Origin of the sequence: Candidatus Brevundimonas phytovorans (assembly GCA_029203145.1) — a bacterium.
Taxonomy (GTDB): Bacteria; Pseudomonadota; Alphaproteobacteria; order Caulobacterales; family Caulobacteraceae; genus Brevundimonas; species Brevundimonas phytovorans.
This window is the reverse complement of record CP119309.1, coordinates 2,551,918-2,664,654: the sequence shown is the minus strand read 5'-3', so window position 1 is coordinate 2,664,654 and position 112,737 is coordinate 2,551,918. Positions and strand designations below refer to the sequence as shown.

Below are 112,737 nucleotides of genomic sequence, written 5' to 3'. Positions count from 1 at the left end.
CCGGGCGCCGCTGCGGCCCCGGCGGCTGACGGCGCGGCTCCGGCTGACGCCGCCGCCGCTCCGGCGGAAGGCGCAGCTGCGGCTGAAGCGCCTGCGGCGGCCCCCGCCGCCTAAGGGCGACGACCGTCGACTGATTGGGAAAAGGCGGCCTTCGGGTCGCCTTTTCTGCGTTTGGGAACCTCTGATCCTCCCCCGTGAAACGGGGGAGGGGGACCGCGTAGCGGTGGAGGGGGCGGCCACAACTGCAACCTTGGACACCTTGGAAGCGCCCCGCGTTCACCGTGATCCGGCGCGCTTTGCTCTCGCCCCCTCCACCATACTGCGTATGGTCCCCCTCCCCCCGCTGCGCAGGGGAGGATTGAGAACTTAGATCCGCCGGAAGACGGCCGATGCGAAGCCCTCGCCGGTCAGCCGGGTCTCGACCTCGGCCAGGGCTTCGATGACCACGCCGCCGCGCACGCCGGTCGCGTGGATGACCTGATCGGCGTCGACCATGATGGCCGAATGGCCGGTCCAGTCGTGGTCGCGGTTCGGCGCCATCCAGACGACGAGGTCGCCGCGCTGGGCGGCGTCTCGCGCGATGGGACGCCCCAGATCGGCCTGGGCGTCGGAGCGGCGCGGGCCGGGCAGACCGCAGGCCAGCAGGGCCTGTTGCACCAGGCCCGAACAATCGGTCTCGAACGAGGAGCGGGCGCCCAGGGCGTGCGGGCGGCCCAGCAGGCGTTCGGCCACGGCGACCGGCTCGCGCTCGAAATCGCCGACGGGTTGAAGATCAGCCTCGCTCAGTCCTTCGGCAGCCTCGCCCACCAGGGCGTTCAGCGGCAGGGCGGCGGTGACGGAGGCCACGCGGCGGCGGGCCAGGGGCGCGCCGGGGGACAGGGCGTCGAGGGCCACCCAGCCGACCACGCCGTCGCGACGCGCGCGGCCCCAGACGCGGTCGCCTTGACGATGCAGAACGTCAAAGGCCTCGCCGTACAACAGTTGATCCGTGCGCTGCTCGGTGTCCGACACGATGTCCGCGACCGGAACCCGGCAATGCATGGCCTCGGTCCGGCGATAGGCCTCGGCCCGCATCAGACCTTCCAGCGCCTGTTCAGCCAGCACGACGCGATCCCCGTCCCGAAGGATCAGGGGCGCGCCGGGCGGGATCAGGTCGAGGGCGTCGGACAAACAGGAACTCGGCGGGTGTTCACACGGGTGAACCGCTGTTTGTAAACGCCGAAGCCAAATCGGGCGTTAACAGCCTTGGCTATTTGGCGAATCGGTCGCGCAGATAGCGATAGCAGGCGCGCAGGGCCTGAGCCTCGCCGCCTTCAGGATGGCCGGGACGGGCGCGCGGGTTCCAGGCGAAGATGTCCATGTGGGCCCACGACCCCGTGGTCGGCGCGAACTTTTGCAGGAAGAGGGCCGCCGTCACCGATCCGGCCTGGGCCCAGGCCGCGGAATCATTTCTGACATCGGCGATCTCGCTCTCCAGCGAGGCGCGATAGCCGGCCCACAAAGGCATCCGCCACAGGGGATCGCCCACCGCCCGCCCGGCGCTGAGGATGCCCTCGGCCAGGGCCTCGTCGTCGGTATAGAGGGGCGGAAGTTCGGGGCCGAGCGCCATGCGCGCCGCCCCGGTCAGGGTGGCGAAGTCCAGCGTCAGATCGGGGTTGTGCTCGCTGGCCCGCGTCAGGACATCAGCCAGGATCAGGCGGCCCTCCGCGTCGGTGTTGCCGATCTCGATGGTCAGGCCCTTGCGGCTCGACAGAATATCGCCGGGACGGAAGGCGTCGGCGGACACCGCATTTTCGACGGCGGCGACCAGCACCACCAGTCGCACGGGCAGATCGGCCTGCATGATCAGACGGCCCAGCGCGAGCGCATGGGCCGAACCGCCCATGTCCTTCTTCATGTTGCGCATCCCGGCGGCGGGCTTGAGGTCCAGACCGCCGGTGTCGAACACCACCCCCTTGCCGACCAGAGCCACCAGCGGCAGGTCCGTCTGATCCAGCTTCCAGCCGATCTCCAGCACGCGCGGCGCGCGGTGCGGGGCGGCGGCGCGACCGACGGCGTGAACGGCGGGGTAGTTATCCTCCAGCAGGGCGTCGCCGGTGGTGACGGTCAGGGTCGCGCCCGAGCCTTGCGCGATCTCGCGGGCGATGGTCTCGATCTGCAGCGGCCCCATGTCGGCGGCGGGGGTGTCGACCATCTCGCGGGCCAGGGCGGCGGCGGCGGCGATGTTCAGGGTCTCGGTCAGGTCGAGGCCCGCCGGCCCCACCAGCCGGGCGCGCCCCCGCTCGGGTCGGGCCTTGTAGCGGTCGAACAGATAGCCGCCGAGGGCGAAGGCCAATGCCGCCTGCTGGGCCGCCTCGCCCTCGACGCCGTCGAGACGCCAGTCGCCGGCGGGCAGACGGGTCGGCAGCGACCGCGCGCTCATCGGCTCAAAGGTCTCGCCCGCGCCGAACAGGACCTCAGACGCCGCGCCGTCGTCGCCGGGGACGATCAGCAGCTGGCCCGCCTTGCCGCTGAAGCCGTTGGCCTCGGCCCAGGCCGCCGACTTGCCGGTCAGGGTCTGCCCCTGCGGGACCACGCGCACCGGGCGGGCGCTGTCGGAAGCGGCGATCAGCAGGTCGGAGTGTGCGACGGACATGGGGCGAGCCTTTCCGGCCCTTAAAGGCCGATTAACCAAACCTTGACCCGGAGGCGCGACGCTGTGGCCGCAGGAAACCGTCCGGACCCTCTCCATGTCGCGCACCGCCGCCGCCGCCGCAACCATGACGCTGGCTCTTATGAGCCTGTCGGGCGCCGTTCAGGCCCAGACCGCCGCCCCCGCAGCGGCGTCGGCCCCTGCGCGCCAGGCCGCCGACGCCGCGACGCGCGCCAGCTATGACCGCGCCGACGCCCTCAGCCGCTCGGTCTTCTGGTCGCAGCAGCAACAGATCAATCCGATGGACCCGGTCGCCGGGGTCAAGACGGCCCAGGCCCTGCGTGAACTCGGCCAGTTCGATCAGGCCGCCGAGACGGCGCAAGCCGTGCTGACCATTCAGCCCGCCAATGTCGAGGCCATGCTGGAAGTCGGCCGCGCCCACATTGCGCGCGGTCAGGCCTTCTACGGCATCGCCGCGCTGGAGCAGGCCAAGGCCGCCGCGCCGCGCGACTGGCGCCCCCTGTCGCTGCTGGGCGTGGCCTATCAGCAGGTGCGGCGTCCCGACGACGCCAAGACCGCGTGGACCGAGGCCCTGCGCCTGTCTCCCGACAACCCCGATGTCCTGACCAACGCCGCCATCGCCCGCATGGGGGAGGGCGACGCGCCTTCGGCCGAAATCCTGTTGCGTCGCGCCGCCGCCCAGCCGGGCGCCACGATGAAGGTGCGCCAGAACCTGGCCCTGTCGCTGGGCCTGCAAGGCAAGACCGCCGAGGCCGAACAGATCCTGCGCCGCGACCTGCCGCCCGAGGTGGCCGACGCCAACCTGCGCTGGCTGGCCGAGCGCACGGCGGCGGCATCGGCTTCGGCTTCGGCTTCGGCAGGGGTGGTGGTCCCGGTCGCCGACACGGGCACGGCTCGCACCTGGTCGTCGCTCCAGGGCGGCTGAGGAAGGGCTTACGCCGCCTCGTTGGCCCAGGTCTCCAGCAACCGCCGGGCAATGGCGAACGGCGGCGGCGCATGGATCGTCCCATGCGTGCCCGCCAACACCGCCCGGCACTCGGCCCGCGTCAGCCAGGCCACGGCTTCCAGCTCGGTCTGATCGGGGGCGGCGTCCTCGGTCGTGACCTCGGCGATCAGGCCGATCATCAGTTGCGCCGGGAAGGGCCAGGGCTGGCTGGAGTGATAGGCCACGCTCGACACCGTCAGCCCCGCCTCCTCCATCACCTCGCGGGCGCAGGCCTCCTCGATGGATTCGCCGGGCTCCATGAAGCCGGCCAGGGCCGACATCCGGCCCTCGGGCCAGGCGGCCTGACGCCCCAGCAGGCAGCGCGGTTCGGCGCCGCCCTTATAGACCGGCAGCATGATGACGACCGGATCGACGCGCGGGAAATGCTCGACCCCGCAGGCTGCGCAGACCCGCCGCCAGCCGCCCGAGGCCTGATCCGTGGCCTTGCCGCAGGCGGCGCAGAAGCCGTGACGGCGACGCCAGTCGAACAGGCTCTTGGCCGTGCCGGCGATGGCGACATCGGCTTCCGGCAGGGCGGCGGCGGCCGCGCGCATCTCGAGAAACTGACCCAGGCCGCCGGCGGGACCGCTGGTCGGGTCGATCGAACCCTCGAACTCGATGGCGAAGACCGGCGCCCCCTTCCAAAGGCCCAGGAAGATGTCGCGGTCGGGGACCAGATCACGGCCGTGGCCCAGCGACAGCCAGACCAGCCGCTGCCCGCCCTCATGATCCTCGACCAGGGGCCGCCCCTCCCACAGCACCATGGCCAGGGCCTCGGGATTGGCTTCCTGCTCGCCCAGCCAGGCGGCGTCGTTGCGAAGGTCGCCCGAGCGGTCGAGCGGATTGCCGGAGAAGACGTTGGTATGGGGCATGGCGCTTCATACCCCCGACAAGACGACGCGGGGAGGGGTCTTGCTTAGACCTCTTGATTCCGACGCCGCCACCCGTCATATCCCTCCTCGGAGATCGCGGGCGAAGGCTTCGCCAACCTGGTCAGGGCCGGAAGGCAGCAGCCACAACGAATTCACCTTTGGGTCGCGGTCTCCACCTTTTCCCTCCCAAGTCGATATCCCCAGCCGGCTTAAAGAGCCGGTCGAATTGCGCCGAGGACCAGGCCGGCCATGTCGTCCTGTGCGATGATGTAGAGAGCGTAGAGCTTTCGTTTTCGAACCGCCTCGACTAGGTTGTTGTCCTCGATATCGATGAGGGCGGCTTCAGACACGAAGGCGCCGGACCGGCGCGAAAACAGCCAAAAAGTCATGTCGTCGCGGGTGATGGGCGAAAAACCCAGGCGGGTCGTCATGTCCCGATTGAGCGTTTGGCTGTCGGCCTCCGGCGAAATCAGTCCGCAGAAATCGAGTCTGAGTCCATCGATCTCCATGATGGCCTTTCCGTCGCCCCAGCCGGTCATCAGCACTTCGATCGGCCCGATGGGGGCGCCGGCCTTCAACTTGTTCGGGTCGAAGTTGATGTAGGCGGCCGGGTCCCGAAAATCCTCGCCCATGTCGTCGGCGACCTCGGCAGGCATCTTGAACCATCCGCCAGTCTCGGCGGCGGCCGCGACGGCCGGGGGCTCGCCATTGGTGCTCAGGCAGACGTCGACAAACGACTGGATCGGCTCGGCCGTCGCCGGGCCGGCGATCAGCGAGGCCGCGGCGATAAGGCTTGTGATGGTTTTGTTCTTCACGGTCGTCCCCCCGGTTAGCGATCGATGTGATCGTAGCAGGGACGCTTCACTGAACAATGGTCGTTTAACGGCTTCGCGGTTCTTGGCGGCGTCTCGCAAGCGTCGCGGAACCGGAATCGCCCTGACCCGCTGAAAGGTCTTCACTTTCAGGAGCAGGCGAATGAGCGTTCTCGGGTCCATCCTCGGCGGCATCTTCAAGAAGAAGAAGGAAGAGGCGGCTCCCGCCGCCCCAGCGGCGCCCGCGCCGACCGCGACGCCTGTCCAGCCCCAGGTCACGGCGGCCGCCGCCACCGCGCCCCAACCCGCGCCCGAGGTCGATGTCGCCGGCATCCTCGACTTCATGAACGACCAGAAGGCGCAGAAGCTGAACTGGCGCACCTCCATCGTCGATCTGATGAAGCTGGTCGGGCTGGAATCCTCGCTGGCCGAGCGCAAGGAACTGGCCGACGAGCTGGGCTATACCGGCGACAAGTCCGACAGCGCCTCGATGAACATCTGGCTGCACGCCCAGGTGATTCAGAAGATCCGTGACAACGGCGGCCGTCTGCCCACCGATCTCTGAGCTCCGTCTCTCGCGAGGGGGTGCGCGACCGCGCCCTCTCGCGCTAAGACAGGATCATGAGCGACGTCGATCCGAGTCTTGATGGCCCTCCCTGGGAGGAGGACGTTCCCGAGCGGGACGAGAACACCGACGACATGTTCGGCGCGCCTGCTGCTGCGCCTGAACCTGTAGCGGCGCCCGTCGCCGCGCCCGCTCCGACGCCTGCCACCGCGCCCGCCAAGGCCGAGCCCTTTGCGGACGAGCCCGCCGACGACGGCGCCTACAAGGTTCTGGCGCGCAAATACCGCCCGCGCACCTTCGAGGACCTGATCGGCCAGGAGGCCATGGTCAGGACCCTGACCAACGCCTTCGCTACGGGCCGCATCGCCCACGCCTTCATGCTGACCGGGGTGCGGGGCGTCGGCAAGACGACGACCGCCCGCCTGCTGGCCCGCGCCCTGAACAACGAAACCGACGTCATCGACAAGCCGTCGCTGAGCCTGACGGCGCACGGTCGTCACGACGCCTCGATCATGGCCGGCCAGCACATGGACGTCATGGAGATGGACGCCGCCTCGCACACGGGCGTCAACGATATCCGCGACATCCTCGAGAGCGTCCGCTACGCCCCGGTCGAGGCTCGCTACAAGGTCTATGTCCTCGACGAGGTCCATATGCTGTCGACGCAGGCGTTCAACGCCCTGCTGAAGACGCTGGAAGAACCGCCGCCCCACGCCAAATTCATCTTCGCCACCACCGAGATCCGCAAGGTTCCGGTGACGATCCTCAGCCGCTGCCAGCGCTTCGACCTGCGTCGCGTCGAGCCCGAGGTCCTGGTCGGCCATCTGGGCCGCATCGCCGAACGCGAGGGCATGAAGATCGAGCAGGAGGCGCTGGCGCTGATTTCGCGCGCGGCCGAAGGCTCGGTCCGCGACGGCCTCAGCCTGCTGGACCAGGCCCTGGTTCAGGCCGAGAGCGGCGCGACGGTGCAGACCGCGACCGTGCGCGACATGCTGGGCCTGGCCGACCGGACCCAGACCATCGCCCTGTTCGAATCCGTCATGGCTGGGCGCACGGCCGAGGCGTTGGAGAATTTCCGCACCCTTTACGGCTATGGCGCCGATCCGGTGCAGGTGACGAACGACCTGCTGGAGCATTGCCACGCGGCCTCGGTCGCCAAGATGCTGGGCCCGAACGCCACCCGCCTGCCCAATGATCAGGCGCAGAAACTCGCCGCCATGGGCGCGGCGATTTCCGCCGGGACCCTGTCGCGCACCTGGCAGATGCTGCTCAAGGCGCTGGATGAGGTGCGGCGGGCGCCGAACCCGGCGGATGCGGTGGAAATGGCCCTCGTGCGTCTGGCCTACGCCGCTGACCTGCCGGGACCGGAAGAGGCGCTGAAGGCCATCCAGTCGGGCGGAACCCTGCCGGGCGGCGGCGCGGGCGGTCCGCGCGGCGGCGGCTCTGGAGGCGGCGGGGGCGCCTCGGCCATGCTGGCGCCGCGGCCCATGGCCCAGCCGGCCTTGCCTGATCCCCAGACCTTCGAGGCCGTGGTCGCCCTGATCGGGGAAAAGCGTGAAATCACGCTGCAGATGGACGTCGAACGCTATGTCCGGCCGGTGTCGTTCAAGCCGGGCGCCATCGTCTATGAGCCCGCCCAGGGCTCGCCGGTCGATCTGGCGCGGCGTCTGGCCTCGCGGCTCAAGGAATGGACCGGCCGCACCTGGCTGATCGCCGCCAACGGCCAGGGCGGCGGCGAGACCCTGATCGAGGTCGAGAAAAAGGCCCGCTCCGCCCGCCGTGCGGCGGTCGAGGCGGACCCCTTCGTGGTGTCCATCATGCAGGCCTTCCCCGGCGCCGAGATCAAGGACATCAAGACCCTGGCGCCGGCGGTGGAAATGCCCGCCATCCCTGAGGATGACGAGGCGGGCGAGGACGACTGATCGCCCTCGCCGCTGCGCTTACAGAATCTGCGCGGCTTCCTCGAAGTCGAGGCGGGGCGAGCGCGGGAACAGGTTTTCGTCCGTGCCGTAGCCCAGGTTCATGATGAAGTTCGGCTCGACCTTGCTGTCGGGGAAGAACTCCGCCTTCACGCCGGCGGCGTCAAAGCCCGACATCGGACCGACGTCCAGACCCAGGGCGCGCGCGGCGATGGTCAGATAGCCGCCTTGCAGCGAGGCGTTGCGGAAGGCGGCTTCGCGGCGACCGGCCTCGTCCAGGAACCAGTCGCGGGCGCCCGGCGCGTGCGGGAACAGCTTGCCCAGCGTCTCATGGAAATCGATGTCCTGAGCGATGATCAGGTTGACCGGGGCCGCCAGTGTCTTGGCGCGGTTGCCCTCGCTCATGTGGATCGACAGGCGGGCCTTGGCTTCGGGCGAGGTGATGAAGACGAAACGGGCGGGCGTGGCGTTGACCGCGGTCGGGCCGAACTTGGTCAGGTCGTAGAGTTTGCGGATCAGGTCTTCGGACACGGGCCGGTCGCTCCAGCCGTTGCGCGTGCGCGCCTCGGTGAACAGCTGGGCCAGAACGGTGTCGGACACCGGCAGGTCGCGGGCGGAAAGAGCGTCGTAAGCCATGGGCGGAACCTCCTGAACAATAATTAGCAACTTCTATGGTTGCTATTTGGCCTTTCCGACGGTCAGGTCAAGCCTGGCCGGCGCAAAAAATCTCGCCTCCGAGGACGGGGCTTGTTTCTCGGGGGTCTGTCGCGGCGTGGCGGATCACCCTATCTAGGGCTTATGAAAGACCTCAACGCCCTGATGCAACAGGCCCAGGCCATGCAGCAAAAGCTGCAGGACGCCCAGGCCAAGATGGCCGAAACCACCGCCGAGGGCACCTCGGGCGGCGGCCTTGTCACCATCGCCCTGAAAGGCCCCGGCGAGATCACCGCGGTGAAGATCGACGACAGCCTGATGGCCCCCGGCGAGGGTGAAATCCTGGCCGACCTGATCGTCGCCGCCCACGCCGACGCCAAGCGCAAGCTGGACGAGGTCAACAGCGCCCTGATGCGCGAGGCCGCCGGCCCCATGGCCGGGATGAACATTCCGGGGATGCCGAAACTCTTCTGATGGCCGCCTCCGCCGGACCGGAAATCGAACGCCTGATCAGTCTGCTGGCCAAGCTGCCGGGCATGGGGCCGCGCTCGGCCCGGCGCGCGGCCCTGGCCCTGCTGAAGCGGCGCGAGCAACTGCTGGTCCCGCTGGCGGCGTCACTGGCTGAAACCGCCGAGAAGGTGGTCAACTGCTCGGTCTGCGCCGCGCCCGACACCCGCAATCCCTGTTCCATCTGCTCCGACAACGCCCGCGGCAACGCCCTGATCTGCGTCGTCGAGGAGGCCGGCGCCCTGTGGGCCATGGAGCGGTCCGGCGCCTTTCGCGGCAAGTATCATGTGCTGGGCGGCCTGCTGTCGGCCCTGGACGGCGTCGGCCCCGAACAGTTGCGCATCGCCGAACTGATCGGCCGGGCAAAAGGCGGCGAAGCGCGCGAGGTCGTGCTGGCCCTGCCCGCCACCGTCGACGGCCAGACCACGGCGCATTACCTGGCCGAACGCCTGTCGGCGGCAGGCGTCGAAGTCACCAGTCTGGCGCGCGGCGTCCCCGTCGGCGGCGAACTGGACTGGCTGGATGACGGCACCATCATCCAGGCCCTGCGAGCGCGACGCCCCGCTTAACATTTCCCTCTCCCGATGGGAGAGGGCTTGAGCCTCGGAGAGCCGAAGGCGATCCGCCAGGCGAAAGGGTGAGGGCCCACCCTGTCAGTCGGCGTAAGCCGTCGCGTAGCGACCTTCGGTCAACTTCACCCGCGAACCCTCACCCTTTGGCGCAAGCACGATCGCTGCCGCTCTCGTGCGCTCAAGCCCTCTCCCATCGGGAGAGGGGCGACTTTCAACCGCCCGCGACTCCGGCTAGGAACGGAGCATGAACACGCTCGAACTCATCCTGCTGATCGTCGCCGTGGCCGCTGTCGCCGGCTTCTTCTGGGCCTTCATGGGCTGGCAGAAGGCCAAGGGGGCGCTCGACGCCGCCGACGCCCGACTGGAGCTGATGGAGGAGAGCCGTGATTCCATGGCCGAGTTCCTCAAGGCCCAGGCCTCGCAGTCGGCCGAGGCCGTGGCGAGCAAGCTGGTGGCCCGCGCCACCGAGACCTTCCAGGCCCAGGACCGCGTCGCCCGCGAACGCATGGAGGCCCAGCTCAAGCCGGTCTCCGATACCCTGGCCAAGTTCCAGGAACACGTCGCCGCCCTGGAGAAGACCCGCGCCGAGGACACGGGCGGGCTGAAGGAGCAACTGGCCGCCCTGATGACCGCCTCGACCGCCACCCGCGACGAAGCGCGCCGTCTGACCGAGGCCCTGAAGGGCAACACCGGCCGTCGCGGCCGCTGGGGCGAGCAGACCTGCCGCAACGTGCTGGAGGCCGCCGGCATGGCCGGGCGCTTCGACTTCGAGGAGCAGAACTCCTCGGCCAATGACGAGGGCCGTCAGCAGCGCCCGGACTTCATCGTCAAACTGCCCGGCGGCGGCATGTTCGTCATCGACGCCAAGGTGTCGCTGGCCTTCGCCGACGAGGCGGACGGCGACGAGGAAGCGCAAGGGCGCGCCATGTCGGCCCGCACCGCCGCCAGCATGAAGACCCACGTGCGCCAGCTGTCGTCCAAGGCCTATCAGGACCAGTTCAAGCCCAGCCCCGACTTCGTCGCCATGTTCGTGCCCGGCGACGCCTTCCTGTCCGCCGCCCTGGACCACGAGCCCAACCTGATGACGGACGCCATGGCCTCGCGCGTGGTCATCGTCACGCCCACCACCCTGTTCGCCCTGTGCAAGGCGGTCGCCTATGGCTGGCGCGCCGAGGAGCAGGCCAAGAACGCCGAGGACGTCGCCAAGCTGGGCAAGGAGCTCTACAAGCGCCTGTCGGTCATGGGCGGCCACGCCGCCTCGGTCGGTCGGGCGCTGGAAACCGCCGTCGGCAAGTACAACCAGTTCGTCGGCTCGCTGGAGAGCCAGGTCATGGTCTCGGCCCGCCGCTTCGAGGACCTGCAGGTCGATCACGAGGGCAAGGACCTGCCCGAACTTCCCGCCGTCGAACAGTCGCCGCGCACCCTCAGCCGCCCCGAACTGCTGAACGCCCCGGCGGATTAAGCCGCCGCTGGTCTGACAACCACGCTTGACGATCGCTGCCTGTAATGTAAAACGTCCTTGTCAGATCGGGAGGGCGTCGTGGCCGGCAAGCGTAAACTCATTCTCCAGTCAGCGGTCGCGCTGGCTCTGTTCCTTGTGGCGATCTTTGTCACTGGCGGGGTCATCGGCTATCTGAGCGCCAGCGACCAGGACGTGCTGGCCAGTCCGGTCGCCCTGACGGTGATCTGCATCTTCGCCGGTTTCAGCATGCTGATCGCCATGTGGATCAGCTTGAAGTGGATGCGCTCGATCGATGAGGCGGCTCAGGAGGCGCACAAATGGGCCTGGTTCTGGGGCGGGTCCAGCGGCATGGCCGTGGGCGGCGTCTTCGTCATTCTCGCCTCCCTGCCCCAGGCGGCGACCCTCAATATTCCCGCCTGGTATTCCGATCGCGCCGACCCGGCCGCCTATGCCGCCACCGGCGCCTTCGCCATGCTGACGCTGATGCTGATCGGTTACGGCGTCGCCTGGGTCTGGTGGTGGTGGGCGCGTCGATGAGGGGGGCGGCATGAACAACCGTCTCAAGGTCCTGCGCGCCGAACGCGACTGGAGCCAGGCTCACCTGGCGACCGAGCTCGGCGTCTCGCGCCAGACCGTCAATGCGCTCGAGACGGGGCGCTACGACCCCTCCCTGCCCTTGGCCTTCAAGATCGCCCGCCTGTTCGCCCTGCCGATCGAAGCCATCTTCTCGGACGAGGAATAGCCCTCGCCGCTGTTCGCTTGATCCGCCGCCTGAAAGGATGTCCGCCATGCCCATCGCCCGACTGACCGCCTGCGTCCGCGCGACCTTGACCCTCGGCTGCGCCCTGTCGGCCTTGCTGCTGGCGCCGTCCACGATGGCCCAGACGCCGGAGGCGGCGCCTGTCGCCGTCACAGCGGCGCCCAGCGGTTCCGGCCCCGCCCTCTGGGTGATCCGGGACGCGGATTCCACCCTCTACCTGTTCGGCACGGTTCATGTGCTGAAGCCCGAGACGCCCTGGGGCACGGCCCGCGTGGATCGAGCCTTCGCCAGCGCCGATGAATACTGGTTCGAGATTGCGGACCTGAACAATCAGGACGGCGTCATTCCCCTGATCCAGGCCAAGGGGATTTCGCCTGACCGCCCCCTGTCCAGCCTCCTGACCGCCGACGAACTGGCCGACCTGGACGCCGCCGCCCGCACCGTCGGCGCCACGGCGGCGCAACTGGACCCGCTGCGCCCCTGGCTGGCCAGCCTGCAACTGGCGCTCGCCTCGATCCAGAAAGCCGGCTATGTCGCGACCAACGGCGGCGACCAGATCCTGCATGCCCGCGCCGCCGCCGCCGGCAAGCCGATCAGGGGCTTCGAGACGGCGCCCCAGCAGATCGGCTTCATCGCCGACATGTCCGAAGACGCCCAACTGGCCATGCTGCGTTCGAGCCTGAAGGAGTTCGATCAGGCCGAGGCCATGCTGGGGCGGATGGTGAGCGCCTGGTCCACCGGCGACGTGGAAGGGATCGACGCCCTGATCGGCCAGGAGATGAAGGCGGAATCGCCGGAAATGTACGCCGTCATGCTGACACGCCGGAACGAGGCCTGGGCCAATCAGATCCAGACCCTTCTCGCCGGCTCAGGCACAGCCTTCATCTCGGTCGGCGCCGGCCATCTGGCGGGCGCCGACAGCCTGCAGGCGAAGCTGGCGCAGCGCGGTATCACCGCCGCCCGCGTCGTCGACTAGGCCTGTTGGTTCGAGGGTAGGGCGCCATGGCCTCGAATTCGATTTCCTGGGCGGTTTCAACCCAGACCGTGCCTGACGCCTTCGAACGCTACGTCTATGGCATGGCCGACTTTTACGAGGTCTCCGGCGTCAGCGACCATGACCGGCTGAACTTCTACAACGAGACCCGCACCACCGTGGTCGACGCCGGCGCCATCGGCTATGGGCGGTCCGTTTGTCAGACCCTGTCGCGAAGCCCCGCGACCCTGCGCCGCTCGGACGTGGACGGCCTCAACCTGTCGGTGCATCAGGCGGCGGTGGTCGGCGACGCCGACGGCCGGTCGGTCCGCGCCGCGCCTGGCGCCGTTCAGCTGCGCGATCTGTCGCTTCCGGGAAACTCCCGGCTTGAGAGGGTCGACGTCATCGCCCTGATCGCGCCGCGCGCGGCTGTGCCGGCCTGTCTGCTGGGGCGACAGGCCCACGGCGCGGTCATCGCGCCGGATGCGCCGGGCGCGCGCCTGCTGACCGCCCACCTGACCAGTCTGGACGCCCTGGCCGCCACCCTGACGGACGACGAGGTCGAGGCCGCGATCCAGGCCCTGCTGCTGGTCGCGGCGCGGATGACGGGGTTTGCCGTAACGCTGGCGCCGTCCGAGGTCACAGCCCTGCAACGCTCGGTCCGGCGTCAGGCCAAGGGCTTCATCGAAACCCGTCTGACGGCGGGAGACGCCGCAATCACCAGCGACGCCGTGGCCAAGGCGGCGGGCGTGTCGCGCGCCTCCCTCTATCGCGCCTTTGACGAGGACGGCGGGGTCACGCGCTATATTCAGGACCGGCGGCTGCATCACGCCCGGCGCGCCCTGCGACAGAGAAGCGGCCCCGCGCCCACCATCGCCGACATCGCCTACGCCTACGGCTTCGCCTCGGCCTCGCATTTCAGCCGCCAGTTCCGGGCGCGCTTTGGCTATTCCCCCTCAGACGTCGAGCCGCTGTCGCCGCCGCGCGACGTCTCCCTGTCGGACGGACCCATTCGCCACGAAGTGCTGGTGCAGTGGCTCAAGTCCCTGCCGGACGGGCCTGATGTGGCCTAGGTTCAGCTCAGCCCGCTGATGAAGGCGATCAGCGCCGCATTGACCGCGTCCGCCCGCTCCTGTTGCAGCCAGTGGCCGGCGCCGGGCAGGATCACCTGGCCGCGTAGGCTCGTCAGCCAGTCCTTCTGCCCCGCCTCGTGCGGACCGGCGTAGTGGCGGACGGGGTCTCGGTCGCCGACCATGAAGAGGGCGGGCTGGGCAATCTTCTGGCCTTGCAGGAAGGCGGTCAGGCGCCAGTTGCGGTCGAGACAACGATACCAGTCCAGCGGTCCCTTGAAGCCTGACCCGCTGAAGGCGGCGACGTATTCCTCGAAGTGCGCCGCGCTCATCCACGGCGGCAGGGCCGCGTCGTCGGCGATGCTGTCCAGCAGGGACACGCCCTCGGGCATGAAGCCGGTCGACTGGTCGGCCGGTGCGGTGGCGCCGTCATAGGCCCAGAACATCTTCCTCAGCGCCGTCGCTGGATCGGCGTCCAGCGCCACATGGGCCTCCGGCGACTGGAAGCGGTTGATGTAGAGGTCGCCCAGCCCCGCCCGTTTGGTGATGGCCGCCATCGCCGCGGTCGGCGGTCCCTTGGGCCGGCGCGGCTGGAAGGGCACCGACAGGCCGGCCACGGCGCGGAACACATCCGGCCGCATCAGGGCGCAGTGCCAGGCGACCGCCGACCCCCAGTCGTGACCGACGACTACGGCCTGATCCTCCCCCAGCGCCGGCACCAGATCGACCATGTCCCCGACCAGATGCAGGATCGTGTGTTCCTCTGCATCGGCGGGTTTGTCGGTCCCGCCATAGCCGCGCATGTCGGGGGCTACGGCGTGGAAACCGGCTTCGGCCAGGGCCTGAACCTGCGCCCGCCAGCTGATCCCCAGTTCGGGAAAGCCGTGCAGCAGCAGGACCAGCGGGCCTGTTCCGGCCTCCAGCACCTGTTGCGTCAGGCCGTCGGTGGCGATGCGGCGGGTCTGCATGGGCGGTCCTCCCTTTGAACCGAGCCTATCGCGTTTTCGGCCTCTGGCGAGAGGGGCGAACGTTCCCGTTCCGTTTCGCGGCGCAGAGCGCTATGGATCGGGCGTGACCGACGTCTCCGCTCCCTCCACCGTCCAGCCCGCGACTCAGCCTTGGGCCGAGCTGCCGCCTGCCCTGGCCACCCCGCCGGGCGCGGGCGCCGTGTGCGACGCGACGGGCGCGAGGAAGATCGGGCGCGGCGCGGCCGAGGGCGTCTTCACCGGCGGCCCCGTCATGGTCGCCCACGCCAGCCTGACCGCCCGTCGCCTGGGCCTCAGTCCGCCGCCGCGCTCGACCGACATGCTGGACGTGCTGGAGCTCTACGCCTTCGTGCGCCCCGCCAGGTTCTGCGCGCCCTCGCCGTCGGGCCTGGCCCTCGCCCTGGGCCGCTCCGAGCCCAAGGGGGCCGAGGCTCAGGCCCAGGCCCTGCGCGACGCCGCCGCCGACCTGCTGAATGAACTGACCGACCCGGCCTATCCGGGCCGCGAGGACGCCTTCACCCTGGCCGGGACGCTGGACCGGGCAGGCTGGTCCTGGGGCGCGCGCGTGCTGGCCGCGCTTCAGGCGGGTCCCTTGCGCGACCGGCGCGAGCGCGGCGCCGGTCTGGACGTCTGGTCCCGCCTCGCCGAGTGGGAGGACGAGGCCCCGCGCGGCGAGGCCGGCTCCGCCCCCGTCGATTCTGAAAGCGCCCGCATCCGTCTGGACAAGCTGCTGCAGGCCTCGGGTCTGGACGAAACCCGGCCCGCCCAGTCCGACTACGCCGCCGAGGCCGCCTACGCCTTTTCCCCCCGCAACGAGGAGGGCCGTCCGCGCGTCCTGCTGGCCGAGGCCGGCACCGGCACCGGCAAGACCCTGGGCTATCTGGCCCCCGCCAGCCTGTGGGCCGAGCGCAACTCGGGGGCGGCCTGGGTCTCGACCTATACCCGCGCCCTGCAACGCCAGATCGACCGCGAAAGCCGCGCCCTGTGGCCGGACGAGGCCGAGCGCCGCAAGAAGACGGTGGTGCGCAAGGGCCGCGAAAACTACCTCTGCCTGCTGAACCTGCAGGACATGATGCAGGCCGCCCAACTGGGCAACGGCGACCTGATCGGCATGGGGCTGGCCAGCCGCTGGGCCGCGCACAGCCGCGACGGCGACATGACCGGCGGCGACTATCCCGGCTGGCTGCCCGGCCTGTTCGCCGCCGCCCCCAGCCATCAGGCCAGCCCGGCCAATCTGGTCGACCGGCGCGGCGAATGCGTCCACGCGGCCTGTCCGCATTACCGTCTGTGCTTCGTCGAGAAGACCATCCGCGCCAGTCGCCGCGCCGATCTGGTCGTGGCCAACCACGCCCTGGTCATGACCCAGGCCGCCTTCGACGGCGCCCGCTCGGCGCGCGGCCAGAAGCAGGACGGCGAGACGGCGGCGCTGAAACGCATCGTCTTCGACGAGGGCCACCACCTGTTCGACGCCGCCGACAGCGCCTTTTCCGCCGCCCTCTCGGGTCAGGAAGCCGCCGAGTTGCGCCGCTGGATCCGCGGCCCCGAGGGACGCGGCCGTCGCGGGCGCGGGCTGGAACAGCGTCTGGGCGACCTGTGCGCCGACAACGAGGCCGCGGCCAAGGCCCTGAAGGACGCCATGATCGCCGCCGCCGCCCTGCCCGGCGAGGGGGTGTCGGGCCGCATCGCGCCGGCGTCCGGCGAGATCAATCCCATCGGCCCGATCGAGGCCTTCCTCGTCGCCGCCCTGGAGCAACTTCGCGCCCGCAGTCAGGAAACCGGCGGGACCGAGTTCGGCATGGAGTGCGCCCTGCGCCCGGCCACCGAGCCGGTGCTGGAGGCCGCCCGCGCCGCCGCCCGCGCCATCGCCGCCGTCGAGGCGCCCCTGCTGGCCCTGTCGCGCCACCTTGAGGACATTCTGGATGAGGAGGCCGCCGAGTTGGACGGCGCCGCCCGCGCCCGCATCGAGGGCGCCTTGCGCGGCATGGACCGGCGCGCGCGCATGACCTTGCCGGGCTGGCGCTCCATGCTGGCGGCGCTCGAAGAAGGCGGCGACGAACCCGATCCCGATTTCGTGGACTGGCTCAGCGCCGAGGCCGCCTTTGGCCGCATCCACGACGTGGCCCTGCGCCGCCACTGGATCGACCCGACCGTGCCGCTGGAAGCCGCCGTCATTATGCCGGCCCACGGCGTGCTGATCACCTCCGCTACCCTGTCGGACCCGGCGGCCGAGGACCCGTTTTCTCTGGCCCGGATGCGCAGCGGCGCGGCCCGCCTGATCGAACCGGCGCGGACGCTGAAGGTGGACAGCCCCTTCGACTATGCCGCCAACAGCCGCATCATCGTCGTCAACGACCTGATGAAGGACGACCCGCGCCAGATCGCGGCGGCCATGCGCGAACTCTTCCTGGCGGCGGGCGGCGGGGGGCTCGGCCTCTTCACCGCCATCCGCCGGCTGAAGACCGTCTATGAGCGGCTGGGGCCGGATCTCGCCAAGGCGGGCGTCCCTCTCTACGCCCAGCACGTCGATCCGCTGGAGGTTGGAGCCCTGGTCGACGTCTTCCGCGCCGAACAGGACTCCTGCCTGCTGGGCACGGACGCCGTGCGCGACGGGGTGGACGTGCCGGGGCGGTCCTTGCGCGTGCTCGCCTTTGACCGTGTGCCCTGGCCGCGTCCTGACTTGCTGCACAAGGCGCGGCGTGAGCGCTTCGGCGGCAAGACTTATGACGACGCCCTGGCGCGCGGCCGCATCGCCCAGGCCTTTGGCCGCCTGATCCGCCGCGCCGACGACAAGGGCGTCTTCCTGATGCTGGACGCCGCCTGTCCGACCCGCCTGTTCGCCGGCCTGCCGCCCGGAACCGAGGTCCAGCGCATGGGCCTGGCCGAGGCGGTGGAGCTGACGAAGAGCTTCCTGAACCCCGAAGCGGGCTGAAGCCTCCGCTTCTCTTCCCTTCGTCATCCTCCGGCGAGCGGAGCGAGACCGGGGGACCCAGCGGCGCCGAAGGCGATCTTTTCTGTGTGGGCGGTGCGTTTCCCCCTCCGGGCGCCGCTGGGTCCCCCGGTCTTCGCCGCTGCGCGGCTTGCCGGAGGATGACGAAAGATTGGTGCGGGGCTATGCATCGAGCCATGTCCAAGACCACCCCCGCCACCCTCGCCCTGACCAAGGCCGGGGTCGCCTTCGAGCTCTTCCCCTACGACTACGATCCCGACGCGCCGCGCGTGGGACTTCAGGCGGCCGAGGCCCTGGGCTGGGCGCCGGAGCAGGTGTTCAAGACCCTGATGACCCTGGTGGACGCCAAGCCCGCCTGCGTCATCGTCCCGTCCGACTGCGAGGTCAGCATGAAGAAGCTGGCGGCCGCCCTCGGGGCCAAGTCGGCCCAGATGATGAAGCCCGCCGACGCCGAGCGCCTGACCGGCTACAAGGTCGGGGGCGTCAGTCCTTTCGGGCAGAGGAAGGCCGTCCCGACCGTGATGGACGAGACCGCCATCCTGTTCGAGCGCATCCTGATCAACGGCGGCCAGCGCGGCCTGCTGCTGGGCCTGGCGCCGGACGAGGCGGCGCGCGCGGCGGGCGCGAACCTGGTCGATCTGACGGCCTGATTCTGCTGAAGATTATTTTTCGTCCAGCAGCGCCGGCATAGACGCAAAGGGCGTTTCAGGGTCGCCGCCGCCGATCTGCTCGCCCTGGCGCCGGGCTGCGGCACACTGTTCAGCCATCGAAACAGCCGCGCCGGACCGCCCCATGAGCCTCTTTCGCCCGTTGATCGCCGCGATCCTCCCCCGCGCCGCGGGGGCGGATTGAGCGTCCGACCCGCTTCGCCCATTGCACGAATTGCACTGTTTTTTCTCTTGCACCGTACAAGTGCAATCCGACCGGCGGCTTCCCCGCCTTGATCCTTGGTCCTGCCTCAGTCCTTGGGCTAAGTGAGGCCGCGCCCCCGGAGACCCCATGACCGACGCCCCCGCCGCCCCGATCGACGCCCCCATCCGCCACAGCCGCAAGGGACTGATCGTCCCCTTCGCCATCGTCTTCGTCGGCCTGACCCTGTGGACCGGCTGGTGGTTCTTCCTGACCCAGCAGATCGAACAAAAGCTTGAGGGCCGCATCGCCCGGCTGGAGCAGTCGGGCTGGACCGTGAAGCACGCCGGCCTGACCACGACCGGCTGGCCGCTGCGGGCGCGGGTGGCGATGAAGCACGTCGATGTCGTCGCCCCCTCGGGCCATGCCGTCGCCGCGCCCGAGATCGTGGCCGAGGCCAACGCCTACAACCCGACCAAGTGGGTCATCGCCGCGCCGGACGGTCTGGTCCTGACGCGCGGGGCCAAGGGCAAGGTGGCGATCCGCGCCGAGATGATCCGCATGAGCCTGCACGGCCTGACCCAGCGCTGGCCCAATGTCGTGGTCGAGCTGGCCAAGCCGGTCTTCACCGCCCTGCCGGAGGCCGAGCCCTTCCCCCTGGCCAAGGCGGGTCTGGTCCAGTTCTACATGCGGCCCCACGTGGCCGGCTCGAACACGCCGACCGACGACGTCGATGTCCTGTTTCGTCTGGTCGACGGCGAGGGCCGCCCCAATGGTCCGGTCGAGGGCCTGACCCAGTCAGGCAAGCTGAACGCCCAGGTCGAGGCCGTGATCGAGAAGGCCAGCGCGCTGAAGGGCGCCGACGCGCAAGGGTTGCTGTCCGCCTGGACCGCCGCCGGGGGCCGCTTCATCGACATGAAGGGCCAGCTTGAGGCGGGCGAAAGCCGCACCTTCCTGTCCAGCCCGGCCCTGTCGGCGGACGACAAGGGGCAGCTTCAAGGCGAAGTCTTCCTGCGCGCCGAGAAGCCTCTGGCCGCCATCGTCGGTCTGGCCGGGGCTACTCAGGGCGGGGCCGTGGACCGCGCCGCCGCCGCGCGCGCCGCCGCCGCCACGCCGCAGGGCGGCGCCGGCGATCAGGGTCAGGCCGTCGATCTGACGCTGAACTTCAAGGGCGGGCGCACCTATCTGGGGCCCTTCGCCCTGTCCCCCGCACCCCAGCTGTTCTGATGCTGGTCGAACCGCCCGAGGATGCTGAGCGTCTGGCGCTGGACCGCGCCCTGATCGCAGCGGCCCGCGCCCGGATCGTCGCCGGGGCGAGGGGCTCCGCTGACGCTGACGCCATCGCCCTGCGCGACCTGCTGCGCGACATCCCCGTGGCTGAGCGTCCGGCCCTGCGCGCTGTGCTGGGCCGCATCGAGGCGGCGACCGGGCCGGCGCTGGCGACCTGCGGGCCGCTGGCGCAAGCCCTGGCCGCCGACCGCTGGGGCCTGATCGCTCGCCCCGTCGCCGAGCCGGATCAGGCGCTGCTGACGGCTCGCCAGGGCGGGCGCGCCCTGATCGACCTCGGCTCTCGCCCCTGGTGGGGTCGACTGCTGGCCTTGCCCATGCTCAAGGTCGTCGCCGCCCTGCCGGACGACGCCGCCGGTTCGCCCCGCGCCCTGCTGGTCTCGACCGAGGTCCCCGGCCCGACCGGCGACGACCGCACCTTCTGGGTCACGGACAGCGCCGCTCCCGACGCCCGCATCGTCGCGGCCCTGAGCGAAGCGGGCCTGATCGCCAGCCCTCTGGCGGCGGGCGGCGGCTTGAAGCTGTTCGTTCTGACAGGCTATGTGCAGGCCGAGGACGGGCGGCTGATCGACGCCCCCGGCCAGATGAGCGGCGTCATCGGCGCCGCCCCCGTTTACTGACCACGGACTTCGAGGATAACGCCCATGACCGACGCGCCCAAAGCTGCGCCCGCCCCCAAGCCCGGCATCCTCGACATCGCCCCCTATGTGGGCGGCAAGGGCGCCATCGCCGGCTTCGCTGAGCCGATGAAGCTGTCCTCCAACGAGAACGCCCTCGGCGCGGGCGAGAAGGCGCGTGAGGCCTATGCCGCCGCGCTGAAGAACATCCATGTCTATCCCGACGGCCGCGCCGGCAAGCTGCGCGACGCGGTCGCCGCCCATCACGGTCTGGAGGGCGAGCGTCTGATCTTCGGCAACGGCTCGGACGAGGTCTTCGCCCTGCTGAACCAGACCTATCTGCAGCCCGGCGACAATATCGTCACCGGCCAGTACGGCTTCCTCGCCTACCGCATCTCGGCCCTGGCCTGCAGCGCCGAGGTCAAGCTGGCGCCCGAGCCGAACATGAAGGCCGAGGTCGATGCCCTCCTCGAACAGGTCGATGAGCGGACTCGCATCGTCTATGTCTCCAATCCGTCGAACCCGACCGGCAGCTGGAACTCGGGCGAGGAGATCCGTCGCCTGCACGCCGCCCTGCCGGCCCGCATCATCCTGGTGGTCGACGAGGCCTATGCCGAGTTCGTGGTCGAGCCGGAGTGGGAGACCGCCTTCGGTCTGGCCCGCGACGCCGCCAACATCGTCGTCACCCGCACCTTCTCCAAGATCCACGGCCTCGGCGGCCTGCGCATCGGTTTCGGCTACGCCCCGCTGGCGGTGGCCGAGGCCATTGACCGCATCCGACTGCCCTTCAACGTCTCGGTGCCGGGCCTCGACGCCGCCACCGCCGCCCTGGCCGACGAGGCGCATCAGAAGGCCTCGCGCGACCTGGTGCTGGACTGGCGTCCGCGCCTGACCCAGGCCATCCGCGGCTTCGGCTTCGAGGTCTTCCCCTCGGCGGGCAACTTCATCCTGATCCGCTTCCCTGACCAGAAGCGCAACGCCGCCGCCGCCAGCGACTACCTGAACTCCAGGGGCATCATCGTGCGTCCGGTCGGCGGCTACGGCCTGCCAGACTGCGTCCGCATCACCATCGGGACGGAAGATCAGAACCGCGCCGTCATCGACGCCCTCAGCGAGTTCGCGGCCAGCTGATGCAGCTGATTCCTGACGCCGGCTCCCAGGGGCTGAGCGTCAGGGCTTCGGCGTCAGCAGGGCGGTGGAGGCGGTCTCGATGCGGTTCTCCAGCTCGGCCATGAACTCGGCGCGCTTCAGGCCCGCCGGGATGGGCGGCAGGAATTCGAAGACGATGGTGCCGGGATAGCGGCGGAAGCCGTGGGCCGGCCAGTGGACGCCCGAGTTGGTGGCGATCGGCCAGCAGGGGCTGTTCAGGTCGCGGTACAGGGCGGCGATGCCGGGCTTGTAGTCGGGCGCGGCGCCGATCTCGCCCCGCGTGCCCTCGGGGAAGATCAGGATCTGGCGGCCCTCGGCGTGACGGGCGCGCGCCTGGCGCACCATGTCCTTCAGCGCCTTGGCATGGGCCGAGCGGTCCACGGCGATCATCTTCGTCTTCCAGGCGAACCAGCCGAAGAAGGGCAGGACCATCAGCTCTTTCTTCATGATGAAGCAGGTGTCGTCGAGGAAGGCGAACGGGGCGATGACGTCCAGCATGCCCTGATGCTTGCAGGCCAGCAGGGCCGCGCCCGTCGGCCGATGCTCCAGCCCGCGCACCTCGACCTTGACCCCGGCGATCCAGCGCAGGCCGAACAGGACGAACCGCGACCAGGCCTTGATGACCCAGACGGCGGCGCTGTGCGGCATCAGCAGGGCCGGCGACAGGCCGACGGCGAAGATCACCATCGACAGATAGAGCCAAGCGACGAAGATCAGGGAGCGGAGGGTGGTCATGGGGTCAGGCGGCCTCGGGCTGGGTCTGCGGCGCGGATCGTTCCGGGTGATGGCCCCTGATGCGGTGCATCCCCTCGCGGCCCAGCACGGCCAGGTATTTCATGTATTCCAGCGTCATCCGCCGGGCGGTGACGGCGGCTCGCCACCAGCGCGAGTTGTCCAGCGACGGGGTCGAGACGGCGTAGGGCGTCAGCTTGACCCCGGGCGCGGCGCCCCGGATTTCCAGCAGGCTGCGGGGCATGTGGTAGTCGGAGGTGACGACGATCAGGCTGTCATAGTGTTTGGAGCGCGCCCAGGCGGCGATCTCCTGAGCGTTGCCGACGGTGTTCTCGGCCTCGAAACCCAGGTCCACGCAGCAGTTGAACAGCTTGGTCGAACCCGGCGTCAGGGCGCGCAGCTCCTGACGGCGCACGTCGCGGTTGACGCCCGAGATCAGCACCCGGCGGCCCTTGTCCTGTTCCAGCAGACGGATGGCCGCGTTGACGCGCTCGGCCGAGGGGCCGGTCAGGGCGACAATGGCGTCGGCGCGCGCGGGCTCAGGCGCCGGCGTCAGGCCGCGCACGCGCTCGGCGAAGGCGAACAACCCCACCAGCCACATCAGCGCCACCACGGCGATCAGCGTCAGGAACTTCATGATGCTTAACTAGCTAGGTGCGCCCAGCTTCGCCAGCGCCGTGAAGCGGGCGGCGGCCAGAGCGACGCCAAAGGCCAGCAGCGGGCAGGCGATCAGGATCAGCAGGTCGGAAAAGGCGAGCGGCAGGGCCGGGGTCAGCCCGCCCTCGCCGCCGACCAGCCGCAGCAGGGCCAGCAGCAGGGCCGCGACGCTCGCGCCCAGCGCGCCGGCGGTGGCCGCCAGCCCGCCGAAACGCCGCTGGAACAGGCCGGCGACATAGCCGTCGGACGCCCCGTTCAGGCTCAGGGTCTCGATCACGCTCGCCTGCGCGGCCATGCCGGCGCGGGTGGCGTAGGCGATGGCCGCCGCCGTGGCCGCCGCGATCAGCAGGAAGGCGGCGCCGGCCAGGGCTGTGATGACCCCCGCCGAGCGCTCGACCTCGCCGCGCCACAGGCTGTGGTCGTCGACGCTGGCGTCCAGCCCGGCCTCGGCCAGGGCGCGGCTGAGCGTCGGGGCGCTGGCCGGGTTCTTCGGATCCAGCCGCACCGTGACCAGATAGGGCAGGGGCAGGTCGGGCAGGGCCGCCTCGCCGACCCAGGGCCGCAGCAGGGCCTCGGCGGCCTTGCGATCCATGGCCTCCGCCTCGGCCACGCCTTTGACCCCGGCCAGAGTCTCGGCGGCGCGGGCGGCGGCGGTGGCGCCGGTCTCGTCCACGCGCGGACGCACCTGGACCGTGGCCTCGGCGCGCAGCTGGCGCGCCCAGCCGTGGGCGGCCCGGTCGGCGGCCACGGCGCCGACGGCGGTGATGGAGGCCAGGAAGCAGAGGACGGCGATGACCACGATCAGCCAGCGCTCGCCGCCCGCTTCGCGTGACAGCAGGGCGGGGCCGCGAGTGAACAGGGCGCGGATCATGCGGCCTCTCCCGCCACGGTCATCTGGCTCAGATGGCCGTTCTCCAGCCGCAGGACGCTGGCCCCGACGCGTTCGGCCATGGCCTCGTCGTGGCTGGCGATCAGGACGGTGGCGCCCAGCCTGTTCAGCGACTGGAACAGCCGCATCAGCTTGTCGCCCATGGCCCGGTCGACGCTGCCGGTCGGTTCGTCGGCCAGGATCAGGCGGGGGCGGGTGATGACGGCGCGGGCGATGGCCAGCCTCTGCTTCTCGCCGCCGGACAGGGCCGGGGGCAGGGCGTCCATCCGCTGGCCCAGACCGACCCAGCGCAGCATCTCGGCCACGTCGGCGGCGTGATCGGCGGGCTTGCCCCCCGCCAGGGTCAGGGGCAGGGCCGCGTTTTCAAAGGCGGTCAGGTGGTCCAGCAGGCGGAAATCCTGAAACACCACCCCCATGCGCCGCCGAAAGGCGGGCACGCCGCCACGCGGCAGGTCGGTGACGTTGCGCCCGAACAGACTGATTCGCCCCGTCTGAGGGCGCTCGGCCAGGGTCAGCAGACGCAAAAGCGAAGACTTGCCCGCGCCGGAGGGTCCGGTAAGGAAGTGGAAAGAGCCCTGCGTCAGACTAAGGTTAACGTCGCGCAGGACGTCGGGCCTGTCCGCATAGCCGAAACCCACGCCCCGCAGGCGGACGGTGTCGGGCGCGGAATCAGGGTCGGCAGCGCGTCGGGTCGAGTTTGGCATCAGATTTCGTATTTGGACCGGGGCGTTGCGGGCGCCTCGACAGGAGGGGGCGTCGAGCCTCGCAGTCAGCCGACATGATACTGACCTGCCCCGCCTGCGCCACCAGCTATTTTGTGCCCGACGATGCGATCGGGCCGAACGGCCGTCGCGTGCGCTGCAAATCCTGCGGCCACGACTGGCGGGCGACGCCTGAGGACGAGCCGCTGGAGCTGTCCGCCGCCGCCGCCGCGGAGCCGGTCGTCGAAGCCGCCGGTTTCGGCAAGCGCGAGGACGCGCCTGAAAGTCTGGCCGAGACCCCCGCGCCTGAACTGCCCCGCGCCTTCCGCGCCAAGGCCGAGCAGCAGCGCAAGATGCGCCGCGCCGCCGCCCAGGGCGCGGTCTGGGCCGGTCTGGCCGTGGTCTTCCTGGCCCTGATCGGCGCGGCCTTCGTCTATCGCCTGCCCATCGTCCAGGCCTGGCCCCAGGCCGCCGCTGTCTACAAGCTGGTCGGGGCGCCGGTGAACCTGGCCGGGCTGGAGTTCGAGGCCGTCGGCATCCGCCTGGCGCCCCATGATCCGGGCAAGGTGATCGTGTCGGGGGCCCTGCGTAATATTCGCGACAACGAGGTGGTCGCCCCGCCGGTCCGCGTGGCGGTGGTGAACGCCGCCGGCGCCGAAATCGCGCACCGCATCCTTCGTCTGGAGACCGCGCCGGTCCTGCCCGGCAAGGTCCAGGGCTTCGCCGTCGTCATTCCTGATCCCGATCACAAGGCGGCCAGCGCCGGGTTTGCTTTCGTGCTGGACCTGGAGGATCGGCCCAAGCCCGCCGAGGCGGTTCCGACCAAGCCGACGAGCCGACGTCCGCCCTCGGCCGTCGAGGAAGGGCTGCGCCGCGACACGGCCCTGAGCCAGACGCCGCGCGACGCGACCCCCCTCGACAAAAGCCCCGCCAAGGGTCTATCCGCCGGACATGGCTGATCAAGACCCGGCGCCCGCCCCCACGGTTCTCCTGCCGCAATCCGGGATCGAGGCGATTGTCGCCGATCTCGCGCGGCGCATCGCCCCCGTCATCGACGATGAAACGGTGGCCGCTGTCCTGCTGACCGGCGGGCTGTGGTTCGCCGCTGACCTGACCCGCGCCCTGTCGCGAGAAGGCCGTAACGTTCGCTTTGACGCCCTGTGGCTGGCCTCCTACGGCGACGAGCAAAGCAGCCGCGGCAAGATCGACGTTTACGCCCCCTTCCAGCGCCCCATCGCCGGCAAGCGGGTGCTGATCCTCGACGACGTGTTCGACACCGGTCTGTCGCTGGCCGAAGCGGTGCGCATCACCAAGGAGGCCGGGGCGTCCGAGGTCCTGACCTGCGTCTTCGCCCGCAAGCCCTGGCCCAAGCCGCGCGCCCCTGAGCCCGACTTCGTCGGCTGGGAGGCCCCGAACCGCTTCCTCGTCGGCTACGGTCTGGACCACAAGGGCGGCCTGCGCGGCCTGCCCGACATCTGCGCCCTGGATTAGGTCGCGGGCCGCCGTTGCACTGCGAACCGAAAAAAACAGTGCAATTGGTGCAATGAAGGGGACGTCTGAGGCGAGGCCTTGTCTCGCGACGGCTTGCGCCGAGGGATGCCGACGACCCTCATCCGACCCTTCGGGCCACCTTCTCCCATTGGGAGAAGGGAGGGGCGAGCGCCGAAGTCCTGAACGGGCGGCGGCGGGCAGTGATGTCAAAGAACGCGCCTAGTGTGGCGCGGTCCGTGACTCAGGCGAGAATGTGGGCTTCCGAGCCGCGCAATCCCGATGATTCATGGGGATTGGCGCTGGGCGCTATGAATGGAACCCCTAGTCTTTCAGCCAGTCCGCCATCGGTTCGCGGGCGAACATCTGCTCATAGGTCGGACGCGGGCGGATGACCGCGCAGCGCGCACCGTCGACCAGAACCTCGGCGGCCAGGGGGCGGGTGTTGTATTCGCCGCTCATCACCGCGCCATAGGCGCCGGCGCTCATGAAGACGACCAGATCGCCGGCTTCGAGCGGCGGCAGGTCGCGGTCGCGCGCGAAGGTGTCGCCCGTCTCGCAGACCGGGCCGACCACGTCGTAGGGGCGGTCCTCGCCCGCGCGCGGCCGCACCGGCTTCAGATCGTGGAAGGCGTCGTAGAGGGCCGGGCGCATCAGGTCGTTCATCGCTGCGTCCAGCACCAGGAAGCGACGGCCATCGGTGCGTTCGTTGACCTGAATGACCCGGCTCAGCAGCACGCCCGCATTGGCGGCCATCAGCCGGCCCGGCTCGAAGGCCGCCTCGACGTTCAGCCCGTCCAGCACGCGCGCGGCCATGGCCACATAGTCGGCGGGCGAGGCGGTTTCCGCGTCGCCGTAATAGGGCACGCCCAGACCGCCGCCGAGGTCCAGACGGGTGACGCTGTGGCCCTGCGCCCGCAGGGTCTCGGTCATCGCCCGCAGGACGCGGAAGGCGTTCTCCAGCGGGGTCAGGTCGGTGATCTGGCTGCCGATGTGGCAGGCCAGACCCACGGGCGTGACGTGGCGCGAGGCGGAGGCGCGCGCGTAGAGGCTGAGCGCCTCCTCGACGGGGACGCCGAACTTGTCGCCGGCGCCGCCGGTGGTGATCTTGGCGTGACCGCCCGCGCCGATCTTGGGATTGACGCGAATGGCGATGGCGGGAGAAGCCGACTTTTCAGCCGCGACGACGATCAGCCGCTCCAGCTCCGCCGAGGACTCGACGTTGATCTGGCGCACGCCGACGTCGATGGCGAAGGCCAGTTCGGCGTCGGTCTTGCCTACGCCGGAGAAGATGATGCGTTCAGCCGGCACGCCCGCCGCCAGGGCGCGACGGATCTCGCCCTCGGACACGGTGTCGGCGCCGCAGCCCAGTTGCGCCAGCGTCGCCAGCACCGACAGGTTGGAGTTGGCCTTGACCGCAAAGGCGATCAGGGCCTCGCCCAGCGCAGATTGGTGGGCGTCACAGGCCTCGCGCAGCAGACCGTAATGGCGGCGCAGGGTGGCCGAGGAATAGACATAGGTCGTGGTCCCGACCTCAGCCGCCAGCGCCTCCAGAGAGACGCCTTCGGCGTGCAGAACACCATCCTTCAGGTCGAAATAATGCACGCGCGGAAGGTCCAGTCTGTAAAGGGGGCGAGCGGCCGATCAGGCCTCGATCACGCCATCGGCGGGCGACCGAAGGGGTCCGAGGCGCCGCTGTCGATGGGGTTCTGACGCGGGGCGGTGTTGATGGTCGCCGGGTCCGGCAGGGTCTTGGCGTTCTTGTCGCGGGGCGCGCGCTGGGTCTGGACGGCGCCGGGCGCCTCCAGATCAGCCATGCGGCCGCAACCGGCCAACAGAAGGGCGGCGGCGCCCGCGAGGATCAGGGTCTTTTTCACAGGCGGCTTCTCCAGTCGGCGATGCGGGCGCGGACCTGTTCCGGCGCCGTGCCGCCGAAGCTCTGGCGGCTGGCGCAGGAGGCTTCGGGCGTCAGGACTTCATACACGGCTTTGGTGATGCCGGAATCCAGAGCCTGCAATTCTTCCAGCGGCAGATCGCCCAGGCCGACGCCGAGCGCCTCGGCGCGCTTCACGGCGGCGCCCGTGACATGGTGGGCCTTGCGGAAGGGCAGGTTCAGTTCGCGCACCAGCCAGTCGGCCAGATCGGTGGCGGTCGAGAAGCCGGCGCCGGCGGCGGCGGCCATGCGCGGGGTGTTGGGGGTGATGGCGGCGACCATGGCGGTCATGGCCGTCAGGGCCAGATCGAGCGCGTCGAAGGCCTCGAACACCGGCGGCTTGTCCTCCTGCATGTCCTTGGAATAGGCCAGCGGCAGGCCCTTCATGACGGTGGACAGAGCGACCAGCGAGCCCATGATCCGGCCCGTCTTGGCGCGGACCAGTTCGGCGGCGTCGGGGTTGCGCTTCTGCGGCATGATGGACGAGCCGGTGGTCAGGTCGTCGGGCAGGGAGGCGAAGCCGAACATCGGCGTCATCCAGACCACGATCTCCTCGGCCAGACGCGACAGGTGACCCGCTGCGATCGAGGCGGCGGCCAGGCTTTCCAGGGCGAAATCACGGTCCGACACGGCGTCCAGCGAGTTGGCCATGGGGCGGTCGAAGCCGAGGGCCTTGGCCGTCATGTGGCGGTCGATGGGGAAGGGCGAACCGGCAAGGGCCGCGGCGCCCAGCGGGTTCTCGTTCATGCGGGTGCGGGCGTCGGCGAACCGGCTGGCGTCGCGGCCGAACATCTCGACATAGGCCATCAGGTGGTGGCCGAAGGTGACGGGCTGGGCCGTCTGCAGATGGGTGAAGCCGGGCATCAGGTCGCCCGCGTGCTGCTCGGCCCGGTCCAGCAGGGCGGCTTGCAGCGTCTTCAGCTGTTCGACGGTGCGGTCGCAGGCGTCGCGGACCCAGAGGCGGAAGTCTGTCGCCACCTGATCATTGCGGCTGCGCGCCGTATGCAGACGTCCTGACGGCTCGCCGATCAGCTCCGACAGGCGGGCTTCGACGTTCATGTGGATGTCTTCATAGGCGTCGCGGAAGGGGAAGGACCCGTCCCGGATCTCGCCCTCGATGACGTCCAGCCCGCCCAGAATGGCCTCGGCGTCGGCCTGAGCGATGATGCCCTGCTGGGCCAGCATGCGGCAATGCGCCCGCGACCCGGCCAGGTCCTGCGCCCACAGGCGTTTGTCGACGCCGATGGAGACGTTGATGGCCTGCATGATGTCGGCGGGCTTGGCGCTGAAGCGTCCGCCCCATAGAGACTGACCTTGAGGGGTGTTGGAAGGCGTGTCGGACATGAGCGGCTCTAAACGGACTTTGGCGGGCGTGGCGACGGCGGTGCTGCTGATCGGCGCGATCGGCGGCGCGGCGATGCTATACGCCAATCGCGACGGCGGGGGCAAAGAGTCCGCGTCATCGCCGCTGGCGGTTTACGCCAGGGGCTCGCTGTCGAAGCTGCTGACGCCCGCCCCGAGCCCTGCGCCCGACTATGTGTTCAAGGACGCCGAGGGCCGCGATGTCCGCTTCGCCGACTTCAAGGGCAGGGTGGCGGTGGTCAACCTGTGGGCCACCTGGTGCGCGCCGTGCAAGATCGAGATGCCGACCCTGGCGGCGCTGGCTGAGCACTACAAGGACCGCGACGACGTGGCCGTCGTCGCCATCAGCATGGACGTGGACAAGGCCGTGCCCGAGGCGCGCGCCTTCATCGCCGAGCACCCGCCGCTGGCCTTCTACGCCGATCCGAAATTCCAGCTGCCGTTCGAGTTTCCCGGCAAGGGGGCCATGCCCCAGACCATCCTGCTGGATCGCCAGGGGAATGTCCGCGCCGTCCTGACCGGCGAGGCGGACTGGGCGAGTGCGGAGGCCAAGGCCCTGGTAGAGGCGTTGCTGGCGCAGGGCTGATCCTTCTCCCCTTGCGGGAGAAGGTGGACGGCGAAGCCGGACGGATGAGGGGTTGCGATACGTTCAACTCGCGACTGTCTTCCAGCCTTGAGAGACCCCTCATCCGGCCCTGACGGGCCACCTTCTCCCGCAAGGGGAGAAGGTGGCGCGTTGTCCTAGTTCTTGGCCGGGACGCGCGTGTCGGTGGCCGGGTCGACGGCGCCGGGGCGGCCTTCGGCGGCGGCTTCGGCCTGATTGCCTTCCAGCTTGTCGGCGACCTTGCCGGCGCCGCTCTCGACCGCCTGAGCCGCCTTCATGGCGCCGGATTCGACCACTTCCCCGGTCTGGGCCGCGACGTCAGCCGCCTTGTCGCCGGCCGCTTCGGCGTGGGTCTCGGCCGTCTTCTGCTCGGCCTGGGTGCAGGCGGCGGCGCCGAGCGCCAGGATGGAAGCGGCGGCGATGCCCAAGGTACGAGTGGAAAGCGTGCGGGTGCGCATGGGATGTCCCCCTTCTTGCGATGAACCTTGGCGGTAAACGCCGTCGGTCTCGCGGGGTTGCGTTTCCTAGTCCAGATCCACCGGCAGGGTCTGGCTGGCCAGCAGCCGCTCCGTCGTGGCCCAATGATCCGGGCCCTGACCCTCGACCCAGGTCTGCACCATGTCGCGGCCCAGGCCGTAGTTGATCACGTAGCTGCGATAGGTCTCGATGAAGCTGAGCCGCTGGGCCGCCCGGTCGCGGGCGATCAGATTGTATTTCTGCAGTTGGTCCAGCGCCGTCTCGCGGTCGATGCGCCCGGCCAGATAGGCGTCGGCCACGGTGTACTCGGCCCGGCCCAGCTCGCGCGTCAGGGCCAGAAGCTGAGTCTGGGCCTCGGCCGTCGCCGGGTCCAGCCCGGCCAGGGGGTAGAGGATGCGCTTCTCGAAATCGGTGCGCTCATGGCCGGGGAAGGCCAGGTCGATGCCGTAGTTGGCGCTGCCCTCGGCGATGAAGGACATGGGGCTGAACAGGGGATAGACGCTCATCTCGACCCAGCCCTTCTGCTTCACAAAGGTCTGTTCCAGCAGGGCGTTATAGACGTGGTGGCCGGGATAGCCCTCGTGGCAGCCCAGATCGACGGCGCGGTCGATATAGATGGGCAGGTCCGTGTTGACCTGGATCAGGCTGAAGGCGTTCCCCTTGTACCAGTTGTAGCCCGACCACGGCTTGTTGGTGACGAACTCCAGGGTGAAGGTCTCGTTGGCGGGCAGGGTCATGTGCCGCTCGGTGCGCGCCTTGCACTCGTTGATGGCGGCCCGCATCACCGGCTCCAGCCGATCCTTGGGAATGACGTAGCGGGCGCGGAAGGCGGCGACGCGGTCGGCCAGCGGCCCCTCGCCGGGGATCAGGGCGTCGATGCGCGCCAGCACTGGATCATAGGACGACAGGGGCCGCAGTTCCGGCCGCACGCCGAACTGGGCCTCGGCCTCGTCGGCGAAGCTCATCTTCTCGCCGCCCAGCATCCTCAGGCGCGCCGAGGCCGCCGAAACATGGGCCAGCAGATAGGCGCGGCGCTGGCGGCTTTCGGCGTCCAGTCCGGTGGTCGGGATCGCATCCAGTCGCTGCGTCAGGGCGGCGGCGCCCTCGGCCAGCTGGGGCAGGGCGCGCGGATGGGCCTTGGCCGCCTCGGCCCATTCGGCGGGGCCGTAATAGGCGTCGACATAGCCCGGTTCGCGCTCGCCGATCTCCAGCGTCAGGGCGACGTAGTCGCGCGCCACGGCGTCCAGGCTGTCGCTCGCCGGTTTCGGCGCGCTGGCGCAGGCGGCCAGCAGGCTGGCGCCCATCAGGGCGGCGATCGTCATATGGCGCATGGAAGCTCCCTCTCTCCGGCCGCGACGCTAGGCGTTCGGGGGCGCGCCGCCAAGACCGGGCGGGTCAAGTCGCCCGCGGTCGAGATTCAGGATTGAGGCGCCTAGTCCCTTGCTGTAAGCACCGCCGTCCGGCCGTCGCGCCGCAGACGCACCCGTAGCTCAGCTGGATAGAGTGCTGCCCTCCGAAGGCAGAGGTCACAGGTTCGAATCCTGTCGGGTGCGCCATCTTTTCCTCAGTATCGTCAATTGACCCCGGCGCCGCCGCGACGGATGTTGCCGTGTGAGCGAACCTGACCTTCCCGTCCGACGACGCCTGCCCCGGGGGCGGCTGCCTGCGCCTCCGACGGGGATGGGGCTGATCGAGGGCTTTTCCGACATTCGATTGAGCGTCGAACAGGCCGAGGCCTCGCTGGAGGCGGCGGCGGATCGGCTGTCGCTGCCGCGTTCGGGCTGGTCCTCAGGGCAGTTCGACATGCTGGCGATTTCCGGCGGAGCGGCGGGCGGCGCCTATGGGGCCGGGGCCCTGGTCGGGTTGAGCGAGGCAGGCGCGCGGCCCGAGTTCGCCCTGGTCACGGGGGTCAGCACCGGCGCCCTGATCGCGCCCTTCGCCTTCCTCGGCTCGGCCTGGGACGAGCGTCTGGCCGACGCCTATGTCGGGGGCCACGCCGCCGACCTGTTGAGCCTGCGCCGACTGGCCTCCAGCTTCACCGGCGGGCTGTTCCGGGGCGAGGCCCTGGACGCCCTGATCCATCCCTTTGTCGATGAGGCCCTGATCGACGCCGTGGCGGTCGAACACGCGCGGGGGCGGCGGTTGCTGGTGGCGACGACCGATCTGGACAGCCAGCGCGCCTGCATCTGGGACATGGGGGCCATCGCCGCGCACGGCGGCGACAAGGCTGTGGCCCTGTTCCGCGAAGTTCTGGCCGCCTCGGCCAGCCTGCCGGGCCTGTTTCCGCCTCGGCGCTTTCCCTGCGAGTTCGACGGCGACAGGTTCGAGGAGATGCATGTCGACGGCGGTGTGGCCGCGCCGCTCTTCCTGATGCCTGAGGGCCTGTTGCGCTGGAACCGCCTGGGCCGGCGGCTGCACCGCGGGCGGGTGCATGTCCTGGTCAATACGGTGCTGGAGCCGGAGCCGCGCACCACGGCGCCCAATGTGGCGGCGGTGCTGACCCGCAGCTTTGACGCCATGCTGAGGTTTTCCTATCGCCAGGCCCTGGGCGTGGCGACGACCTTCTGCGCGGCGCAAGGCCTGTCGATCAGCGTCGCCTCCATCCCCGACGCCCCGGATCAGGGCGGGATGCTGAGCTTCGACACCCTCACCATGAAACGGCTGTTCGACGCCGCGCGAGAACGGGCGCAGGCGGGCGAGCTGTGGCGCTCGCCGGTGGCGGAACGGCAGGGACTGCAAGGCCTGCTGGATCGGTTGCGGCCGCGCGCATAGGGGCGCATGGAAGGGGCCTCCCCAAGACTTCCAAGGCCCCATCGTGTCCGAGAACGAACAGACCCCCGCCCAGCTTCCCCCCGTCCTTCTGCCCGAAGGCCAGCCGGTCGGCCGCGTCATCGCCATGCCCGCAGACACCAACCCCGAGGGCGACATCTTCGGCGGCTGGCTGCTGGCCCAGATGGACCTCGCCGGCGCGACCCCGGCCTTCGAGCGCGCCAACGGCCGCTGCGCCACGGTGGCTCTGGACGGCATGGTCTTCCACCAGCCGGTCTCGGTCGGCGACGAGGTCTCGACCTACGCCAAGGTGATCCACACCGGCCGCACCTCGATCCGCGTCCATGTCGAGGCCTGGAAACGGTCGCGCGGAGAGCCCGAGGCCCGTTCGGTGCGCGTGACCGAAGGCGTCTTCACCTATGTCGCCATAGATTCCGACCGCAAGCCGCGCGTCCTGCCGCCGGTTCTGGACAGCCAAGCTTAAGCATATCATTGTTCAGCCTTCGCCTCGGAGGAGGCTTGGGGAGAGACTATGTGGGTTCTTGCGGGCATCGGCGTCGTTCTCGGCGGCCTGGTTCTGATCCTGCGTGAGGGCTGGCCCTTGCTTGAGGCGCAACGGACCGGCGTCATCCGTAGCAAGGGGTATTCGGCGCGCCGTATCGAGCGCTCAGCCGAACCCGAGCGGTTCGAGGCCTTGTGCCGCACTCGACGTCAGGCGGTCGGGGCTGGCGCGCTCGCAGTGCTGGGCGGCGTGTTCTGGACCTTCATGCAAATCGCCAGCGCTATGGCGGGCTGAAATCGGCGGTGCGCCGCGCACAAGACCAAGCGCCGCACTCGGTAATTCTTGACGTTCGAGGCTTGGCCCCCTACCTGCGGGCCATGGCTATTCGTCGCATCCTCACCATCGATAACGCCGCCGACCTGGCGATCCTCAAGGCCGTCTCCCCGCCCGTGGAGGGCGGCGTGACCGACGAGCTGCGCGCCCTCATGGATGACATGCTGGAGACCATGTACGCCGCGCCGGGCATCGGCCTGGCCGCCGCACAGATCGGCGAGCTGAAACGCGTCGTCGTCATGGACCTGGGCGACAAGCCGGTCGAGGGCGCGTCGGAAGACCCCGAGGCCGAGGAAACTGAAGAGCTTCAGTTGGCCCGTCGCAACCCGCGCTTCTTCGTCAACCCGGAGGTCATCTGGGCCTCGGACGAGATGTACGCCTACGAAGAGGGCTGCCTGTCGGTGCCCGACTATTACGACGCCGTCGAGCGTCCGGCCCGCATCCGCGTCCGCTACATGGACTATGCCGGCCAGCAGATCGAGGAAGAGATCGAGGGTCTCTACGCCGTCTGCTTCCAGCACGAACTGGACCACCTGAACGGCGTCCTCTTCATCGACCACCTGTCGCGCCTGCGCCGCGAGCGGGCCGTCGCCAAGGTCAAGAAGAACGCAAGGCTCGCTGCCTGATGGCCCGCAAGACCCAGATCATCGACCCCAGCGGTCGTCGCCGTCTGACCCGCAACCAGAAGGTCGGCGTGGCCAGCCTGGCCACCATCGTCGCTGTCGGCGCACTGGGCGTGGTGGCGGGTCTGCTGCTGGACCGTCTGCTTGATTTCGACGACGCGCTCGACGCGGGCGGCGAGTGGGACGAAGGCGGCGGCGTCTATACGCGCTGGATGTAATCCGTCCCACGGTCTAAAGGCGTGCCCATGCGCCTAGCCTTCATGGGAACCCCCGACTTCGCCGTGCCGTCGCTGGCCGAGCTGATCGCCTCGGGACACGAGATCGCCGCCGTCTATTCGCAACCGCCGCGCCCCAAGGGCCGGGGGCAGAAGCTGACGCCGTCGCCGGTCCACGCCTTCGCCGAGGCTATGGGCCTGCCGGTCTTCACGCCCGAGAGCATGAAGGCGCCGGAAGCCATCGACATCTTCAAGAGCCTGGATCTCGACGCCGCCTGCGTCGTCGCCTACGGCCAGATCCTCAAGCCTGAAGTGCTGGAGGCGCCGCGACTGGGCTGTTTCAACCTGCACGGCTCGCTCTTGCCGCGCTGGCGCGGGGCCGCTCCGATCCAGCGCGCCATCATGGCCGGCGACCGCCAGACCGGCGCCCAGATCATGCGGATGAGCGAGGGCCTGGACGAGGGCGCCATCATCCTGTCCGAGGTCATGGACATCCATCCCGACGACACGGCGGCCAGCCTCACCGAGCGCATGGCGCACCTCGGCGCCGCCCTGTGGCCGCGGGCGCTGGCCGCCATCGAACGCGGCGGCTTCACCGAGACTGAACAGGCGGGCGAGGCGACCTACGCCAAGAAGATCACCCCCGCCGAGGCCCGTATCGACTGGACCCGCCCCGCTGCCGAGGTCGACGCCCATATCCGTGGCCTGTCGCCCTTCCCCGGCGCCTGGTTCGAGGTCGAGGCGGACGGCGAGCCCGTGCGCGTCAAGGCCCTGATGTCGGCTCTGGCTGACGGGCAGGGCGCGCCCGGCCAGGTGCTGGACGACGCCCTGACGGTGGCCTGCGGAACCGGCGCGGTGCGCCTGACCCGCGTGCAGCGCCCCGGCAAGGCGGCGCAGTCGGCCGAGGAAATGCTGCGTGGTTTCCCGCTCCCTGCTGGAACTGTGCTGGGCGGGCCGCGTCGGGTCGAGAAGGCGGAGCCTTCTGATCGCGGCCTCCAAGAGTAATGCCCCGCTACCGTTTCACAGTCGAGTACGACGGCTCGGCCTACAACGGCTTTCAGGCCCAGACGGACCAGCCGACGGTGCAGGGCGTCATTGAGACGGCGATGACCGCCTTCTCCGGCCAGACGGTGCGCATCGCCGCTGCCGGCCGCACCGATACCGGCGTCCACGCTACGGGCCAGACCTGTCACGTCGATCTGGAGCGCGACTGGCCGGCGCGGACGGTGATGAACGCCCTGAACGCCCACCTGATGCACGAGGCCGTGGCGGTGCTGGACTGCGCTCCCGTCAGCGACGACTGGCACGCCCGCTTCACCGCCAACGGGCGCAAGTATCTGTATCGCATCCTCAACCGGCCCGGCCGCCCGGCTCTGGACCGGGGCCGGGTCTGGCACGTCAAGAAGCCGCTGGACGCCGAGGCCATGCATGCGGCGGCGCAGGCTTTGGTGGGCCTGCACGACTTCACCACCTTCCGCGACGCCCAGTGCCAGTCGGCCAGCCCGGTCAAGACCCTGGACGTGGCCCGCGTCGCCCGCGTCGGCGAGGAAGTGCATCTGGTGTTCGAGGCCCGCAGCTTCCTGCACCGTCAGGTCCGCTCGATGGCCGGCAGTCTGGCCGAGGTCGGTCTGGGCCGCTGGGGCGTGGCTGATCTGGGCGCCGCCTTGGCCGCCAAGGACCGCGCACGCTGCGGCCCGGTGGCGCCGTCAGACGGCCTCTATCTGACCGGCGTCACCTATGAGGCCGAGGCCTAGGCGTCATATTGTGCGCTTGGTTCGGCTGGGCGTCTCTGGGATGCCATGAAACCCGCGCTCCATGGCATCGCCTTGACCGCACAAATGTCGATGGCGGCGACGGATTAGGCTCGATTGATTGTCAGGCGCCGACATCTGCAAAATGACCGGCATAATCTACCGCGAGGCCTAGAGGCCATGTCCTTGAAAGCAAAGTGGCGCACCCGAAGAGATTCGAACTCCTGACCCCCAGATTCGTAGTCTGGTGCTCTATCCAGCTGAGCTACGGGTGCGCATTGCCTTGCGGGCAGGGCGGCTATCTAGCGGGCGGGGCCGGGGCTGGCAAGCAGCTTTTCAGAAAATGCCGATAGAAAATGCAGACTTGGACTTTGCGGGCTGTGACACTAGGCATGAACCTCTCCCCGAACCCCGCAGGAGCCGTTTCGTGCGCGCCTATTCCAACCCCTCGTCGAACCGTCGGCGCAAGATTTCGCTCATTCTGACGAGCGCGGCTGTCAGCGCATTTATCTTGGCGGGATGCGCCACGGCGCCGGTCGCCGAGGCGACGGCGGTGGAACCGATTGCAGCGGCGGCGGAAACGCCTGCGCGCGGGCCCTTCGTGTCGGCGGCCAACCCCCTGGCGGTCGAGGCGGGGATGAAGGTTCTGGCGCGCGGCGGGGCGGCGGTCGACGCCGCCGTGGCCATCCAGGCGGTCCTGGGTCTGGTCGAGCCGCAGTCTTCGGGCCTGGGCGGGGGCGCCTTCATGATGGTCTATGACGCCGAGAGCGCGGCGCTGACCGTTTATGACGGACGCGAGACGGCGCCCGCCTCAGCCACGCCTGAGCTCTTTTATGAAAACGGTCGGCCGCTGCCCTTCGTCGATGCGGTGCTGAGCGGCCACTCGACCGGCGCGCCGGGCGCCGTGCCCATGCTGGCCCTGGCGCAGAAGCAGCATGGCGCCCTGCCTTGGTCGGAACTGTTCGGGGACGCCGAAAAGCTGGCCCAAGACGGCTTTGTCGTCAGCCCGCGACTGGCCGGAATGATCAACGGCGATGCGCCTCAGGCCAAGACCCGCTGGGCGACCGAGTATTTCACCAAGGCCGACGGCACGCGCTACGTCGCCGGGGATGTACTGAAGAACCCCGCCTATGCCGAGACGGTGCGGACGCTGGCGCGCGAGGGCGCGGCGGGCTTGCAGACCGGGCGTCTGGCCGAGGCCATCGCCGCCGCCGTGGCCGAGGGGCCGCGTCCGGGCGGGCTGACCACCGCTGACATCGCCGCCTATCGCCCCCTGGTGCGCGAGGCCGTCTGCGGACCCTACAAGGTCTATGTCGTCTGCGTGCCGCCGCCGCCGTCCAGCGGGGCGTCGATCCTGCAACTGCTGGCCATGGGCGAGCAGACGCCGGATCTGGACAAGGGCGCGCAGAGCCCCGAAGCCTGGGCCGCCTTCGCCCAGCTACAACGGCTGATGTACGCCGACCGCGACCGCTATTTCGGCGATCCCGCCTTCGTCTCGGTGCCGGTCGCCGGCTTGCTGGACCCGACCTATGTGGCCGAGCGCGCCGCCCTGGCCCCGGCTCTGCGTGGGGCCGCCCCGTTCGGGACGCCGCCGGGCGCGCCGCGCGTCGGCGCCGACGCCACGCGTGAGCCGGCCGGCACCTCGCACCTGGTCGTGGTGGACGCCAAGGGCAACGCCGTCAGCATGACCACCACGGTCGAGAGCCTGTTCGGTTCCGGCCGGATGGCGGGGGGCTTCTTCCTCAACAACCAACTGACCGACTTCTCGCTGGTCCCGACCGCGGCCGACGGCACGCCGGCGGCCAACGCCGTGGCGGCGGGCAAGCGTCCGCGCTCGTCGATGTCGCCGGTCATCGTGCTGGACCGGCAGGGTCGGCTGGTGGGGGCTCTGGGTTCGCCCGGCGGCTCGTCCATCCTGGCCTATAACGCCAAGGCCCTGATCGCGGCCCTGGGCTGGGGTCTGCCGGTGCAGGAGGCGTTCGACCTGCCCAATCTGGTGGCCAAGGGCGACGGCTTCGGCGCCGATACCGAGGGCTTCAGCGAGGCTTTGCAGGAAGGCATGGCGGCGCGGGGGATCGTACTGCGGCCCAATACATCGGAGAATTCGGGTCTGCACGGCGGCCTGTGGCGTAACGGACGCTGGGACGCCGGGGCCGACAGCCGACGCGAGGGCGTGGCGCGCACCCAGTAGGGGCGCGCTATTCGCGGGGGCGGATCGTCAGCTGGAAGGCCACCAGGCCTTCCGACACGTCCGTGTTGATGCCGCCATAGGCCTTGATGCCGTTGGCCTCGATCTCGCGATAGACGACGCCGACCGAGCCTTGCAGCGCGCCTCGACGATAGGCCACGCCGATCGAGGCGTCGCCGAGGAAGGCGCCCGTGTCGTGGCTCATGCCCGAACGGGCGAAGTCGCCGTCGCGGGTGCGGGCGAAGTTGTAGCCGACAGCGCGCCTGGACCCGGCGGCATAGACATACCAGCGCGCCCGCTCGCCGAAGGCTTCGTCGCCGTCGGGCGCCAGACGGTCCAGGCCCTCGCCGATCTTCAGGGTGGCGCCGGCCTCGGCGCTGGGGCCGTCGCTGCCGACTCCAAGGCCGGCATGGGGCGTCAGCGACACCTCCAGGCCCGAGGCGGTGCGGCCATGGGCGGCGATCCAGCCGCGCGTATAGGTGACGTCATAGGCTTCGCCGTCATAGGTGCGGGCGTCCAGGGCGCGCGGCGGCACGGGCGCGCCGTCGGCGCGGCGCGGTTCGCCGCGGGCGGTGACGCGCAGCCGGTCGGTGAAGCCGTCGCCGGCGAACCAGGCCTCGCTGCGGGTGGTGGCGAAGGCGTCGCGTCCGACAGGAGAACCTGACAGGCTCAAGGCGCCGCCGAAGGGCGTGTCCGTGGCGGTGAAGGCGATGTCGGTGTCCAGGCGGGCGGCGGCGTCCTCGAACTGGACGGCGTCGCTGCCGCGCACCGCGACGGGCCCTGCCATCGAGGCCGTCGTCGTCTGTGCACTCGCCGCCATGGGCAGGCCCACAGCGATCAGAATACCAGCGAGGCAAGCCTCTACGCGCATCAACGGTCCCTCCCAAAACCCGTTAACAAACTCCACTCTGCACTAACGCGGGGGAACTGCAACGGACTCTTTCAAGCCACAATCCTGTCACGCTCAAACGAAACCGCCCGGAGGAGAGTTCCCCCGGGCGGCTGGATTATCGGCTTGTGAGGCGAGGGCGGCCTACTGGCAGGCCAGGCACTCGTCGTAGTCGGTGGGGGCGGCCGAGAAGAGGTCCGGCTGGTTCGGATCGATCTCGACCTCAGCCTTGTCCTCGGCGCCGGCGAAGGCGGCGCGCTGCACCGACTTGGAGCGCAGATAGTAGAGCGACTTCACGCCGCGCTCCCAGGCGGACCAGTGCAGCATGTGCAGGTCCCACTTGTTCACGTCGCCGGGGATGAAGAGGTTCAGCGACTGGGCCTGGCAGATTTCCGGCGCGCGGTCGGCGGCCAGTTCGACCACCCAGCGCTGGTCCAGCTCGAAGGCGGTCTTGAAGATGCCCTTCTCGTCGTCCGACAGGGCCTCCAGATGCTGCACCGAGCCTTCGTGTTCGAGGATCGAGTTCCACACCGCCTCGGTGTCGATGCCCTTCTCGCCCAGCAGCTTCTGCAGATAGGGGTTCTTGACCGCGAACGAGCCCGACAGGGTCTTGTGCGTATAGATGTTGGCCGGGATCGGCTCGATGCCCGCCGAGGTGCCGCCGCAGATGATCGAGATCGAGGCGGTGGGGGCGATGGCCAGCTTGTGCGAGAAGCGCTCCATGACGCCCTGATCAGCGGCGTCCAGGCAGGCGCCCTTTTCCTCGGCCAGCACGCGGCTGGCCTTGTCGGCCTCGCGACGCAGGTGCTTGAACAGGCGCATGTTCCACGACTTGGCCATGGCCGACTCGAAGGCCACGCCCTGACCCTGCAGGAAGGAGTGGAAGCCCATCAGGCCCAGGCCCACCGAACGCTCGCGCTTGGCCGAATAGACGGCCGCCGCCATGGCGGGCGGGGCGCGCTGGATGAAGTCCTCCAGGACATTGTCCAGGAAGCGCATGATGTCTTCGATGAACTTCGGCTCTTCGCGCCATTCCAGGAAGCTCTCGGCGTTGACCGAGGACAGGCAGCAGACGGCGGTGCGGTCCACGCCCAGGTGGTCGCGGCCGGTGTGCAGCATGATCTCGGCGCACAGGTTCGACTGCTTGACCTTCAGGCCCAGGGCGCGCTGGTGCGGCGCCATCTGGCGGTTCACCGTATCCGAGAAGATCAGATAGGGCTCGCCCGTCTGCATGCGGATGTCGAGCAGCTTGGTCCACAGCGCGCGGGCGTCGACAGTCTTCATGACCGCGCCGTCTTTCGGCGACTTCAGGTTGAAGGTGGAGCCGGTCTTCACCGCCTCCATGAACTCGTCCGTGATGTTGATGCCGTGGTGCAGATTCAGGGACTTGCGGTTGAAGTCGCCCGAGGGTTTTCGGATCTCGAGGAATTCTTCGATCTCGGGGTGGTGGATGTCCAGATAGACGGCGGCCGAGCCGCGGCGCAGCGAGCCCTGCGAGATCGCCAGCGTCATCGAATCCATGACGCGGATGAAGGGGATGATGCCGCTGGTCTGGCCGGCGCCCTTGACCTTCTCGCCGATGGAGCGGACGCCGCCCCAGTAGGTGCCGATGCCGCCGCCGTTCGAGGCCAGGGCGACGTTTTCGTTCCACACGTTCTGGATGCCGTCCAGGCTGTCGCCCACGGCGTTCAGGAAGCAGCTGATCGGCAGGCCGCGATTGGCGCCGCCGTTCGACAGCACCGGCGTGGAGGGCATGAACCACAGCTTGGACATGTAGTCGTAGATGCGCTGGGCGTGGCCCGCGTCGTCGGCATAGGCCGTCGACACGCGGGCGAACATGTCCTGATAGCTTTCGCCCGGCAGCAGGTAGCGGTCTTCCAGGGTCTTCTTGCCGAAGTCGGTCAGCACGGCGTCGCGCGAACGGTCCAGATGCAGTCCCGTGACCACTTGCAGATGGGGCTTGTCCCCGGCCGGAGCCGAAGAAAGCGCCGTGAATTCCGTCGTCTGCAAAGCTTCGCCGCCAGCCATTTTCGTCACTGCCCCGAACAAATCCGTTAGAAGACCCGTGCCCGTCTGAAACACTAGATGTGGTGTTTCCATTTCCGCGCTCGGCTAAATGTATGGGCGCACATCTTAAGTTTTTTATAAAGTCTTGACCTTGTTTGGCCGATGTGGAGGAGCGGGATTCCGTGATCATGCCCCTGTGGAAAAGTCGGAAAAGACAACCGCCAAGCCGCGTCGCGCCGCTGCTTGCCGGGTGTTCACAAACGCGTGATCGCCAGGGCGAGGGAACGACGCCACAGCTTGACCGTTAGCGGCTCATGGCTCCGCATCCCACCGCCTTCCTGACCCGCGCCCTGCGCGTGGCCCGCACCGAAATCGCCGCCGTCGCCGCCCTGCTGGTGATCGCCCTGGGCACCCTGACCTTTATCGAGGTGGCCGACGACATGCGCGAGGCTGACGGCCAGGCGTTTGACCAGGCGGTGCTGCACGCCGTGCGGCCCTTCGCCGATGATCCCGGCCGTCCCTGGGGACCGTGGTGGCTGCATGAGGCGGCGGCGGACCTCACTTCGCTAGGCGGGATTTCGGTCCTGACCCTGTTCGCCCTGATCGCGCTGGGCTTCATGCTGATCCAGGGCAAGCGGCTGTCGGCCCTGATGTTGGTCGCCGGGCTGGCCGGCGGGGTGGCGCTGAGCGAAGGCCTGAAGGCCCTGTTCGAACGCGACCGACCGCCGCTGGAGTTTCAGGCGGTCGAGACCCTGAACGCCAGCTTCCCCTCCGGCCACGCCCTGCTGTCCACCGTCTTCTATCTGACGCTCGGGGTCATGCTGACGCGAGCCTTTCCGAAGAAAAGGCTGAAGGCCTATGTTCTGGGCTGCGGCGTCCTGATCGCCCTGCTGATCGGTTTGACCCGCATCTATCTGGGCGCCCACTGGGCCTCTGACGTCTTCGCCGGGTGGAGCGTCGGTGCGGCCTGGGCCATGCTTTTGTGGCTGGCCGCCTATGCCATTGGGCGCCGCCAGCGGCTGCATGACGCCCCGCTTCAGGACGCGCCTTCGACCAATGTCTAGCGGGCGGAAAATCTCGGGCGCCGGATAACGGATCGAAGAGAGCCGAACGGCCGTTTGAGGAAGCGCCATGACCCCTGCTGAACAATACGCCGCCCAGTATGCCGACCGCCTGACCACGCCCGCCGCCGCCGCCGCCCTGATCCCGTCGGGCGCCCGGGTGGCCATGGCCCTGGGCGTCGGCCAGCCGCCCGCCCTGCTCAAGGCCCTGGCTGACCGGGCCGAGGCGCGCGAGGTCGCCGACATCAACATCTACTACCTGCTGTCCACCGCCATCGCCGGCGAGACGGTGCTGCGCTTCGATCTGACCGACCGCCTGCGCCCCCACAGCCTGTTCCACGGCGCCATCGAACGGAAGCTGGAAGCGAAAGGCGTCGAGGCCGGGCGTCAGGCCGTCTGGTTCATCCCCACGGGCTTCCAGCAGACGCCGAACGTGCTGACGCGCGAGATCGGGGTCGACACCCTGCTGGCCACCGTCTCGCCGATGGACGCCGACGGCTTCTTCAGCTTCGGCACCAATACCGACTATGCCCTGGCGGTCTCCAAGACGGCCCGGCGGGTGATCCTGGAGGTCAATCCGCACATGCCGCGCGTCCATGGCGACTGCACCGTCCATGTGTCGCAGGTGACGGCCCTGGTCGAGCACGCTGCACCCTTGCTGGAGGCGGGCAAGGCGGCGCCGCAGCCGCAGGACCTGGTCATCGGCGGCCTCATCGCCGGCCTGATCGAGAACGGCTCGACCCTGCAAATGGGCATCGGCGCATTGCCGGACGCGGTCTGTGCGGCCCTGCATGACCATGCCGACCTGGGCATCCACACCGAACTGCTGACGCCGGGTCTGGTGGAGCTGATGCGGGCCGGGGTCGTGACCAATGCCAGGAAGACCCTGCATCCGGGCAAGACCGTCTTCACCTTCGCCATGGGCGATCGCGCCACCTATGACTTCCTGAACGACAACCCGGCGCTTGAAGCGCGTCCCGTCGACTATGTGAACGACCCGGCGGTCATCGCCCGCAACGACCGGATGGTCTCGGTCAACGCCACCTTGCAGATCGACCTCTTCGGCGCCTGCTGCTCGGAATATCTCAACGGACGGCAATATACGGCGGCGGGCGGTCAACTGGACTTCGTGCGCGGCGCCTCGGCTTCGGCCGGGGGCAAGTCGATCATCGCCTGCCATTCGACGGCGGCCAAGGGGACGGCCTCGCGCATCGTCGCCCGGCTGGACGGCCCCGTCACCACCCCGCGCAACGATATCCAGATCGTCGTGACCGAGCATGGCTGGGTCAACCTGCGCGGTCTGACGGCCGATCAGCGCGCCCGCGCCCTGATCGGTCTGGCGGCCCCCCAGTTCCGGGACGGTCTGGAGGTCGAGGCCCGCACCCTGGGGCTGATCCAGAACTAGGGAAACCGACGTAATCCCGGCGGCAGGCTTTGTTTACATTTGGCGCGCAGGCTAAAGGACAGGGCATACAGGAATGGGGATGGGGACGGGGGCATGAGCGGACGCTGGCGAGCCTTTCGTCATGAGGCCGGTCAAGAGGCTGGCCCGCATGCCGGCGTCTATGTCTGCCTATTCGCCCTCTGTCTGCTGCTGGGCCATTGGAGCGCGACGACCTTCCATGCGGTGATCGCCTGGCCCGCCAACGGGGTCATGCTGGCGGCCTTCCTGCAACTGCCGCGGCGGCGTGCGACGGCGGTGCTGGCTCTCTGTTTCGGCCTGAACCTGCTCAGCACGGCGGTGCGCGGCGACGCCATGCCCTTCGTCTGGCTCAACCCCCTGCTCAATCTGCTTCAGGTTCTGGTCGCCGGCGTTCTGGCGCGACGTCTGTGCGGGGCCGCGCTGGACATGCGGCGGCCGCGCCGTGTGGTGCTGTTCGTGCTGGGCGCGGCCTTGCCCGCCGTGGTCCTGACCGCCACCATCAGCGTGATCGTGGCCTTCCTGGTGCGGGACTATACCCTGATCCGGGGCGCCTTCGCCTGGCGGCACCTGTTCGCCATGGAGTTGCTGGGGCTGGTGATCGTCACGCCCAGCCTGCTGCTGCTGGCGCGCGCGCACCGCTTCCGTCAGGTGTCGCAGTCGCCGTTGGAGGTTGTCGGCATCCTCGGCCTGGTGACGGTGACGGCGTTGTGGATCTTCAACCAGTCGTCGCCCTTCCTGTTCCTGATGTTCCCGCCGCTGATGCTGGCGGCCTTCCGCCTGTCGCCGCCGTGGATGGCGGTGGCCCTGATCCTGACGACCGCGATCAGCGGGTTGATGACCCTGACCGGGCATGGGCCGATCAGCGCCTCGCCGGTCGCCTATGTGGCCGAGCTGAGTTCTCTTTCGGACCGGATGCGGCAGATGCCGCTCTACTACGGCTTCCTGCTGGTGGCGGCGATGACGGCCCTGCCGGTCAGCGCCATGATCGCCGAGCGCCGCTCCTTCCTGGCGCGTCTGGCGCGACGGACCGCCACGGCCCTGGAGCAGCGGCGGCGCGCCGAGGCGGCCGACGCCGTCAAGTCGCGCTTCCTCGCCCTGATGAGCCACGAGATGCGCACCCCGCTGAACGGGGTCAGCGGCTATGCCGACCTGTTGTCGCGCCGCGACGACCTGCCGCCCGAGGCCCAGGCCCAGGTCGCCGCCATTCGCGAGTCCGGCGAGGCCATGCTGACCCTGGTCGAGGATGTCCTGGACGTGTCGCGCGGCGACGATCCTCTTTCCCTTGAGCCGTTCGACCTGGCCCTGCTGATCCACGACGCCGTGGCCCTGAGGGCCGCCGCCGCGCGGGCCAGGGGACTGAGTTTCGACGTCGAACTGGCCTTGCAGCCCGGCGGCCGCGTGTGCGGCGACGCCCGACGTCTGCGCGGCGCCCTGCGGCACCTGGTGTCCAATGCGGTCAAGTTCACCGACCGGGGCGGGGTGCGGCTGCGTGCGACGCATGAGGGCGGCCGGCTGCGGGTCGAGGTGTCGGACACCGGCTGCGGCGTGGACCCGGCCTTCATCCCCCGCCTGTTCGACGCCTTTGCCCAGAGCGACGATTCCCTGCAGAGGCGGCATGAAGGCGCGGGCGTGGGCCTGTCGGCCGCCCGACGCCACGCAGTCTGCATGGGCGGCGACGTCACCCTGTGTTCCACCTCGTCGGCTGGGTCCGTTTTCGTCCTGACGGCGCAGTTGGAGGCGCTGGACCCCCTGCCCGTGGAGGCGACGCCGGCAAGCGACGTGCTGCGCGCGCTGATCGTCGACGACCACCCGGTGAACCGTCAGATGCTGCGCCTCCTGATCGAGGCGGCGGGCTGTGAGGCGGTCGAGGCCGTGGACGGGCAGCAGGCGCTGGACCTGGTCGAGGACGGCGCCTTCGACCTGATTCTGATGGATGTGCGGATGCCGCGTCTGGACGGACTGGAGGCGACACGACGCATCCGCGCCCTGGCGTCCCCCGCATGCGACACGCCCATCCTGGCGGTGACGGCCGACGCCATGCCGGAAGACGCCGCCCGCTGTCTGGCGGCCGGCATGGACGCCCACCTGGCCAAGCCGATCACCCATGAGCGCCTCTATGCCGCCGTCGATCAGGCCTTCCGCGCCGCCGCCGGCCGCGAACAGGTTCGCGCGGCCTAGTTGTCGTCCTCGAACGGGAAGCGCGCGGCCCACAAGGCCTGAAGGTCCGGCAGGGCGTCGACCCGGCGCACGACCTCGGCCATGCGCGGGGCCTCTACGGCGAAGCGCGCCCGGCGCGGCGTCCAGCGGCTGGCGACAGCGACATAGAGGTCCAGCACGCTCAATTCGTCGCCCAGCAGAAAGCGGCCCGGGGCGATCTGGCTGTCCATGATGCGCCAGCAGTCGGCGATGCGCTCGGCGGTGCGTCGTTGCAGTTCGTGCTGCGCCGCCGCGTCGTCGCCCACCAGCCGCGATGGCTCGTCCCGCACCCAGAACATCGAATAGATCGACGCCGGGATGAAGGTCATCCAGCGCAGGAACTGGGCCCGGCGCGGGTCGTCCAGTCCCGGCGCCAGCCGCGCCAGCGGGTAGCTGTCGGCCAGCCAGATCAGGATGGCGGCGCTTTCGGTCAGGGTCTCGCCGCTGGGCAGGATCAGGGCGGGGATCTGGCGCATCGGATTGACGAAGGCGACCCTGTCGCGCTCAGCCTCGCTCTCCCAGGTCACGGCCTCGATGATGCGATAGTCCAGCCCGATCAGGGTCATGGCCGCCTCGACCGGGACCGATCCCGAGCCAGCGGCGCCGTAAAGGGTGAAACTCATCCCCAGGCTTCTCCCCATCTGATTCGTCTCTGACCACCATATCTAGCGGTCCGGTGAAAATGTGATCGCAAGATAGACCGGTTTCGACTTGGCGCCGCGCGCGCCGGGCCGCATGGTGAAACTCACTTCTTTCCGGATTCGCTTCAGGTCATCTTGATGAACGCTCACTCCTCGATCATCCGCCCCGGAACGGCCGGACTGCTGACCCCTTCGGCCGCCTACAAGCCCTTCCGCTATCCGTGGGCCTTCGACATGTGGAAGACCCAGCAGCAGGTCCACTGGATGCCCGAAGAGGTGCCGCTGGGCGAGGACGTCAAGGACTGGGCCGCCAACCTGACGGACAGCGAGCGCAACCTGCTGACGCAGATCTTCCGCTTCTTCACCCAGGCCGACATCGAGGTCCAGGACAACTACATGGAGCGCTACGGCCGGGTGTTCAAACCGACCGAAGTGAAGATGATGCTGGCCTCCTTCGCCAATATGGAGACCATCCATATCGCGGCCTACGCCCTGCTGCTCGAAACCATCGGCATGCCCGAGAGCGAGTTCGGCGCCTTCATGGAATACGAGGCCATGCGCGACAAGCATGACTTCATGGGCCAGTTCGGGGTCGAGACCGACGCCGACATCTGTCGGACGCTGGCGATGTTCGGGGGCTTCTCCGAAGGTCTGCAACTGTTCGCCAGCTTCGCCATGCTGATGAACTTCCCGCGCCAGTCGAAGATGAAGGGCATGGGTCAGATCGTGTCGTGGTCGGTGCGCGACGAGAGCCTGCACTGCGAAGGCATCATCAAGCTCTACCACGCCTTCAACAAGGAGACGGGCGCCGTCACCAAGGCTGTGGCCGACGATATCGTCGACTGCTGCAAGACGGTGGTCGAGATGGAGGACAAGTTCATCGACCTGGCCTTCGAAATGGGCCCGGTTCACGGCATGACCCCGGACGACATCAAGCAGTACATCCGCTTCATCGCCGACTGGCGCCTGCGTCAGTTGAAGCTGCCGGAAGTCTATGGCGTGACGGAAAACCCGCTGCCCTGGCTGCAGTCCCTGCTGTCGGGCGTCGAGCACGCCAACTTCTTCGAGGCCCGCGCCACCGAATATTCCAAGGCCGCGACGCAAGGGTCGTGGCACGGCGCCGACGGCGTCTGGGACAGCTTTGACGCCATGATGAAGCGCCGCGAGACCGCGGAGGGCTGAACCGGCCTGGTCAGAACTAAAAAAGGGCGCCCCGACGCAGGTCGGCGGCGCCCTTTTCGTTTAGGGGGCAGTCCGTGTCAGCGGGGCGTTTGCCGCCCCGCCTCGCAGCGCGCCCGGTCGCCGCGTTCGCAGGCGGCGACCGTGGCCTGCCAGTCGGCCATCTGGCGTTCGTACAGGGCCTTGGCCTCGGCGGCGGCGCGCAGATCGGCTTCATAGAGCAGACGCTCGGCTTCAGCCGTCTCCAGCTCAGACTGATATTGGGCCTGCGCCTTGGCGTGAGCGGCGGCGGCGGCGCGGTCCTCGTTCTCAGCCAGGTCGTTCTGGGCGACGATCTCGTCGTTCAGGGCCTGGGTCTGGCGCAGTTCGTCGGGGTCCTGGGCCGCATCCGGGGCGCGGTGGTAGCGCTCGCCCTGGCGGCGCAGCAGGTCGGCCACAGGGTCGCTGGGGGCGGCCGGGGCGGGGTTGGGCGGTGTGGGGGTCTGGGCCAGCGTCGGCCCCGTCAGGACGGCGCTCAAGGCTGTGGCCAGCAGGGCGAGGCGGTAGGGGCCAGGGGCGTGGGTCATGAGACGTGTCCTTGCCGAGGTCAAACAGGCCGGAGTGAAGCTTGGCCTTGGAGAGCTTAGACGGAAACAACGCGCGAATCCCGCAAATGGCTGCGGCGTTGGTCGGGGTGGGTCAGGCGGGCAGGCGCAGCTCGAAGGTCGTGCCCGCGGGGCCGGTGTCCAGCAGGCGCAGTTCCCCGCCGTGGTGGGCCGCCAGCTCACGCGAGATGGTCAGGCCCAGGCCGGTGCCCTCTGAGGCGCGACCGCTGACGAAGGCCTCGAACAGGCGCCCCGCCAGACGCTCGGGAATGCCAGGCCCGTCGTCGGTGATGCGAATCGCCACGACGCTGTCGCGGGTCTCGGCCGTGACGGTGATCCGGCCCTTCCTGTCGCGCGCTGGATCGCTCTCGATGGCCTGGCGGGCGTTGCGCATCAGATTGACCAGGATGCGATGGAGTTGGTCGCTGTCGGCGTTGACGGTCTGGCGCGGGGGCAGGTCGCGGATCAGGCGCACGCCGCCGTCCTCCAGCCCCGCATCCTCGGCGGCGACGGCGACAGCGCGGGCCAGCAACATCTTCTGAAGTTGCGGCGCAGCCTCTTCGGACTTGCCGTATTCTAGCACATTGCGGGCCAGGGCGGCGGCGCGGCCCAGGGCGCGCTCGAGCCGGGGCAGGGCCTTGGCCACCAGGGGGTCGGACGAGCTGGACAGACGCTCGGACGCCATCTGGGCCGAGGTCAGCATGTTGCGCAGGTCGTGATTGATCTTGGCCACCGCCTCGCCCAGGGCCGCCAGGCGGGCGCGCGAGCGCAGGGACTGACGCACCTCCTCCTGCATCCGCGCCAGCTCGCGCTCGACCCGGCCGATCTCGTCATGGCGGTCGGAGGGCGCCTCGCCGGGGCTTTCCGGGTCGGCGGCGAAGCGTTCGATGGCGCGCGTCACCCGGCGCAGGGGCGCCAGAACCAGGAAAGACAGGGAGGCATAGAGCAGCCCGCCGGCGACCAGGGCGATCAGCAGGGACATGGTCAGGCTGTTCAGCAGGAAGGTCTTCAGCTCGGTCTTCAGCGGCTGCGCGGGGGCCAGGATCTCGATGAAGTCGCCCGAGCGATAGCGCGGCTTGGCCTGCACCCGGATCGAGCGGTCAGGGTGGCCGAATAGCGTCTTCCAAGGGTCCAGAAGGCGGGCGCCGAGGTTGCGCTGGCGCAGGTCGATCAGGTCGGGCGCGCGCGGCAGGTTGGGGGCCTGCAGCAGCAGTCGGCGCACGCCCTGTTCGCCGACGACCACGGACTGGACCCCGCCGATGCTCAGCAGCTGTTCAGCAGTGGAATCCTCGACAGCGGAATAGGGCAGGGCCTCGACCCCGACCGAGGCCAGCTCGGCGGCCTGCAGCCGGTCCATCAGCCAACGCTCCTGAAAGGAGGCGGCGCTGGGCACCATGATGAGGGCGGCGACGGCCAGGGTGAAGGCCAGGGTCAGCAGCAGGAGGCGGCTGGACAGGCCGTCGGGGGCGCGCGGCGTCAGGCGCTCTCGCCAGGCAGGGGGCAGCCGCTCAGGCCACCGCGCCGCTTGCAGGCGGGCGATCAGGCCCGTCTCGTGGCGGGGGCGCGTGGTCAGCCGAGTCTCGATCGCGTTCCGTTCCGTCATTCGGCGTCCATGCCGTGCCGAGCGCGCCATTTCTGCACTAATTTGAGCGTCAGGGGCAGCAGCATCGACAGGAAGGCCACGCCGAGCAGGGGCCACATGAATTCGGCGAACAGGCTTTGCAGGTTGGGATCGGGATTATCGACCAGAATGTCGTTCAGCCCGGCGCCGATCCAGCAATAGATGATGTGGGCCGGCAGAAGGCCGATGAAGGTGGCGATCATATAGGGGCGCAGAGGGGCCGCCATGACGCCCGCGGCCACATTGATCAGGTGAAAGGGCACCGACACCACCAGGCGCGCCACCAGGACGTACCAGAAGGTGTTCCGGTCCACGCCCTCGCAGACCTTCTTCAGCAGACCGGTGTCCTGGGCCGCGCGACGGCGCAAGGATTCGCCCAGGGCTGTGCGACCCACATAATAGACGGCCAGGGCCCCTATGGTGGCGGCAAAGGCCGTCGCGACCCCTCCGACCCAGGGGCCGAACAGATAGCCGGCCGTCACGGTGATGAAGACCACGCCCGGCACCACGCTGGCGGTCAGCAGGGCGAAGACCAGCATCAGGGCGAGCAGGGTCAGGACATAGTGCTCGTCCGCCAGGGCCTGAAACGCCGCCCCGTGCTCGCGCAGGGTGTCCAGCGACAGGTAGCGGTTCCAGCCCATCCCGAGGATCAGCGCGATCGCCGCCAGCAGGACGGCGAGGGGCAGAAATCGTTTGACCCGGTTCATTCCTGCTCCGTAACCGACGCCGTGCCGCTTCCCTAGCGGTTTCAGACGGTTTGCAACGCTTCGGATCGCTTGTCGGCGTTGACTCGTCCGTCGCCGCCGCTTATACGCCCGCCTCCTGCAGCGGATGACTGTTGTCCGTTGTGAAACCCTGTAGCCCTGGAGCCGAACGTGAAGCGGACCTATCAGCCGTCGCGACTCGTGCGCAAGCGCCGTCACGGCTTCCGTTCGCGGATGGCCACCAAGAACGGTCAAAAGATTGTCGCGCGTCGCCGCGCCAAAGGCCGTAAGCGCCTGACGGCCTGACGTCACGCGCCCATTACCCTTCAGGGCGGGCGCATGACCGATCCGATGAAAATCGATCGCCTGACACGGCGGCCCCAGTTTCTGGCGGCCGCCAAAGGTGTTTCTCAGGCCCGCGGCGCCGTGGTGGTCCAGCAACTGGATCGTCAGGACGGCCAGACCGCGATCCGTTTGGGATTCACCGCCACCCGCAAGGTGGGCGGAGCTGTGGTGCGCAACCGCTGCAAACGCCGCCTGCGCGAGGCTGCACGCCTTTTGGCGCCCCTGCACGGGCGTCCCGGCTGCGACTATGTGTTCATCGCCCGCATGGGCACGGCGGACCGCGACTGGGACCGCTTGCTTGACGATGTGAAATCGGCCCTTACAAGGCTCGCAACCCCGCGTGCGGCTCCCGATATGGGAGATGCGGCGAAATCGCCCGCCCGCGCCTCTGACGATTCGCGCCCCTCCGGCCAGGACCGCTGACCCCGATGCAGAACGAGAATTCGCGCAACACCATCATCTTCTTCGTGTGCGCGGCCCTGATCATGGGCGTGTACTACTTCATGGTGATGCGGCCCCAGGCCGAGATGCGCCGCCAGCAGCAGGTTGTCGCCGCTGAACAGAAGCTGGCGACCAGCGACGCGGGGGCCAGCACGGCCTCGCGTCCCGAAGCCTTTGTGACCGACCGCGCCCAGGCCCTGGGCGCCGCTGTCCGCGTGCCCATCCAGACGCCCAAGCTGAAGGGCTCGTTGTCGCTGCAGGGCGCGCGCATCGATGACCTCTACCTGACCGACTACAAAGAGACGCTGGACAAGAATTCGCCTCCGGTGGAGCTGTTCCGCCCGCAGGGCATGGAGCACGCCTACTTCGCCCAGTTCGGCTGGAGCGGCCCCAATGTCGCCGGCGGCGTCCCCGGCCCGAACACGGCCTGGACCCTGACCAAGGGCGCCACCCTGACGCCGACCACCCCGGTCGAGCTGACCTGGGACAATGGCGCGGGCCTGCGCTTCACGCGCGTCATCGCTATCGACGCCCAGTACGTCTTCACCGTCACCGACACCGTCGCCAACCTGAGCGGCCAGCCGATCACCATCGCCCCCTATGGCCGCGTCGAGCGCCAGGGCGTGCCGACCGACCTGGGCAAGCAGATGATCCTGCATGAAGGCGCCATCGGCACCTTCGGCGGGGCCGGCAAGTTCACCACGGAACAGGTCAAGTACAAGGACTGGGCCAAGAAGCCGCGCATCGAGAAGCAGTCCACGGGCGGCTGGCTGGGCATCACCGACAAATACTGGATGGCCGCCCTCATCCCCGATCAGAAGGAAACGATCGAGGGGCGCTTCGCCGTCCGCGATCCCGACGGTCTGAACGTCCACGAAGCCGCCATGCTGGGCGCCACGCGCACCATCCAGCCGGGCCGCCAGATCGAAGAGACCCAGCGTCTGTTCGCTGGCGCCAAGCGCAATGAAATCCTGGCCGGCTATGAAAAGAGCCTGGACCTGCCGCGCTTCGTCTATGCGATCGACTGGGGCCACCTCTTCTTCCTGACGCGCCCGATCTTCATGATCGTGGAGTTCTTCTACGGCGTCCTCGGCAACTTCGGCCTGGCCATCCTGGCCCTGACCGTCGTGGTCAAGCTGATCATGTTCCCGCTGGCCAACAAGTCCTACGAGAGCCTGTCCAAGATGCGGACCCTCCAGCCCAAGATGGAGGAGATCAAAAAGAAATTTAAGGACGACCCGCAGAAGCAGCAGCAGGAGACGATGGCCCTGTATCAGCGGGAGAAGATCAATCCGCTGGCGGGCTGCCTGCCCATCGTGGTGCAGATCCCGGTCTTCTTCGCCCTGTACAAGGTGCTGTTCGTCACCATCGAAATGCGCCACGCGCCCTTCTTCGGCTGGATCCGCGACCTGTCGGCGCGCGATTCGTCGACGATCTGGAACCTGTTCGGCGCCATTCCGTGGGACCCGGCGACCCTGCCCCTGGCCGGGACCCTGCTCAACGGCCCGCTGCACCTTGGCGTCCTGCCGATCGTCTATGGTCTGACCATGTGGCTGCAGCAGTCGATGAACCCGCCGGCCCAGGACCCGATGCAGCGTCAGATCTTCGCCTTCCTGCCCTTCGTCTTCACCTTCATCATGGCCCCGTTCGCGGCCGGCCTGCTGATCTACTGGGCCTGGAACAACATCCTCTCGATCGCGCAGCAGTACGTCATCATGCACCGCTTCAAGGCCGAGAACCCGATCGACACCTTCCTCGCGCGTTTCAAGAAAGCCTGACCCATTGGATCAACCGTCGGACGAGCCCAAGGTCGGAGAATACTCGGACGCCGAGATCGAGGCGGCGCGGGTGCTGTTCTCGCGCCCGGCCACCTTCGTCCTGGGTTGCGCCAAGATCGAGCAACTGCCTGACCCTGACCTGCCCGAGATATCGTTCGCGGGCCGGTCGAACGTCGGCAAGTCCAGCCTGATCAACGCCCTGGTCGGCATGCACAAGCTGGCGCGCGCCTCGAACGAGCCGGGCCGCACGCGCGAGGTCAACTTCTTCGATCTGGACGGTCGGATGCGGCTGGTCGACCTGCCCGGCTACGGTTGGGCCAAGGCGTCCAAGACCACGGTGAAGAAGTTCCAGGACCTGGGCCGCGACTATCTGCGGGGCCGGGTGACGCTGAAGCGGGTCTATCTGCTGATCGACGCCCGCCACGGCCTGAAGAAGGTCGACGACGAAGCTCTGGACGCGCTCGACCTGGCCGCGGTCAGCTATCAGATCGTCCTGACCAAGGCCGACAAGCTGAAGAAGGGTGAGGCGGAAAAGGTCCAGGCGGCGACGTTGAAGGCCATCTCCAAACGCCCCGCCGCCTATCCGGCCGTGCTCGTGACCTCGTCCGAGAAGGGGACGGGGATGCCGGAGCTGCGCGCCGAAATCATGCGCACCACGGGCGTGGACCTGACCTAATTCGTCGTCTGTTTCATGCGTCGATATGGCGCCGCTGACGCGCGGCCCCATATCGAGCGGATGATCCCGCTTTCCATTCTCGACCTCGCCCCGGTGCCCGAGGGCTCCGACGTCTCGCAGTCGCTGGCCAACACCCTCGACCTGGCCCGCCACGCCGAGCGTCTCGGCTACAAGCGCTTCTGGCTGGCCGAGCACCACAACATGCCCGGCATCGCCAGCGCCGCGACCTCGGTCGTCATCGGCGCGGTGGCGGCGGCGACGAAGACCATCCGCGTCGGCGCGGGGGGCGTCATGCTGCCCAACCACGCCCCCCTGGTCATCGCCGAGCAGTTCGGCACATTGAACGCCCTGCACCCGGGCCGTATCGATCTGGGCCTGGGCCGCGCGCCCGGCTCGGATCAGGCCACGGCGCGGGCCCTGCGCCGCACGCTGCAGGGCGACGTGGACGCCTTCCCGCAGGACGTGATGGAGCTGATGCAGTGGTTCGCGCCTGCCACGCCGGATCAACGCATCATCGCCAACCCCGGCGAGGGTCAGGCCGTGCCGATCTGGATTCTGGGGTCGTCGACCTATGGGGCGCAACTGGCGGCCCATCTGGGCCTGCCCTACGCCTTCGCCAGCCATTTCGCGCCCGGCGAGATGATGCGGGCGCTGGACATCTATCGCCAGACCTTCCGCCCCTCCGAGCATCTGGCGGCGCCCTACGCCATGCTGGGCTACAACGTCTTCGCCGCCGAGACGGACGAGGCGGCGCGCCTGCTGTTCACCTCGGTCCAGCAGGCCTTCGTCAACCTGAGAACGGGCCGTCCCGGCAAGCTGCCCGCCCCGGTCGAGGGCTATTACGAGCGCCTCGACGGCGCCGCCCGCAGCATGATCGACGCCGCCCTGGCCTGTTCAGCGGTCGGTTCGCCCGAGACGGTGCGCGCGACCCTGGACGCCTTCGTGGCCCGGACCGGCGCCGACGAACTGATGGTCACCAGCCAGATCTGGAACCCGGCCGCGCGCGTGCGCTCAATCGAGCTTCTGGCCCAGGCGGTCGGTCAGGAAACGTAGCCGGCCTGCATCAGTTCGGCGATGTGGATGATGGCGACGGGGCGCTCGTTCTCAACCACGAACAGGTTGGCGATCTTGTTGGCGCTCAGCAGATCGACCACGTCGCTCATCCGGGCGTCGGGGTCCACGGTGATGGGGCTGCGGCTCATGATGTCCTCGGCGCGGATGGCCGTGATGTCATGGGCGAAGGCGCGGCGGATGTCGCCGTCGGTGATGATGCCCGCCAGCGTCCCGTTGGAATGCAGGACTGCGACCGCGCCCTTGCGCCCGGCCGAGATGGCCGAGACCACGGTGCTGAAGTCGGCGTCCAGCGGCACGCTGGCCGGAAGGGCGGCGTTGTCGCCCATCCATTCGCGCACGCTTTGCAGGCTCATGCCCAGGGCGCCGCCGGGGTGGTGCAGGCCGAAGTCTTCCCGGGTGAAGCCGCGACGGTCCATCAGCACCATGGCCAGGGCGTCGCCGATGGCCAGGGTCATCAGGGTCGAGGTGGTCGGCGCCAGACCATTGGGGCAGGCCTCGGCCACCTTGGGCATGGTCAGGCTGACGGCCGAATGACGGCCCAGGAAGCTGCCCGCGCGCTGGGTGATGCCGATGACCGGAATGTCGTTGCGCTGGCAATAGAGCAGGGGGTCGCGCAGTTCGCGGCTCTCGCCTGAGTTGGAGATGGCCAGCAGCGTGGTGTCGGGGCGCAGCATCCCCAGGTCGCCGTGGCTCATCTCCGCCGGGTGGACGAAGAAGGAGTTGGTGCCGGTCGAGGCCAGGGTGGCGGCGATCTTGCCGCCGATGTGGCCCGACTTGCCCATGCCGGTCACGACCAGGTAGCCGGGGCGCGACAGGATGATGTCGCAGGCGCGGGCGATCGAGACGTCGATGGAGCGCTCCAGCGCCTCCAGGGCCTCGATATTCAGGCGCACGACCTCGCGCGCTCGGTCGGTCATCGCGGCGATCTGTTCCGGCGACGAATGAACGGATTCGGGCATCATCAGGCTCCTGAGGCGCCGGACCGCTGCGGCGGTTCTTTGTGGCGACCCGGCGAATTGCCCCATCTGAAGAGTTCGCACAATGGCGAGGCCGCGACGCAATTGTCACCGCGGCGGACAACCTTCCGGGTCCGGGTGCGTTCCCAACAGTCTCGACAACAGCATCGAAACGAGTTCGGACCTTATGCCGTCTGCCTCCGGGGCGATCGCCTCACGCCTGCCCAAGCCGCCCGTCGCGCCTGAAAAGCCCGCCCTCTTCCTCGATCTGGACGGCGTGCTGGCGCCCCTGGCGCCGACGCCGGACGCGGTGGAACCAGACGCGCGACGCACCGATGTGCTGATCCGGCTGACAGATCGGCTGGACGGGCGCGTCGCCATTGTCAGCGGCCGGACCCTGGGCGAGATCGACCGGATCAGCGACGGCGCGGCGCGGGCGGCCTCGGGCGTGCACGGTCTGCAAAGACGACGCGGCGACGGCACCTTCGCCAACCGGACGCCGGACCCGGCGGTGCGCCGCGTGGTCGCCGCCTTTGACGCCTTCGCCGCCGACCGCCCGGGCGTGCTGGTGGAGGACAAGCAACTGTCGGCGGGTCTGCACTACCGTCAGGCGCCCGGCGTCTCTGCGGACGCCCTGGCCCTGGCCGCGTCCCTGGCCGAGGAGACAGGGCTGGCCCTGCAGCCGGGGTCCATGGTGCTGGAACTCAAGACGCCCGGCACCGACAAGGGCGGGGCCCTGACCGCCTTCATGGCCGAGGCGCCGTTCAAGGGCGCGCTCCCCATCATGGTCGGCGACGACCTGACGGACGAACACGGCTTCGAGGCGGCTGCAGCCCTAGGCGGGTTCGGCGTCCTGGTCGGACCCGAGCGCCCGACCGCGGCCCGTTACCGGCTGGACGACGTCGCCGCCGTGCTCGACTGGCTGGATCAGATCGAAGGAGGCGCCGCATGACCCGTCCGAATCTCGATCTGGCCCCCATCGGCAACTGTTCGGTCAGCGCCCTGATCGACCGAGAGGGCCGCTTTGTCTGGGCCTGCGCCCCGCGCGTGGACGGCGACCCGGTGTTCTCCGCCCTGATGGACGGCAGCGATCCCGAGCATGGCTTCTGGGCCATCGAACTGGCCGACCGGGTGTCGATCGAGCAGGCCTATGTGCGCAACACCCCCGTCCTGCGCACCGTCATGACCGACGCGCGCGGGGCCTCGGTCGAGATCCTCGACTTCGCGCCGCGCCATCTGAAGCACTCGCGCATCTATCGTCCCATCGCCTTTGCGCGGGTGGTGAGGCCCCTGTCGGGGGCGCCGCGCATCACGGTGCGGCTGCGCCCCTCGGCGGACTGGGGCGCGCGTCGGGCGGAACAGACCTCCGGCTCCAACCACATCCGCTATCTGTGCACAGACCTGACGCTGCGGCTGACCACCAACTGCCCCGTCACCCATGTTCAGAACGAGCGGACCTTCCGGCTGGAAGATGAACTGGCCTTCTTCCTCGGCCCGGACGAGGGCTACGACCAGTCGGTCATGGCCGGGGTTTCGGCGGCGCTGGATCAGACCATCCTGCACTGGAAGCTGTGGACCCGGACCCTTTATGTGCCGCTGGACTGGCAGGAGGCGGTGATCCGCGCCGCCATCACCCTGAAGCTGTGCGTCTATGAGGAGACCGGCGCCATCGTCGCCGCCATGACCACCTCGGTGCCCGAGTTCTCCGAGAGCGGGCGCAACTGGGACTATCGTTTCTGCTGGGTGCGCGACGCCTATTACACGGTGCGGGCGCTGAACCGGCTGGGCGCGGTCGATATTCTCGAGAGCTACCTCGGCTACCTGCGCAATCTGGTGGACGACGCCCAGGGCGGCCACGTCCAGCCTGTCTATGGGGTGGGGCTGGAGGCGGACATCGGCGAGCGCGTCGTCGAAACCGTCGAGGGCTATCGCGGCATGAAGCCGGTGCGCGTCGGCAATCAGGCGCACGAGCACCTGCAACACGACGTCTATGGCCAGATCGTCCTGCCCCTGGTCCAGGCCTTCTTCGATGAACGGATGCTGCGGCCCGGCACCATCGAGGACTTCCATGCGCTCGAGAAGGTCGGCGACCGCGCCTTCTCCATGCACGACCAGACTGATGCGGGCCTGTGGGAGTTCCGCACCATCGCCCGGGTCCACACCTATTCCTCGGTCATGTGCTGGGCCGCCTGCGACCGGCTGGCCAAGGCGGCGCGCCATCTGGGGCTGACCGAGCGCGGCGAGCTGTGGGACGAGCGGGCGCGGCTGATCCGGGCACGGATCGAGGCCGAGGCCTATCTGCCCGACGAGGGCCGTTTCGCCGCCAGCTTCGGCGGGACCGAGCTGGACGCCTCCCTGCTGCAGATGACCGACCTGGGCTTCCTCGACGCCCGCGACCCGCGTCAGGTCAAGACTTTCGAGGCGGTCGAGCGCGACCTGAAGAAGGGCCCCTATCTGTTCCGCTACATCCACCCCGACGACTTCGGCGAGCCGGAGACGGCCTTCAACTTCTGCACCTTCTGGTTCATCGAGGCCCTGCATCTGAACGGCCGAACCGAGGAGGCGAGGGCCATCTTTGACGAGATGCTCAGCCGACGGACCCACGCGGGCTTGCTCAGCGAGGACATCTCGCTTCAGGACGGCGAACTGTGGGGCAACTACCCGCAGACCTATTCCCTGGTCGGGATCATCAACTGCGCCGTCCTGCTCAGTCGTTCATGGCAGGATGCCCGATGAGCCGGCTGATTGTCGTCTCCAACCGCGTCTCGGCGCCCAAGGACCCGGCGGCGGGTTCGGCGGGCGGGTTGGCCATGGCCCTGTCGGCGGCGCTGCGCAAATACGACGGCCTGTGGTTCGGCTGGTCCGGCGAGACGGTCGAGCAGTTCACCGGCGAGTTGAACATCGAGGACCGGGCGGGCGTCACCGTCGCCACCGTCGATCTGGAGCCGCAGGACGTCGACGAATACTACAACGGCTACGCCAACAAGACCCTGTGGCCCCTGTTCCACCACCGGGTCGATCTGACGGCCTACGAGCGGTCCTACGGCGAGGGCTATGAACGCACCAATCGCCGCTTCGCCGAGGTGCTGGAGCCGCTGATCCAGCCCGACGACATCATCTGGATCCACGACTATCACATGATCCCGATGGCGCGGGACCTGCGCCGTCTGGGGGTCAAGAACCGGATCGGCTTCTTCCTGCATACGCCCTGGCCGGCGCGGCAGCTGCTGGTGACGCTGCCGCATCATCGCCGGCTGGTGGAGTCGATGTTCTATTTCGACCTGATCGGTTTCCATACCCATGAATGGCTGGGTCTGTTCGAGCGCTACGTCGAGGTCGAGGCGCGGGGGCGGGTGTCGCCTGACCATGTGATCGAGGCCTTCGGCCGTCGGGTTCAGTGCGGGGTCTTCCCCATCGGCATCGACGTGGACGGCTTCCTGGCTGCGCGCGACTCGGTGCTGGGAGGCAAGACCTATGACCGGATGGCGGCTTCGGCGGCTTTCCGCTCCATGATTGTCGGCGTTGATCGGCTCGACTACTCCAAGGGGTTGGAGCAGCGGATGCTGGGCTTCGAGCAGTTTCTGGAGGACAACCCCGCCATGCGCGGCGAGGTCTTCCTGTTGCAGGTGACGCCGATCTCGCGCGACGACGTGGATACCTATCAGGACATTCGCGGACGGCTGGACGCCCTGGCCGGGCGCATCAACGGCGCCTATGCCGACATGGACTGGCAGCCGATCCGCTATCTGAACCGCACCTTCCGCCGGGATCAGCTGGCGGGCCTCTATCGCGCGGCCAAGGTGGGTTTGGTCACGCCCCTGCGCGACGGCATGAACCTGGTGGCCAAGGAATATGTCGCGGCCCAGAATCCCGACGATCCCGGCGTGCTGATCCTGTCGCGTTTCGCCGGCGCCGCCGAACAGATGGGCGAGGCCCTGCTGGTCAATCCCTTCAGCCGTGAAGAGCTGTCGGAAGCGATCAAGACGGCCCTGACCATGCCGCTGGAGGAGCGCATCCGCAAATGGAAGGCGCTGATGCAGGTGGTGCGCGACACCGACGTGGGAATATGGCGCGACAGCTATGTCGGGGCGCTCAGGAAGGTCGCGATCCGCGCCGACGACGAGGTGGTCGCCGACGCGGCTGAACCTGCGGCCTAACTGGCTTCGGCGTATTGCGGCGGCGCGCCGTCGCGGGCGAGGGCGCGGGCATGGGCGGGACGGGCCGCCAACCGCTCGACATAGGCGTCCAGCAGCGGGCTGTCCGGCAGGTGTTCGCGCGCCCAGGCCAAGGTGCTGCCGATCAGGACGTCGGCCACGGTGAAGCGGTCGCCCATCAGCCAGGGACCTTCCCACAGGGCTTCCAGCAGGCGGGTGACGGCGGCGTCGTAGCGGGCCTTCGCATGGGGATCTGTGTCCACCGCGCCGGTCATCTTGTTCCACAGCGAGGGCTCCAGCTCGCCCGAGGCCCAGAACATCCAGGTCAGCAGCGGCCCGCGTTGCGGCGAATCCGGGGGGAAGCCCAGACCGGCTTCGGGATGCAGGCCCGTCAGGTAGAAGGCGCCCGCCGCCGATTCGGTGATCAAGGCGCCGTCGTGCAGCAGGGCCGGGACCTTGCCGTCTGGATGAGGGTTCCTGGGATCGGCGGCGCCCGTGCCGTCCATGCGGCGGATGTCGCAATATTCGATGCGGCAGTCGGCCCCCAGTTCCTCGACCAGCCAGACCAGGCGAGAGGAACGGGACCAGGGGGCGTGGAACAGGGTCAGCATCGATAGTCCTCCCAGATATCGGGCCGCGACGGGGCGTCGGCGGCGGTCCATCTTGACTACTGACACCCTACTGCCACCATGCTGTCAGCAGTCTTCGGCCAGGGTGGGGACATGAGACGCGCCGACCGACTGTTCCAGATCATCCAGGTGCTACGCCGGGCCTCGCGTCCGGTGACGGCCGACGCCATCGCGGCCGAACTGGAGACCTCGAAACGCACCATCTACCGCGACATCGCCGCCCTGTTAGGCCAGCGGGTGCCGATCCGGGGCGAGGCGGGGTTGGGCTATGTTCTGGACGGCGGCTTCGACCTGCCGCCGCTGATGCTGACGTCCGATGAGATCGAGGCGGCGGTGTTGGGCGCTCAGTGGGTGGCGGCGCGCGGCGATCCGGCCCTGGCGCGGGCCGCGCGCGACCTGACCGCCAAGATCGCCGCCATCGTGCCGGAACGGTTGCGTCCGGTGGTGCTGGAGCCCTCGGTGGCCACGCCCCCGCCCTGGGAGCAGAAGATCGAGACCGTGGACCTGGCCCAGGTGCGGGCCTGGATTCACGCCGGGCGCAAGCTGCGGCTGCACTACGCCGACGAGCAGGGGCGCGAGACGACGCGCGTCGTCTGGCCCTTCCTGATCGGCTATCACGAGCGGGCGCGTCTGCTGCTGGCCTGGTGCGAGACGCGCGAGGACTTCCGCAGCTTCCGCGCCGACCGCGTGGTCGACGCCGAGTTTCTGAACGACCGCTATCCCGGTCGGCCCGCCGTTCTGCGCCAGCGCTGGTTCGCAGCGATGGAGGCGCGGCGGGCCGCCGAGTGCGGGCCTCAGTAGATTTCGAACAGACCTGCCGCGCCAGCATGAACCGCATTGCGGTTCCTGCCACTTTGATGATGGGCGCGGCTGACCGGCCTAGTAGATTTCGAACAGACCCGCCGCGCCCATGCCGCCGCCGATGCACATGGTGACGACGCCATATTTGGCGCCGCGCCGCTTGCCCTCGATCAGGACGTGGCCGGTCATCCGCGCGCCTGACATGCCGTAGGGGTGGCCGATGGACACCGCGCCGCCGGAGACGTTGAGCAACTCGTTGGGGATGCCGAGCTTGTCACGGCAGTAGAGCACCTGCACCGCGAAGGCCTCGTTCAGTTCCCAGATGCCGATATCGTCCATGGTCAGGCCGTGGCGTTTCAGCAGCTTGGGCACGGCATAGACCGGGCCGATGCCCATCTCGTCCGGTTCGCAGCCGGCTACGGCCATGCCGCGATAGGCGCCGAGCGGCTGCAGGTTGCGCTTCACCGCCTCGCCCGCCTCCATGACGACGCAGGCCGAGGCCCCGTCCGACAGCTGCGAGGCGTTGCCGGCGGTGATGAATTCGCCCTGCTGGATTTCCTCGCCGCCGCCGAAGACGGGTTTCAGCGATTGCAGGCCCTCCAGCGTGGTGTCCGGACGGTTGCCCTCGTCCCTGGCCAGGGTGACTTCCTTGGACGAGGTCTCGCCGGTCGCCTTGTCCATGACCAGCATGGAGGTGGTCATCGGCACGATCTCGGCGTCGAAATGACCGGCCACCTGGGCCGCGGCCGTACGCTGCTGCGATTGCAGGGCGTATTCGTCCTGGGCGTCGCGGCTGATGTTGTAGCGGCGGCTGACCACCTCGGCGGTTTCCAGCATCGACATATAGATGTGGGGCGACAGCTTCAGCAGCGCCTCGTCCTTCATCCGGTAGAGGTTCATGTGCTGGTTCTGGACCAGGGAGATGCTCTCCAGCCCGCCGCCGACCGCCATCTTCTGCTGGTCGAAGATGACCTGCTTGGCCGCCGTGGCGATCCCCATCAGGCCCGAGGCGCACTGGCGATCCAGGCTCATGCCGGGCACGGAGGAGGGCAGACCCGCCGCCAGCGCCACCTGACGCGCGACATTCGTCCCGGTCGACCCCTGTTGCAGGGCGGCCCCCATGACGACGTCCTCGATCTCGGCCGGATCGACGCCGGCGCGCGCGACCGCGTGCCTGACCGCGTGGGCGCCGAGCGTCTGCGCCTGGGTGTCGTTGAAGGCCCCGCGATAGGCCCGGCCGATCGGGGTGCGGGCGGTGGAGACGATGACGGCTTCACGCATCGAGAAGGTTCTCTCTTTTTGGGGCGCTATCGCTCGCGACGCGGTCGCTCGCTGCTTGAGCGCCGAAAAGGGCGCTGTCGCTGGCGATGCGGTCGCTCGCTGCTTGAGCGCGTTTCCTGCCTGAAGTGAGGATAGGCGCATCACGTGGCGTCAACGCAAGGCGCCTTCTGAGAAGTGAGCGCGGGCCTCAAGCAGCGAGGCGCCGCGCGCCGGTGCTAGGCCACCTTAAGACCCATGATGCTTCTGGGCCTTGGTCAATTCGATCATGCCCTGGGCGGCGCCCATCTCCGGCACGATCTCGTTTTCGCGGTCCGAGATGGCGTCGAAGCGGGCGGCGACCTGTTCGGGGGCGTCGGGGCCGACGGCGAAGTCGCCCTGCGTCAGGGTGACATAGGCGCGTTCGAAGCCGCCGGCGCCGGCGGCCAGGATGGCGCGGGTCGGGGCGTCGCGGCTGACCAGATAGAGCAGGCCCGGTGAGACCAGTTCCGGCCCCAAAGCCTCCAGCGGCAGGCCTTGCAGGTCCTCGGTCATGCGAGTGTGGGCGGTCGGCGCCAGGGCGTTGACGCGGATGTCGTTCTTGGCCCCTTCGATCGCCAGGGTCTGCATCAGGCCGACCAGGGCCATCTTGGCCGCGCCATAGTTGGCCTGACCGAAGTTGCCGAACAGGCCCGACGACGAGGTGGTCATGACGATACGGCCATAGTTCTGGGCCCGCATGATGTCCCACACCGCCTTGGTGCAGTGAACCGCGCCCATCAGGTGAACGTCCATGACCAGGCGGAAATCGGCCAGCTCCATCTTGGCGAAGCTCTTGTCGCGCAGGATGCCGGCGTTGTTCACCAGAATGTCGATGCGGCCCCAGCGAGCCATGACCTCGGCCACCATGGCCTCGACCGCCGCCGCGTCCGTGACCGAGGCCGCATTGGCCATGGCCTCGCCGCCCGCGGCCTCGATTTCAGCGACCACGGCCTCGGCGGCCGTGGCTGACCCCCCCGAACCGTCGCGAGCGCCGCCCAGATCATTGACCACCACCTTGGCGCCCCGCGCCGCCAGGGCCAGGGCGTGTTCGCGGCCCAGACCGCCGCCTGCGCCCGTCACGATCGCCACCTGCCCGTCGAACCTGATGCTCATCCTGCCTCTCCGTCTTGTTTAAAGACTGTCCTAGCAGGCGGGATTGGGGTGCAAAACGGGCGTTTGTGTTGAAACGGCGCCACACCCCGTCGCATTCCTGCGGAAAGCGGCGGAACCGCAGCGATCCTGTGTCGTTCGGGCCTTTGAGCGTCACCGCCCACAAGCGGCGACATTCTCATCAACAGAGTGTGAGGACACTATGAAGCTCAAACTTCTCGCCAGTGTCGCCGCCGCCGGGCTGTTCGCAGCGGGCGTTGCGTCGGCTGAACCGGACGGCTGGTACGGCGCTATCGACGCCGGCTATCACTTTAAACACGACGCCGAGCTGGACTCGGCTATCGGCGGTCAGACCTGGGATTGGGAAGTCAATCCGGGTTGGGCGGCGTTCGCCCGTCTGGGCTACCGCTTCAACCCCAACTGGCGCGTTGAACTGGAAGGCGGCTACCGCTCGGGCGACATCGGCACCGTGCGGGCTGTCGACAACGGCGTGGCAGGCCTCTGCAACCTGACGCCGGCCACGGGCCCCTGCTATTCGCCGGAAGGCGACATCGAGTCGACGACTCTGATGGCCAACGTCCTCTATGACTTCGGCTCGCCCGAATGGCGCATCCGTCCCTTCGTCGGTCTCGGCGTCGGCGTGAACCGCGTCAATACCGACACTGTGGGGGCCGTCCGCGGCAACCGCGGCGTGACCTTCACCGCTGACGACAGCTCGACCAAGTTCGCCGCTCAGGCGATCGCGGGTCTGGCCTGGGCCATTTCGGACCGCGCCAACATCGACCTGACCTACCGCTACCTGACGGGCGACATGGCGTTCGATTCGACGACTGTCGGCGGTCCGTCTTACGGCGAATGGGACGGCAGCTACGACCAGTCGCACACCGTGACCCTGGGTCTGCGTTACGCCTTCGGCGCCGAGCCGGCTGCTCCCCCGCCGCCGCCGCCGCCCCCGCCGCCGCCCCCGCCGCCTCCCCCGCCGCCCCCGCCGCCTCCGCCGCCTCCGGCCAAGCCGGCTGCGCGTCAGTTCGTGGTCTACTTCGACTGGGATCGCTCGGACCTGACGGCTGAAGCCCGTTCGGTGGTGACGCAGGCCGCCAACTACGCCAAGTCGGGCGCCCCGACCCGCGTCCTGATCGTCGGTTACACCGACACCTCGGGTTCGCCGGCCTACAACCTCGGCCTGTCCAACCGTCGTTCGCGCACGGTTGCCGACGCCCTGGTCGCCCAAGGCGTCAACGGCGGCGTGATCGCCCTCGACGGCAAGGGTGAAACCGTCCTGGCCAAGCCGACCGCTGACGGCGTGCGTGAGCCGCTGAACCGTCGCGCCACCATCGACATCAACTTCTAAGACTTCAGCGCTTCCGGGCGAGACGAAATGTCTCGCCCGGGGCAGGTCTGAGAAGGTCGAAAAGCATCAGGCGCGCCGGATATACGCTATCCGGCGCGTCTTCGTTTCGGGACTGGGCGGCGACGAAGGCTCAGCTTGTCATCTGTGCAACCTTGGCTCTATGAGAGCACCTGCTCTTTCGGAAAGAACCCCAGCGTTTGCTCGCGCCTTTTGACCCCGACCAGAACCGTAACCCGCAAGGCTTCCCAGGCGATCTGCGCGGTCGACGGTTTCTGATCGTCACCGCGCCCTTCGGTCGATTCGGGCGTGTTCTGGCGAAAGCCCTGACGCGAAGGGGCGCCACCGTAGGTCGTATGATTTTTAACGCTGGCGACGCCGTGACCTGGCGCCAGGCCGGCGGCGTATCCTTTTGCGAGAGCGCCAGCCGTTGGCCGGAGCGGGTGCTGGAATTGTCCCGCGCCTATACGGATATCATCGTATTCGGAGAGGGCGGGCCGTATAATCAGGGGGTCCTGTCCCAGGTTGATCGCCTGGGCGCCGCCGTCTGGGTGCTGGAGAACGGTTATTTCCGCCCCGACTGGGTGACGGTCGAGCGCAACGGCGTCAACGCTTCCAGCGGGCTGCCGCGCCAGGCCGAGGGCTATGGTTTCCCGCCCCCGCCTCTGCCCGTGACACGGCCCATCGGCAAGATCCTGCCGCATCACGTGGTCAACATCAGTCTCTATCACCTAGCGCAGGGTCTGGGACGGCCCTTCTATCCGTACTTCCGGTCGCCCTATTCGGTCCCGGCCTGGCTTCAGTTTCTGGGCCACGTCGGTCGGTATTTCAGCCTGATCTTCCAGTCGACGCGACAGCTGGACGCCCAGGTCATCGCCGCGCGCGGGCCTTTTTTCATCGCCTGCCTTCAGCGCGAGGGTGACGCCCAACTGCTGCGTTATTCGCGTTTTGCCGACAATGCGGGCTTTCTGGCCGAGGTGATGGACAGCTTTGCGCGCCATGCGCCGCCAGATCGGCGACTAGTGGTCAAGAACCACCCTCTGGACCCGGGCCTGGTCAATCTGGCCGCCGTGACGCGCCGTCTGGCGGCCGAGCGGGGGCTGACGGGGCGGGTGGACTTCATCGACGGCGGCAACCTGGCGCAGCTGTGCCGGGCGTCATGCGGCATGGTGGTCAATAATTCCAGCGCGGCCCTGTCTGCCCTGGGGTTCCACACCCCGGTCAAGGTGCTGGGCCAGGCCTTCTTCGATTTCGAGGGTCTGACGGATCAGCAGCCGCTGGACGGATTCTGGTGCGCGCCTGTTGCGGCGGACCCCGCCCTGTTCACACGCTTCCGCGCCCATGTCATCGCCCGCTGTCAGATCAACGGCAACTATCACGAGCCGCGCGCCGTGGTCTGGACCGCCGCGGCGGTCGCCGACGCCTTCGCCAGGGTTACGGTCGCGCAGGACTGATTCCGACAATCCACAGGGGTGTGACGTTATAGTCACCCTGGCGCGTTGTCATATCACTGTCACACGACTGTCGCCCAAACTTCCCGCAGGACCCTTAAGGCCCAGCCCATCTCGACAGGCGTAGGGCCTGCCGTGCGTGGCCTTACCGAAATCCATTTGGGGAACACCGACCGATGACCAACCGCAAACAGCTGTTCTGGGCGACCACCGCCCTCATGAGCGGCGTTCTCATGGCCGGCGCGGCCTCGGCCCAATCGACCGGCACCGCTGCTGTTGAAATCGGCGAAGTTGTCGTCACCGGCCAACGCGGCCCGCGCAGCATCGATGGCGCTATCGTTGCTGAAACGGTCGGCAAATCGCGTTCCACGATCACGCAGGAGTTTATCGAGACCCAGGCTGCTGGTCAGACCATCAACGAAGTCCTGAACCTGGTTCCGGGTATGAGCTTCACAAACAACGACGCCTATGGTTCGTCGGGCGGCAACATTCGCCTGCACGGCTTCGACGGTCCGCGCATCTCGCAGACCTTCGACGGCATGCCCCTGAACGACTCGGGCAACTATTCGCTCTATTCGAACCAGCAGCTGGACAGCGAGCTGATCGGTTCGGCCTCGGTCAACACCGGCACGACCGACGTTGACTCCCCGACCGCGTCGGCTTCCGGCGGCACGATCAACATGAGCTCGATCAACCCGAGGACGGAATTCGGCGGTCGGATCAAGGCTTCACTCGGGGATGACGACTTCCGTCGCGTCTTTGCTCAGCTGGACACCGGTGAAGTTGGACCGTTCGGCACGCGCGCCTGGCTCGCCTACTCGGACCAGTCGTATGACAAGTTCAAAGGCCAGGGCGACCTCAACAAAACCCAGTACAACTTCAAGATTTATCAGCCGCTGCGCGACAACGGCGACTTTGTCTCGTTTGCTGGTCACTGGAACCGCAACCGCAACAACAACTATGCTGACCTTCAACTGCAGCGTAACGCAGACGGTTCGGCCAGTCTCGCCAATGGCGTGACCTGGAACAGCGACTTCGACAACACCTACAAGGCACCGACTTTCCGTAACGGCGTGGCTGACGCCGACACCAACACCAACCGCTTCTGGGCTCTGCGTCAGAACCCGTCGGACACCGGCAACCTCCGCGCACAGTCGCGCTTCACCCTGCGCGACAACCTGATCTTCACCTTCGACCCGTCGTTCCAGTACACCCTGGCGACCGGTGGTTCGGGCCAGTTCGTCCTGTCGGAAACCGATCGCACGATCCGTGGCTCCAAGACCACGGGCGGCGTTGACCTGAACGGCGACGGCGACACCCTGGACAGCGTGCGTGTCCACTCGACCAACAATACCCACACCCAGCGTTACGGCATCAGCTCGTCGCTGATCTGGAAGCTGTCGGACACGCAGACCCTGCGCGGCGCCTACACGCTGGACGACGCTCGTCACCGTCAGACGGGCCTGAACAGCCTGATCAACTTCTCGAACCCGTCGGAGCCCCGCTTCTTCGATCCGTTCGCTGGTCTGCGCGACAAGGAACACCGCATCGTCAACCTGGACGGTTACGAAATCCGTTCGCGTGACCGCCTGTCCTACGCCACGCTGAACCAGTTCGCGGTCGAGTACGCCGGTCGCTTCCTGGATGACTCTCTGCGCGTCAACGTCGGCGTCCGTGCGCCCTTCTTCAAGCGCGAGATGAACCAGAACTGCTACTCGCAGTCGAAGAGCAGCTCGGTGGTTTGCTCGACCGAAACTGCGGTCAAGAAGCCCGACGGCACCTACACGCTGGGAAATCGTACCCAGAGCTACATCGCGCCCTACTCGCGTGAAGTTAAGTTTGACGACATCCTGCCGAACGTGAACGTCAGCTGGAACTTCTCCGGCGCGCACTCGGTCTATGGCTCGTTCGCCCAGTCGCTGACCCTGCCGCGCACCGACAACCTCTACACCGTCTTCTTCGATACCGACGGGGACATCACCTCGCCGATCACCGAGCCGGAAAAGACGACGACTTACGACTTCGGCTACCGCTACCAGACGAGCACGCTGATCGCCTCGGCCAACGTCTGGTACACGAAGTTCGATAACCGCATCGTGTCGCGTTACGACCAAGACCTGGGCGTTTCGTTCGACTCGAACGTGGGCAACGTCGACCTGTACGGCTTCGACTCGCAGGTTGGTTGGTCGCCGATCGAAGGTCTGTCGCTGTACGCCTCAGCGTCCTACACGGACAGCGAGATCGCCAACGACTACTTGGACGGCCTCAACCTGATCAAGACCGGCGGCAAGTCGCTGACGGAGACCCCTGACTGGACCTTCGGCGGTCGCATCGACTACGAAACCGGCCCGCTTCAGCTCGGCCTGCAAGCCAAGTACACGGGTGAGCGTTGGGTCACCGACGTCAACGACCTGTACACTGAGGCCTATACGGTCGTGAACGCGGACGCCAAGTTCGATCTCGGCTACTTCGGCTACCAGGGCTCCAGTCTGGCCCTGCGCGTCGTCAACCTGTTCGACGAGAAATACTTCGGTTCGATCTCGGGCGCATCGGATGCCTCCAAGGCCACCTATGCCTACCGTGGCGCCCCGCGGACGCTGCAGGCAACTGTTACCTACGCCTTCTAATCCGCGTAGACATATCGAAGGGGAAGGGCGGTCCGGAGCGGGCCGCCCTTTCTTTTTTGCGCCCAAGGCGCTTCGCGCTGCTTGAGGCGCATTGATCTGGACCTCTCGCGCTTTGCTCTGTCATGGGCCGATCGCCCGTAAACATTGAACCGGGGGGCGTCAGGCCCTATCTGGCGCGGTCTGCCTTTCTCCATTCGGATCGACTTCGCCCATGACCCCGCCCCTGACCTTGGCTATCCCCGCCGAATGGACGCCGCACCACGCCATGTGGGTCGGCTGGCCCAGCCATGCCGAGCTGTGGGGCGAGGACTTCGAACAGGCTCAGGACGAGGTCGAGGCCCTGGTCCGGGCGCTTGCCGGTCCGGGCCGCGAAAACGTCAAGCTGATGGTCGGCAATGATGAGGCTCTGCCCGGCGCCCGCGCGCGTCTGGACGGCGTCGATGGCATCGAGATCGTGGCCGCTCGTTTCGGCGACATCTGGCTGCGCGACACCGGCCCGATCTTCAACGCCGGCTCGAAGACGGCCCAGACCTTCAGCGTCAATGGCTGGGGCGGCAAGTACGACTATCCGCATGACGACGAGGTCGCCGACCAGATCGCGGCCTTCTCGGGCGTGCCGACGACGCGCCATGACTTCATCCTCGAAGGCGGCGCCCTGGACCACGACGGCGAGGGCACGGTCCTGACCACGCGCCAGTGCCTGCTGAACAGGAACCGCAACACGAACTGGACCGCCGAGGCCGCCGAGGCCGCCCTGGCCGCCTCGGTCGGCGCCAAGGTGGTGGTCTGGCTGGGCGACGGCCTGCTGAACGACCACACCGACGGCCACGTCGACAACCTGGCCCGCTTCGTCGCGCCGGGCGTGGTCGCCTGTCCCATCGCCTTCGGTCGCAAGGACCCCAACGCCGAGGTCTATGACGAGACCGCCCGCACCCTGATGGCGACCACGGACGCCGCCGGGCGTCAGATCAAGGTCCTGCGCATCCCGTCGCCCGGTCTGGTGCTGGACGCCGACGAGCGTCCGATCCCGGCCAGCCACATGAACTTCCTGATCGCCAACGGCGCCGTCGTGGTGCCGACCTATGGCGACGACACGGCCGCGCGTCTGGCGGGCGAGGCCCTGGCCACCGTCTTCCCCGACCGCGAGATCGTTCTGCTGCCGTCCAACGCCATCCTGACCGGCGGCGGATCCTTCCACTGCATCAGCCAACAGGAGCCCGCGTAAATGGCCCGCACCGTCACGGTCGCCGCCCTGCAGACCGCCTATGGCGAGGATATGCAGGCCAATATCGACAAGACCATCGGCCTGATCCTTCAGGCGGCGGCGAAAGGCGCGCAGGTCATCCTGCCGTCGGAGCTGTTCCAGGGTCCCTACTTCTGCGTGACGCAGGAGGAGCACTGGTTCGCGACCGCCTATCCGTGGCGCGAGCATCCGGCCGTGGTGCAACTGCAGCCGGTGGCCAAGGAACTGGGCGTGGTCATCCCCGTCTCGATCTTCGAGAAGGAAGGCCCGCACTACTTCAACTCGATGGTCATGCTGGACGCCGACGGCGAGGCTCTGGGCGTCTATCGCAAGAGCCACATCCCCGACGGCCCCGGCTATCAGGAGAAGTACTACTTCCGTCCCGGCGACACCGGCTTCAAGGTCTGGAGCACCCGCTTCGGCCGCATCGGCGTCGGCATCTGCTGGGACCAGTGGTACCCCGAGAGCGCCCGCGCCATGGCGCTGCAAGGCGCCGACATCCTGATGTATCCGACCGCTATCGGTTCGGAGCCGCATGACGCCGAACTGGACACCGCCCTGCCGTGGCAGCGCGCGATGCAGGGTCACGCCGTGTCCAACGTCGTGCCGGTCGTCGCCGCCAACCGCATCGGCCACGAGACCCTGACCGAGGCGGGCCAGACCTTCTACGGCCACTCCTTCATCGCTAATCATCGCGGCGATCTGGTCGAGAGCCTGACGGGCGAGGAGGGCGTGCTGGTCCACACCTTCGACCTCGACTTCCTCGATCAGTACCGCGCCGCCTGGGGCTTCTTCCGTGACCGTCGCCCGGAACTCTACGGCGCCCTGGCCACGGGCCGCCCAGTCTAGTCAGCGGCGGGTGTTGCGCGCCACGACATTGTTCGTGGCGCCATCGCCGTCGTTGGCGCTGCTGCCGAAGGGATAGCCGCGATCGGCTCGGCAATAGGCGCGCCGGCCCTCGCGTGAGCCGACGACGACCCACTGGGGCCGCAGTCGCGCGGCGCTTGAGAAGACATTGTCCGTGATCTGATTCTCCGACGGTGTCTGGTGCCGAATGACGCCGCGCTCGCCGCAGTTGCGGTAGAGGAAGACCCCGCCGCGCCCGCCTAGGGTGAAGCGGTTGCCGATGATGCGGTTGCGCGCCGAGCCGTCTACGGCGACGGCCTCTCGCTGGGTCGCCACGTTGATGTTGTTGTTCTCGATCCGATTGTCGGCGCTTTCGGCGTCCAGATAGAGGGCGGCGGCGTCGCTGCGGCCGCTTAGGGTTGAGTTTGTCAGGCTGAGCCGCGTCACGCCCGGCCCGACATAGAGGGGGATGGAGCCGGTCCCCACGATGGTCACGCGGTCCAGTTCTATATGTGAGGGCGCCGAGCCCTGCGTCGTCGCTATGTGGTCGGCGGTGCGCGACGAGGCCCGCAGGTCGTCATAGCCGCCGTCCGCCCCCATGCCCCAGACGCGCACGGCGCCGTGGATCGTGCAGTGCTCGATGCGGATGTCGGTGGGGCGGCTCCAGTGCTCAGCCGTGATGCGGCGTGACCAGATGGCGAGGGTCGGCTGGCGGGTGGTGGTCGTGACGCCGGGGCGACCGACCGCCCCGCCCTTGCAGTCCAGCCCGGCGCCCGAGGCCTCGGCGCCTTCGATCAGGATGGGACGGCGGATGCTCTGGCCAGCCAGGACGGCGCGACAGGTCAGACGAAAGGGTGTCGTCGCATCGGCGGTCAGTTCGCCCAATTCAGCGGCGGTGCAGCGGCGGGCGGCGGGCAGGGCCCAGGCGCCCAGACTTCCGACATCAGGCGACGCGCTCAGCCACAGCGCCGCCAGCCAGGCCGCCATCAGGGCAGGGGGGTGGCCAAGGCCAGACGCTCAGACGCGCAGCCCGGGCTGGTCAGGCCGGTGGCGCGGGCGGCGGTCAGTTCAGCGCGGGCGGCGGCCAGATCGGCGTCGAAACCGGGCGTAGCGGATGCAGCCTCGAATACGGCCTTGCCCAGCACCTCGCCAGCGGCGACATCGCTGGGATAGTGCATGCCGCAAACCAGTCGGCTGAGGCCCATCGCGTGGGCGATGCGGCGGACCTCGGCGGCGCGCTGCGGCTCCAGCGCGGCGAAGGCCTCGCCATAGACGGTGGCGACGGTGGAACTGCCCGACGGATAGGAGGCGCTCTTGCGCCCCGCCTCGGTCAGGCGTTGGCAGGGGCGGCGCTCGGGATCGTCGCCGACGGGGCGGGCGCGGAAGCCGCGCGCCTTGACCAGTTCAGCCGCCGCATCGGAATCGTCGAACAGCCGCTGCATCAGGCGGTTCAGGTTCGGCGTTGTCGCCGAGCCCAGTCGCACGTCGAGAACGCAATCAAAATGCTGAAGGGCCAGCGGCGGACGCAGTTCGGCGTGGGCGGTGGCCAGCAGCCAGCGGTCGCTGTCTTCCAGCGCCTTGAACTGGTGCGAGCGCGCCTTGTCGGCCAGATCGGTCGGCGACCCGGCGACGGGCGGCGGGGGCGTGGCGTCGGCCAGGGCCTGGATCAGCGATCCGCTGAGATAGCCCTTGGCTTCGGGGGTGGCGGCTTGAACCGCCTGGGGACGCAGGGCGGCGGGGGTGCCGGCGCAGGCCGAGAGCAGGGCCGCTGTGGCGGCGGCGACGATGAAGGCCCCCCGGCTCCGCATCAGGCCCCGGCGCTCCAGGTCAACTGGACCGAGGTCAGTCCGCCTTCGCCCGGCGAGGCGACGACCTGCAACGTGGCGCCGTTCTCCTTGCGGGCGGCGGCGCCATAGGCGCGGGCCTCGCCCTGGTTCATGGCCATGACCGGGGCCAGGCCGGCGGCCTCGGCGCGCTGGCGATAGAAGGCGACCACGGCGTCGGGGTCGGCGTCGGTGGTGAAGGTGATCAGACCGCCAGGGCCGGTAGGGCCGGCGGCCACGGTGGCCGGGCCATCTGCCTGAGCGCCGGGATAGAGGGCGGCGAAGGCCGGCGCGCCCACGATCGGCGCGGCGCCGACCGTCGTGGCGGAGGCGTCGGCGGGGGAGGCGGCGGCCACCGGCGCTGCGACCGGGGGCGCGTCAGGCGTGGCGGCGGAGGAGGCGATCTCGGGCGCAGCCTCGCTACGCTCGTCGCATCCGATAAGACCGACCGTGAGGGCCACGGCGACGGCTGCCACGCTACGCTTCATCCCGCCTACGTCCTTGAGACTGTTCAACTTGATCCGCACCGTGGCCCATCCGTGCGGCGGCAGCAAGGCGGTTCAACCGGTTGGCGCATCCACATCGTCGCCGGGCTGGCCGGTCGACTTGCGCGCCTCGGCCGGGCCGCCTGCCGGTTTGGAGCCCTCGCCCTTGGACCGGAGCCCTTCGGCGGCCAAGGCCTCGTTGATCGCGTCCTGGTCCGGGTCGATGTCCGAGCCGGACGCGGAGCCGCCGCGCAGCGATCCGGCGCGGGTGTCGGAACCCATATCGGTGCCCTCCAGCGCGGTCTTCAGGGCGTCGGCGGTATGGCCCCGGTCGGGCTTTTCACCCATGGCGGCGGCTTCGCGGGCTTCTTCGGTATCGGTCCTGGGATCGGCCATCGTCGTCTCCTTGTTGCAGGAACAACGCGGAGGGCCCCGCCTGGGGTTCCGACAAGAAAAAAGCCGGCGGAGTTCTCCGCCGGCCCATGATCCGTGGCCGGATCTTTTTTACTTCCCGAACAGCTTGTTCCAGCGGCGCTTCTCGCGGGTCTTCCAGGCGCCCCGGTGATAGGCGTCGGAGCCGATCAGCGGCACGACGGTCGTGGCCTCGGCGAAGACCATCTGTTCGTGGGTGGTCTGAACCTTGCCCCAGGAGGCGGCTTCTTTCAGCGTCGAGGACGAGCAGGCGCCGTCGCGGACGTCGGCGACGGTGATCTGGACCGCATAGCGGTGCATCTCGGCCTCGACGCCCAGGATCTCGGCGCAGACCACGGTGTCCTGGGCGAAGTTCTTGGGCACGCCGCCGCCGACCATGAAGAGGCCGGTCACGCCGGCGGCGATCTTGATGTCGGTCAGTTCGCGGAAGTCGGCGATGGCGTCCAGCATCAGATAGGGCAGGCCGGCGGCGGCGCGCTCTTTCTGGTGCTTGACCAGGCCGAATCCAGCCGATGAGTCGACGAAGGCCGGGCAGAAGATCGGCACGCCTTCTTCATAGGCGGTCTGGATCAGCGAGCCGGGCTTTTTCGCATTACCCTCGGACAGCCACTTGCCCATTTCCCAGATGAACTCACGGCTGGAATAGCCCCGCGGCTCCAGACGGTTGGCGATCTCCAGGATGGTGTGGTCGCAGGCCTGGAGCTCTTCCTCGTCGATATAGGTGTCGTAGATCCGGTCGATGTAGTTGTCGCGCAGGACGTTGTCGTCCACCTCGCCGGCGGCCTGATAGTGCTTGAAGCCCAGGGCCTCGAAGAAATCCATGTCCACGATCGAGGCGCCGGTGGCGACGATGGCGTCGACCATGCCGAACTTCACCATGTCACGATAAACATGCATGCAGCCGCCCGCCGAGGTCGAGCCGGCCAGGATCAGCCAGGGCGAGCAGTCCTTGTCCTCGATGGCCATGGAGAAGATGTCGGCGGCGCGGGCCGTGTCGCGCGAGCTGAAGGACATCTTGCGCATGCTGTCGATGATCGGGCGCGCGTCGAAGCTGGTCATGTCGACGTGCTCGACGGTGTTCTGCAGCAGCGCAGCCTTCTGGTTCGACTGAACGGGAGCGTTCATTTCGGCGGTTTCCCTGGGATATGAGCGCCCGTCGCCAAGAAGAAGCAGCGGCCCGGACGGAGCGACGGGCCGCTGCAGATCATATCAACGTCCGAAGACGGTTTTGGGTCAGTCGATCAGCGCTTGCGCTTGCGCACGCCGGCCTTGCCCTTGGGGCGCGACAGGCGAACGATCTTGCGCGCGGTCTCTTCCGCCGTGGTGCGCACGGTCGGGATGGAACGCGGGGCCAGGCCGTACATCGAGCCCATCGGGGCGTCCTCGACCACGGCGATCTCGTGTTCGCCATAGCCGTTGAAGCCGGTCGTCATGGCCACGCCATAGGCGCCGAGCATGCCGATTTCGATGAAGTCGCCTTCCTGCACATCGGCCGGCAGCCAGAAGGGGCCCGGCATGTGGTCGATGCTGTCGCAGGTCGGGCCGTAGAAGCGAAAGGGCTTCAGCTCCGACGAAGCGTCCGCATCCCGAACCAGCTTGGTCGGGAAGGGCCAGCGCGAGTGGGTGGCGTCGAACAGCGAGCCATAGGACCCGTCGTTCAGATAAAGAGCATCACCCTTGCGCAGGTCCACGCGGCACAGCACCGACGACGATTCGGCGACCAGCGCCCGGCCGGGTTCGCACCACAGCTCGGTCGTTTCGGACACCGGCATCTCGTTGAAGCCGCGATGGATGGCGTCGGCGTATTCGCTCAGGTCCGGCGGGACCATGCCCGGATAGACCGAAGGGAAGCCGCCGCCGACATCGACGATGTCGACGAAGACGCCCGCCTTCTTGATGGCGCGACCGACTTGGCTCATCGCCGCTTCATAGGCCGACGGGCGCATGCACTGCGACCCGACATGGAACGACACGCCCATCAGGCCGTCCTGAACCGCCTGGCGCACGGCCAGCAGCAGGCCGGGGGCCTGATCCGGCGAGACGCCGAACTTGCCCGACAGGGAATAGGCCGCGCCGTCCGCCGAGACGGCCATGCGCACGACCAGGTTCAGGTCGTCGGCATTGTCGGTCGCCTCGATGATCTTCTGCAACTCGTCATGGCTGTCGAGCACGAAGGTGCGCACGCCGTGATCGGCGTAGGCCGCACGGATCGCGCCCCGGCTCTTGACCGGGTGCATGAAGGCCAGACGCGCGTTCGGGCTGACCGAGCGAACCAGCTCGATCTCGGCCAGCGAGGCGACGTCAAACGCGTTGACGCCCTGCTCGACCAGGGTCTCGATGACCCAGCGCGATGGGTTCGCCTTCACTGCATAGAAGACGTCGGCTTTTAAATTGTCCTGGAACCAGCGCGCCGCTACGGAAACCGAACGCGGTCGCACGAGGGCGACGGGACGTTCAGGGGACCGCTCACGGACCAGGTCCAGGGGAAGTTGGTACGTGCGCAATTCACGTAACCCCCTGCTAATTGTTAACCCAGACCGGCGTTAGCAGCGCTTAACGGTTAGACCACGGGGTCCGCCGGAACGCGCGATGTAGGGATGCTGAACCGTCATGTAAAGCGGTAATTTCATGACCTGATCCACAGGGGAACCGGTGCAAAGGCCCCTCGCACTGGACGAAAACGACGCAGGCGTGCCATTAAGACTTGTCGAAACGCGCGTGGCGCGTCATGCGGCGCCCCTGTTGCAACCGCCACCCACGGGTTCATGAATCCTTCAACCGCCGCCGTCGCGTCCGTACGGGATGTGTCAAAGACCTACGGAGCCCGAAAGGCGCTCGACGGCGTGTCCGTCGAAGTGGCCGCCGGCGAGATGGTCGCCCTGATCGGTCCTTCCGGATCGGGCAAGTCCACCCTGCTGCGCTCCATCACCGGAATGCACCCCATCGACCCCGGCCAGGGGACGATTCAGGTGTTCGGCGAGACCGTTCAGCAGAACGGCCGCATCACCGGCGCTGTGCGTCGTGCGCGCGGCAAGCTGGGCATGATCTTCCAGCAGTTCAATCTGGTGGGGCGTCTGTCGCTCTTTTCCAACGTCATGCTGGGCGCCCTCGGGCGTCTGCCCGGCTGGCGCGGCCTGTTCGGCGTCTGGCCCAGGGTCGACCGCGAGCGGGCCATGGCGGCGCTTCACCGCGTCGGCGTGTCCGACTACGCCGCCCAGCGGGCCAACACCCTGTCGGGCGGCCAGCAGCAACGCGGCGCCATCGCCCGCGCCATCGTCCAGGGAGCGCAAGCCATCCTGGCCGACGAGCCGGTCGCCTCGCTGGACCCGGTCTCGGCCCGCAAGGTCATGGAACTGCTGGTCGAGCTGAACAAGCGCGACGGCATGGGCGTGATCGTCACCCTGCACCAGGTCGACTACGCCATCCGCTACTGCAACCGCGTCATCGCCCTGCAAAAGGGCAAGGTGGTCTATGACGGCCCCTCGACCGGTCTGGACTCCAAGCGCCTGATTGAAATCTACGGTCCTGAGTATGAGGACGCGTTCTGGGAAGCCAAGGCATGACCCGCACCGCCATCACCCGCCGCCTGCTCGGCGTCGCCGCCGTCAGCCTGAGCCTGGGCCTCGCCGCCTGCGGCAAGGGCGAGGAAAAGGCTCCGGGCGCCGCCCCGACCGAGATCACCTTCTCCATCCTGTCGGCCGAAGGCCAGGCCTCGTCCGGCCCCCTGTGGCAGCCGCTGCTGGACGACATGTCCAAGTCGATCGGCGTGACGGTGAAGCCCTACTTCGGGTCCAACTACACCGTGCTGGTCGAGGCCATGCGCGGCAACCACACCCAGGTGGGCTGGTTCTCGGCCAAGCCTGAGGTCGAGGCCATCGACCGCGCCAAGGCCGAGGTCATCGCCCGCACGGTCAACCGCGAGGGCCTGGACAGCTATCAGTCGACCCTGATCGTCAAGAAGGGTTCGGGCATTACGCTCGACAAGGTGCTGGCCTGTGGCAAGCAGTATAATTTCGGCATCGGCGACGCCCAGTCGACCTCGGGCACGCTCGCGCCCATGACCTTCCTGTTCAACGCCCGCGGCGTCGTGCCGTCGCAGTGCTTCAAGACGGTGCGCTCGGCCAACCATCAGGCCAACGCCTTCGGCGTGGCCACGGGCGTGATCGACGTCGCCACCTCGAACAGCGTCAACACCATCTTCATCCGCCGCGAAAACCCGCAGTTGGCCGATCAGATCGAGGAGATCTGGACCTCCCCGCCGATCCCCGAGAGCGGCATCGTCGTGCGCGAGGATCTGGACCCGGCGCTGAAGGAAAAGATCCGCAGCTTCTTCCTGACCTATGGTCAGGGCGAGGGCCCGGAAGCCGAGCGTCAGCGCAAGGTTCTGGCCGGTCTGGAATATTCGCGCTTCGCCGCCGCCGACGACAGCTACCTGAACCCGATCCGCGAAATGATCGCCGACCAGAAGCGCGGCGAAGCCGAAGCCAAGGGCGACAAGGCCGGCGCCGCCGCCGCGACCGCCGAGCTTCAGCGCCTTCGCAGCCTGCGTGAGGTCCAGCCTTGACCTCTGCTCCCCTGACGCCGTCGGCGACGGCGGGCGCTGTTCCGGCCGCGCCGCAAAAGTCCGCCGTCTCCTGGGCGATGGACGTCCTGGTCTGGGGCGGCGTGATCGCCGTCCTGCTTTACAGCATCGACGCCGTCGACCTGGGCAATATCTCGCGTCTGTTCTCGGGCAACGAGAGCACCGCCCTGTTCGTCCATGATCTGATGCGCCCGGACTTCTCCCAGTGGAGGATGTTCGTCGGCAAGATGTGGGAGACGGTCCAGATCGCCCTGTGGGGCACCTTCCTGGCCGTGCTGTTCGGCATTCCCCTGGGTCTGGCCGCCGCCCGCAACATGGCCCCCCAGTGGGTCGTGACCCCGGTGCGCTGGATCATGAACCTGCTGCGTTCGGTGCCTGATCTGGTCATTGGCCTGCTGTTCGTCACCGCCGTGGGTCTCGGCCCCCTGGCCGGCGTGCTCGCCATCACCCTGAACACGGCCGGCGTTCTGGCCAAGCTGTTCTCGGAAGCGGTCGAGTCGATCGACAAGGGTCCGGTCGAGGGTGTGCGCGCCACCGGCGCCTCCAAGCTGCACGAAATCGTCTGGGGGGTGATCCCTCAGGTGGCGCCGCTGTGGACCTCGTTCGCCCTCTATCGTTTCGAGTCCAACAGCCGTTCGGCCACGGTCCTCGGCCTGATCGGCGCCGGCGGCATCGGTCAGGTGCTGTTCGACAGCATGAACGCCTTCGACTTCCGCGCCGTCTCGGCCATCGTCATCATCGTGGTCATCGCCGTGACCCTGATCGACAGCCTGTCGCAGATCATGCGCAAGCGCCTGCTCTAGCCGGCGTTTGCGGGCGGCCGCAAGGTTTGCTCTGACTGTCACAAAGGTCTGGCCGGACCGTCACACTCTGCTGCTCTAAAGCGTCGCATACTGACGACTTGGAGAGGTCCGGCCATGATCCGTTCCCTGAAACTCACCGCCTGCGCTTCCGCCCTGCTCGCCTTGGCGGCCTGCGGCGACAATGAGGGCGGCGCCCCCGGCAGCCAGAAGGCCCGCGCGGGCATCTGGGCCGCTGGGTCCTCGACCGTCTTCCCCTTCGCCACCCGCGTGGCCGAGAACTTCGCCCGCACCTCGGGCGGCACGGCGGCGCCGCGCATCGAGTCGCTGGGCACCGGCGGCGGCATTCAGGCCTTCTGCGCCGGCGTCGGTCCCTCGACCCCCGATATCGCCAACGCCTCGCGCCCGATGAAGCAGAGCGAGTTCGACCGCTGCGTCGCCAACGGCGTCACCGACATCGTCGAGATCAAGATCGGCTTCGACGGCATCGTCATCGCCACGGCTCGCACCGGCAACAGCTTCAACTTCGAGCTGAACGACCTCTACGAAGGCCTGGCCAAGGAGGTCCCCGGCCCGAACGGGACCTTCATCGCCAACCCGGCCAAGACGTGGAACGAGGTCAACAAGGGCCTGCCGAACCAGCGCATCCAGGTCTACGGCCCGCCGCCCACCTCGGGCACGCGCGACGCCTTCCTCGAACTGGGCATGGCGCCCGGCGGCAAGCTGATCCCCGCCGTCGCCGCCTTCAAGGACGACAAGACCAAGTTTGAGACTCTGACCCATACCCTGCGTGAAGACGGCGCCTGGGTCGACTCGGGCGAGAACGACAACGCCATCGTCCAGACCCTGACCCGCACCCCCGGCTCGCTGGGCGTGTTCGGCTTCTCCTTCCTGGAGCAGAACATGGACACGGTGAAGGCCGAGACCATCGACGGCGTCGCCCCCTCGGTCGAAACCATCGCCGACGGCAGCTACCCCCTGGCCCGCAGCCTCTACATCTACGTCAAGAAGGCCCATGTGGGCGTGACGCCGGGGCTGGAGCAGTTCGTGCAGGAGTTCATGTCCGAAGGCTCCGCCGGTCGCGGCGGCTATCTGCAGGACCGCGGCCTGGTGCCGCTGCCCGCCGACCAGCTGACCGCCGAACGCGCCAAGGCCGCCGCCATGACCTCGATGGCCCGCCCGAACTAAGGGCGCTAGCCCACTAACATGCCCTTCTCCCCTTGAGGGAGAAGGTGGGCGCCGAAGGCGCTTGGATGAGGGGTGTGAGCGCCGCGGTCGAAAGATCGCGGCGCTTTCCTTTGCGCGTCAGGCGGTCAAGGCGGAGTGAGACCTCCCACAAGGGGAGAAGGAAAGGGTCAGGCCGCCGCCCTGCGCCTCAGCCGGGCGATGCGGCGCAGGCGGCGCCAGAAGCGGCCGCGCGCGGGTTCGGGATAGGGCTGCAGGTTCTCGACGAACTGCTCGGCCGAGGCGCGCCAGCTGAACTTCTCGGCGTAGGCGCGCACATCCTTGCGATCCAGCTTCAGGGCTTCCAGGCAGGCGGTCTTCAGGTCGTCGTCGATGGCGCCGGCGTTTGAACCGGGGATGATGTCGATGGGGCCGTGCGCCGGATAGGCGGCGACCGGGGTGCCCGCGCCCATGGCCTCCAGGATCACCAGGCCGAAGGTGTCGGTCCAGCTGGGGAAGACAAAAACATCGGCGTCGGCGAAGCAGCGGGCCAGGTCCTCGCCGAAGCGGGCGCCCAGGAACTTGGCCTCAGGATATTTTTCTTCCAGCTCGGCGCGCGCCGGGCCGTCGCCGACGATGATCTTGGTGCCCGGCAGGTCCAGTTCGAGGAAGGCCTCGATGTTCTTCTCGACTGCGACACGGCCGACGTTGAGGAAGAAGGGCCGGGGCCAGGCGTCGCCGCCCATCTCCTTGTAAATGGGCTCAAGATCGGGGCGGAACAGGTCGGTGTCCACGCCGCGCGTCCACGGCGAGACGTTGCGGAAGCCGTGCTCGACCAGTTCGTCGCGCAGGGTGGGCGTCGCCACCATCAGCCGGCCCGACGGCTTGTGGAACCACTTCATGTAGGCGTAGCCGACCTGGACCGGGATCGGGAACCGGGCCGAGACATATTCCGGGAACTTGGTGTGATAGCTGGTCGTGAACGGCAGCTTCCACTCCACGCAGATGCGACGCGTGGCGATGCCCAGCGGCCCTTCGGTGGCGATATGGACCGCCTCCGGCTCGAAGGCGCGCAGGCGTTCGCGAATCTCTTCCTCGGCGCCCAGGGCCAGCCGGATCTCGGGATAGGTGGGGCAGGGGATGGTCTTGAACTGGCTGGGTTCGATGACCTCGACCTCATGGCCCATGGCGCGGCACTCGGCCACGGTGCGGGTCAGGGTGCGGACGACGCCGTTGACCTGGGGTTCCCAGGCGTCGGTGACCAGAACAATGCGCATGAAGTCGAGTGGGCCCGGGCCGTTTCGCTGAGCCGGAAGTTCTAGCCGCTTCGCATGACGAAGGCGAGACGGCTTAAAGCGGCAGGACCGTCGTCGACTTCACCTCTTCGAGAACGGCGTAGGTTCGCGTCTCGCGCACGCCCGGCATCCGCACCAGGATGTCGCCGAGGAAGACGCGATAGGCGTCCATGTCGGCCACCCGCGCCTTGATCAGATAGTCGAAGCCGCCGGCGACCATGTGGCACTCCAGCACCTCGGGCTGACGCCGCACGGCGTCGGCGAAGGCGTCGAAGATGTCGCCCGTGGTCCGGTCCAGCAGCACCTCGATGAAGATCAGCAGGGCGCGGTCAGCGCTGGCTGGGTCGATCAGGGCGGCGTAGCCGGTGATGACCTTCCTGTCCTTCAGCCGCTTGACCCGCTCGAAGCAGGCGGCGGGCGACAGATTGCACCTTCGGGCCAGTTCCGCGTTGGAGATGCGGCCGTCGGTCTGCAGCACGCGCAGCAGACGGCGGTCTGTGTCGTCCAGAGTTTGCATGGCGAATGAGCCTTATTGCCGAAGGATCGCTGGTTCAGCCGGTCATCATACAATGCACATTCGGACAAGTCCGCCATATACGCCATAAATCGAAGGGTTTGATCCCAGGGTGAGATTCATGACGCCGAACGACCTCAAGCATTGGGATGATCTGGACCGGAACAAGTTCCGCGACGAAGGCCGGACGGTCGCTGACTTGCTGGCCCACCTGCCTATGGACCGCGAGGAGCGGGCCGAGGTGCTGCGCGACGCCGTCGCTCTGGTCGATCACGCCCGCGCCAGCCAGAAGAAGCAGGGCGTGGTCGAAAGCTTCCTGCAGGAGTTTTCGCTGGGCACCCGCGAGGGTCTGGCCCTGATGTGCCTGGCCGAGGCCCTGCTGCGCACCCCCGACGCCGACACCCGCGACCGTCTGATCGCCGAGAAGATCGGGTCCGCCGACTGGGCCTCGCACCTGGGTCAGTCCGACAGCCTGTTCGTCAACGCCTCGACCTGGGGCCTGATGCTGACCGGCAAGCTGGTCGACGCCGACGAAGAGGCCAAGACCGACCTGTCGGGCTTCCTCAAGCGCATCGCCGGGCGTCTGGGCGAACCGGTCATCCGTCAGGCCGTGGCCACCGCCGTTAAGATCATGGGCGAGCAGTTCGTCGTCGGCCGCACCATCGAAGGCGCGTTGAAACGGTCGGACCGCGAGGGCTGGCTGTGCAGCTTCGACATGCTGGGCGAGGGCGCCCGCACCGTCGCCGACGCCGAGCGCTACGAAAAGATCTACGCCGACGCCATCACCGCCGTCGGCAAGACCGCCAAGGGCCAGGGGCCTGAGGCCGGTCACGGCGTCTCGGTCAAGCTGTCGGCCCTTTCGCCGCGCTATGAGGCCACGCAGGAAGACCGCGTCTGGGAAGAACTCTATCCCCGCATCCTGCGTCTGGCCCTGATCGCCGCCAAGTACGACATCAACTACACCATCGACGCCGAAGAGGCGGACCGTCTGGCCCTGTCGCTGAAGCTGCTGGAGCGTCTGGCCCGCGAGCCGGAACTGGGCGACTGGAAGGGTCTTGGGCTGGCCGTTCAGGCCTATCAGAAGCGCACGACCGAGACGGTGCAGAAGCTGGCGGATCTGGCCAAGTCCTCAGGCCGCCGCCTGATGGTACGGCTGGTCAAGGGCGCCTATTGGGACACCGAGATCAAGCGCGCCCAGGTCATGGGCCGCACCGACTATCCGGTCTTCACCACCAAGCCCGCGACCGATCTGAACTATCTGGTCTGCGCCAAGGCCCTGATCGAGGCCTCGCCCTACATCTACGCCCAATTCGCCACCCACAACGCCCATACGTTGGCCGCCGTGCGCCGCATGGCCCGCGACCGCAATGTGACCATCGAGCATCAGCGTCTGCACGGCATGGGCGAGGCCCTCTATGACGCCGCGCAAGAGGCCTGGGCCGACGAGAGCGTCATCGTCCGCGCCTACGCCCCCGTCGGCGGTCACGAAGAACTGCTGCCCTATCTGGTGCGCCGCCTGTTGGAAAACGGCGCCAACTCCTCCTTCGTTCACGCCCTGCTGGACGAGCGCGTTCCTGCGGCCGCTGTCGCCGCCGACCCCATCACCGCCGTCGAGGCCCAGCCCGACCGTCACCCCAGGATTCCGGTTCCCATGAACATCTACGGCGATCGCCAGAACTCCCTCGGCCGCGACTATTCGCAGGCCGCCGACCGTGAACGTCACGCCAAGGCTCTGGAGCGGGTCGACAGCGAGAAGCTGACGTCCGGCCCCATCATCGGCGGCAAACTCCGGGCAGGTGTGAACCCGCAGGATGTGACCAACCCGGCTGACCGCTCGCAGGTTCTCGGCCATGTGTCGGAAGCCTCGGTCGAGGACGTCGATGCCGCCGTGAACGCCGCCGCCAACGCCCAGGTCGCCTGGGACCGCATCGGAGGGGCTGGTCGCGCCCCCATCCTGCGCGCCATGGCTGACGGGCTGGAAGCCGACATGGACCGCCTGGTCGCCCTCTTGTCGCGCGAAGCGGGCAAGACGCTGAACGACGGTGTGGCCGAGGTGCGCGAAGCCGCCGACTTCTGCCGCTATTACGCCCTGCTGGCCGAGCGCGACTTCGGCGGCGCCCAGACGCTGAAGGGCCCGACCGGCGAAACCAACCAGCTGGTCCTGCACGGCCGTGGCGTCTTCGCCGCCATCAGCCCGTGGAACTTCCCTCTGGCCATCTTCGCCGGTCAGATCGCGGCGGCCCTGGCCGCCGGCAACGCCGTGGTGGCCAAGCCCGCCGAGCAGACCCCGCTGATCGCCGCCGAGGCCGTCCGCCTCTTCTACAAGGCCGGTCTGAACCCCGACCTGCTGGCCCTGGTCCCCGGTCGCGGCGAGGTGGTCGGCGCGGCGCTCACCAACCATCCCGGCATCGACGGCGTGGCCTTCACCGGCGGCACCGACACGGCCAGCGCCATCAACCGCGGCCTGGCTGCGCGCCCCGGCGCCATCATCCCCTTCATCGCTGAAACGGGCGGCCTGAACGCCATGTTCGTCGACACCACGGCGCTGAAGGAACAGGTCATCGACGACGTCATCCTGTCGGCCTTTGGCTCGGCCGGTCAGCGTTGCTCGGCCCTGCGCATCCTCTATGCGCCCAAGGAAGCCGCCGACGCCCTGATCGAAGGCCTGAAGGGCGCTCTCGCGACCCAGGTGATCGGCGACCCGACCGACCCGACGACCGACATCGGTCCGGTGATCGACGCCGAAAGCCGCGCCAATCTGGAAGTGCACGTCGAGCGCCTGTCGAAAGACGCCAAGATCGTCGCCCGCGCCGAACTGGCGCCCGGTTCGGACAAGGGCGACCTGTTCGCACCGACCATCGCCGAAATCCCCACGCCCGACTTCCTCGAGCGCGAGGTCTTCGGCCCGATCCTGCACGTCTATCGCTATGACTCGAAGGACCTGAAGTCGGTCGCCGCCAAGCTGGCCGCGCGCGGCTATGGCCTGACCCTGGGCGTCCACAGCCGCATCGAGGCCTTCGCCGACGAGGTCGTGCGTCTGGTCCCGGCCGGCAACGTCTATGTGAACCGCTCGATCATCGGCGCCGTCGTCGGCGTCCAGCCCTTCGGCGGCGAAGGCCTCAGCGGCACCGGCCCCAAGGCCGGCGGCCCCAACAGCCTGATCCGCTACGCCGCCGAGAAGGCCATCAGCGTCAACATTGCGGCCCAGGGCGGCGATCCGGCGCTGTTGAATTTGTAAGGTAGGCGCCTGGGAGGGCAGGCCTGATCCGGTCGCCCCAGGCCAAGTCGGACGGTTTGCGGATGAAGGCATGTCACGGGAGGGGGCGGACTTGCCTTGACCCCTTCAATCCGATTACCAGCGCTTGACGCTTTAGACTTCGACAGGAAACGCCATGAAAACCCCCGACCTGTCAGAACTTCTTTCCCTTCGTGGCCGGCGAGCGCTCGTCGTCGGAGGAGCGGGGCTTCTCGGCTCCCAGATCAGCGATGTTCTCGCCGAGATGGGGGCGGATGTGATCGTGGCTAGCCGTGACGAGGAGAAATGCCGGACCTTCGTTCAGGGCCTGAAGACTCGTTTTCCGGGGCATCACGAAGCGCTGCAAATCGATATGCTGGATGCGGCCTCGGTCGAGGCTTGCATCAAGGCGGTCACGGCTAACGGGCCGCTGAATATTCTGGTCAACTGCGCTTGGTCCGGCGCCAAGAACAGCTTGGAAACGATCGATGAGGCGGACTGGACCTACGACATTGATATGTCGTTGAACGGGGTGTTTCGTGTGGTCAAGGCCGCCATTCCGGCCCTGAAGGAGACCCACGGGGTCATCCTCAACATCGCCTCCATGTATGGCCATGTCGCGCCCGACTATCGGCTCTATGACGGCAAGCGCTACGCCAATCCGCCAAGCTACGGCGCAGCCAAGGCGGGAGTGCTGCAGTTCACTCGCTATCTGGCCAGCTTCCTGGCTGCCGATGGCATCCGCGCCAACTGCATAAGTCCCGGCCCCTTCCCATATCCCTCAACGATCGCCGAGGCGCCCGAGTTCATTGAGCGGTTGAGCGGCAAAACACCGTTGAACCGGATAGGCGTCCCGCATGAAGTCAAGGGCGCGGCCGCCCTTCTCTGCTCGGATGCCTCGAGCTACATGACGGGCCAGAACATCTGTGTCGATGGGGGCTGGGCCGCTTGGTAGCGCCAAGCTTGGCGCTGAAAATAGTTGTTTTTAGGCGACGTTCGCTCCAAGAGCGGTAACGGGCGTGGTTCCGGTAAATTAGTATTTCCGCTCCACCGGTATAGAACGAGACGAAGTTGGCCGATCTTTGGGACTTGCGGGGCCGAACCTGCGTCATCACCGGAGGCGGTGGGTACATTGGTCGGGCCATGAGCGCGATCTATCTTCAGGCGGGCGCGCAGGTCATTCAGCTCGATCTGAGATTTGACGAGGCTGCCCAAGAAGGGGTCACTCAAATCGTTTGCGATCTGACCGATCCGTCGGCGCTTGAGATCGCGCTGGCGAGCGTTCTGGAGATGTCGCCGACGATTGATGTCCTGGTTCACAACGCCGCATTTGTCGGCACCTCTGCGGACCAAGGGTGGAGCACGGCCTTTGAGACCCAGTCTCTGGCCTTGTTCAAGAGCGCCCTGGACATCAACTTGGCGGCGCCTTTCGCGATCACGCAGAGATTGGCACCGGCGCTTCGCGCCTCTGGCCGCGGGTCAGTCATAATGGTTGGATCAATCTACGGCCTGGTTGGCCCAGACTGGTCCCTCTACGACGGTACGCAGATTGGAAATCCGGCGGGCTACTCGGCGTCCAAGGGCGGATTGATGCAGTTGACGCGCTGGATGTCGACGACCTTGGCGCCTGACATTCGCGTCAATGCATTTTCGCCCGGCGGCGTAGAACGCGGTCAGGACGAAGCGTTTCGAAAAAAATATATAGCCCGGACTCCGCTCGCGCGGATGGCGTCTCCCGACGATTTTCAGGGCGTCGCCCTCTTTTTGGCGTCAGACATGTCGGCCTACGTGACCGGCCAGATCATCAGTGTGGATGGAGGATGGACAGCGTGGTGAAGCCTGCGGCGCCCTCGACCTGCCTTGTTATCGCCGAGGCCGGGGTCAACCATAACGGCGACATGGACTTGGCGCTCCGTCTAGTCGATGAAGCCGCCGCCGCCGGCGCCGACATCGTCAAGTTCCAGACGTTTGACGCCACGAAGCTGGTCACGACCGCGGCGCCGACCGCTGACTATCAGAAACGCAATTTCGACGCTGGAAACACCCAGCTGAAGATGCTGCAGGCTCTGGAGCTGTCTGAAAACGACCATCGCATCCTTTCGGATCGTTGCGACGCCTTGGGCATCGAATTCCTCTCGACCCCTTTCGACATCGAGTCGGCGCGTTTCCTTGTCGATACGATGGGGGTGAAGCGGATCAAGGTGGGCTCGGGTGAACTGACCAACGCGCCGATGCTGCTGGAGCTTTCGCGCCTTGGGCTGCCGATGATCCTGTCTACCGGCATGGCGACCTTGGCCGAGGTCGAGGAGGCTCTGTCCGTGGTGGCCTTCGGCATGCTGGCCGGATCAGCGGAACGCCCATCGCGCGCCGCCTTCGCGAAGGCCTATGCCTCGGCCGAGGCGCGCGAGGCTCTCGCCAGGGTGACCGTCATGCAGTGCACGACAGAATATCCCGCGCCCTATGACGAAGTGAATCTCAGGGTGATGACCACCTATGCGGCGGCTTTCGGCATCTTGCCGGCCTATTCGGACCATACGCCGGGGATTGATATTTCCTTGGCTGCGGCTGCGCTCGGCGCGACCGCTATCGAGAAGCACTTCACCCTGTCACGCGATATGGAGGGCCCGGACCACAAGGCTTCGCTGGAGCCCGGCGAGTTGAAGGCCATGGTCCAGGGCATTGCGCGCATCGGCAGGGCCATGGGCGACGGCGTCAAGCGGCCCCAGCCCTCCGAAATCCCCAACATCGCCGTAGCCCGCAAGAGCCTGGTCGCCGCCATCGACATCGCCGAGGGCGAACGGTTCACCGAGCAGAATTTGACGGTCAAACGCGCGGGAGGGGGCCTGGCTCCCATGGCCTTCTTCGAGCTCCTGGGCCAGCCGGCCAAGCGGGCTTTTGTAGCAGATGAGTTGATCCAGCCGTGAATCGTTCTGTTCTCTTGATTGGCGGCGGCGGTCACGCCCGCGTTGTCCTCGACGGTCTGCTGGCCATGGGGCGTTACTGTCTTGGCGTCACGGCGCACACGACGCCCGACCTGCCTGACGTCTTGTATATCGGCGACGATGAGGCGGCGTTCCAGCGCTTTCCGAACGGTCTTGAAGCGGCGTTGGGGCTGGGAGGCACGCCTAATAAGGGCGCGTCTGGCACCGCGCTGCGCCGCAGGGTCTATGATGAATACGTCGCGCGCGGTTTTCATTTCCCGCCTATCATTGGACGCGGAGTCATCATGGCCCCGGATGTCGAATTGGAAGATGGAGCACAGATCATCGCCGGGGCTATCCTTCAGCCCAACGTGCGTGTCGGCCGGAACGCCATGATCAACACTGGGGCTTGCGTGGACCACGATGCCATCGTCCTTGACCATGCCATGGTGGGCCCGGGGGCTGTTCTGTGCGGCGGGGTCGAAGTCGGCGTCGGCGCCTATATCGGCGCTGGCGCCACGGTGTTGCAGGGAATCCGGATCGGTCCGGACGCCGTCGTTGCGGCGGGGGCGGTGGCCACGGCGGACCTTCCTGCCGGCGGATACGTCAGCCGTCGATGAGCGAGACCAAGCCACGTATAGGCGTCTTCACCGCCACGCGGGCCGAGTACGGTCTCCTGTATCCGGTCATCGCGGCCTTGCGCGCTTCCGATCATTTTGAAACGGCGCTGATCGTCAGCGGGGCTCATCTCTCGGCCGCGCACGGGATGACGGTGAGCGAGATCGAGCGGGACGGTCAGCCCATCGCGGCACGGGTGCCGATCCAGCAGTCTGGCGATGACGGGCTTTCCGTGGCCCGCACCCTGGCTGCCGCCGTCGGCGGCTGCGCCGAGGCCTTCGCGGCCTGCAGGCTGGACGCCGTCTTTCTGCTGGGCGACCGCACCGAGCTTCTGGGGGCCGCCGCCGCCGCGATGGCGTTACGCATTCCCATTCTGCATCTCGAGGGCGGACACGTCACTGAAGGCGCGGTGGATGACGCGGTGCGACACGCCGTCACCAAGCTGTCCGCGCTGCACTTCACGGCGGCCGAGCCCTATCGCCAGCGGATTCTTCAGATGGGAGAAGACCCCGATCGGGTCTTTACGGTCGGCTCCACAGGCCTCGACAATCTGCTCTCTGAGGGCAGCCGCACTGTTCAGGAAGTGGGCGAGGCCATCGGGGTGGATCTGGCGCCGGGCTTCCTGCTGACGACCTTCCATCCTGAGACCCTCGGCGTCATGCCTGCGGAGCAGCAGATGGCGGCGCTGCGGGAGGCGCTCGACGCTTTCCCCGCCTTGAAGGTGCTCTACACCCTGCCGAACGCGGACGAGGGCAATCAGGCCATACGGCGGGCCATCGCCGCGCATGCTGCGTCCCAGCCGGAGCGGGTCTTCGCGGTCGAGTCCCTAGGGCGTCAGCGGTATGCCTGGGCCCTGTCTGCGGCGGCCGCCGTCGTCGGCAACTCGTCCAGCGGCGTGATCGAGGCTCCGGTGCACAAGGTCGCCACTGTCAACATTGGCGATCGCCAGGCTGGCCGTCTGCGCGCCGACAGCGTTATCGACGTGCCGGCCGACGCCGCAGCGATCCGTGACGCCATAATGCGCGGAACGAGCGCCGACTTCCGGCGGTCCATTCGGGACCAGATCAGCCCAATGGGGGACGGCCGCGCCGGCGCCCGCATTGTCGACATTTTGCAGATGATCGATTTCGCCGAGCTTCGACGCAAGCGTTTCCACGATCTGCGCAGCCTCTAGGCGGCGGCTGTCGAGGTCACTTTGCTGAGGGCGCTATGGCGCCAGACGGAACGATGTCGATCTCGGGGCCGCCGGGCTGGGCCTGCAGGCCTGCGATGATGGTGCGGATCACCAGCAAGGTCTCTTCCGGCGGGATGGCCGGTCGGCCTGTGCGGACCTGTTCGATAAAGGCCGCGAGCACGCGATGGAAGGCGGTGAAGTTGTCGGACATGTCCACGGCGCCGTGCGTCTCGCTGCCGAACACGTCCAGGCGGAAAGCCTTGGCGGCAAGGCCGAGGGCGTCGATCAGGAAGATTCCTCCCGAAGCCAGGCGGATCGCCAGGCTGTCGTGATCGGCCTCATGCCGACGGATGGCGACGGGCTGGATCATGCCGGGCAGGGCGCCCATGGCCGCCTCCAGCATGTGAATGCCGTAGCGGGGCCAATCGACCACGACGGCGCCCCGGATCAGCTTGATGTCGCCAAACTGCCTGGGAGCGGCGCGCCAGGCGTCCAGTTCGCCGGCGTAGCGAAGGCCCGCGCACGACATCAACTGCCCGGATCTCAGGTAGGGTTCGAAAGCCGCGAGTGTTTCGTGATCCAGGCAAAGAGGCTTGTCCACGAACACCGGCAGGCCCGTGTCCAGAAACATCCGGGCCAGCGGCAGATGGCTTTCGGCGTCGTCTCGCAGGATCAGCACAGCGTCCACCATCCCGTACATGGCGCTGGGGGCGTCGCAAACTGCTTCAATTTTGCAGGCCCTGGCCAGGGCGATGGCCATCTCGGGGTCTGGCATCCAGCAGGCGGAGACGCGGACATCGGCGAACCCGAACGCCTCTGGGGGCCGCTTTTTGAGGTAGGCGTGGATCCCGTCCCAACCGCAGTCGGCGAAGGCGACATCATCGTAGCCGTTGACGATAGCCGAGAAGGAAAACGGATGGCCGTTGCCCTCCGAGAAGCCGATGACGCCGAGACGGAGCGTCATGCGAACTCGCCTAGAGGCACGGCGCCGGCGGCGAGCAGGGCGTTGGCGACCGCGAAATCCTGGGCGTCGTCGATGTCGAATGACCGCTTCTTGTCCATGATGACGGCGCCCGAGGCACCGAAGAGGACAGCTGGGGTTTCCGGTTTCAGTTCGTCCGCAACGAAAGCATAGACTGCCCCGTTGAGCTGATGGGCCGGAGGAAGGCTTTGGCGCGGACGCCACGGCACGGCGCCGGGGATGAAGGGTTGCGCCTTTCCATCCTGGATGCTCCAGGCTCGGTGTGGATTGAGGTGGGCTTCCATGAATGTCGCCACTGAATCCAGACGGTTCTCGTGTAACAACTTCAGGCAGGCCGAAACGTCCTGCGGCAGTCGAAACGGCGCTGTGGGTTCCAAAAGGACTAGATAGCGCGCAGTCTCGCCTTGTTCACGCAAGGTGGCGATCAAGTGGCGGAGCATGTCTGCGGGCAGGGCTGTATCGCCCGAGAGATGCTTGGGGCGTCGGCTGACCTCTGCGCCGGCCGCAAGGGCCGTCTCTGCGATCAGATCGTGATCGGTCGATACGATAATGCGGTCGATCTCGGGTGTCGCCCGCGCCACTCTGATCGGCCATTCCAGCAGCGGGCGTCCCCCCAGTGGGTGCAGATTTTTCAGCGGGACGCTCTTGGACCCCCCACGAGCCGGGATAATAGCGATGCACCGTTCAGATTCGATCATTGCTCGGGAATATTCCGAATCGAGCCGGTCAGCAAAAAATGAAACAAAGTGCGCCAATCTTGGCGCATCGTCGCGAAACGCCTATGCCATGCGGAAGAGGGCCTCCGGGCGGTAGCAATGGGGCGCGCGATGCCGACCGATGACCAACCCAAATTTGACGCCGGCTTGGACGTGACGACGGGCGTTTCCGAAGTCAGCCTGACCTTGGCGCTTGAGGAAATCAGCCAAGCACGCTTGGCGAAGGACTTGGATCTAGCTGAGCGATTGATCCGGCAATTGGCCGAGCACGATCCTGATGATGCGGGGCTCCAATTGAGGGCTTTCAACCTGTTCCACCGTATTGGTCGCTGGGGCGCTATGCTTGGCTTGGCCGAGAGCGCCGCGGCGCTAAATGCGATCGACCGGTCCCCGTCTGCCATGGTCTTGATGGCTGAGGCGTTGGCGAAGTCTGGGCGTGCAGCCGAGAGCGCAGCCCTTTTGGCCAGGACGCCCATGGCGCGCGTGACCGGGGTCGCCGCGAAACGTCTTCCCGCTATCGAGGCTCTGGTCGGCAAGCTGTTACGCCGAGCCGGCCCGGCCGCGGTTCAAAAGCCCGCGTCGGTCGTCTCAGGCGCCAGGCACCAGGCGATCGCGTACCGGTCGGCGCCGCTGGAGCTCGATGCCGGTCAACGCGCGGCGCTGTTGGCCGATGCCGAGGCGGCGATGGAAAAGGTTAAGGAGCTTCGATTGGAGCGGCGGACCGCTGCGGCGGCCGAGCTGCTGGTTTTGATCATTGACCGATACGGCGACAATGAAGCGGTCCTCTCCCAGGCCCTGAATTCCCTGTACCGCAACGGCAGTTACCAGCAAATCCTGACAGTACTGGGCGCTCCGAGGTTTGCGCGGGCCGTACGTCAGCCTGAGCTGGCGGTTCTGAAGGCGGATTGTCTTGTCAGAGTAGGGAAGTCCGGACGTGCTGAAGCCAGGATGATTATTCTTGGCATCAAGGCTAACGAGATTAAAGGGCAGGCTCGGGCGATGTGGAGCAAGTTGCGCCAGGATCTGGTGCGACGCTCGATGGACCCGACCGTAGCGGCGATCGAAGAGGCCTTTGAAGGCGGCCGCACCCTGAAGGGGGCGACACTCTTCAGAGCTTTGCTGGATGAATGTCGCCAGTATGTGGCTGTCGCTCCTGGGGGGCAGTCGGTCGTCGCGACGCTGGCCGATCATGCCGGTGAGCAAACGGACGCCGCACTCGTCCCCGGAGATCTGCGTGAGGCGGAAAGCTCGCGCTATCTGGTCGATTTCGCAGCTGCAACGGGGGACGCGCCGACCGATCAGCGCAAGGTTCTCATTGTTTCGGATTCGATCGCCCTGCCGCGCGAGAGTACGGGAGTCGGTTTGGAGGAAAGCTACCCTTACCGCTTGCACCAGGCGCTGACCGCCAACTCGGGCGGGCGTCTTGGCGTTGCCCCGGATTGTCGACGAGGCCGCACCGTGATCGACGCGCTTTTGGCCTTGGAAAGTCAGTCGGGTGCGTTTGATGCGGTCGTGATCCAAGTCGGCATCGTGGACTGCGCCCCGCGAGTGTTCGGCGCCAGCGACGTGCGCGCTGTGCGCGCCGCGCGTGGAGATGACGCCGCCGAGGCAATGGTGGCGATCGCCGGGACCTATCGTCAGGCCTTGGTGGGGGACAGGTACAACTCCGTCTACGTGAAGATCGATCGTTTCGAGGCGGGGATGCGTGACGCTGTGCGCGTGGCGTCGAGGCTTGCTCCGCTTGTGATCGTTTGTGGCGTAGTCACGCCGTCCAAACGGGGGGGCAAACTGGCTAACGTGCCTCTAACGCTGAATATCGCGGACTACAACGAAGCGATGAAGCGGGTCGCCGAACAAGAAGGGGCCATTTTCGCAGATGCGGACGAATATATCTGGAGTCGCGACGACCCAACGACGTGCTTCACGCAGGACAATTATCATTACAATGCAGAGGGTCATAGGCATTGTGCAGAATTTCTGACCGGGCTCATAATTGAGGGCGGCGGCGAGGCGCAAGCGCGTACTTTAAATTCCGGGAACTGACGAATGACTTCCGCTTCCGCCTCTAAATGGCTTGATGGCTTGAAGGGTGTTTTCCGAAAGAAGTCGGCGTTGGCCTCGACTGTTGCGGCTCTCGATGCCGCGTCCGTCAATCCAATCGACGTCGATCGCTTGCTCGCCGCAGCCAATGCCTGTGATCTTCCGGCCTTGCGCGTCTTGGACGACTATATCTCTCATTGCACCGCCCGTGATGCGCCCAAGATGCGGGCGTTGCTCAACCCTTTGGGACGTGCGGGCTATTCTGAGCTTCAGGTGAGAGTGTGGGCCAAGTTGCTCGCGATCGATCCCTCCGCCCACGCCAATCTAGACCGGGCGCTTCGTCTCGTCGTCGCGACCCTGTCGAGCGAAGGGCAGAACGCTCGTATCACTTCTCAATCGACTAGGGCGGCGATCGAAACCATTCTGGATATGTCATCGCCCGAGACTAGGCTTCAGGAGGCCAGCTGGCATACGTCGCTCATTCAGGCGACGAGCGGGTTTGACCCAACGGCACGATCCGCGAGGTCTGTGCGTCTTGTGCAAGCGCTGGCTCCGGTGCTCACGGCCAGGTTCATTCTCCGCTTGCAGGCCGGGTGGCCGCAACTGAACGCTCGATGGATCTGGACCTTTTATACGGAAATGAAGCGTATTGCTCGTCTGCGAGAGGCCGAGATCCTGATCCGTGCGCTGAGCGAAGCGAATCCCGACCAAGGTCGGTATTTCTTCCGGGTGGTGGACAACAAGGTACGGCGCAGGCTCTTTGCCGAGGCGCTTGTGGATCTGGGAAGTCCACAAGGCGCCTATCTGACGGTGCAGGAAATCGCGCGGGCGCTGAACCGGATTCCGGATTCCGTTGTTATCGATCGGGCGGCTTTCAAAGATCTGGAGGTGGCGCATGCCTTGCGTCTCTTCTTCGCCACGGCGCTGGATCATCGGCACCGGGCGCTTGGGCTTGTGGTGACACGGTACCTGAAGACGATTTCTCCTGCCGATCTGGCGTGGAACGCCATGGAAATTTACCTGGACGAGGGCGCGCGGTCGTTACAGGTTGAATGGGATCTGGCCCTTTTGCGTCTGAACCGGGTTCACCGCGCTCTGGGCCGAGCAATGGCCAAATGGGCGGCGACTTCCACGGATCACGCGCAAAGGGCGCTCGCTGCAGAGACGCTTCTTCGGCATCTCGAAAAGAACAGCGCCGAAGGTGGACCCGCGCTTGTCGCGCTACGGAAGCGGGTATCGCTCTGGGGCGTCTATACCGTAGAAGATCTTGAGGCCATCAACCCTCCCATCCGTTCGGCGGCCGCCGAGAAGGCGATTTCGAAAACACAGGTCGTCCTGACGTTGGCTGAACTTGACGCAGCGGTGGCTGGCCGGTTCGGCGAGAAGGGCATCGACTACGAGGAGCTTCGTGTTGGTCTCGCGTCGAAGGGCGAGAAGGACACTGGCGCGCCGCAGACAGTCGGCGACGTCGGGTTCACGGTGAACTCGGCAGGAGACTACGCCAGCGCGACTCTAGCGATCGAGATTTCCAAAGCGATGACACAGGGCCTGTTCGGCAGGGCGCCCAAGTCAGGCTCCTTCGAAGCCGAGGTGGTGCGTCTTCTGATGGAAGATCGCATCTTTCCCAGTATCAGCCAGTCGATGAAGCTCTACGAGTACCTGAAGAGCCGCAATATCGCGCAGGTCACCGTGGTGGTGGATGACGTCCACTATATCAACGCGATGCAGATCGCGTTCTTCCTCAAGTCCATGGGGTTCAAGAACGTTCTGGTGCTCTTCAATGTTCGCAAGGCGGCGGCGCTGAGCGCGCTGCGGGGCGCCTGGTCGGGAGAAGCCATCAAGATCGAGCAGATCACCCTCAATCTGGCCTCGTTGGCGCTGAAGAATGTAGAGCCGCGGACGCTGAAGATGGCTGAGTGGCTGCCCGCTCTGTCCAGCGCTGGCCCAGAGTCAGAGAAGGTTGGCCAAGGGAAAGAGCGGAAACGAGTGCTTATCCTGACAAGTCTGGGCGACAGCAGCTATTTCACGAGTTCTGTGGCGCTATACAAACGGCTTGCGAGCTTCTTGGAGGTGCGCGTCTATAACGGCGCGGCCAGCGGCGATGAAAAGTTCGCTGAAGTCACCCGCATCCAGCATGACCATCTCACGCCCCGCCTGTTGCCTGACGTCGCGTTGAAAGCCGCGATGAGGGCTCCAATGCGCCGGATGTTTGAAGCCTTCCGGGCCAACTGGACCGGCTCGCAGGCGGATATTTTCTTCCTCTGCAATGCGTCGCGTTTCGTCAACAGTATCCCGTTGGGACTGGCGCATGAGATCGCCCAGGTACAGGCGTTGCGCAACTTGCTGGTGGCCGAAGAGATCGACCTGGTCGTCACCATGCCGGGGCGCATGGTCAGCGCGCGTTCGACGACCATGGTCGCGCGCAAACTCGGCATTCCGACTCTGGACCTCCAAGCCTTCTTTATTTCTCCACACCCTCGATACCACGCAAGCATGGCCGACATTTACGGCGGGCTGACGGAGGACCAACTTGCCGTCTACGCTGCCAAGGCTCCCCCCAAGCGCCAAGCCATCAAGCGCATCGGCTCGCTCATGATCGGCGAGCAGTTGGGGCGGGTCAAAGATATGACGATCCAACAGGCCCGCGCGCAACTGGATATTGTCACCGGAAGGCCGGTGATTGTGTTCGGCGCCCAGCATGGGCAGGGCGCCGAGGGCGACGAGATTATCCGCATGATCGTGAGGGCGGCGAACACCGTCGCAGACAGTTTGCTGATCGTGAAGCTTCATCCCCGCACGCCGCTCGACGCTGTCGAGGGCCTTCGGGCCATGGTTGAGGCCGAGGCCACCGGAGAAGTCAAGGTTCAGCGCGAAGGCGATATCTATGCCCTCATGAAGGCGGCCGACCTGGTGGTGACGCAGTTTTCGAACGTGGGGCTGGAAGCGGCAATGATGGGGCGAGCAGTCTTGTCGATCAATCTCACAGGGGCGGACTATGTCGTGGACCTCGCGCGTCTCGGCGTCGCGATGCGTGCGACCAGCGACGAAGAGGTTGTCGCCAAGGTGCACGCCCTCCTCTCGGACGAGGAGAGCCGCGCCGAGCTTCACGCCAGTCGGGAGGCCTATTTCAACAAAAACCCGGAGCTGCGCGATTTGACTGCTGGCGAGACGGTGGAGGACATCATCCGGGCGACGTTGAAGATGGAGGCTCGGCCGCGCGCCGCCGACCGGCTGGCGAACCCGACCTAGGGCGACTGCACCATTCGTATTTCTCAGCAGATCAGGCAGTATTTCGACACAGGCCTGCGAACATCGCGCAGACTTCATGCAGCGCTGACCCATCTTCGTGCGGGCAGGGTCGACAAGGCTCGACGCGTCGCTGATAGAGTGCGGGCGCTCGACCGGACGCATATGATCGTTTTTGGCGAGTTCGTGCGAAGTGCAGTGGCGCTGGGGCAGGCTTCGGTCGCGTCGCGGCTTTTCGCGCGGCATGTGGTCCGTTTTGACACGCCGATATGGACCCCTGTCGTCGTGGCGTTTCTCGCGGGACTGAAGGATCCTGGTGCTGCGCAAATCTTTCGGCGGGAACTCCGACCCGACGTTAAGAGAGGCGTAGCGGGCGCCATCGCAGTGGACGCTTGCCTGACGATACCCGCACGGGCCGCCTGGAGTGAAAGACGAAGCGCGCTTTGCGCCGTGCAGACGCACTGTCCGCAGATGCTGGAGGCGCCGCTTGTCAGGGCCGCTTGCGCGGCTTTGCCGCAAGACGACCTCCCCGAAACGGGGACCCCAGTTCATAGCGTTCGGGCTATCGAGGCGGCGGCGGCAGGTCGCTTGCTGGCGGTGCTTTCGCCTCAGACGGGACTTGCGGACTTGGCGCAGATCCTGCCGACTGGCGCCAAAGTCACGGTGTGTGCCTACCGTCCTACAAGTCAGTCCACCGAAAAATGGATCCAACAGGCGGCTGAGCAATCGGCATTAATCCAGGCGACGGTATACAATACCCTAGAGAGCAACTCTGATCTCAACGACGCCGCACATCGAACCTTGTCCGAGATCGCCGACGCGGTTGCTCGCGATGCGCTCGCCGAAGACTCGTTTCGAAGCGCACTTTCAGAAAGCGCATTTGCGCATTGGGCTGCGGCCGAACTGGCGCTCAGCGACAATCTCTTCGCCTGGTTCCGCACCCAGCATGCCTTTGTCAAACTGCTCGGCGATCTCCAGCCTACGGCCGTGCTGCTGGCGGCGCCGACGCCCGAGGTCCGAGCTTCTGTGCGCGCATCTCTGCAGCGTCGTTCGGTCTCGCCGCGACTGCTGGTGATGGAAGGGGCGGTGACACTGTCTGGCCTGCGGCGACGTAATCCGTCCTCCAGTGAGCCGTCGGGTGAAATTTCTTTGAGGCCGCCGCCAGGCGACACTGCGGAGATTGTGCAGAGTTTGGTCGCCTCCCACCTGCATCGCCTGTCGTGCCGAGGGGTCGTCGCGTCGGTGGGGAGCAGGCTTTATGAACCGGCCGCCGCCCGCCTTCTCCCCGCTCTTGGTGATGAGGTAGTCGACCTGTCCGACTTAATCAAAGCGACGGCGGGTAAGCTTCGCTTCGTCGCCAGTGTAGATGCTTCAGCGGCCCAGCGCTGGGGTGGGGCGGCGCATCGTCTTCGGCTTTCGCAGACACTGGAAATGGGGGGCGATGACGTTTCGGTTCAGCTGGCTCGTATCGTACACCGGTTTGTCAGCGTGGACCTGCCGCAACTAACGCTGATCGACGGGGCGACTCGTTTGGCGGTGCAAAGGTTGAACCCCCGTTTTGGCGTGGTGATGCCAACGCGCCATCCGCCGCTGCGGATTATGGCGAACAATCTGCGAGAGGCGGGTGTTGTTGTTCACGAACCTCAGGTGGTCTATTTCAGCGAAATGCCTCGCTACCGGGCGCCGACCGTGGATCATTTTCACGCCTTGGACACGTACTCCGCCCTGCAGATGGGTGGTCTATTCGATCTTCCGGCGGAAGCGATCCGCGTAGGGGGTTCACTTCGAAGCGCCGAGAGCGTCCAGAATATTCATGTCGCCTCGGCCGACGGTGTCTTCCGCGTCGTTCTCGCAAGCCAGCCCGAGCCGTGGGTAGGGGCCGAGGCGCGCTTGAAGGCCTTGGTTGCGTCGCTGAAGCGGTTAAATCGACCTTGGCGTCTGTACCTGCGGCCTCATCCGGCAGATGGAGCGCTGCGCCTAGAAGCCTACAGGCACGCGGCGGCGAACGCCGGCGTGCGGTTGACCATCGGCGGAAGTTTGAGTGAGACGGACCTTTTGGTTGCAGGCTTCAGCAACCTTGTTCTTGAAGCGGCAGTCGCTGATATTCGCACGCTAGTATACTGGAACAAGACGGTTCCGCCGCCGGTTCCCTATGCTCGAATGGGTCTCGCCTTGCAGGCAGGGTCCGTAGAAAGTTTAGCGGCCTTGGTTCAGGCATGCGCGGACGACGCGCCTGAGGCCTTGGCGCTCGATACCTCTCGTCGCCGCTATCTAGCAGAGAATCCGCTTCTCGTGTCGGGTGCTGCGTCGGCTATGGCGGCCTTCATTTTTGATACTGAGAAGACGCCAAGCGCTTGATGCTCAGTTGCGAACGGCGTTGAGTACAGCGGTTTCTCCGGCGAGAATCCTAGGCGCCAAAGCTTCGCAGGCAATGAAATCGTAGAGAGAATCTATGTCCCATGCGCGTTCGAAGGGCGTGGTGAAGGCTAGGGTTCCCTCGGGCGTAAACTTTCGCTGTTCCACGAGGGCGTCGGCGCGAATGATATAGACCGCGCCGTTGAGCATCATGATTTCGCCGCCGGTCCCGTTAAATCGATCAAGTTCCCCTGTCGGGCCAATCGAGCAGAGGAAATTCTTGGGTTTCGGTAGCGGCGACACCGTCACCACTGCGGGGGCATCCTCGGCCATACATTTCTCGATCACCGCGTCGATGTCGGTAGTCAGGCGCAAGGGGGAGGTCGGCTGTAGCAAGACCACATAGTCCCAAGACTCTGCAAGGGTCTCGAGCACATGGATGGTGGCGTCGACGACGGATGATTTATCACCCGCCAGATGGGCTGGACGGCGGAAGGGTGGGGGGAAGCCAGCTTCCGTAGCGGCTTCGGCGATGGCGTCATCATCGGTGCTGACAATGATCCTATCGATATAAGCGGACGCGGCGGCGGCTTCGAGCGTCCAGGCGATCAACGGCTTGCCGAGCAACGGTCGAACGTTCTTCCCAGGAAGGCCTTTGGAGCCCCCCCGCGCCGGTACAATGGCGATAATTCGGGGTTTCACCAACGCAAGGCCTCTCTATACGACGAGCCTATGTCGGTAATACAAGGTGTTTGGCATAGTCAAGTGGCGCTTTTGTATAGTAAACTCTTGACGGCCAACCTCGCGACTGAAAAACCGATCCCAAGTCTTCGAGGTGAATATGAGCGACCAACTTTGGCTTATCGGCGCTGGCCGGATGGCGACCGCCTACGCGGCTGTCTTGGCGGAACTCGGAGTCAATCCGATGGTCGTTTGCCGCAGTCAAGCTTCTGCCGAACGGTTTGGAGCAGCGACCGGGTTGCTGTCGATGGCTGGCGGCGTATCGGCCGGCCTCGCCCGGGCAGGCGGACCTCCAGCCAGCGCCATCGTCGCCATCGATGTCGCTGAACTGACCGGCACGGTCCAGGCATTGATCCGTGCGGGTTGCCGGCGGATCCTGGTTGAAAAGCCCGGAGGAATAGATCTTGCCGAGATCAGCGAGACGGCGGCCTTGGCTGCGGATCACGGCGCTGAGGTCTGGCTCGCCTACAATCGCCGCTTCTATGGATCCGTGCTGGCCGCGCGACGGGGACTGGCGGAAGATGGCGGCGCCGTTTCTATGAGTTTCGATTTCACCGAAGCCTCCGATGCGATCGTGAAGATCGGTCATCGCCCAGAAGTGCTGAACGAATGGCTGCTCGCCAACTCGACCCATGTGATCGACACCGCCTTCATGCTGGCCGGTGAACCGACGGCATGGAGCACTGAGGTCGCGGGAGCTCTGGACTGGCATCCGCGCGCGGCGCGTTTCGCGGGGCACGGTCTCACTGAAGCGGGCGTCTTGTTCTCCTATATGGCCGATTGGGATGCTCCGGGTCGCTGGGCGATCGAGATCAGCAGCCGCAGCCGTCGCTTCATCCTCAAGCCGATGGAGCAACTGCAGGTCCAGACGCGAGGGTCCTTCTCTGTCGAAGCCCAGGTGGCAGAGGATGACCTAGACGTACGCTTCAAGCCAGGCCTGTTCCGCCAGACTCGAGCCTTCCTGACCGGGGAGGACGCGGACTTGCTGCCGACTATCCAGCAGCATCGCGACAGGTTGGCCGCCATCTACAGCCCGATGCTGAAAACGCAGTCGCGCGGCCGCTGACGGAATTCCAAGATCAATAATCCTCAAAATACACCGTGCGTCGCGGTGGGCTTCTTGCTCGCCGACGACGCTGCTGCAGCGGAAAATTTCGTCGCTCGTTGCCACGAGGCGGGGCTTACGCCCCGCCTCGTACGCGCCGCCTACGAGATCGAGCCGCCAAGGCAGATCGCCGGCGTCATCGTCGCCCAGCCGATGGACTATCTGGATGCGGTCCAGTCGGACGCCATCCACGCCGAAGTTCTGGAGTGGCTGCGCCGGTTCCCGTCGACCCTCCTGAAGTCCGGAAAGCCGCTGGCGGAATGGAGCGCGGGGCAGGGGCATCCGCCCCCGGTGTGGGCCTGGCTGACGGCCCTGGGGCCCTATGTGCAGATCTGCCTTAGGACCGTGAGGCTGACGCGCGCTGTCGTCGATGCCGAAAGGCCGGTGGTCTGGGCTCTCTTGGGAACCGGTCCGGATGCGGGTTGGCAGGCATCGCTAATGCGCGAGCAGTTGTCGCAGGCTGCCCCGGACGCGCAAGCCTGGGGCGAGGCGCCTGCCGCTGAGGCGCCGGTAGCGGCATCGTCATCCAAACGCTGGCTCAGCCTGGAGGCCCTGCTTCACTATCTGCCCCTCAGCCTGTATCGGCGTCGCCGAGTCTATCGAAAAGTCGAGGCTCGGCTAGCGGCGCGAGAGGCTGAGGCAGGGGAGCGAATCCGCGACTATGATGGACATGTCGTCCTGATCAGCCGCGGACAAAGAGGCACGCACTGGTTGGCGAGCCGGATGCGCGGCAGACCGGTCCTGATTGACGAATACAGCGAAGGCATGCCCGATGCCCTTGCCGAGGCGTGCGTCCGACGGAACTGGCGCTTGACCATCATCTGGGAAAGCCCGCGACCGGTTTTCAACGGCCAGGGCTATGCTGATCGCTGGCCGTCTCATGTTGCCGAGCTGACTTTGGCCGACTTTGGAGGGCTAGCGTCGCAACTTCGCGAGCCCACACGAACCCGCTACGCTCACGCGTTGAAAAAGCTGGTCAGGGAACCCGGCTTCCGCCGGGCGATGCAGGTCGACGGTATCGATATGTTTGGCCCCTATGCCAAATACTTCAGCAGGACGCTTTTGAATCTTGCGGTCCTGACCACGACGCAGGCCGAAGCATGGCGCAGCGCCTTCGTCTTGCTGCGGCCGGACATTGTCACGGGCGGCAGGCTTGAATCACGGCCCTGGATCAACCTTGCGGCCTTCCAGACGAAGGCGCTGACTGCATCGATCAAACTGGGGATCGGCGATGAGATGGCGCTGTCCCTCATGGCGACACGCTCGAATGGGGAGCCCGAAACCGACAATATGCCCGACGCTTTGATCGTCTGGGGTGAACATCAGGTCCGCCATCTCTCCAACCATCTTCCCGGCAGCAAGATGGTCGTCCACGCCGCCGGTCGCGCGCGATCCGACACCTTCGTCAACGAGGGCGCGCCGACTCAAGGGGAGATCGACGGGGTGCGGCGGATTCTCGGGCTGCGGCCCGCATGCCGCGTCATCGTCTGGGGAGGCACTTGCCGGAGCCGTTGGGGGCTGTGGCCGGAGCAGACCGCCGCCAGCGCCGTTATGGCTCCGGAAAGCTGGCGCGGCTGTCTCGCGGCTCTCTGCCAAGTCGCCGCCGACGTTGGGGCTCAGGTTTTGGTCAAGCCTCATCCAGCTGATGATCTGGCCTTCATCGCCCGCGAGGTCGCGCGCATGGATCCTGACGTCTGTGTTCTGGCCGCCGCCGTGGGCGGCGTGCACAATCATCAGCTTCTCGCCGCGGCTGATGTCTTCGTGTCCAGCGTGTCTTCCATGTTCGCCGAGGCCATTCTGGCAGGGAAGGTCGCGGTCAACGTCTGGACCCCGGAGATTTCCATGATCTACGAGACCGCCAGGTTCGAGCAGTATTCGCACCTCGCGGTGCCGGCGACCTCGGTCGAGGCGATGGCGTCTGCGGTCCTTCAACTGCTGACGGACCAAGCGGCCTATGAGCGCGAACTGATGCGGGCCAGAGCAGCGATGCCGACCTATTTCGGCGGCTTAGACGGACGCAACGCCGAACGCACCTGCGAGTGGCTGCTTGACTTCGCCGAGGCGAAAAAAGCCTGTCATGACGCCTGATCCCACGATTGAGTCCTTGCTGGACGGCATCGTTCACTGCGCGAGCGCCGATGCTCTGGTTTATGCTACCCGGCGGCGCGGGGTGTGGAGGCAACCGCGCGTCCGTCGCCGTTTTTCCAATGCCCTGACGGCAGCCTTGACGGCTCCCTTGGCGTCGGACCCGTCGGCCTTGATTGTTGTCGGGCCGGGGGCGCGGTTGAGCGGCCGGTTGATCGACGTGGCTGCCGAGGTCGTCGATTTTTCCGGGACGGCGGGGCGGGGCTACGTCGACCCCAAGCGGCGTGCGCTGGAGGAGGGGTGGTTTGCGCTGGCCCTGCAGGCGACCGAGATCGCCCTGGCGAGCATCGCCCACGCTTTGCCGGCGGCTGTCGGCGACCAGGTGGAGCGTCACAGTGCGGCGCTCGGCTTACGTTTGAAGACCGATATCGCGCTTCGACTCCGGCGACTGGAGGTTGTGGAGGCGGCGCTGGAACGCTGCTCGGGGCCGATTCTTCTGATAGAGGGCGATCAACCGCTGGAGGACGTTGAGATCGCTGCGCGCTTGCGGGGACGGCCGGTGACGCGGCTGTTCGTGAACTGCGCCTCCGAGGCGCGTCGCCGTCAGCGCCGAGGGGGTGAGACGAGAGGCCATTCAGGTCCTGATGTCGAGGCGTTGGAGGCGGTCATTCGGAGATGGCGGCCGTCTCTACGAGGGCTTGCCGCAGGCGTGATGGTGGCGGCGGATCTGCGCAGCCTAGAAGATTTCCGACATGCCGCGACCGCGGAGGCCATCCTCTACGACCTGCGTAGCCGAGACCACTCGCGACCCGCCATCCTGCTACAACCCTACACTCGGCTGACGCGCAATGTGTTCCGTGCGTGGCGGACGGCGCGCCGAAACGGTGCTTCGATGCATCTGCTGCGACAGCCGCGGTCTGACGGTCTGCATCTCCGCCTCGCGCCCTTGCGGACCCGGCTGCTGCAGGGCGTCTCAACCAAGCTGGGCCAGCATTTGCATCCCGCGCGCAGGGCGGCGATCCTGGAAGCGACGGGTGGCTTTATAGTGGCCTCCTTGGGTCCGCTTCTCGCCCTGATCCAGGCCTTTGAGGAGCATTTTGCGCGCCATCCTGCCTGCGCGGTCATCGCCGTGCCGGTGGGCTCGCCGTTCGGTGGCGCCCTAGTGTCCGCCGCGCGGGCCGCGCAGGCGCCGTCGATAGAAGTCCAAACTCTGATGATAGGCGTTTCGGACCGCGATCCGGCCCCCATAGCTCAGAAGCTGGCGGTTCTGGACACAGAGCAAAGGCGCATATTCGCCACTCGGTTCGGCGTGGCGGCGGATCGCTTCGTACTGGCCGGAAGGGTGGGCCGGGACGGCCGAGGCAGCGGCGTCATGCAGGCGGCTGACAACGGCGATGTGCTTTTTGCATCCCAGCCGCTGGATGGAATTTGCCTTGCCGCCATAGAACTGCTGGCGCCCGCGTGCGAAGCACTCGGCGTTCGATTGGACGTTGCGCCGCATCCGGATGAAACGGAGCAGGAAATCGAAGCCTATCGACGCATCCTTTCCCGCTTCCGCAACGAAGGAGGGCGGGTTCTTGAGCGCGGGTCAGCTACGCAGGCTATTGCAGACTATGGGGTGCTCGCCACGGTAGTCAGCAACATGGCCATGTGGGCGGCCGCGCGCGGACAGGACGTGCTGACCATCGACGTCGGTGTCGCCTTGCCGCTGGACTTCGCCGAAATGGGGGTGGCGGTGAAGGCCGCTTCGGTTGGCCAGGCGATCGCCGTGCTGAAAGATTTGCGCGCCAAGGGGCCGATATCCGAGGGCCTCTCGCAGAGCCGAACCGCCTTTTTTGCACGCAACCCGCAACTTCAGGCTGGCGATGCGGCGCGTATCATCGTCGACTCGGTTCTGAGTCTGGCGGACAGCGAGGCGGCGCGGTAAGCAAAGCAAAAGGCGATGCACAAGGATGCCGAATGAGCGAATACGATACGGTTCGAGCGGCAATCCAGTCGAGCGGAGCGAACACGCCGTCGGATCGAAAGCTCGTTTATAGAAACCTAATCGAGACCCTTCACCGCAAGATAGCGGAGACGCAGCCTCGTTTTCGTCCGGTTCTGGCGGAACGCCTGCGTGCACTTCGTCAGGCGACCAAGGATTTCGAGAGCGACTACCTAGATGAAGCGCTCCGACCCGAAGGCCCTAAGGTCGACAAGACCCCGCCCGATCCATCGGTGTCGACGGTGTTCAAGCTGGCGCCCAGGGCTCATCCTCTTGGGCGGGTGCGCACGATTGTCGCTCTGACGCTCCGATTCCTGCGGCACCTCAGCCGGATCGGGCCGGCGGCAGCGGTCTGGATTTTTATCGAGCCTATCATCCAGATGGCCGTCATCGTCGGCATCTACTCCCTGATCGGCGCTACATCGATCATGGACATGGAGACCCTGCCGTTCGTCGTCCTTGGCGTTGGCGCCTGGTTCATGTTCCGGATCATCGTCGTGAGAACAGCAAACATGGCGGTTGAGCCCAATCTCGTGCTCATTCCCCGAATACGTATGATAGATGTACTTCTATCACGAGCGCTTGCCTATGCGATCCTTTACACATGGTCGCTCTGCTTCTTCCTGATCCTGATCGAACTGACCGGTCGGGGAGTGGAAATCGACAGCATCCTAGGCGTTGTCGCAAGTTGGTTCGCCGTATTCCTTTTCTCCATCGGCACGGGTCTCATTTTCAGAGGACTGATCAGCTATGTTCCGGTCCTGGTGCGCTTCACACCCTGGATCGTCAGGCTATTCTTCTATACGGGCGGTATCGTGTTTGTGAGCGAACAGCTTCCTGATTTTCTTGCGAAATGGATGCTGCTGAACCCCCTGTTCGACGCGACTCAGTCCCTGAGGTCGGCTTTCTTCACCACATATCAGTCAACGGAATCCTCGCTGACATATAGCTATGTGGTGAGCATCACACTGATCGCTGTAGGCTTGATGGTGCAGGCGGGCAGGTTGAGCAAGCACTGAATTTCAAGCAGCTGGTCGTGGGCGTCCGAGCGAGACCTTCCCGCCCGGACGCACTCCGGGTGCGACCTAAGTGATCGGCAGGCCCTGGTCGGTCATCAGTCCAGCCTTGGCGAAGGCTGGCTCAAGCACAGCCAGTAGGGCCTTATGGGCTCTGGTGCTTTCGGCCAGGGATGGCAGCATCGGCGCCATGTCGGCCAACATCGGACGCGCGTACAGGGCGCTCAATTCGCTTTGATACGGGGCTCGGCCGATATCCTGGACGACGATTCCAGCCGGGTCGACCAACTGTCCGGCGCCTTCCAGTATGGTCAGGTGGCGATCCCCCTGGGTCAGCCTGACGAGCGGCGTTTCGGGGCCATCTTCTTCGACCGATAGCAGCAGGCTGGACCCGCCAGAGGTGCGGAAGCGGACGGCGCCCCAGATTTCAAAATAACCCTCTCGTTTGCATGGCCACGGCTTGGACAGGTCGGCGTCGACAGCCGTAATGTCCATATCGCTCGAAAGCATCTGAAGAAGATCAATGAAGTGAACCCCATTGCAGGCAAGACCCAGGTGCCTGCCCGAAACCTCAAGCGCCACCGGCTGGCCCGAGGCGCGAGTATCCTGGGCCAGCTTTTGATACAGGGGCCAGAGACGCCGGGCGGTATTGACGTAGGCCGAGGCGCCGACGGCCTGGAGCGCCGCCTGCATCCGATCAAAGGCGGCCTGTTGGGTGAAAACCACCTTTTCTAGGAGGAAGCGCCGCGTACCGCGATCCAATTCCTGCCGGATCATGGTTTCCCTTCCTGCAGCGGAGGTCGCCAGAATCGCGAGGTCGGCCGGGGTGTCGTGCAACTGGCTGAAATCGCCCTCCGACCCCGTGTAGCTGGACCATTCGAGCCCAGCCCGCTCACGTGCCGAGTGGGCGAGATCATAGCCTTCAAGGCGGATGTCCTTGGCCATCGACGCGAGGCCCTGCAGATGCCGAAAGCCGATATTGCCTAGGCCGATCAAACGAACGATCGGGCGTCTGGGGAGGAGCATGGCCTTATCCTATAGAAGTGAGCCTGGCAGGGGGTAGATGGCGTTCAGAAGGACTTCAACCCGTCTTGGTCATGAGAAGGGTGGGATTCTGATTCAATCTAAGGCAAAAGCTGGCCAAGTAGCGTGGTACAGTTGCGTTGCAGGTGCTCTCAGAGGGTTTGATGTCTAAGAAAGTCGTTGTTACCGGTGCCGACGGATTTATCGGCTCCCACCTGACCGAAGCGCTTGTTCGCGCCGGCTATGACGTCAAGGCGATGACGTTGTACAACTCGTTCAACTCGGACGGTTGGCTGGACAGCTGTGATGACGACGTCAAGGGCCACTTCGAGACCCAGTCTGGCGATGTCCGGGACCTTTCGACCTGCATGGCGGCAGTCAAGGGCGCTGATCATGTATTCCACTTGGCGGCTCTGATCGCCATTCCGTACTCCTACGCTGCGCCTCGCTCCTACGTGGAGACAAACGTCATCGGCACGCTGAATATGCTGGAGGCTACACGCAGCCAGGGGGCGCGTATGCTTCACACCTCCACTTCTGAGGTCTATGGCACGGCTCAATACGTTCCGATCCCGGAATCTCATCCGTTGGAGGCGCAGAGCCCCTACGCCGCGTCCAAGACCGGCGCGGATCAGATGGCTCTGTCATTCCATCGCTCGTTCGAGACCGACGTCTTCGTTTGCCGGCCGTTCAATACATACGGCCCGCGTCAGTCGGCACGCGCGGTCATCCCCACCATCATCAGCCAAGCCATCGCCAACAAGGGCGTGATCCAGCTCGGTTCCCTGAGCCCGACCCGCGACTTCAATTTTGTCAAGGATACGGCCGCAGGCATGATGGCGGCAATGGACAAGGCGCCGGCGGGCTCGACCATCAACCTGGGTTCTGATTTCGAGATCTCGATCGGCGATCTGGCTCGGACCATCTGTGAAGTGGTTGGCGTCGAACCGCAGGTTTCGATCGATCCGGCCCGCGTTCGCCCAACCGCCAGTGAAGTCGAACGTTTGTGGGCTGACAACTCGCGCGCCAAGGAATTGCTCGGCTGGTCGCCCAAGTATGGCGGGATCGAAGGCTTCAAGGACGGTCTGCGCGAAACCGTCGAATGGTTCACCAACCCGGAGAACCTGAAGCTCTACAAGGCCGGCCAGTACAACGTCTGAGATCCAGAAAATGATGAGCCCTGTCGCGGATGCCCTGCGCCGCTTTCTGCGAGACGATCTTCGTCTGGAAGGCGTCGTACCGCTCCATAGCCCTGTCTTCCGGGGCAACGAACGCGCCTATGTACTTGATTGCCTGGACAGCACTTTTGTGTCGTCCGTCGGTGAGTATGTAACAAAATTCGAGAATGAGGTGGCGCGACGATCAGGGTGCCGCTTTGGCATCGCCACTATGAATGGGACGGCGGCGATCCACGCCCTGCTTCATGCCGTTGATGTTCAGCCAGATGATCTGGTGCTCTGTCCGGCCCTGACTTTCGTCGCAACGGTCAACGCCATCCTCTATACTGGGGCGGCGCCAGTCTTCCTAGACTCCGACGAAGACACTCTCGGGCTTTCGCCGCAGGCCGTCGCCGAGTTTCTGGCGCTGTGCGAGCACCGCAACGGTCAGGCCTGGTATCAGGGGCGTCGGGTTCGAGCCTGCCTGCCTGTGCACATCTTCGGGCATGTCATCGACATCGCGGCCATCGAAGCCGCCTGTGAACCTTATCAGGTCATCGTCCTGGAAGATGCTGCTGAAAGCCTGGGCGCCAGCCGGAACGGGCGTTCCGCGGGTTCGCTGGCCCATGCGGCGGCCGTCAGTTTCAATGGCAACAAGATCGTCACCACTGGCGGTGGCGGCTGCATTGTCACCAACGACGAGGCCTTGGCGCATCGACTGAAGCATCTGACCACCACCGCGCGGGTTCGGCATCAATGGTCGTTCCTGCACGATGAGATGGGCTTCAACTATCGCCTGCCGAACCTCAACGCTGCTCTGGGCTTGGCCCAGATGGAGCAGTTGGACGGCTTCTTGGCTGCGAAGCGAGCGCTAGCGAACTGCTATGCGGCGGTCTTCCAGGGGCTGCCCGATGTCAGCTTCGTGGGGGAGCCCCAAGGCGTGATGTCCAACTACTGGCTGCAGGCTATTCGCGTTCGTGATCGCCAAGAGAGGGACGCCACGCTCGAAGCGTTGAAGGCCGATGGCATCGAGGCTCGGCCGGTCTGGTCGCTGATGCCGGATCTTCCGCATCTGGCCGACTGCGCCAAGATCGGCGACCTCGCCGTGGCGCGCAGGATAGAGGACACGCTCATTAATATTCCGTCCAGCCCTTGGCTCATGGACGACGTCGCCGCCTGATCGACGGGCGTAAGCAGGCGACCGACGCCGTGCGGTCTGGTCGCCTGCGCCTGGGTCAGTCGACCCCGAAGGCCCTGGTGAACAGCAGCCAGATCATGCCGGCAATCAGCCCGATGGCGGCGCCGGCAAGTAGGGCCATCCATGTATGTGGCCAAGCCTTTTGCGTTGGCGTGGTGGGGGAGCTGATCGTCAGCAGATAGCGTTGTTGGCGTGAGGCGTTAATTCGGGCTTCCGCGAGTTGCGACCGCGTTTCTTTCAAGCTTTCTTGAGCCATCGCCAGGTTGCTGTTGGCGTTCTCGAAGGCCGAGATGTTTCCCGAAATCGCGCTTGCAGAGCCCACCAGAAGGTCGCGTTGCGCCTCGATGAAGTGATCGAGCGTTCCAATGCGCGCGTTCAGGTCCGCCATCTTCGGGCTTCCCGCAGGGGCGCCCAAGGCTTGGAGCGACGCGCGTTCGGCGGCGGCGGCGGCGCGCTGAATTTCGAGCTGCTGTATGACGGCCCCGATCCGGGTAGCCTCAGCCGAGGGATCGAGACGGCCGGTCGTATTGCGTAGGTTGCGGATCTCGGCCTGCGAGTCGGAAACGCGCTGCTCCGCTTTCTGGACTTCGCTCTCTGCAAAACTCAGGACGTCGCCACGGACGCGCTCGTTGTAACGGTTGATGAAGGCCTCGGAGAGCTCAAGCGTCGCTTGGGTGATGCGGGCAGCCTGATCTGCACGTCGGGCGGACCCTTCGATCTCGACGTTCTGACGGGTCAGGCTGTAGCGCACCTTAACCACGGAACGGTAGAATTTGAGCTTCTCCTCGGGGGTCGGATTGGCGGGCAGGGGGTGAAGCGGATCCGCGCTGCCGCCAGGAAACATGGCGAATAGGCCGATCTTGGCGTCGATCGCCTTCATCGCATCGGGTGATTGAAGATAGTCCTGGATCAGAAAACCATCGAGGAGGGCGATCATGTCGCCGGTCGCGGCAGTGCGGCGCGCCATGGAGGCGGCTGCGCTGGGCGAAATCTCACCGGTGCCTCCGCGAACGACTACAGTCGCAGTCGACGCATAGAGCGGCAGCGCCAACAGCAAGGCGTAGATCATGCCGACCAAGAGCCCAGCCGCCGTCGTGAGGGCCAGCAGAGCCCAAGCCCGACTGCGCCTAAACGGGTCGATGACTTTGGACATGTCGAGGCGGTTGACGAAATCCAGCCTAGAAGAGTTCATCGTCATCGTTAAGGGTCCGTTTCGACTCTTCCATGAGTTCGCCCGCTGCGGCAGGTTTCACATCCAGAAGCGCGTCTGTGATATCGCTGTAGCATATGGCTTCATCGGGCCGCAGCAGAATGGTGACGTCGCACATCCAGCTCCAGGGCTCCAGCGGCGGGCAGACCGCCAACAGGCCGCGGCCTTCAAGCTTTTCCTGGAAGCGCGCGAGCCATTCAGTCTCGAAGGCTTCGTCGCGGCTCGGCCCGGCGCCATAGACGACATAGATGTCGAACTGGGGCCAGAGCACCGCCAATCGCTCGAACTTGAGTCGCTCTATCGTCGGCCAGTTGTTCATCATGACGCCCATGCGCTCGGCGCCAAACCAGCGGATGGCGTCTCGGGTGCAGGCTCGCGCGTCGAGATTATACAGGTCGGCTAGGAAACGGATAGTTTCGCGCCCCGTCAACGTGCCCCGCATCAGACTCTGGCCAATCGGCCATGACGGGCGTCCGTCGAGCCGGACGGAGCCCTTCTCTGGCCGACGGGAGCCGATGACCAAGTTGATGAAGCCGGCTGGAATGTCGTCGCGTTCCGAAATGACCAAGGCTCGGCGTGTGCCGACCTTCAGGGAAAGCCCGGAGAATATCGGACGCTTCTTAGCGCCGGGAAGAAAGACGTTGTCGAAGGTCAGCACGAGTGGGATCCGGCCATCAGCGGCGTCAGTTGGCGGTAGCTAGGCGCTCGATCGTCGCCGCGCTGGCCCCGACAGCCACCGTGCCCTGGATGGCGCTCAAGATCTTGGTCCATTGGGCCACCGGCGCCTCGGTGACGTAGAGGGTGTCGCCGGGACGAACCAGGAAGCGTTGCGCGACGGCGAAGGCGTCGCGCTGGCGCATGTCGAGTTGATAGATGATGGGGCGCGGGTC

The 112,737-nt window shown here is 67.0% G+C and carries 104 protein-coding genes, 2 tRNA genes and 1 other RNA gene (2 of these 107 cut by a window edge); 66 read left to right on the top strand and 41 right to left on the bottom strand.

The annotated features are described in order from the left end of the window. Positions 1-114: the end of a cytochrome c family protein gene (locus P0Y52_13085; protein WEK57459.1), read on the top strand. The gene continues 558 nt to the left of window position 1, outside the view; the window shows 114 of its 672 coding nt (coding positions 559-672); its start codon lies beyond the left edge, outside the window; it ends in the stop codon at positions 112-114. Between the two features lie 252 nt (positions 115-366). Here the strand turns inward: P0Y52_13085 and P0Y52_13080 are convergent, their stop codons facing one another. Next, complete coding sequence (locus P0Y52_13080; protein ID WEK57458.1) at positions 367-1,170, bottom strand: NlpC/P60 family protein; 804 nt, start codon at positions 1,168-1,170, stop codon at positions 367-369. 79 nt (positions 1,171-1,249) lie between these two features. Next, entirely contained in the window at positions 1,250-2,635 is a 1,386-nt protein-coding gene (locus tag P0Y52_13075; protein ID WEK57457.1) for a leucyl aminopeptidase family protein, read from the bottom strand. A 94-nt stretch (positions 2,636-2,729) separates the two neighbouring features. Here P0Y52_13075 and P0Y52_13070 point away from each other — a divergent pair, with 94 nt between their 5' ends. Continuing rightward, positions 2,730-3,578 carry a tetratricopeptide repeat protein gene (locus P0Y52_13070; GenBank protein WEK57456.1) on the top strand — a complete coding sequence of 283 codons (849 nt, stop codon included), beginning with the start codon at positions 2,730-2,732 and terminating at the stop codon, positions 3,576-3,578. 8 nt (positions 3,579-3,586) lie between these two features. On the opposite strand, the gene nudC is transcribed toward P0Y52_13070, so the two are convergent. Then, positions 3,587-4,510 (bottom strand): NAD(+) diphosphatase, encoded by a 924-nt coding sequence (gene nudC, locus P0Y52_13065; GenBank protein ID WEK57455.1) that lies wholly within the window; start codon positions 4,508-4,510, stop codon positions 3,587-3,589. A gap of 86 nt (positions 4,511-4,596) precedes the next feature. Here nudC and ffs point away from each other — a divergent pair. After that, positions 4,597-4,690: signal recognition particle sRNA small type (gene ffs / locus P0Y52_13060), an RNA gene on the top strand. Between the two features lie 29 nt (positions 4,691-4,719). On the opposite strand, the gene P0Y52_13055 is transcribed toward ffs, so the two are convergent. Then, on the bottom strand, positions 4,720-5,325 hold the full coding sequence (locus P0Y52_13055) for a hypothetical protein (GenBank protein WEK57454.1): 606 nt from the start codon (positions 5,323-5,325) through the stop codon (positions 4,720-4,722). Between the two features lie 160 nt (positions 5,326-5,485). Between P0Y52_13055 and P0Y52_13050 the strand changes: the two genes are divergently transcribed. Next, a complete protein-coding gene (locus tag P0Y52_13050) occupies positions 5,486-5,887 on the top strand; it encodes a DUF3597 domain-containing protein (GenBank protein WEK57453.1) in 402 nt (133 codons plus the stop codon). 56 nt (positions 5,888-5,943) lie between these two features. After that, positions 5,944-7,809 (top strand): DNA polymerase III subunit gamma/tau, encoded by a 1,866-nt coding sequence (locus P0Y52_13045; protein ID WEK57452.1) that lies wholly within the window; start codon positions 5,944-5,946, stop codon positions 7,807-7,809. Between the two features lie 18 nt (positions 7,810-7,827). On the opposite strand, the gene P0Y52_13040 is transcribed toward P0Y52_13045, so the two are convergent. Next, positions 7,828-8,442 carry a malonic semialdehyde reductase gene (locus P0Y52_13040; GenBank protein ID WEK57451.1) on the bottom strand — a complete coding sequence of 205 codons (615 nt, stop codon included), beginning with the start codon at positions 8,440-8,442 and terminating at the stop codon, positions 7,828-7,830. Positions 8,443-8,604: 162 nt separating this feature from the next. Here P0Y52_13040 and P0Y52_13035 point away from each other — a divergent pair, with 162 nt between their 5' ends. The 7 genes from P0Y52_13035 (at position 8,605) to P0Y52_13005 (ending at position 13,807) form a co-directional block, all read left to right on the top strand. Further along, positions 8,605-8,934 (top strand): YbaB/EbfC family nucleoid-associated protein, encoded by a 330-nt coding sequence (locus P0Y52_13035; GenBank protein ID WEK57450.1) that lies wholly within the window; start codon positions 8,605-8,607, stop codon positions 8,932-8,934. Beyond that, entirely contained in the window at positions 8,934-9,536 is a 603-nt protein-coding gene (gene recR, locus P0Y52_13030; protein WEK57449.1) for a recombination mediator RecR, read from the top strand. The genes P0Y52_13035 and recR overlap by 1 nt, the downstream gene beginning before the upstream one ends. Positions 9,537-9,783: 247 nt before the next feature. Then, complete coding sequence (locus tag P0Y52_13025; GenBank protein WEK57448.1) at positions 9,784-11,001, top strand: DNA recombination protein RmuC; 1,218 nt, start codon at positions 9,784-9,786, stop codon at positions 10,999-11,001. Positions 11,002-11,079: 78 nt separating this feature from the next. Further along, positions 11,080-11,538: a hypothetical protein gene (locus tag P0Y52_13020; GenBank protein ID WEK57447.1), complete on the top strand. Its 459-nt coding sequence runs from the start codon at positions 11,080-11,082 to the stop codon at positions 11,536-11,538. 10 nt (positions 11,539-11,548) lie between these two features. Further along, positions 11,549-11,743, top strand: a complete 195-nt coding sequence (locus tag P0Y52_13015; GenBank protein WEK57446.1) for a helix-turn-helix transcriptional regulator — start codon at positions 11,549-11,551, stop codon at positions 11,741-11,743. 46 nt (positions 11,744-11,789) lie between these two features. Continuing rightward, entirely contained in the window at positions 11,790-12,737 is a 948-nt protein-coding gene (locus tag P0Y52_13010; protein ID WEK57445.1) for a TraB/GumN family protein, read from the top strand. 26 nt (positions 12,738-12,763) lie between these two features. Next, complete coding sequence (locus P0Y52_13005) at positions 12,764-13,807, top strand: helix-turn-helix transcriptional regulator (protein WEK57444.1); 1,044 nt, start codon at positions 12,764-12,766, stop codon at positions 13,805-13,807. Between the two features lie 2 nt (positions 13,808-13,809). On the opposite strand, the gene P0Y52_13000 is transcribed toward P0Y52_13005, so the two are convergent. After that, positions 13,810-14,772: an alpha/beta hydrolase gene (locus P0Y52_13000; protein ID WEK57443.1), complete on the bottom strand. Its 963-nt coding sequence runs from the start codon at positions 14,770-14,772 to the stop codon at positions 13,810-13,812. A gap of 271 nt (positions 14,773-15,043) precedes the next feature. Here P0Y52_13000 and P0Y52_12995 point away from each other — a divergent pair, with 271 nt between their 5' ends. From P0Y52_12995 to hisC, 5 genes are all read left to right on the top strand, one after another. Then, positions 15,044-17,719: an ATP-dependent DNA helicase gene (locus tag P0Y52_12995; GenBank protein WEK59500.1), complete on the top strand. Its 2,676-nt coding sequence runs from the start codon at positions 15,044-15,046 to the stop codon at positions 17,717-17,719. Positions 17,720-17,913: 194 nt separating this feature from the next. Then, complete coding sequence (ybaK, locus tag P0Y52_12990; GenBank protein ID WEK57442.1) at positions 17,914-18,387, top strand: Cys-tRNA(Pro) deacylase; 474 nt, start codon at positions 17,914-17,916, stop codon at positions 18,385-18,387. Between the two features lie 349 nt (positions 18,388-18,736). Then, positions 18,737-19,813: a DUF2125 domain-containing protein gene (locus P0Y52_12985; protein ID WEK57441.1), complete on the top strand. Its 1,077-nt coding sequence runs from the start codon at positions 18,737-18,739 to the stop codon at positions 19,811-19,813. After that, entirely contained in the window at positions 19,813-20,493 is a 681-nt protein-coding gene (locus P0Y52_12980) for a hypothetical protein (GenBank protein WEK57440.1), read from the top strand. The genes P0Y52_12985 and P0Y52_12980 overlap by 1 nt, the downstream gene beginning before the upstream one ends. A 24-nt stretch (positions 20,494-20,517) precedes the next feature. Next, complete coding sequence (gene hisC / locus P0Y52_12975; protein WEK57439.1) at positions 20,518-21,621, top strand: histidinol-phosphate transaminase; 1,104 nt, start codon at positions 20,518-20,520, stop codon at positions 21,619-21,621. A 39-nt stretch (positions 21,622-21,660) separates the two neighbouring features. On the opposite strand, the gene P0Y52_12970 is transcribed toward hisC, so the two are convergent. From P0Y52_12970 to P0Y52_12955, 4 genes are read right to left on the bottom strand one after another with little or no spacing between them, the layout of a single operon-like run. Then, positions 21,661-22,374, bottom strand: coding sequence for a lysophospholipid acyltransferase family protein (locus P0Y52_12970; protein ID WEK57438.1), 714 nt, complete (start codon positions 22,372-22,374; stop codon positions 21,661-21,663). Between the two features lie 4 nt (positions 22,375-22,378). Then, on the bottom strand, positions 22,379-23,008 hold the full coding sequence (locus tag P0Y52_12965) for a YdcF family protein (protein WEK57437.1): 630 nt from the start codon (positions 23,006-23,008) through the stop codon (positions 22,379-22,381). 9 nt (positions 23,009-23,017) lie between these two features. Further along, entirely contained in the window at positions 23,018-23,899 is an 882-nt protein-coding gene (locus tag P0Y52_12960; GenBank protein ID WEK57436.1) for an ABC transporter permease, read from the bottom strand. Then, on the bottom strand, positions 23,896-24,621 hold the full coding sequence (locus P0Y52_12955; GenBank protein WEK57435.1) for an ATP-binding cassette domain-containing protein: 726 nt from the start codon (positions 24,619-24,621) through the stop codon (positions 23,896-23,898). The genes P0Y52_12960 and P0Y52_12955 overlap by 4 nt, the downstream gene beginning before the upstream one ends. Before the next feature lie 74 nt (positions 24,622-24,695). Between P0Y52_12955 and P0Y52_12950 the strand changes: the two genes are divergently transcribed. After that, positions 24,696-25,577: a DUF3426 domain-containing protein gene (locus P0Y52_12950; protein ID WEK57434.1), complete on the top strand. Its 882-nt coding sequence runs from the start codon at positions 24,696-24,698 to the stop codon at positions 25,575-25,577. Further along, on the top strand, positions 25,570-26,109 hold the full coding sequence (locus P0Y52_12945; GenBank protein WEK57433.1) for a phosphoribosyltransferase family protein: 540 nt from the start codon (positions 25,570-25,572) through the stop codon (positions 26,107-26,109). The genes P0Y52_12950 and P0Y52_12945 overlap by 8 nt, the downstream gene beginning before the upstream one ends. A gap of 321 nt (positions 26,110-26,430) precedes the next feature. Here the strand turns inward: P0Y52_12945 and lysA are convergent, their stop codons facing one another. From lysA to argH, 3 genes are read right to left on the bottom strand one after another with little or no spacing between them, the layout of a single operon-like run. Further along, complete coding sequence (gene lysA, locus P0Y52_12940; protein WEK57432.1) at positions 26,431-27,711, bottom strand: diaminopimelate decarboxylase; 1,281 nt, start codon at positions 27,709-27,711, stop codon at positions 26,431-26,433. A 50-nt stretch (positions 27,712-27,761) separates the two neighbouring features. Next, on the bottom strand, positions 27,762-27,983 hold the full coding sequence (locus P0Y52_12935; protein ID WEK57431.1) for a hypothetical protein: 222 nt from the start codon (positions 27,981-27,983) through the stop codon (positions 27,762-27,764). Continuing rightward, complete coding sequence (argH, locus tag P0Y52_12930; GenBank protein WEK57430.1) at positions 27,980-29,383, bottom strand: argininosuccinate lyase; 1,404 nt, start codon at positions 29,381-29,383, stop codon at positions 27,980-27,982. The genes P0Y52_12935 and argH overlap by 4 nt, the downstream gene beginning before the upstream one ends. Between argH and P0Y52_12925 the strand changes: the two genes are divergently transcribed. Continuing rightward, the gene (locus P0Y52_12925; GenBank protein WEK57429.1) at positions 29,382-29,987 is read left to right on the top strand and encodes a TlpA disulfide reductase family protein; all 606 of its coding nucleotides are present in this window, start codon (positions 29,382-29,384) and stop codon (positions 29,985-29,987) included. The two genes, argH and P0Y52_12925, sit on opposite strands and share 2 nt — an antisense overlap. Before the next feature lie 155 nt (positions 29,988-30,142). Here the strand turns inward: P0Y52_12925 and P0Y52_12920 are convergent, their stop codons facing one another. Both P0Y52_12920 and P0Y52_12915 read right to left on the bottom strand, forming a co-directional pair. Further along, the gene (locus P0Y52_12920) at positions 30,143-30,463 is read right to left on the bottom strand and encodes a hypothetical protein (protein ID WEK57428.1); all 321 of its coding nucleotides are present in this window, start codon (positions 30,461-30,463) and stop codon (positions 30,143-30,145) included. Positions 30,464-30,529: 66 nt separating this feature from the next. After that, the gene (locus P0Y52_12915; GenBank protein WEK57427.1) at positions 30,530-31,813 is read right to left on the bottom strand and encodes a hypothetical protein; all 1,284 of its coding nucleotides are present in this window, start codon (positions 31,811-31,813) and stop codon (positions 30,530-30,532) included. 148 nt (positions 31,814-31,961) lie between these two features. Here P0Y52_12915 and P0Y52_12910 point away from each other — a divergent pair. From P0Y52_12910 to truA, 8 genes are all read left to right on the top strand, one after another. After that, a tRNA-Arg gene (locus tag P0Y52_12910) sits at positions 31,962-32,038 on the top strand. 55 nt (positions 32,039-32,093) lie between these two features. Beyond that, positions 32,094-33,254, top strand: a complete 1,161-nt coding sequence (locus tag P0Y52_12905; GenBank protein ID WEK57426.1) for a patatin-like phospholipase family protein — start codon at positions 32,094-32,096, stop codon at positions 33,252-33,254. A 124-nt stretch (positions 33,255-33,378) separates the two neighbouring features. Continuing rightward, entirely contained in the window at positions 33,379-33,735 is a 357-nt protein-coding gene (locus tag P0Y52_12900; protein ID WEK59499.1) for an acyl-CoA thioesterase, read from the top strand. Positions 33,736-33,783: 48 nt separating this feature from the next. Next, a complete protein-coding gene (locus P0Y52_12895) occupies positions 33,784-34,047 on the top strand; it encodes a hypothetical protein (GenBank protein WEK57425.1) in 264 nt (87 codons plus the stop codon). A gap of 83 nt (positions 34,048-34,130) precedes the next feature. Then, complete coding sequence (locus P0Y52_12890; protein ID WEK59498.1) at positions 34,131-34,712, top strand: peptide deformylase; 582 nt, start codon at positions 34,131-34,133, stop codon at positions 34,710-34,712. Beyond that, a complete protein-coding gene (locus P0Y52_12885; protein ID WEK57424.1) occupies positions 34,712-34,927 on the top strand; it encodes a hypothetical protein in 216 nt (71 codons plus the stop codon). The genes P0Y52_12890 and P0Y52_12885 overlap by 1 nt, the downstream gene beginning before the upstream one ends. Positions 34,928-34,954: 27 nt before the next feature. After that, positions 34,955-35,929, top strand: coding sequence for a methionyl-tRNA formyltransferase (gene fmt / locus P0Y52_12880; protein WEK57423.1), 975 nt, complete (start codon positions 34,955-34,957; stop codon positions 35,927-35,929). Then, a complete protein-coding gene (truA, locus tag P0Y52_12875; protein WEK57422.1) occupies positions 35,929-36,678 on the top strand; it encodes a tRNA pseudouridine(38-40) synthase TruA in 750 nt (249 codons plus the stop codon). Before fmt ends, truA begins: the two co-directional genes overlap by 1 nt. A gap of 195 nt (positions 36,679-36,873) precedes the next feature. On the opposite strand, the gene P0Y52_12870 is transcribed toward truA, so the two are convergent. Beyond that, a tRNA-Arg gene (locus P0Y52_12870) sits at positions 36,874-36,950 on the bottom strand. Between the two features lie 152 nt (positions 36,951-37,102). Between P0Y52_12870 and P0Y52_12865 the strand changes: the two genes are divergently transcribed. Beyond that, complete coding sequence (locus P0Y52_12865; GenBank protein WEK57421.1) at positions 37,103-38,866, top strand: gamma-glutamyltransferase family protein; 1,764 nt, start codon at positions 37,103-37,105, stop codon at positions 38,864-38,866. 7 nt (positions 38,867-38,873) lie between these two features. Here the strand turns inward: P0Y52_12865 and P0Y52_12860 are convergent, their stop codons facing one another. Both P0Y52_12860 and P0Y52_12855 read right to left on the bottom strand, forming a co-directional pair. Then, on the bottom strand, positions 38,874-39,734 hold the full coding sequence (locus P0Y52_12860; protein ID WEK57420.1) for a DUF2219 family protein: 861 nt from the start codon (positions 39,732-39,734) through the stop codon (positions 38,874-38,876). A gap of 162 nt (positions 39,735-39,896) precedes the next feature. Continuing rightward, positions 39,897-41,780: a ribonucleoside-diphosphate reductase subunit alpha gene (locus tag P0Y52_12855; protein WEK57419.1), complete on the bottom strand. Its 1,884-nt coding sequence runs from the start codon at positions 41,778-41,780 to the stop codon at positions 39,897-39,899. A 293-nt stretch (positions 41,781-42,073) separates the two neighbouring features. On the opposite strand from P0Y52_12855, the gene P0Y52_12850 reads away from it, so the two are divergent. From P0Y52_12850 to P0Y52_12840, 3 genes are all read left to right on the top strand, one after another. Further along, positions 42,074-42,823 carry a phosphatase PAP2 family protein gene (locus tag P0Y52_12850; GenBank protein WEK57418.1) on the top strand — a complete coding sequence of 250 codons (750 nt, stop codon included), beginning with the start codon at positions 42,074-42,076 and terminating at the stop codon, positions 42,821-42,823. Between the two features lie 67 nt (positions 42,824-42,890). Beyond that, positions 42,891-44,225, top strand: coding sequence for an acetyl-CoA hydrolase/transferase C-terminal domain-containing protein (locus P0Y52_12845; GenBank protein ID WEK57417.1), 1,335 nt, complete (start codon positions 42,891-42,893; stop codon positions 44,223-44,225). A gap of 93 nt (positions 44,226-44,318) precedes the next feature. Further along, a complete protein-coding gene (locus P0Y52_12840) occupies positions 44,319-46,421 on the top strand; it encodes a response regulator (protein WEK57416.1) in 2,103 nt (700 codons plus the stop codon). Here P0Y52_12840 and P0Y52_12835 read toward each other — a convergent pair. Next, positions 46,418-47,068, bottom strand: coding sequence for a glutathione S-transferase family protein (locus P0Y52_12835; GenBank protein ID WEK59497.1), 651 nt, complete (start codon positions 47,066-47,068; stop codon positions 46,418-46,420). The genes P0Y52_12840 and P0Y52_12835 overlap by 4 nt on opposite strands. Positions 47,069-47,218: 150 nt before the next feature. Here P0Y52_12835 and P0Y52_12830 point away from each other — a divergent pair, with 150 nt between their 5' ends. Next, the gene (locus P0Y52_12830; GenBank protein WEK57415.1) at positions 47,219-48,262 is read left to right on the top strand and encodes a ribonucleotide-diphosphate reductase subunit beta; all 1,044 of its coding nucleotides are present in this window, start codon (positions 47,219-47,221) and stop codon (positions 48,260-48,262) included. A 77-nt stretch (positions 48,263-48,339) separates the two neighbouring features. Here P0Y52_12830 and P0Y52_12825 read toward each other — a convergent pair whose 3' ends face one another. The 3 genes from P0Y52_12825 to P0Y52_12815 form a co-directional block, all read right to left on the bottom strand. Further along, on the bottom strand, positions 48,340-48,825 hold the full coding sequence (locus P0Y52_12825; protein ID WEK57414.1) for a cell wall hydrolase: 486 nt from the start codon (positions 48,823-48,825) through the stop codon (positions 48,340-48,342). Positions 48,826-48,937: 112 nt separating this feature from the next. Beyond that, entirely contained in the window at positions 48,938-50,446 is a 1,509-nt protein-coding gene (locus P0Y52_12820) for a HAMP domain-containing sensor histidine kinase (protein WEK57413.1), read from the bottom strand. Next, entirely contained in the window at positions 50,443-51,171 is a 729-nt protein-coding gene (locus P0Y52_12815; protein WEK57412.1) for a TVP38/TMEM64 family protein, read from the bottom strand. The genes P0Y52_12820 and P0Y52_12815 overlap by 4 nt, the downstream gene beginning before the upstream one ends. A 168-nt stretch (positions 51,172-51,339) precedes the next feature. Here P0Y52_12815 and rpmH point away from each other — a divergent pair, with 168 nt between their 5' ends. The 5 genes from rpmH to P0Y52_12790 are packed head-to-tail and all read left to right on the top strand — an operon-like array spanning position 51,340 to position 55,461. Continuing rightward, positions 51,340-51,474: a 50S ribosomal protein L34 gene (gene rpmH, locus P0Y52_12810; protein WEK57411.1), complete on the top strand. Its 135-nt coding sequence runs from the start codon at positions 51,340-51,342 to the stop codon at positions 51,472-51,474. Positions 51,475-51,507: 33 nt separating this feature from the next. Next, positions 51,508-51,936 carry a ribonuclease P protein component gene (rnpA, locus tag P0Y52_12805; GenBank protein WEK57410.1) on the top strand — a complete coding sequence of 143 codons (429 nt, stop codon included), beginning with the start codon at positions 51,508-51,510 and terminating at the stop codon, positions 51,934-51,936. Between the two features lie 5 nt (positions 51,937-51,941). After that, positions 51,942-53,732, top strand: coding sequence for a membrane protein insertase YidC (yidC, locus tag P0Y52_12800; GenBank protein ID WEK57409.1), 1,791 nt, complete (start codon positions 51,942-51,944; stop codon positions 53,730-53,732). Between the two features lie 4 nt (positions 53,733-53,736). After that, complete coding sequence (yihA, locus tag P0Y52_12795) at positions 53,737-54,408, top strand: ribosome biogenesis GTP-binding protein YihA/YsxC (GenBank protein ID WEK57408.1); 672 nt, start codon at positions 53,737-53,739, stop codon at positions 54,406-54,408. Between the two features lie 60 nt (positions 54,409-54,468). Next, positions 54,469-55,461 (top strand): LLM class flavin-dependent oxidoreductase, encoded by a 993-nt coding sequence (locus tag P0Y52_12790; protein WEK59496.1) that lies wholly within the window; start codon positions 54,469-54,471, stop codon positions 55,459-55,461. Here P0Y52_12790 and P0Y52_12785 read toward each other — a convergent pair. After that, the gene (locus P0Y52_12785) at positions 55,449-56,441 is read right to left on the bottom strand and encodes a KpsF/GutQ family sugar-phosphate isomerase (GenBank protein WEK57407.1); all 993 of its coding nucleotides are present in this window, start codon (positions 56,439-56,441) and stop codon (positions 55,449-55,451) included. The two genes, P0Y52_12790 and P0Y52_12785, sit on opposite strands and share 13 nt — an antisense overlap. Before the next feature lie 184 nt (positions 56,442-56,625). Between P0Y52_12785 and otsB the strand changes: the two genes are divergently transcribed. The 3 genes from otsB to P0Y52_12770 are packed head-to-tail and all read left to right on the top strand — an operon-like array spanning position 56,626 to position 60,595. After that, positions 56,626-57,390: a trehalose-phosphatase gene (gene otsB, locus P0Y52_12780; GenBank protein ID WEK57406.1), complete on the top strand. Its 765-nt coding sequence runs from the start codon at positions 56,626-56,628 to the stop codon at positions 57,388-57,390. Then, on the top strand, positions 57,387-59,174 hold the full coding sequence (locus tag P0Y52_12775) for a glycoside hydrolase family 15 protein (protein WEK57405.1): 1,788 nt from the start codon (positions 57,387-57,389) through the stop codon (positions 59,172-59,174). Before otsB ends, P0Y52_12775 begins: the two co-directional genes overlap by 4 nt. Continuing rightward, positions 59,171-60,595 carry a trehalose-6-phosphate synthase gene (locus P0Y52_12770; protein WEK57404.1) on the top strand — a complete coding sequence of 475 codons (1,425 nt, stop codon included), beginning with the start codon at positions 59,171-59,173 and terminating at the stop codon, positions 60,593-60,595. The genes P0Y52_12775 and P0Y52_12770 overlap by 4 nt, the downstream gene beginning before the upstream one ends. Here P0Y52_12770 and P0Y52_12765 read toward each other — a convergent pair. Beyond that, entirely contained in the window at positions 60,592-61,203 is a 612-nt protein-coding gene (locus P0Y52_12765) for a glutathione S-transferase family protein (GenBank protein WEK57403.1), read from the bottom strand. The genes P0Y52_12770 and P0Y52_12765 overlap by 4 nt on opposite strands. A gap of 111 nt (positions 61,204-61,314) precedes the next feature. Here P0Y52_12765 and P0Y52_12760 point away from each other — a divergent pair, with 111 nt between their 5' ends. Beyond that, a complete protein-coding gene (locus P0Y52_12760; protein WEK57402.1) occupies positions 61,315-62,022 on the top strand; it encodes a YafY family protein in 708 nt (235 codons plus the stop codon). A 78-nt stretch (positions 62,023-62,100) separates the two neighbouring features. On the opposite strand, the gene P0Y52_12755 is transcribed toward P0Y52_12760, so the two are convergent. Continuing rightward, entirely contained in the window at positions 62,101-63,303 is a 1,203-nt protein-coding gene (locus tag P0Y52_12755) for an acetyl-CoA C-acyltransferase (protein WEK57401.1), read from the bottom strand. A gap of 225 nt (positions 63,304-63,528) precedes the next feature. After that, positions 63,529-64,434, bottom strand: a complete 906-nt coding sequence (locus P0Y52_12750; GenBank protein ID WEK57400.1) for an SDR family NAD(P)-dependent oxidoreductase — start codon at positions 64,432-64,434, stop codon at positions 63,529-63,531. Between the two features lie 199 nt (positions 64,435-64,633). On the opposite strand from P0Y52_12750, the gene P0Y52_12745 reads away from it, so the two are divergent. From P0Y52_12745 to aguB, 5 genes are all read left to right on the top strand, one after another. Next, a complete protein-coding gene (locus tag P0Y52_12745; protein WEK57399.1) occupies positions 64,634-65,782 on the top strand; it encodes an OmpA family protein in 1,149 nt (382 codons plus the stop codon). Between the two features lie 353 nt (positions 65,783-66,135). Beyond that, entirely contained in the window at positions 66,136-67,233 is a 1,098-nt protein-coding gene (locus tag P0Y52_12740) for a capsular biosynthesis protein (protein WEK57398.1), read from the top strand. A gap of 173 nt (positions 67,234-67,406) precedes the next feature. Beyond that, positions 67,407-69,857, top strand: a complete 2,451-nt coding sequence (locus P0Y52_12735; GenBank protein WEK57397.1) for a TonB-dependent receptor — start codon at positions 67,407-67,409, stop codon at positions 69,855-69,857. A 211-nt stretch (positions 69,858-70,068) separates the two neighbouring features. After that, positions 70,069-71,082 (top strand): agmatine deiminase family protein, encoded by a 1,014-nt coding sequence (locus P0Y52_12730; GenBank protein WEK57396.1) that lies wholly within the window; start codon positions 70,069-70,071, stop codon positions 71,080-71,082. Further along, the gene (aguB, locus tag P0Y52_12725; GenBank protein ID WEK57395.1) at positions 71,083-71,949 is read left to right on the top strand and encodes an N-carbamoylputrescine amidase; all 867 of its coding nucleotides are present in this window, start codon (positions 71,083-71,085) and stop codon (positions 71,947-71,949) included. Here the strand turns inward: aguB and P0Y52_12720 are convergent, their stop codons facing one another. The 6 genes from P0Y52_12720 to P0Y52_12695 all read right to left on the bottom strand — a co-directional run bounded on the left by P0Y52_12720 (position 71,950) and on the right by P0Y52_12695 (position 77,190). After that, the gene (locus P0Y52_12720) at positions 71,950-72,933 is read right to left on the bottom strand and encodes a NosD domain-containing protein (GenBank protein ID WEK57394.1); all 984 of its coding nucleotides are present in this window, start codon (positions 72,931-72,933) and stop codon (positions 71,950-71,952) included. Next, complete coding sequence (locus tag P0Y52_12715; protein ID WEK57393.1) at positions 72,933-73,754, bottom strand: phosphatase PAP2 family protein; 822 nt, start codon at positions 73,752-73,754, stop codon at positions 72,933-72,935. Before P0Y52_12715 ends, P0Y52_12720 begins: the two co-directional genes overlap by 1 nt. After that, complete coding sequence (locus tag P0Y52_12710; GenBank protein WEK57392.1) at positions 73,754-74,257, bottom strand: hypothetical protein; 504 nt, start codon at positions 74,255-74,257, stop codon at positions 73,754-73,756. The genes P0Y52_12715 and P0Y52_12710 overlap by 1 nt, the downstream gene beginning before the upstream one ends. A 72-nt stretch (positions 74,258-74,329) precedes the next feature. Beyond that, the gene (locus tag P0Y52_12705; protein ID WEK57391.1) at positions 74,330-74,650 is read right to left on the bottom strand and encodes a ribonuclease; all 321 of its coding nucleotides are present in this window, start codon (positions 74,648-74,650) and stop codon (positions 74,330-74,332) included. Between the two features lie 108 nt (positions 74,651-74,758). Continuing rightward, complete coding sequence (locus tag P0Y52_12700) at positions 74,759-75,811, bottom strand: deoxyhypusine synthase (protein ID WEK57390.1); 1,053 nt, start codon at positions 75,809-75,811, stop codon at positions 74,759-74,761. Positions 75,812-75,927: 116 nt separating this feature from the next. Next, on the bottom strand, positions 75,928-77,190 hold the full coding sequence (locus tag P0Y52_12695) for a type III PLP-dependent enzyme (GenBank protein ID WEK57389.1): 1,263 nt from the start codon (positions 77,188-77,190) through the stop codon (positions 75,928-75,930). Positions 77,191-77,451: 261 nt separating this feature from the next. Between P0Y52_12695 and phnC the strand changes: the two genes are divergently transcribed. The 4 genes from phnC to P0Y52_12675 all read left to right on the top strand — a co-directional run bounded on the left by phnC (position 77,452) and on the right by P0Y52_12675 (position 81,256). Next, entirely contained in the window at positions 77,452-78,249 is a 798-nt protein-coding gene (gene phnC / locus P0Y52_12690) for a phosphonate ABC transporter ATP-binding protein (GenBank protein WEK57388.1), read from the top strand. Then, the gene (gene phnD / locus P0Y52_12685) at positions 78,246-79,250 is read left to right on the top strand and encodes a phosphate/phosphite/phosphonate ABC transporter substrate-binding protein (GenBank protein ID WEK57387.1); all 1,005 of its coding nucleotides are present in this window, start codon (positions 78,246-78,248) and stop codon (positions 79,248-79,250) included. The genes phnC and phnD overlap by 4 nt, the downstream gene beginning before the upstream one ends. A gap of 77 nt (positions 79,251-79,327) precedes the next feature. Next, positions 79,328-80,071 (top strand): phosphonate ABC transporter, permease protein PhnE, encoded by a 744-nt coding sequence (gene phnE / locus P0Y52_12680; GenBank protein ID WEK59495.1) that lies wholly within the window; start codon positions 79,328-79,330, stop codon positions 80,069-80,071. A gap of 114 nt (positions 80,072-80,185) precedes the next feature. Beyond that, positions 80,186-81,256, top strand: a complete 1,071-nt coding sequence (locus P0Y52_12675; GenBank protein WEK57386.1) for a substrate-binding domain-containing protein — start codon at positions 80,186-80,188, stop codon at positions 81,254-81,256. Between the two features lie 167 nt (positions 81,257-81,423). Here P0Y52_12675 and P0Y52_12670 read toward each other — a convergent pair whose 3' ends face one another. Next, the gene (locus P0Y52_12670; GenBank protein WEK57385.1) at positions 81,424-82,509 is read right to left on the bottom strand and encodes a glycosyltransferase family 1 protein; all 1,086 of its coding nucleotides are present in this window, start codon (positions 82,507-82,509) and stop codon (positions 81,424-81,426) included. 73 nt (positions 82,510-82,582) lie between these two features. Further along, complete coding sequence (locus P0Y52_12665; GenBank protein WEK57384.1) at positions 82,583-83,044, bottom strand: Lrp/AsnC ligand binding domain-containing protein; 462 nt, start codon at positions 83,042-83,044, stop codon at positions 82,583-82,585. A 118-nt stretch (positions 83,045-83,162) separates the two neighbouring features. Here P0Y52_12665 and putA point away from each other — a divergent pair, with 118 nt between their 5' ends. The 6 genes from putA to neuC all read left to right on the top strand — a co-directional run bounded on the left by putA (position 83,163) and on the right by neuC (position 90,989). Then, the gene (gene putA, locus P0Y52_12660) at positions 83,163-86,279 is read left to right on the top strand and encodes a bifunctional proline dehydrogenase/L-glutamate gamma-semialdehyde dehydrogenase PutA (protein ID WEK57383.1); all 3,117 of its coding nucleotides are present in this window, start codon (positions 83,163-83,165) and stop codon (positions 86,277-86,279) included. Positions 86,280-86,433: 154 nt separating this feature from the next. Then, the gene (locus P0Y52_12655) at positions 86,434-87,231 is read left to right on the top strand and encodes an SDR family oxidoreductase (protein WEK57382.1); all 798 of its coding nucleotides are present in this window, start codon (positions 86,434-86,436) and stop codon (positions 87,229-87,231) included. A gap of 134 nt (positions 87,232-87,365) precedes the next feature. Next, entirely contained in the window at positions 87,366-88,112 is a 747-nt protein-coding gene (locus P0Y52_12650) for an SDR family oxidoreductase (GenBank protein WEK59494.1), read from the top strand. Then, on the top strand, positions 88,106-89,200 hold the full coding sequence (neuB, locus tag P0Y52_12645) for an N-acetylneuraminate synthase (protein WEK57381.1): 1,095 nt from the start codon (positions 88,106-88,108) through the stop codon (positions 89,198-89,200). Before P0Y52_12650 ends, neuB begins: the two co-directional genes overlap by 7 nt. After that, entirely contained in the window at positions 89,197-89,817 is a 621-nt protein-coding gene (locus tag P0Y52_12640; GenBank protein WEK57380.1) for a hypothetical protein, read from the top strand. The genes neuB and P0Y52_12640 overlap by 4 nt, the downstream gene beginning before the upstream one ends. Next, positions 89,814-90,989 (top strand): UDP-N-acetylglucosamine 2-epimerase, encoded by a 1,176-nt coding sequence (neuC, locus tag P0Y52_12635; protein WEK57379.1) that lies wholly within the window; start codon positions 89,814-89,816, stop codon positions 90,987-90,989. Before P0Y52_12640 ends, neuC begins: the two co-directional genes overlap by 4 nt. A 16-nt stretch (positions 90,990-91,005) precedes the next feature. Here the strand turns inward: neuC and P0Y52_12630 are convergent, their stop codons facing one another. Then, positions 91,006-91,953 (bottom strand): hypothetical protein, encoded by a 948-nt coding sequence (locus tag P0Y52_12630; protein ID WEK57378.1) that lies wholly within the window; start codon positions 91,951-91,953, stop codon positions 91,006-91,008. Next, the gene (locus tag P0Y52_12625) at positions 91,950-92,726 is read right to left on the bottom strand and encodes an acylneuraminate cytidylyltransferase family protein (protein ID WEK57377.1); all 777 of its coding nucleotides are present in this window, start codon (positions 92,724-92,726) and stop codon (positions 91,950-91,952) included. Before P0Y52_12625 ends, P0Y52_12630 begins: the two co-directional genes overlap by 4 nt. 72 nt (positions 92,727-92,798) lie before the next feature. Between P0Y52_12625 and P0Y52_12620 the strand changes: the two genes are divergently transcribed. The 3 genes from P0Y52_12620 to P0Y52_12610 all read left to right on the top strand — a co-directional run bounded on the left by P0Y52_12620 (position 92,799) and on the right by P0Y52_12610 (position 100,331). After that, on the top strand, positions 92,799-94,730 hold the full coding sequence (locus P0Y52_12620; protein ID WEK57376.1) for an SGNH/GDSL hydrolase family protein: 1,932 nt from the start codon (positions 92,799-92,801) through the stop codon (positions 94,728-94,730). Positions 94,731-94,733: 3 nt separating this feature from the next. Next, positions 94,734-97,976 carry a hypothetical protein gene (locus P0Y52_12615; protein ID WEK57375.1) on the top strand — a complete coding sequence of 1,081 codons (3,243 nt, stop codon included), beginning with the start codon at positions 94,734-94,736 and terminating at the stop codon, positions 97,974-97,976. 624 nt (positions 97,977-98,600) lie between these two features. After that, positions 98,601-100,331 carry a hypothetical protein gene (locus tag P0Y52_12610; protein ID WEK57374.1) on the top strand — a complete coding sequence of 577 codons (1,731 nt, stop codon included), beginning with the start codon at positions 98,601-98,603 and terminating at the stop codon, positions 100,329-100,331. A 3-nt stretch (positions 100,332-100,334) separates the two neighbouring features. On the opposite strand, the gene P0Y52_12605 is transcribed toward P0Y52_12610, so the two are convergent. Further along, positions 100,335-101,030, bottom strand: coding sequence for an acylneuraminate cytidylyltransferase family protein (locus P0Y52_12605; GenBank protein ID WEK57373.1), 696 nt, complete (start codon positions 101,028-101,030; stop codon positions 100,335-100,337). A gap of 139 nt (positions 101,031-101,169) precedes the next feature. Here P0Y52_12605 and P0Y52_12600 point away from each other — a divergent pair, with 139 nt between their 5' ends. Genes P0Y52_12600 through P0Y52_12585 form a run of 4 tightly spaced genes read left to right on the top strand, consistent with a single transcriptional unit; the run spans position 101,170 to position 107,262 of the window. After that, a complete protein-coding gene (locus P0Y52_12600; protein ID WEK57372.1) occupies positions 101,170-102,135 on the top strand; it encodes a hypothetical protein in 966 nt (321 codons plus the stop codon). A 54-nt stretch (positions 102,136-102,189) separates the two neighbouring features. Continuing rightward, positions 102,190-104,262: a hypothetical protein gene (locus P0Y52_12595; GenBank protein ID WEK57371.1), complete on the top strand. Its 2,073-nt coding sequence runs from the start codon at positions 102,190-102,192 to the stop codon at positions 104,260-104,262. Next, positions 104,252-106,186, top strand: a complete 1,935-nt coding sequence (locus P0Y52_12590) for a hypothetical protein (GenBank protein ID WEK57370.1) — start codon at positions 104,252-104,254, stop codon at positions 106,184-106,186. The genes P0Y52_12595 and P0Y52_12590 overlap by 11 nt, the downstream gene beginning before the upstream one ends. A gap of 32 nt (positions 106,187-106,218) precedes the next feature. After that, entirely contained in the window at positions 106,219-107,262 is a 1,044-nt protein-coding gene (locus P0Y52_12585) for a hypothetical protein (GenBank protein WEK57369.1), read from the top strand. 66 nt (positions 107,263-107,328) lie between these two features. On the opposite strand, the gene P0Y52_12580 is transcribed toward P0Y52_12585, so the two are convergent. Then, the gene (locus P0Y52_12580; protein ID WEK57368.1) at positions 107,329-108,285 is read right to left on the bottom strand and encodes a hypothetical protein; all 957 of its coding nucleotides are present in this window, start codon (positions 108,283-108,285) and stop codon (positions 107,329-107,331) included. Between the two features lie 161 nt (positions 108,286-108,446). Here P0Y52_12580 and P0Y52_12575 point away from each other — a divergent pair, with 161 nt between their 5' ends. Both P0Y52_12575 and P0Y52_12570 read left to right on the top strand, forming a co-directional pair. Continuing rightward, positions 108,447-109,442 (top strand): SDR family NAD(P)-dependent oxidoreductase, encoded by a 996-nt coding sequence (locus tag P0Y52_12575; GenBank protein WEK57367.1) that lies wholly within the window; start codon positions 108,447-108,449, stop codon positions 109,440-109,442. A 10-nt stretch (positions 109,443-109,452) separates the two neighbouring features. Beyond that, positions 109,453-110,619: a LegC family aminotransferase gene (locus P0Y52_12570; GenBank protein ID WEK57366.1), complete on the top strand. Its 1,167-nt coding sequence runs from the start codon at positions 109,453-109,455 to the stop codon at positions 110,617-110,619. Positions 110,620-110,674: 55 nt separating this feature from the next. Here the strand turns inward: P0Y52_12570 and P0Y52_12565 are convergent, their stop codons facing one another. The 3 genes in view from P0Y52_12565 to P0Y52_12555 are tightly spaced (at most 25 nt apart) and all read right to left on the bottom strand, a layout consistent with a single transcriptional unit that may run on beyond the window. Next, positions 110,675-111,835, bottom strand: a complete 1,161-nt coding sequence (locus P0Y52_12565; protein ID WEK57365.1) for a hypothetical protein — start codon at positions 111,833-111,835, stop codon at positions 110,675-110,677. After that, on the bottom strand, positions 111,816-112,505 hold the full coding sequence (locus tag P0Y52_12560) for a hypothetical protein (GenBank protein WEK57364.1): 690 nt from the start codon (positions 112,503-112,505) through the stop codon (positions 111,816-111,818). The genes P0Y52_12565 and P0Y52_12560 overlap by 20 nt, the downstream gene beginning before the upstream one ends. A 25-nt stretch (positions 112,506-112,530) precedes the next feature. Next, positions 112,531-112,737 carry the end of a polysaccharide biosynthesis/export family protein gene (locus P0Y52_12555; GenBank protein ID WEK57363.1) on the bottom strand. Its footprint extends 882 nt past the window's final position, so only the last 207 of its 1,089 coding nucleotides appear in the window; its start codon lies beyond the right edge, outside the window — the gene reads right to left on this strand; its stop codon occupies positions 112,531-112,533.

What these genes read in the sequence shown, in the direction of transcription:
- P0Y52_13075 (WEK57457.1), bottom strand. Translation starts at nt 2,635, where the DNA reads ATGTCCGTCGCACACTCCGACCTGCTGATCGCCGCTTCCGACAGCGCC.
- P0Y52_13070 (WEK57456.1), top strand. Translation starts at nt 2,730, where the DNA reads ATGTCGCGCACCGCCGCCGCCGCCGCAACCATGACGCTGGCTCTTATG.
- nudC (WEK57455.1), bottom strand. Translation starts at nt 4,510, where the DNA reads ATGCCCCATACCAACGTCTTCTCCGGCAATCCGCTCGACCGCTCGGGC.
- P0Y52_13050 (WEK57453.1), top strand. Translation starts at nt 5,486, where the DNA reads ATGAGCGTTCTCGGGTCCATCCTCGGCGGCATCTTCAAGAAGAAGAAG.
- P0Y52_13045 (WEK57452.1), top strand. Translation starts at nt 5,944, where the DNA reads ATGAGCGACGTCGATCCGAGTCTTGATGGCCCTCCCTGGGAGGAGGAC.
- P0Y52_13040 (WEK57451.1), bottom strand. Translation starts at nt 8,442, where the DNA reads ATGGCTTACGACGCTCTTTCCGCCCGCGACCTGCCGGTGTCCGACACC.
- P0Y52_13035 (WEK57450.1), top strand. Translation starts at nt 8,605, where the DNA reads ATGAAAGACCTCAACGCCCTGATGCAACAGGCCCAGGCCATGCAGCAA.
- recR (WEK57449.1), top strand. Translation starts at nt 8,934, where the DNA reads ATGGCCGCCTCCGCCGGACCGGAAATCGAACGCCTGATCAGTCTGCTG.
- P0Y52_13025 (WEK57448.1), top strand. Translation starts at nt 9,784, where the DNA reads ATGAACACGCTCGAACTCATCCTGCTGATCGTCGCCGTGGCCGCTGTC.
- P0Y52_13015 (WEK57446.1), top strand. Translation starts at nt 11,549, where the DNA reads ATGAACAACCGTCTCAAGGTCCTGCGCGCCGAACGCGACTGGAGCCAG.
- P0Y52_13010 (WEK57445.1), top strand. Translation starts at nt 11,790, where the DNA reads ATGCCCATCGCCCGACTGACCGCCTGCGTCCGCGCGACCTTGACCCTC.
- P0Y52_13005 (WEK57444.1), top strand. Translation starts at nt 12,764, where the DNA reads ATGGCCTCGAATTCGATTTCCTGGGCGGTTTCAACCCAGACCGTGCCT.
- P0Y52_13000 (WEK57443.1), bottom strand. Translation starts at nt 14,772, where the DNA reads ATGCAGACCCGCCGCATCGCCACCGACGGCCTGACGCAACAGGTGCTG.
- P0Y52_12995 (WEK59500.1), top strand. Translation starts at nt 15,044, where the DNA reads ATGGTCGCCCACGCCAGCCTGACCGCCCGTCGCCTGGGCCTCAGTCCG.
- ybaK (WEK57442.1), top strand. Translation starts at nt 17,914, where the DNA reads ATGTCCAAGACCACCCCCGCCACCCTCGCCCTGACCAAGGCCGGGGTC.
- P0Y52_12985 (WEK57441.1), top strand. Translation starts at nt 18,737, where the DNA reads ATGACCGACGCCCCCGCCGCCCCGATCGACGCCCCCATCCGCCACAGC.
- P0Y52_12980 (WEK57440.1), top strand. Translation starts at nt 19,813, where the DNA reads ATGCTGGTCGAACCGCCCGAGGATGCTGAGCGTCTGGCGCTGGACCGC.
- hisC (WEK57439.1), top strand. Translation starts at nt 20,518, where the DNA reads ATGACCGACGCGCCCAAAGCTGCGCCCGCCCCCAAGCCCGGCATCCTC.
- P0Y52_12970 (WEK57438.1), bottom strand. Translation starts at nt 22,374, where the DNA reads ATGACCACCCTCCGCTCCCTGATCTTCGTCGCTTGGCTCTATCTGTCG.
- P0Y52_12965 (WEK57437.1), bottom strand. Translation starts at nt 23,008, where the DNA reads ATGAAGTTCCTGACGCTGATCGCCGTGGTGGCGCTGATGTGGCTGGTG.
- P0Y52_12960 (WEK57436.1), bottom strand. Translation starts at nt 23,899, where the DNA reads ATGATCCGCGCCCTGTTCACTCGCGGCCCCGCCCTGCTGTCACGCGAA.
- P0Y52_12955 (WEK57435.1), bottom strand. Translation starts at nt 24,621, where the DNA reads ATGCCAAACTCGACCCGACGCGCTGCCGACCCTGATTCCGCGCCCGAC.
- P0Y52_12950 (WEK57434.1), top strand. Translation starts at nt 24,696, where the DNA reads ATGATACTGACCTGCCCCGCCTGCGCCACCAGCTATTTTGTGCCCGAC.
- P0Y52_12945 (WEK57433.1), top strand. Translation starts at nt 25,570, where the DNA reads ATGGCTGATCAAGACCCGGCGCCCGCCCCCACGGTTCTCCTGCCGCAA.
- P0Y52_12925 (WEK57429.1), top strand. Translation starts at nt 29,382, where the DNA reads ATGAGCGGCTCTAAACGGACTTTGGCGGGCGTGGCGACGGCGGTGCTG.
- argH (WEK57430.1), bottom strand. Translation starts at nt 29,383, where the DNA reads ATGTCCGACACGCCTTCCAACACCCCTCAAGGTCAGTCTCTATGGGGC.
- P0Y52_12920 (WEK57428.1), bottom strand. Translation starts at nt 30,463, where the DNA reads ATGCGCACCCGCACGCTTTCCACTCGTACCTTGGGCATCGCCGCCGCT.
- P0Y52_12915 (WEK57427.1), bottom strand. Translation starts at nt 31,813, where the DNA reads ATGCGCCATATGACGATCGCCGCCCTGATGGGCGCCAGCCTGCTGGCC.
- P0Y52_12900 (WEK59499.1), top strand. Translation starts at nt 33,379, where the DNA reads ATGCCCGCAGACACCAACCCCGAGGGCGACATCTTCGGCGGCTGGCTG.
- P0Y52_12895 (WEK57425.1), top strand. Translation starts at nt 33,784, where the DNA reads ATGTGGGTTCTTGCGGGCATCGGCGTCGTTCTCGGCGGCCTGGTTCTG.
- P0Y52_12890 (WEK59498.1), top strand. Translation starts at nt 34,131, where the DNA reads ATGGCTATTCGTCGCATCCTCACCATCGATAACGCCGCCGACCTGGCG.
- P0Y52_12885 (WEK57424.1), top strand. Translation starts at nt 34,712, where the DNA reads ATGGCCCGCAAGACCCAGATCATCGACCCCAGCGGTCGTCGCCGTCTG.
- fmt (WEK57423.1), top strand. Translation starts at nt 34,955, where the DNA reads ATGCGCCTAGCCTTCATGGGAACCCCCGACTTCGCCGTGCCGTCGCTG.
- truA (WEK57422.1), top strand. Translation starts at nt 35,929, where the DNA reads ATGCCCCGCTACCGTTTCACAGTCGAGTACGACGGCTCGGCCTACAAC.
- P0Y52_12860 (WEK57420.1), bottom strand. Translation starts at nt 39,734, where the DNA reads ATGCGCGTAGAGGCTTGCCTCGCTGGTATTCTGATCGCTGTGGGCCTG.
- P0Y52_12855 (WEK57419.1), bottom strand. Translation starts at nt 41,780, where the DNA reads ATGGCTGGCGGCGAAGCTTTGCAGACGACGGAATTCACGGCGCTTTCT.
- P0Y52_12850 (WEK57418.1), top strand. Translation starts at nt 42,074, where the DNA reads ATGGCTCCGCATCCCACCGCCTTCCTGACCCGCGCCCTGCGCGTGGCC.
- P0Y52_12845 (WEK57417.1), top strand. Translation starts at nt 42,891, where the DNA reads ATGACCCCTGCTGAACAATACGCCGCCCAGTATGCCGACCGCCTGACC.
- P0Y52_12840 (WEK57416.1), top strand. Translation starts at nt 44,319, where the DNA reads ATGAGCGGACGCTGGCGAGCCTTTCGTCATGAGGCCGGTCAAGAGGCT.
- P0Y52_12830 (WEK57415.1), top strand. Translation starts at nt 47,219, where the DNA reads ATGAACGCTCACTCCTCGATCATCCGCCCCGGAACGGCCGGACTGCTG.
- P0Y52_12825 (WEK57414.1), bottom strand. Translation starts at nt 48,825, where the DNA reads ATGACCCACGCCCCTGGCCCCTACCGCCTCGCCCTGCTGGCCACAGCC.
- P0Y52_12820 (WEK57413.1), bottom strand. Translation starts at nt 50,446, where the DNA reads ATGACGGAACGGAACGCGATCGAGACTCGGCTGACCACGCGCCCCCGC.
- P0Y52_12815 (WEK57412.1), bottom strand. Translation starts at nt 51,171, where the DNA reads ATGAACCGGGTCAAACGATTTCTGCCCCTCGCCGTCCTGCTGGCGGCG.
- rnpA (WEK57410.1), top strand. Translation starts at nt 51,508, where the DNA reads ATGACCGATCCGATGAAAATCGATCGCCTGACACGGCGGCCCCAGTTT.
- yidC (WEK57409.1), top strand. Translation starts at nt 51,942, where the DNA reads ATGCAGAACGAGAATTCGCGCAACACCATCATCTTCTTCGTGTGCGCG.
- P0Y52_12790 (WEK59496.1), top strand. Translation starts at nt 54,469, where the DNA reads ATGATCCCGCTTTCCATTCTCGACCTCGCCCCGGTGCCCGAGGGCTCC.
- P0Y52_12785 (WEK57407.1), bottom strand. Translation starts at nt 56,441, where the DNA reads ATGCCCGAATCCGTTCATTCGTCGCCGGAACAGATCGCCGCGATGACC.
- otsB (WEK57406.1), top strand. Translation starts at nt 56,626, where the DNA reads ATGCCGTCTGCCTCCGGGGCGATCGCCTCACGCCTGCCCAAGCCGCCC.
- P0Y52_12775 (WEK57405.1), top strand. Translation starts at nt 57,387, where the DNA reads ATGACCCGTCCGAATCTCGATCTGGCCCCCATCGGCAACTGTTCGGTC.
- P0Y52_12770 (WEK57404.1), top strand. Translation starts at nt 59,171, where the DNA reads ATGAGCCGGCTGATTGTCGTCTCCAACCGCGTCTCGGCGCCCAAGGAC.
- P0Y52_12765 (WEK57403.1), bottom strand. Translation starts at nt 61,203, where the DNA reads ATGCTGACCCTGTTCCACGCCCCCTGGTCCCGTTCCTCTCGCCTGGTC.
- P0Y52_12760 (WEK57402.1), top strand. Translation starts at nt 61,315, where the DNA reads ATGAGACGCGCCGACCGACTGTTCCAGATCATCCAGGTGCTACGCCGG.
- P0Y52_12755 (WEK57401.1), bottom strand. Translation starts at nt 63,303, where the DNA reads ATGCGTGAAGCCGTCATCGTCTCCACCGCCCGCACCCCGATCGGCCGG.
- P0Y52_12750 (WEK57400.1), bottom strand. Translation starts at nt 64,434, where the DNA reads ATGAGCATCAGGTTCGACGGGCAGGTGGCGATCGTGACGGGCGCAGGC.
- P0Y52_12745 (WEK57399.1), top strand. Translation starts at nt 64,634, where the DNA reads ATGAAGCTCAAACTTCTCGCCAGTGTCGCCGCCGCCGGGCTGTTCGCA.
- P0Y52_12740 (WEK57398.1), top strand. Translation starts at nt 66,136, where the DNA reads ATGATTTTTAACGCTGGCGACGCCGTGACCTGGCGCCAGGCCGGCGGC.
- P0Y52_12735 (WEK57397.1), top strand. Translation starts at nt 67,407, where the DNA reads ATGACCAACCGCAAACAGCTGTTCTGGGCGACCACCGCCCTCATGAGC.
- P0Y52_12730 (WEK57396.1), top strand. Translation starts at nt 70,069, where the DNA reads ATGACCCCGCCCCTGACCTTGGCTATCCCCGCCGAATGGACGCCGCAC.
- aguB (WEK57395.1), top strand. Translation starts at nt 71,083, where the DNA reads ATGGCCCGCACCGTCACGGTCGCCGCCCTGCAGACCGCCTATGGCGAG.
- P0Y52_12720 (WEK57394.1), bottom strand. Translation starts at nt 72,933, where the DNA reads ATGGCGGCCTGGCTGGCGGCGCTGTGGCTGAGCGCGTCGCCTGATGTC.
- P0Y52_12715 (WEK57393.1), bottom strand. Translation starts at nt 73,754, where the DNA reads ATGCGGAGCCGGGGGGCCTTCATCGTCGCCGCCGCCACAGCGGCCCTG.
- P0Y52_12710 (WEK57392.1), bottom strand. Translation starts at nt 74,257, where the DNA reads ATGAAGCGTAGCGTGGCAGCCGTCGCCGTGGCCCTCACGGTCGGTCTT.
- P0Y52_12705 (WEK57391.1), bottom strand. Translation starts at nt 74,650, where the DNA reads ATGGCCGATCCCAGGACCGATACCGAAGAAGCCCGCGAAGCCGCCGCC.
- P0Y52_12700 (WEK57390.1), bottom strand. Translation starts at nt 75,811, where the DNA reads ATGAACGCTCCCGTTCAGTCGAACCAGAAGGCTGCGCTGCTGCAGAAC.
- phnC (WEK57388.1), top strand. Translation starts at nt 77,452, where the DNA reads ATGAATCCTTCAACCGCCGCCGTCGCGTCCGTACGGGATGTGTCAAAG.
- phnD (WEK57387.1), top strand. Translation starts at nt 78,246, where the DNA reads ATGACCCGCACCGCCATCACCCGCCGCCTGCTCGGCGTCGCCGCCGTC.
- phnE (WEK59495.1), top strand. Translation starts at nt 79,328, where the DNA reads ATGGACGTCCTGGTCTGGGGCGGCGTGATCGCCGTCCTGCTTTACAGC.
- P0Y52_12675 (WEK57386.1), top strand. Translation starts at nt 80,186, where the DNA reads ATGATCCGTTCCCTGAAACTCACCGCCTGCGCTTCCGCCCTGCTCGCC.
- P0Y52_12670 (WEK57385.1), bottom strand. Translation starts at nt 82,509, where the DNA reads ATGCGCATTGTTCTGGTCACCGACGCCTGGGAACCCCAGGTCAACGGC.
- P0Y52_12665 (WEK57384.1), bottom strand. Translation starts at nt 83,044, where the DNA reads ATGCAAACTCTGGACGACACAGACCGCCGTCTGCTGCGCGTGCTGCAG.
- putA (WEK57383.1), top strand. Translation starts at nt 83,163, where the DNA reads ATGACGCCGAACGACCTCAAGCATTGGGATGATCTGGACCGGAACAAG.
- P0Y52_12655 (WEK57382.1), top strand. Translation starts at nt 86,434, where the DNA reads ATGAAAACCCCCGACCTGTCAGAACTTCTTTCCCTTCGTGGCCGGCGA.
- neuC (WEK57379.1), top strand. Translation starts at nt 89,814, where the DNA reads ATGAGCGAGACCAAGCCACGTATAGGCGTCTTCACCGCCACGCGGGCC.
- P0Y52_12630 (WEK57378.1), bottom strand. Translation starts at nt 91,953, where the DNA reads ATGACGCTCCGTCTCGGCGTCATCGGCTTCTCGGAGGGCAACGGCCAT.
- P0Y52_12620 (WEK57376.1), top strand. Translation starts at nt 92,799, where the DNA reads ATGCCGACCGATGACCAACCCAAATTTGACGCCGGCTTGGACGTGACG.
- P0Y52_12615 (WEK57375.1), top strand. Translation starts at nt 94,734, where the DNA reads ATGACTTCCGCTTCCGCCTCTAAATGGCTTGATGGCTTGAAGGGTGTT.
- P0Y52_12600 (WEK57372.1), top strand. Translation starts at nt 101,170, where the DNA reads ATGAGCGACCAACTTTGGCTTATCGGCGCTGGCCGGATGGCGACCGCC.
- P0Y52_12590 (WEK57370.1), top strand. Translation starts at nt 104,252, where the DNA reads ATGACGCCTGATCCCACGATTGAGTCCTTGCTGGACGGCATCGTTCAC.
- P0Y52_12585 (WEK57369.1), top strand. Translation starts at nt 106,219, where the DNA reads ATGAGCGAATACGATACGGTTCGAGCGGCAATCCAGTCGAGCGGAGCG.
- P0Y52_12580 (WEK57368.1), bottom strand. Translation starts at nt 108,285, where the DNA reads ATGCTCCTCCCCAGACGCCCGATCGTTCGTTTGATCGGCCTAGGCAAT.
- P0Y52_12575 (WEK57367.1), top strand. Translation starts at nt 108,447, where the DNA reads ATGTCTAAGAAAGTCGTTGTTACCGGTGCCGACGGATTTATCGGCTCC.
- P0Y52_12570 (WEK57366.1), top strand. Translation starts at nt 109,453, where the DNA reads ATGATGAGCCCTGTCGCGGATGCCCTGCGCCGCTTTCTGCGAGACGAT.
- P0Y52_12565 (WEK57365.1), bottom strand. Translation starts at nt 111,835, where the DNA reads ATGACGATGAACTCTTCTAGGCTGGATTTCGTCAACCGCCTCGACATG.